Origin of the sequence: Streptomyces melanogenes, from assembly GCF_014649795.1 — a bacterium.
GTDB lineage: Bacteria > Actinomycetota > Actinomycetes > Streptomycetales > Streptomycetaceae > Streptomyces > Streptomyces noboritoensis.
Genome location: NZ_BMTS01000017.1, coordinates 77,755 through 173,567, shown reverse-complemented (window position 1 = coordinate 173,567; position 95,813 = coordinate 77,755). Strand labels below are relative to the sequence as shown.

The following is a 95,813-nucleotide window of genomic DNA, read 5'->3' as shown; positions in this document are numbered from 1 at the left end:
AAACGTCCATTGATGTACCGTATGGCGCTGAACAGTTCACTGCACTGCTGAACTACATGCTGAACTCTTTGCTGCGCTGCTGAACTCTTTCGTGCTGTTCAACAGTAGGGGGTGAATCTGGTCAACTCGAAGCCGTCGATCACGATCCGTTCGGCAGCCTGTAGCTCTTGCGTCCCCTGGACTCGGACCACCTCCATCGCGGGGGCGGGGACAGGGCTGGGCGGGCGCACCATGATCGGCATCTGCCAGCTGCGCGGCATGCCCAGGTGACTGAGGTCGGTGGAGCTGAACGGGTCCTCGGCATCGACCGGTCCGGCCGATCGGGCGGCCAGTTCGGTCAGTTCGGCGAGCTCGTGCGCGTCGAGGCCGGGTTCCTGCAGCAGGAATCGCGTTCCGGCGCGCTGGTCGCCGAGCACGGCCAGGAAGCCGCGCCGGCGGATCACCTCGTGGCCGCGGGACTTTCCGGTCGCGGCCCAGAACGCGGCGGAGTTGCGGGCCTGGCGTATGGCCGCATCGTCGAAGGCCGCGGGGTGATCGGGGCGGTCCTGCCCGCTCCGGTCCTCGACCTGAGCGTCGGGGGTGGTCTGCGGCGTGTCGGCCATGGGTGGCTCCTGTTCAGTCACTGTGCGGTGATCCAGGCGAAGGCGCAGGCGGGGACCGAGTGGAAGTCGGCTCAGGTCTTCGTCTTGCCTCCAACCTAACGACGCAATGTCTCGGAAAGCTGGGCCGATCTCAACCGAGATTTCTGGGCCATTCGCCTGCCGCGACCTCGCCCGCGCCCGTATGACTCTGTCGTACTCGCGCGATCCGTTCTGCGTCGGCACCACCACCGACGGCTCGGGAAAGTGCGGACTGCCCAGCCCCAGATCCGCCCGGGGTATTCGCTTTCGCCGCCGTGCCGTGTGGCCGCACTGCGACGACCACCGGTACCGCCGTATGCCCCGCTTCGCGGGCCGTGCGACGGGCGCCGCCGGGGGAGAGGGCGTGGCCGACGGCACGGCCCTCCGCCACGGCCAGCCATCCTGCGTCTCTGTGCTGGTCGGCGATCGCCAGGGCGACGGCCACGTCCTGCTCGTGGAAGGGGTCGGTCGACGGCTCCACGGCGGTGCCGCGCCAGTCGACGGTGCGGCGCTCGGGTCCGCGGCGCGTGCGCCAGTAGGCGTACTGCGCGACGATGCACGGGCCGAGCCCGGTCAGGAGCGGTACGCCGCCGTGGACCCAGCCCGCGACGGGTCCCGTGAGCACCACGGACACCACGCACAGTCCGATGATCGCGCCGCACCAGCCGGCCGCCCGCCCGAAGGCCTTGGCGGCGACGAGCGGCCACAGCGCCAGCATCAGACAGTCGCCGAGCCCGGCCCCGATGGGTGAGGTGCCGTCGTTGACGGCGAGCATCGGTCCGAGCGGCATGCCCGCGAAGTGGTGCACGAGCTGGGCGGTGACCGAGGTCAGCCCCGTGGCCAGCAGGTCGTACGGCGCCAGGAGCCCGGCCAGCGCCGCGACCTGACCGGCGGTCATACCGGTCTGGGCCCACAGGTTGCTGACCCCGACCACCGCGAGAGCCAGCAGCAGATCACCCGCGGCGATCCGCGCGGGCACCCATCCCGCCAGATGCGCGGTGAGTATGAAGGCACCGAGGGTCAGAGTCACGGCCGCGCCGCGCCGGCCGCCCACGACCGGGGCGAGGGCCATGGAACAGGCACCGAGGAAGACCGCGCCGAACGCACAGGCCGTCAGAGCTCGCGGCAGATGCAGGTAGATCGGAGGCATCGACACCAGCGTGACGGTCATCACCGCGATGTCCGAGCGGACGAAGCGGCCCACCGGCGGGCGCGGCATACGGACGCGTCGCAGATACAGCGCGGCGAGTGCGATGAGCGCCGCCAGCGCGGCCAACAGGGTGAGAGCCTGGGCGAGTTGACTCATCGGGCACTCCGTACCGGCTGGTGACGCGGGGAGGGCAGCTCGAAGCTGTGCTCGGTCAGATCGGCTCTTACGCGGCAGGGTTCGGGGAGTTCGTCGGGATCCTCCAGCAGGACGACGCCGCTGAGGGGGAGATCGGCGCACCGTTTCTCCACATGGGCCAGCAGCGCCGCCGACGGGCGGTCCGCGACCACGTACAGCCGGGGGCCGTCCGGACCTGGCGACACCGCGTACCGCGTCGGCAGCGGAAGTCGCCGCTCGCCCTGGAGGCGGTCGAGGACGGCACGCTGGGTCAGTTCCGCCGGACCGTTGGTGTTGCGGCCGAGGATCCTCGAGGTGGCGGGCATGCCGCGCAGGGAGCAGGTCGGGGGTTCGGTGCCGGGCAGGCGGCGGACGAGGTCGCCGGTGTCGTAGCGCAGCAGGAGCGTGGTGTCGCGGTACTGCGTGTACGGCGTCACGACCAGGGTGCCGGTCTCGCCGGGCCCGGCCGGGGTGTGGGTCAGGGGGTCGAGCACCTCGATGTGGGCCTGTTCGGCCGAGAGGTGGAGGTGGCCTTCCTCGCAGGCCAGCCCCGCGGTCGGCATGGTCTCGGTCATCGAGTACGTGTCGGTGACCTGCGCCCCGAACACCTCCTCGGCGCGGCTGCGCAACGGGTCACTGAGCACCTCGCCGCCGACGAGGATCTGCCACAGCCCGAAGTCGGCGGGGTCCCAGCCGTCGCGTTCCGCGGTCTGGACGAGGCCGCCGAGGGCGGATGCGGTCACGATGAGATGGGTGACCTGGGGCTCCTTGCCCGGCAGCCGCATGGGGGTGGCGAGCCGGTCGATGATGATCCGGGGATCCACGGTCCCCATGGCGATGAATCCGGCGCCGACCATCGCCAGCGCGCGCTGGACGGTGAGCTTGGCCAGGGTCGCCCGGGAGCTGATCGTGCTCAGCACGATGTGTCTGCTGCGCAGGGCGGAACCCATCAGGAACGACATGGCCGACAGCGCGGCGGCGAGTTCGAGCTCGTACTGCGAGAACCACACGCTCGTCGGTATGCCGGTCGTCCCGGTGGTCTGGGCCAGCAGGACCGGCTCGGAGCGCACGGAGACGAAGGCCGACGACGCGGCGCGCAGCGCCGACTTCGGCGTCGGCGGCAGCAGCGCGAGCGTGTCGAGCGAGATGTCCTGGGGGTTGAGGCCCAGTTCGGCGAAGAGGTGGCGGTAGTAGGGAACGTGAGCGGCCGCGTGCCGTACCGTCAGCTTCAGCCTGCGGTCGGCCATCGTCCGCTGGATCTGCGGATCCGGCTCCGTGCCGCCCGGCAACATCACGGCGGCTTCCTCGCCGGGCTCGCCGAACTCCTCGATCGTCGCCCGCAGATCGGCCACGGTGCCCTGCAGGCCGCTCACGGCCAGCCGTCCGCCGCGCAGCATCTGCGCGCCGTACTGAATCTGCCGGATCATGGTCCCGAACACGCGCCTGAGCCTCCCTCCTCGTGGCGCGGGTGGCCGATGAGACACCGGCCACCCGCTCGGTTCAGTCAGTGACGATCAACGCGCAGACCGTCAGCCGCTCGTGAAGACCGCGGCGGTCATCGTGCTGAGCGCGTAGCGGGTGTAGCGGGCGAAGAGCGCAACCATGATTCCTCCGTGAGTTCGTTCGGTTGAGTTGAACTTTCCGTTCCGCCGGGGCCGGTGCGTTCTCCTGCCGCAGGAAGATCGCGGCGCGCCCGGCCACGGCAGTCTGTGGGAGCAGCGTGGCTAGCAGTGCATGTCGCCGGGGCCCGCGGCGACGACGCCGGCGCCGCTGAAGCTCCTCGGGTCGCTGTAGATCGACAGCGGTGTGGTGGTCCACCGGGCCGTGCCGTCGTTCTTCATTGATCCCCCTGGTCGGTGGCCACCGGATCGTGACGAGTGGGTCGCACGCGCGCCGTTTGCCCGATGCAATCCGGACAACGGCAGGCCATGCGCTGGACGGCACCTTGGAACGGGTGTTCCCTAGTGGCGATCCATGGCCCGACACTGCCGGGCGACGGAGTTGGCCGCGCGGCCCCGAGACGATCTGCGCAGGTCAGCCAGGGGGAAGGGGGCGGACAAGCGGGGTTGTCCGCGGACAACTGGGGGACCGACATGCGCAGAACAGGGCGACCGCAAGGGGCACCGAAGGGGGCGACGCGAGCGGCGGATGCCTTGGCTGGATTCCTGGGGGATCTCACCGCCGAGCTGACGGTCCGTGAGCTCGCGCAGCGGTACGGCGGCGGCAAGACGATGTGGAGCGACTACCGCAGCGGCGCCCGGATCATTCCCCTCGGCAGGCTCAACTCCGTCGTACGGGACCGGGTACGCGACGGCCGCGGCCGTCAGACGCTGCTCCAGCGGGCACAGCGGCTGCACGAGGCGGCGCTCGTCGCCGAGGCGGAGGCGGGTCCCGGCCTGAAACTCGACGAGGCGCTACGGCGTGCCGAGGCCGACCTCGCCGAGGCCGAAGGGCTCGTACGGAGCCTTGTCTCCCTCGTGGGCAGACTGCTCGGGGACAAGGACGACCTGCGGGCCGCGTCGCCGGAGCCGGAGCACCGGCCCGGCGCAGCCGAACCGGCCGACACGTCCGCACCACCACCCGCGCCGGATGCGGAGGCGGACTCCGATGCGACGGCGGACGGCCTCGTGGACCGGGCGCTGCGGCAGTTGGAGGCCGTACGTTCCCTCCACCGCGGTGCCCGGCAGATCCTGGGGCAGGCACGGGCGGAGACCCGGGCCGCCCTGCCCGCCGGGTCCACGGCTCCGGTGACAGCGGGCACCGATCTGGTGCTGGCGCTGGCGCGAACGGCCGACGCGCTGGCCGACACCGGGCACGAGGTGGAGTGTCTCTGGCGGGAGCACCGGGCGGTGGAGGGCCGCCCGGTGCAGGGGGTCGTCCTGGAGCGGATCGACCGTCCCTCCGCGGCGCCGGTCATCGCGCAGACGACCTTGCCGCCGCTGCCGTACGACATCTCGCCCTCGGCTCCGGTACCGGCAGGTGCGACCGGGCAGCTCGTCGTCGCCGCTCCGCGCGGCGGCCGGGTCCGCTCGTCGCTGGCCGTGACCGCAGTCGTCGCCGTGTTCACGGTCCTGGCGGTCGCGGTGTCCGCGGCGACGGCCGTGGTCGTCGTGGAACGGGAGCGGCCCGCCGCGTCCGCGCCCGCCTCCCGAGAGGTCCAGCCGTACCTGCTGCAGTACCAGTCGCCTTCCGGCGACACCGGCCGATCCGCGACTCCGGTCACGACCCCGCCCGGCACCCCTACGTCCGTGGCTCCGCCCCCGCCGACCGGGACACGGCCCACGACCCCGACGGCGCCCGCACCGGCCGGCGGGTTCGTGGCGCCGCCCTCCCCGCCTGCTGCGTCCGCGCCTGCCCCCACCGGCGCCAAGCCGGCACCCACGAACACGCCGGAGGCGCCGGACGCCCCCAACGGCCTGTTCCGACTGGCGAACGCCGGAAGCCACCTGTGCCTGGCCGTTCCGGCCGGAAACCCGAACCCCGCGGACGGCATGATCCAGTCCGGCTGCGGTGAGACCCCCCAGCAGCAGTGGCACCTCACCCGGGAGACGGCCGGCCCACCCGCCGTCTACTCCATCCGCAACCGGTTCAGCGGCCTTTGCCTGTCCGTCCAGGGAGCCAGGGTCGAGAACGACGTCTCCGTCACCCACTATCTGTGCGGCGACCGACAGGGCCTGTTCCCCGACCAGTTCTGGACACTCCGCTACCGCGGCGCCTTCCGGGCCTGGCAACTGGTCAACGTCAACAGCGGCAAGTGCGCGGGTTCCCGGGCGGGTTCGCGGGTCAACGAGCCGGTGCTCCAGGAGGACTGCCGCGATGACCCGTGGCTCATGTGGCAGACGTGAAGGCGGGGACCTCGTGGCGGTGGTGGACGGGAGCTGCCCGCTGTGACGCGGTAACCGTCTCCGCGACCAGCTGCCAACACCGCATCGGCGTGCCGGACCAGGCTCGCGTCACCGTGGTCCGTGAAGTTGGAATCGCGGCGCTTGGTTTCGTAGGACAGGCAGCAGACGGGAGTGGTGGTGGGGACGATCCTCAAGGGCATGAGCCGAGTCCGATGGGATGAGCTGACGCACGCGTACGGATCGGCGGCGGAGGTTCCGGGACGGCTGTCACGTGTGGCGTGGGGTGACGCTCGGACGAGTGCTTCGGCGTTGAGTGATCTTGGTTTGTGGCTCGGTGAGCTGGCTGTCTTCGACGCGACCGCGGTGGCGGTGCCGTTTCTGTGGGATCTCGCGGTGACCGAATCCGTCACCAGTCGGGTCGGCGTGATCGAGTTGCTGCAGACGATCCTCGAACACGGCAATCCTCCGAAGATCGAAGTGCGGCACGCGGCTCACCGTGCCGTGCTTGACGGAAGGAGCATGGCGGAGGTGCTGGCCCGTGACGAGGATGCCGCTGTTCAGGCAGCGGCTCGCGACCTGGTTACTGTCATGGACAGCCACGCCTGCGAGTCCTGCCGTCCGTCCTGACGGCAGGCCCGTCCCGCCTGTGCCCGGGCGACCACACCTGCTCCCGCGCCGAACCGTCCGACGCCCAGCTGCCGTTCGTGATGCCCTCAAACGCGGGCGAGGGCATCTGGCAGCAAAGGACGCAATCCGCCCCGGCGCCATCAGTCCCGGAACCGTGCCTCCACACTCTCGACAAGCCCGTCGATCACGCCATCCGGCGACGGGCTGTAATGCGGCACGGCCCAGCGCGTGATCCTGGCGTCGATCAGCGAGGGTCGGCCGGAGGCCAGGGCCGTGCGGAAGGCCTCCTCGAACTCCTCCAGGGTCTCCACCTGGTACCCGTCCGCGCCGCACGCGCGGGCGTACGCGGCGAAGTCCGGGTTCTGGAACTCGACCAGACCGGATTCGGCGTACGTGACCAGCTGGAAGAGTTTGATCAGCTTGAACTCCCCGTCGTTGAAGATGACCCAGATGACGGGGATGTCGTGCTCGACGGCGGTCATGAGCTCGAACCCGGACAGCGAGTAGCAGCCGTCGCCGCAGCCGACGACGACGGTCCTGTCCGGGTGGGCGACCTTGAGGCCGATGGCTCCGTTGACGTGCCCGGCCATCGGCCCGAAGGAGCCCGCCTTGCGGAAGTTCTGCCCCTGTTCGAGTTCCACGTAGTACCCGAGCCACGCGAGATGCGCGCCCGCGTCCGCGAGCAGCACACCGCCGGGCGGCAGCATGCGTCCGATCGACTGGGCGAGTTCTCCGGGGTGGATCTTCCCCGGCAGGTGGTGGATCGTGCGGGCCTCGTAGTCCTGGCCGTCGACCTCGACCGCCGGTATGTCGCCGACCAGCCGCTCCAGTTCGTCGGCGAGGGTGGCCATGGCGGGGCGCGCGTCGGACAGCAGGGTGTGGTCGGCGCGGTAGGCCTTGTGGAACTCGCCCTCGGAGATGTTCACATGGATAAGCAGCTTGTTCTCAAATAGGTCCGCGCGGTAGTTGAACGTGGCGTGCTGGTTGAGGGAATTGCCCACGCACAGGACGACGTCGGCCTCGCGGAAGGCCTTCCACGCGCTGGAATGGCCGCTGTCGGCGAAGACGCCGACAGCGAGCGGGTGGCCCTCGGACACGATGCCCTTGCCGTCCAGGGTGGTGAGCAGCGGGATCTGGAACCGTTCGATCAGCCGCTGGACCTCCGGGCCCGCCCCGCTGCGCACCGCGCCGAAGCCGACGAGCGCCACGATGCGCTTGCGCTGTGCCAGGGCGTCCGCCAGTACCGCCGCGATCTGCGCCACCCGGGCCGGGTCCGGCAGGACCGGGCGTACGTCGAGCTCGATCGGGCGGAAGTTCGTCACCTCCACACCGCGGTGGGTCAGGTTCTCGGGTACGTGGATGTGCACGGGCCCGGGCCTTCCCTCGAAGGCGGTGTTGACCGCCTCCTCCAGGACGTCGCAGGTGTCGGCGATGTCGGTGAGCAGGAAGGACTTCTTGGTCGTGGCCGCGAACATGGCCTGGGAATCGGGTGTGCGGTTCAGCCCCGACGTCTCGTTGAGCGAGCCCCATCCGCGCCACTCCATGTTCGCGTACCCCGAAACAGCGAGGACCGGATAGGAGTCGGACATGGCCACGGCCAGGCCCGAGAACAGGTTGAACGCGCCCGGCCCGGCGGTCGCGAAGCAGAAGCCCAGCCGGTTGGTGTACATGGCGTATCCGCAGGCCATGAAGGACGCGGCCTGCTCGTGACGGGTGATGATCGGCCTGATGTGCTGGGAATGCTTCAGTGCCAGCATCAGACCCGCCGCGTTCTCCCCGGCACCGCCGAAGGCCGCCTGTACGCCGATGCCTTCCAGCCCCTTGACGATGGCCTCGTAGACTCTCACCGGATCTCCCTCATCGCCTCATCCGTCCCAGTGCGCGGCGTGCCGACGGTGGGCGTCGGTCAGGCCGTGCTGGAAGAAGCGCTCGTAGTACTCGGACTCGACGTGGTGGGCCTGCAGCCAGATGCCGGGCACGTGGATGGCGTCGGTGTGTGCCGGGAACCGCCCGTGGGTCTCGTGGATGTACACGCAGATGTCCCGCGCGCACTCGATGACCTGGCGGTCGTACGCACTGGCCTCGGTGAGGTACCGCTGCGCGTAGCCGTCCTTGTAGATGCGGGTGAACAGGTCCTTGTCGGTGTAGATGCCCCGCTCGCCGAACTTGGAGCGGACGACGGAGTCCACGGCTTCCTGCATCGACGGGTAGTTGGGCGGGCAGGCGCCCTTGATGAGGTGTTCGCCGCCGGCCCGCAGCCCCACCGGGTGCGAGCGCAGGTTGGCGTACTTCGGCAGCGGCACCTGCCAGCGCAGGATGTCGGCGGGACGGAACCTGGGCGTGGCGAAGTCGAAGCCCAGCATGCGGCCGTAGGCGCGCGAGAACTTCGGGTCGCCCAGCATGATCTGGGGGCTGATCGATGCGTGGATCCAGGCGCCGAGCCCCATGGCGTCCGCGGTGAGCATCATGTTCTGCAGCAGCAGGTCGGCTTCGATCTGGGTCCGCATCGGCCCCAGGGAGCCGAGCGGCAGCTTGACGTCGGGGTTGAGGAAGCCGCTGCGCACCCACTTCTTCACCCCGGCCGGGCGGTAGAAGTTGCGGTCGTCGACGACGGTGGGCCGGGCTCCCTCGGGCTGGGTGAGCAGGTACATCAGCGCGTTGATGTACTGGTGGGAGAGGTCGACCACCGGCAGGAAGAGCGTGGTGCCCGGGAGGTTGGACAGGAACCGGTTGGAGTCGAGGTAGGCCGGGAAGTCGCGCATCCCCTCGGCGACGTCCAGGCGGTGGTCCAGTACCCGCACCTTCGACTGGCGTGCGCGGTCGATCAGTGTGTCGGGGTCGAAGGTGTGGTCCGAGGTTGGCGGCAGTTTCCGCAGGTAGTAGGTGCCCGTGTCGTTGATCATGAAGAAGTGGGTGGCCTGCGCGTTGTCGGGGCTGCCCGCGGTGCGGCCCGTCATGTTCAGGTTCGGCTTGGCCATGATCGGCTGGTGGTCGCGGGGGTCCTCGAAGGGCCGGTCGGGCATGGTCAGTCCCGAGGAGCCGGTAAGGGCGATGAGCACCGCCTCCTCCAGTTCGCCCAGCGGCTGCGGCTGGTGCGGGGAGTCGTAGCTCATCGACCTGGCCGGCACGGACGCGCCCTTGCTGACCCGGTGGGTGCGCCGCTGGAAGAGCGTCTGCCACAGGGGACGGGACAGCAGGTCCTCCAGGCCGGGGTGGCCCGCGTTCTCCGATGCGGTCATGGTCCTCTCCCGCTCAGCCGCGGCCGTAGCCGTTGCGGACCGGCTGGACCGGGCGCCAGGGTGCGAAGGCGCTGGCCCCGCGCGGCAGGATGCCCGCCAGCTCGGGGCAGTGCCGCAGGATGACGCTGGTCATGCCGTTGCGTTCGATCCAGTCCATGCCGAGAGGTGTGTAGACCTCCGGCCGGAAGTCGACCGTGAGGAAGCGGTCGCTCTGCAACCGTCGGCTGGCCATCAGGATGAACACGCGGAAGGCGGTGTCGCTGAAGCCGAAGCCCGTGGGCGGATTCTCGGCGAAGAGCCCGACCACGGTGTCGATGTCGTCGACCGAGTGGTAGACGTCACGCAGCCGTGCCACCGTCTCCGGATCGGAGGAGAGGTCCTCGAACCGCCGGATCCGCGGCTTGTGCAGGCCGGCGCGGAAATCGTTGTAGCGCGGGACGCCACGGCGTCGGGTACGCACCAGGTCGACAACCGAGAGGTCGATCACCTCCCCGTCCCGCTGGAAGGCCTGCAGTGCGCGCGGGAAGTTGTGCAGGGTGATCGCCCCGGGGTGGGCGATGCCAAGCGAATACAGGGTGTTCACCAGGCCGGTCTTGCGGATGAGCGGCTCGGCTGCGGCGCCCTGGAGGGCGGTGAAGTCCAGGGTGTCGATCCGGCGGCCGAATCGGTGGTCGACGAGCTCGTAGTCGTCGGGGATCAGCGGGTGCATCCGGTAGACGGTGACGAACTCCTCCGTGAGGGAGTACGGGGCACCGTGGTGGTCGGGCAGGGTCTTGGGGATGCCCTGCCGCCCGTTCGCCTCCAGCAGCCAGACGCCCAGCTGGTCGAGCCAGTTCTTCGGCGGTCCCTGCCAGTTGGTCTTCATGCCGATGTCGAGCGTCTTGGTGGCGAGGATCGCGGGGGTCCACTCGACTGTGTGGATCTTCGCGATGAGCGCGGAGACGATCAGCCGGGCCGTGTGGTAGATCCGGTCCTCGTCCATCTGCGGGTATTCGCGTCGCAGGGCTTCGCACAAGGTGTTGTGCTCACGGGCGAACAGGGTGTGCATGGAGCTGAGGCCGAGCCACCAGTTGTCGGTGAATCCGGTGAGCGGCACACCGTTCGCGCCGTGGGGCAGGTGTCCCTCCTCCAGCCGGAGCCCGGCGCCGCCGTCGGGCTCACGCAGCGACTTCGCCACGTCCTGGTCGCTGCCGTAGACCTCCGAACCGTCCCACCAGTGCGACACGTCGCTGGCGAACACGATCGGCGGCTGCCCGTCGCCGGGCGGACGCACCGCCTCGTCCGCGCCGAAGCGCATCACCTTCTCGCGCGGCCCGCCCGGGGTGTTCTGCCAGGTGTCGCCGGGTGGCAGCGGCACCTCGACGCTCCCGGTGGCGACCGGCAGCCGCTTGTGCTTGACCCAGTCGTGCACCTGGAACTGGATCCACGCGGCGGCGAGGATGTTCAGCGAGGTCGCGGGGATGAACACCTCGCGGCGGAGCAGTTCCCGGCTCACGGTGACGGGATTGGGCGTGTCGAACCCGTCCGGGCGGTAGACGGGCGGCATGGTGCGGCCGAAGGTCGCCCCGACAGCGCCCATGCGTGGCACCGACAGATCGTTGTACGAGCCGTCGTAACTGCGTCTGACCAGCAGCTCCTCCTCGGGCGGTGCCTCCACCGGACCGGCCTCGGGCGGGGCCTCATGGGCTTCGGTGTCGATGAGGTTGTGCCGGCGCAGCGTCTGCCGGAAGGCCATGAGGTTGAGCAGGCCGAGCGGGGTGGGCAGCCGGTGCCACGGGACGAAGCGGTTGACGGTACGGAAGCCGGCCCGCAGCGGTACCCCGAGCACGGTGTTGCGCCGTGGCTCGACGGTCAGGAAGCGCCGGCCCAGGCGGTAGGCGCTGCTGGCCTCGTAGGCGGCCTTGCGAGCACGGTTGAGGTTGCCCAGCGGCCGGAAACCCTCCACGGTGTGCCACGGGTTGAACGCCAGCAGGTCGACCCGCGACGCGCAGGCGCGGGCTTCGGCGGTGTGGATGTCCTGGCACGGGATGGTCAAGGTGGCCACCGGCAGGACGGGCGCGACCTCCTCCGTCCACTCCACCGCACCGTCCTCGACGGGGGTGTGCCGGGCGTCCACGTAGCGCTGCACGCACAGCTCGAAGACGACGTCCCCCTGACGCAGCCGCTGGGAGAGCTCGCGCCCCAGGTAGTCGGGATCGGTGCGCGACGCCGCCGGGGCCGCGGGGGCGACCGCGGCGGGCCGCAGCTGATACCGCACCGGTCCGCGCTCGCCCCACAGGATCGCGCCCCGGCTCCAGTACGTCTCCAGCGCCAGGCTGCGTACCGTGCGACTGGTTCCCGCGACGACGTTGCGCCGCATCCGGGCGGCCGTCGACCAGCCGACCGCCAAAGGCAGCTTGACGAGCAGGGCGTACCCCTTGCGCAGCCGCGAGTCGGCACCTGCCATGGCCTTGGCGAAGGCGACGAATTCCACCGCGTTACGGGCGTGGGAGACCGGGAAGCTCGTCATCAGCAGATCGTGCGTCTCCCCGGGGCCCACCTCGATGCGCAGCGCCGCCCCGCGCAGATCGGGCGCGAAGTCGGGCTGCCGGGCTCCGCTCGCGTTGGACAGCCGGACCGTGACCGGGTACTCGGCTCCGGGCTTGACGAAACCCGCCCGCAGGTCCTCGGGAAGGTCGTCGCGGAACCTCAGCCGGGCGTTCTCCACGCCGAGGACCGCCTTGGCGTGGAAGGCCCGGTCGACAGAGGCGGCGCCGCTGCGCTTCTTCACCTTGAGCTGCACCCGCAGAAGCTCCCGCGCCAGCCGCTCGAAGACCAGCCGCTCGGCTTCCGGGCTGCCGCCGGCGTAGCGCTCGTACTGTGCGACCTCGTCCATGCGAGCCTCTTCCGGGGGGACTTCCGTGCACTCCTCCCGACGCTGCCCCAGCTCAGGGCCGCTGTCGTGCGGGGCGGGGCAGACGGGCGAACACGGGCCCCGACTGTGGACCGCACGGGATCTCTTGGAACCTGCTGCGCCAGGTGCAGCGCGGACGTCAACCCCAGGCGGTTGTGGCGTCAGTCAGTGGTGGGACGACGAAGGCCGGGGCGGGCAGGCCGGTAGGAGGGTGGGGCGCGCGGGCGCCCCAGGCTGCGGGTAATCGCGTCTGCGCGTGCGCTGTCCGAGAGGAGCGACATGAGTGTGGATCGGCGGCAGCTACTGCGAGGAACAGTCGCTGCGGGAGCTTCGGCCCTGTCTGCCGGGGCGCTGTCCGGCCCGGCACGAGGAGCGATTCTTACTCCGGAGGAGTTACGCGCACCTCGCGCGGGCTTCAATGCGGCCTTGTTTGACATGGCCAACAAAGTCGTCGCGAACTATCACACTGCGGACATCCAGGACAACGTGTTCACGAAGCCGTGGGCCGCCTTCGAAACGGGGGGGGCGGGACCCCTGGAGGACGCACATTCCTGAGCTCGAAGGAGACCGCCTTCCTGGCATGCGGCGGGGACGAGACCAACGGGCATGTGACGACCCACCGGCAAAGCGACGCTGCGGCGCTCGGCTGGGTGAACGGGCTGACGTTCTTTCCCCATTCGCTCGAGTACCTCCCAGCCCAGGAAGCGGTCATCGTGGTGGGGCCGAGGGGCCTGGACTCGCTGTACCCCAAGCCTCCCCAGGCTACGAGGTCGGGCGGTCAGTACGAGCTGTTCACGGCCCCCAACGGCTACAACTGGCAGAAGGGAACCGCCTGGGAGTGGACCACCCGCATTCTCGGCAAGGCGGAGGGCGGCAACGGAGACTCCAAGTCCAGCAGTGCCCAGTCCAGGGCGGGAGTCAACATCAAGGACCTCAAAGTCCGTGCCCGCGCGCTGTTTCTGCAGCGGGACTTTAGTCGGCAAGCGCCTGAGAGGGCATCACTGATCGACGGCTGCGGTCCGGATCCGTCTGGCGGGCCGCACGCGCCCGCGCCGACGCGGGGCAGCGGCTCAGCCTCGCCGACCGATCCGTCGGCACGGATGCGGTCATCACATATGAAACATCACGCCACCCTCTGCCCACCCGGTACGTTGAGGGGTGGAACCGGCCCGAGGAGACCACCATGACGACCTCTGCCAGGAACGGACCAGGCGTCCCTCCCATGCCCGCGGAGCGGAGCCCGAAGGCTCTGCGCGCGGCCATTGCCGAGCACACGCCCGCGCTCCTCGCTGACTTCGACGCGCAGTGGAAGCGGGACATCGCCGATGCCTATGACATCGCGCCGGTCCCCGCGTTCCTGGCCCGCTGGTGGGGTGAGTACGCCATCGCGCGCGACACACTGCTCGAAGACCAGGTGAACCGCCTGGAGGTCGAGGCCGCCGAGACGCCCGACCTCCCCCGGGCAAAGGCCCTTCTTGAAGAAGCCGTCCACCTGCGCCGCGCAGCCCGGGAGGCAGAGCCCGGCCGGTGACCGACCCGTTCATGGGGCCGCCCTGGCAAGCGGACTGGGTGCAAGCAGCCCGCACTTACCGCGACGCGCTCCCCGAACACGTACGAAAAGAGATCACCAACGGCATGGCCGAACTGGTCACTGCCAGGAACCCCTATCTCCCACAGGACGAGCTCCCGCCTGGCTCTTACCTTGAACCCGCCCGCTCCAGCCGACCCAAAGGCCCCCACATCCTCGGCTTCGACCACGGCCGGGGATGGCTGCTCTGCACCTTCGTACGCCGCGTCGACGACCCACAGATCATCGTGGAGGAGATCTTCTGGCAGTGAGCCCGCAGGATCGCGCTGTCTACCTCTAGGCTGGCGTGGTGACTGATGAGCAGGAGCGGGTGCAGCCGTCGGGAGTGTGGGCCACCTCGGTGGGGGTGGCCAGGGTGCGGGCGTTGGAGAGCGAGCGGGAGAACGCGCTGTTCCGCGACCCGCTGGCACAGGCCTTCGCCACCGCCGGCGGCCAGGGGACCTCCTCGACGCCACTGCCCGACGAGGCCGCGCACCTGCGCCGACTGGCCGTGTCGTACTCCATCGTCATCAGGACGAAATTCCTCGACGACCTGTTGCAGCAGGCCTGTGCGTCCGGGGTCCGGCAGGTCGTGCTGCTCGGCGCCGGCATGGACAGCCGGGCCTTCCGGATGGACTGGCCCGAGGGCACCCGGCTGTTCGAGGTAGACACCGCCGCGCCACTGGACTTCAAGGCTTCGGTGCTGCGCCAGGAGCGGGCCGTCGCACGCTGCGAGCGGATCCCCGTCGCGGTGGATCTGCGCGAGGACTGGCGGGCCGCGTTGGTCGCCGCAGGGCACGACCCGACCGTTCCGACCGTGTGGATCGCCGAAGGACTGCTGATCTACCTCCCCGAGGAAGCGGTGGAACTGCTGCTGGCCCGGATCAGCGCGCACTCGGCGCCGGGCAGCCGGATGGGGCTGACGTTGAGCCCGCGCGGCGTGATCGAGCGCTTCCGCGCGGACGCCGCGCCCGGATCGGCGGCGTCCATGTGGCTCTCGGAGATGCCCGACGACCCGATCGGCTGGCTGGCCGGGCACGGCTGGGAGGCCACCAGTCACACCCTCCGCGAGCGCGCCGCCGCCTACGGCCGCCCGATCACCACCCCGCCGCAGCACGACGAGCAGTCCGGCGGACTGATCTCGGCGGTCCGCCGGTAGAACGCCTCCGTGTTCCCTGAACGATCGACTCCAAGGCGGCCTGATGACTGGAGTCAGGTTCATGCGCGGCCAGCCGGCCATACGCGCGCTGACCGCCTAGAACCTACCGAGGGCATGGACAAGGCGTACACCTCTGTAGGAACCCTGACCCACCCCACCGATACCGCAGCCAACGTTCTTGCTACATGCGCGAGTTGGGACTGTCGTCGAGCGCCCGCGCCGCCATCACGGTCCGCGAGTCCGAGCGTACGCTGGACGGACGGAGCACGACACCACACGCACCAGGCGGGGAACGTGAGCGCTCTAGGGGAGAACGTCAGGAAGCATCGGCGGCTGGCTGGGCTGACTCAGGAGCAGTTGGCTTACGCCTCTGGGCTCGCCCCCTCCACCGTGGCCAAGCTGGAACAGGGCGGAAATGTCAGGATCGAAACTCTTCACGTCCTGGCTCGCGCACTGCATGTGAAGACCTCTCAGCTTATGGCCTCAGATACTCCAGAACCCGTGCGGGGGGAAGATCAGACACGTGTAGGTCTGGCCGATTTGCGGAGTGCGCTTACCCCGCCCCTGGAAATCACGGAAAGTGCCAGCGAGAGGCAGACCGAAGAACCGAACCTTCCCGCCTTGTTGGAAGTGATTCGCGCTGGTTCCTCGGCGTACGATTCAGACAACTTCGGTTCTGTTGGTGGCAAGATGCCTCAGATGATCCGGGATGCGAATTCGGCGGTCTCGTACTTCGACAACGGTGAGGAGTACACACGGGCGCTGTCTGCTCGCTCGGAAGCCTATTTGTTGGGTGGCCGATACCTGACGCAGGTTCGGCAATTGAGGCAAGGGCGTTTCGATGACGCGGAGCGAGCGGCCATTGAGACAGCCGACCACCTAGAGCCGCGAATCTCCAAAGCGCCCCCGGAGAGGCTCGCAGTCTGGGGCTGGCTCGCCTTGCAAGCTGCTGCCGCTGCTGTTCGCAATAACCGTCCTGACGACGGTGCAGATGCCCGTAGGATTGCCGAGTCTGCCGCTGCCGCCCTGGGAAGGTGCGCCGACACAGGCCACCGGTTCGGCCGGTTCGATAGCGCCGTTGCCGGGATGAAGGCTCTGGAGGATGAATTGATCGCGGAGAACGGGGACCCCTACCGCGTGATTGACGAATCCACGGGAAAGGCTCGGTTCTCAGACCACACCATGAAGGCCGCCCGTATCACTGAGACAGAAAAGGAATGGAACCGACACCGGCTGACTGTGGCAACGGCGTTCGTCAAGGTTGGCGACCATGACAAAGCTATGGACCGGCTGACGGCGATTGACTACGTCAACCCTCAGTGGCTCCGGCATCAACGCATGGCGCAAGACGTGATGGCTGCGATCGTCCAGCGACGTAAGCGGAGGCTCACCTCTGACATGCGCTCGATGGCTACCCGGCTGGGCGTGCTGGGCTAGCTACTGTGCAACGCGGTAGTTAGAGGCGATCACGTATCCAACTACCTTGCTACGTCCGTGGATTGAATCTCTGAGGTCTCGTACGGCCCCTCTACAGATGAAGCGGAATGAGGGGTCCGAGAGGGTACGCAGGACCGAAGGCGAGAGGCAGCGACGGTGCGACCTTGCTGACACGGCGTCGGGCAACTGGGCTCCCGCAGTGGGAACGTACGCCGTAGACACGACGAACGGCCGGATCGGTGAGGTACGCAAGCTGTTCGACGGGTCCGCGTACCTCGTTCCGCCGGGTGGTGGCGCCGAGTGGGCCGTGGCCCCCTCCGCCCTGCGGTCGCCGACCGATGCGGAGACGTGGCGGGTGCAGGTCTGGACCCGCCCTGTGGGATCGCGCTGATGTGGGCTGTCGTACCCGGCCCGCCGTGGATTCCTGACCCCGGCGTGCTGGTCAAAGACACGGCAGGCGGGCGGCTCGGGAAGGCCATCGCGTGGGACGGCGACACGCGCACGGTCACCCTGGCACCGCCGGAAGGCGGGGAACCCTGGGAGACCGCCGCGTTCTGTCCGGCGAACGAGAGAGCGGGTCGGCCGTGAGCGTTCGCAGCACGTTGCGCGCAGTGGTCTACAAGGTGCTGCGCCACCCTGACAGCGAGGTGACCGTGACGGCCCGCTGCATGAGCGGCGGCGGGTGTCGCTGGGAACTGGCCCCGACGCCGGACCTTGCGGCGGGGGCGGCGGCGCTGATGTCCCACACCGCCCAGACCGGTCACGCGATCTTCACGCGCTGCGTGGAAGACCTGGCGTGCGTGGTCCTCGGCAACCCGCAGGAGCAGGCTCGCCGTGTGGCGGTCAGCGCGCGGGAGCGCGCGGCCGAGGGACCTGTCGAACACGCGCGGGCGGAGACGTAAGCCCCTGAAGACTCCCGTCCCCCGGAGAGGCCCGCTGCGGCTCAGCGCTCACCCCTGCTACGGATGGCATGGCGCGCGCGTGGTAATGGTCCCGTCCCGTCCGGGGGTTCGGGGCAAGCCCCCGTCCGGTCGCACGACCCGTGAAGCGGAGACGGCCGGACGGGCGGATTTCCGTTCCGGTCAAGTCGGGGCGGGTAGGACGACCGCGTGGGGAAGGGCCCCGCGTTGTCATGGTGGAGGAGAGCGCGCAGTGAGTCTCATCCTGATCAATGGTGGCGACAAGCTTCCGGGCGAGCCCTACCCCGGGCCGCATCAGCCGCCCACCCCGGACGGGGGCCCCGGAGTCCCCAACCCGCCCAAGCCCCAAGGTAGTTGAGCGGTGGCGAACAACGCGCACAAGGACCGCCCCAGCCGTACAGAACTGGGGCAAGCTCTCGCGTCCGCCGGCGTCCTGGTCTCTGGCTGGGAGCCTGCATGCGCTGCCGTGCCGCGCTCCGCGTTCCTGCCCGACCTCATGTGGCCGTTCGACATGAGCACTGCTCGAAGCATCGCTGTGAGTAAGGCGGCTGATCCGCAAACGTGGCAGCGCTACGCCGACTCCGACGCGCCCATCGTTACGCAGTGGGACGACGGAAAGCATTCCGGCACGGAACCGGGACAGGTCTCGACTAGTTCCGCCTCTATGCCGAGTGTCGTGTTCTCCATGCTCCGCGACCTGGACGTACGCACGGGAAACCGCGTCTTGGAGATCGGCACCGGTACCGGCTGGAATGCCGCCCTGCTCGCCCACCGGCTCGGCGCGAGGAACGTCGTCACGGTGGAGGTTGACGAAGCCGTGGCGGCAGCCGCGCGGGAGGCGCTTGCCTGGTTCGGCACCCCCGTACGCGTGGTGCACGGGGACGGCTTCAAGGGGTACCCGGAGGCAGCACCGTACGACCGGATCATTGCCACTTGCGGGCTCCGCTCCATCCCCTTCACGTGGGTGCAGCAGAGCAGACCGGGCGGGGTCATCGTGGCCCCCTGGGGAACGCACTACACCAACGGGGATGCCGTCGCCCGGCTGATCGTCTCCGATGACGGGCAGAGCGCGTCAGGAGAGTTCACCGGACCTGTCGAGTTCATGAAGCTGCGGGCACAGCGACGTCCCCCAGTGGTCCACGCCGAGTACGTCACGGGCAGTGTGGCCGATGGTGACGAGTCATCCACGACGATCACGGAAGCCGAGATCGTCGGCGGCAGATTCAACCCGAAGGAATTCGCCCTGGGTCTGCGCGTGCGGGACTGCGTGGTCACGGTTGCCGACAAGCGCGACGGCGCACGACCCGTGTGGTTCTACGGGCTCACCGACCACTCATGGGCGTGTGTCCAGTTCCGAGACGCGGACATCGCGCGTGTCTGGCAGTCGGGGCCCCGTCGCCTCTGGAACGAGGTACAGGCCGCGTACCGCTGGTGGGAGGAACAAGGCCGACCCGGGTTCGAACGCTTCGGGCTCACCGTGGACGGCGACGGCGAGCGGGCGTGGCTCGACTCCCCGGACAGCCCGGTCTCGATCAGACTCAGAGTGGCGTAACCGAGCGTCACGCGACGACACGAAGTGGACCAGAGTCCGCGTTGCGAGAGCACTACGGCACCTGCCACGGGAGCGCGACCGTGCCACAGCCTGCCGCCAGCCGCGCGGCAGGCGCCGTGGCACCTGCCGGTCTGGTTCCTGGCCGTACGTGCGACGTGCGGGACCAGGCGCACGGGTCTCGTGATCCCTCACGTCAGATACCTGGACGATCACGGCTGTTGGAAGGCACGCCTGCGCGTCGACAGCAGGGCCGTTCGAACTCGCCCGTACGCGCACCCCTAGGCTGGTTCCCGCCGGATGGCGGATCTTGGGTAGTGCGACGAAGGAGCGTGACAGGTGACGGGGGCGAACGGCGCGGAGCTGGTCGGAGTGGTTCTGGGCGGGCGATACCGGGTGACCGCGATGATCGGGCGCGGTGGCATGGGTGTGGTCGCCCGGGCGGTGGACCAGCTGCTGAACCGCGAGGTCGCCGTCAAGGTCGTGCGGGCCTACACCGACGCCTCCCCGGCCGAACTGGCCGATCTGCGGGTCCGGATGCAGCGGGAGGCGCAGGCCGCCGCCCGTATCCGGCACAGCGGTGTGGTCACCGTGCACGACGTGGTCGAGGAGCAGGGGCTGCCCGTCATCGTCATGGAGCTGGTCGACGGGCCCTCCCTCGACGACGTGCTGGCGGAGCGCGGCCACCTGGACCCGCGCGAAGCCGCCGCGATCGGCGCCAAGCTGATGGACGCGCTCGACGCGGCACACCGGGCCGGGGTCCTGCACCGGGACGTCAAGCCCGGCAACGTACTGCTGGAGCGCAGCGGCCGGGTCGTGCTCACCGACTTCGGTATCGCCAGCATGGACACGTCCGGCGAGGAGGCCCTGGCCAAGCTGACCCAGAGCGGTCAGATCGTCGGCTCCCTCGACTACCTGCCGCCGGAGCGCACGCAGGGCCGGGAACCGGGTGCCGCGTCGGACATCTGGGCGCTCGGCATGACGCTGTACGCGGCGGTGGAGGGCTCTTCGCCCTTCCGTCGTACGTCGGTGTGGTCCACGCTGGCGGCGATCGTCGGCGAGCCGCTGCCGGAGCCCCGGCGCGCCGGACCGCTCACCCCGGTCCTGCGGGCGCTGATGGCCAAGGACCCGCTGCAGCGGCCCGACGCCGGGCAGGCGCGCGAGATGCTGGAGGCGGTCGCCGGGGGAGGGACGGCGGCCCCCGCGCCGGCACCGGCCTTCCAGCCCGTCACTCCGCCGGGCTTCGGCCCCGCCGCTGGGCCGTTCTCCCAGCCCGCCCCCGAGCCCGTGGTCGCCTATACGCCGACCGACGCCTACGGTGCCCCTCCGCAGCCGGGTGCCGCACATCCGGGCATGGCGCCTGGCATGCCCGCCGCTCACGGCAACCGCCCCGAGACCGATACCACGGTCGTCCGTGCGCGGCGCCGCCGCACCCGTACCGTCGTCGCGGCGGCGGCCGCCACCGTCCTCGCCTGCGGCGGAGCCGCCTATGCCCTGGTGGACATGCAGGGAGACGGGGACGGCGGCGGGTCGAACACCGCGCGTTCCACGGCGAGCACCCCCGCGGGCGGTACGACCGACGGCCCGCCCTCCTCGGGAGACCTGACCTCCATAGGCCCCGGCGAGACGTCGTCCAGGACCCCCTCGAAGAAGGACGGGGACCGTGGGGGAAGCCCCACGCCGAAGCCCGGCAACAGCGGCAAGCCTGCTGCGGACCCGTCCGACTCGGCGAAGGTCAAGCCCAGTTCCACGGTGAAGGAACCCGTCCCGGTATCGACATCGTGCACCGGCTGGGCCCACTCGAACCGCAGCGACGGCTACGGTTACGTGTCCGAAAACACCCACCTCTACACCGGGCCGTACGCGGTGTGCTCCTACGTGACCGTGGTCAAGTCCGGAGTGAAGGTCTACTACCACTGCTACGTCACCAATGCGCAGGGCAACAAGTGGATCTACGCCCGTATCCAGGGCACGAACACCGAAGGCTGGCTGTTCAGCGAGAAGTCCACCCTGAAGAGCGGCACGCTCGCCCGCTGCTGAGTGAGCGTGGTTCTTCGGCACAGCGGCCACTGGCAACCGCGTGTGCTCAGCGGTTGCTGGTGGGCGTCCGACGACTGCCGGGCAGCCGCCGGTGCTCGCGCTCGCGCCGCGGGGCCCGCGAGCGCCGGGCACCACGGCCGGAACCCGTAGGCCGCGCACTCGTTGGGCAGAGGGCCGCACCTGGAGGAGGATCCGCGCGATGACCGTGGAATCGACTGCCTTCCCCGACCTGCCTGCCCGTTCAGCGGAGGCCGCTCGCCCCTTCGACGCTCTCGGCAGGACGTATGAGGACATCTACGGGCGGATCCCCGAGCGGCTGGCCGCGATCGACTGGCTGCTGGCCCGGCTCCCGGAGCGGGCACGGGTGATGGACGTCGGCTCCGGTACCGGCAGGCCGACGGCCCACCTGCTTGCTGCGGCCGGGCACGTCGTGACCGGCTATGACGTCTCGAAGACGATGGTCGAACTGGCCCGCGCACAGGTCCCGCGTGCCCGGTTCGAGCTGGCCGATGTGCGGACCCTGCCGGAGACCCCTGGGCAATGGGACGCCATCACCACGTTCTTCACCCTGCTCCAGATGCCCCGCGCCGAACTGGACGCCACTCTCGCAAGGATCGCCGGCTGGCTGGCCCCGGGCGGGCTCTTCGCCTTCGCCACCGTGCCCCTCGATGCGGAAGACGCACAGATCCAGTGGACGGGCCAGACCCTGCGCTGCACCAGCTACCCGGCTCGGACCTACGGACGGCTGCTGCGCGCGGCCGGCCTGGACATCGTCCACGAACACCTCAGCGTCTTCCACCCCGACTTCCCCGGCGCGCACCCCGAAGAACACCTCTTCATCCACGCCCGCAAGCCCTGAGGCCCAGTCGGCATGTGCTCGACGTCACCAGTAGGAATTCAGTTCCGTCATGTGGGTCGGGATGCTTACCATCCCGACCATGCCAAGACCTTTCGGATTCACCTATGACCAGCGTCCTGACGGCAGCGTGACCATCACCCACCAGGGACGATCGGCTGGCACATTGCGCGGTGCACGTGCCGAGAAGTTCCTCGCGGAGGTGGATTCCGGTGATGCCCAGTTGGTGATGGCTCGCTGGACGGGTGCGTACAAGCACGGCAATGAGCGCATGGCGCGCAACCACCCGCGCAACCGTGGCTTCTGAGGGGGCCACCGAGGTGGCGGGCCCCGCCGCGTCTCAGCAGAGTGTCAGCAGCCCGGGAGCCTCCCCTTCGAAGATGCCGACCAGCCAGTCGAACACCGTCGGGCCGCGGCCGTCCTTCGCGGCGGCGAGCTCCGCGGCGACGGACTCGCGGTTGGTGAAGTGGCAGCGTGTCAGGCGTATCTCCAACTGGCGGACCGTCTCCGGGTGGCCGAGGGCTTCGCGGGCGTACGCGTGGTCGTGCCACTCGAAGCGGAAGTCGCCGTCGTCGGGTGTGCCGAAGCCGCCGCGGAGGCAGTCGGCCAGGGCATCGAGGTTCTTGCCGAAGTAGCCGCCGGGCCCGTTGACGCTCTCGCCGATCACGCGCCAGAAGTCCTCCAGCGTATGGATGTGCCTGCCGTCGAGTACGTAGATCGTGGTCACGGGGTGAGCGTAGAGCGGATGGTGCGCCTCCACACCGCAATATCGCCGGAGCGGGCCGCTTTGACGTCGTCGTTCCCCTCCTTGACGCCTTGATCACTCCCGCAGACAATCTCCCCCGGCAAATCCGGAACCTCGTGGGGGAAACATGCGCAGACTTCGTACCATCCTGCTCACGCTCGTCGGCGCGGTGGGTCTCACCGTGGGGGCGGCGCCCGTGGGAGCCGTGGCGGACCCGGGCACTCCGGTGGGGGTCGCGAGCACCGCGACGTACAAGGTCTGGCACTGGAACGTGGCGGGTGACGAGTCGAACTTCGGGTCCACCACCAACGGTCTGGTCGACGCGCTCCTCGGCTCGGTCAAGTACCGCGACCCCGACTTCATCTCCCTCAACGAGGTCTGCCCCGCTCAGTACCACGCCATCCTCAAGGGCCTGCAGGACGCGGGCTGGCCGCAGAGCTCGACCAACTTCGCGCGGTTCGAGCCGATGCCCGACGTGGACAACACCGGGTGCCACACCGACACCGGTGGCGCGGTGGAGCCGTACGGGGTCGCCGTGTTCAGCAAGTTCGCCCCGAGCGGTACTGACCGGATCACCCTGCCCGCCGACGGTGACAAGGCGCGCAAGCTGCTGTGCGTGCCGGTGGCCTCGCAGCCCGGCGGACTGCGGTTCTGCAGCACGCACATCACCTTCAAGGCCGAGGCCAAGGCGGCGCAACTCGACGCGGTGCGCGCGAAGATGAACGAGTTCATGGCGGCCGGCGGCTCCGTGATCACGGCCGGTGACTTCAACACCCAGCCCCACGACCCGCTGCTCAACAACTGGTACGCGCCGAGCGTCGCCACCCCCAGCAACGGCGGCAACACCGGCGCGTTCCGTGAGCTCGACGACCTCGACACCGTCTGCCCCGGCTGGGGCGAGCAGAGCACCGAGGGCGCGCTCCTGGGCAAGTGCGGCCAGAAGGCCAAGGTGGACCACGTCTTCACCCCTGAGAACCGGCTGGTCTCCTACGACGAGGACACCCACCCCATCGCCACCGACCGCTGCACCAACCGCAACGGCGTGTACATCCCCTGCTCCAACCACCGGATCGTGGAAGCGACAGTGACGATGTCGACGGGGCAGTGAGGGCAGTGAGGCGGCCGCTCGACTGATCGGGCGGCCGCCACCGGTCAGGCGGGGACGCCGGCCCGGTGCAGGACGTCGGCCATCTCGTCCTCGGGGAGCGCGGGGTTGGCACCCGCGCCGGAGGCCAGTTCGGGGATGTGAAGCGCCTCGTGGAGCCGTTGGAGCGGGAGACGCGGGTCGGCGACCGCCGCCTGACGGGTCCAGACCTCGGAGTCATGGCTGAGCCGCTCGATGAGCGCGGGCGTGGCGGCTGTGCTCGTCCCCGGTTGCTTTGCGGTCATGATCTCCCATCGGGGCCCGTCAGGAACCGCCGGACCGCAGCGAGCGCACCTGGATGCCCGTGGTGCGGCGGGAGGGTGCCGCACCACGGGCCGAGTGTGTCCGTTTACGGGATGGTCCAGTGGTGGTCGTCGTTGTCGCTGCAGTAGTACAGGGTGAGGCGGGCGTTGTCGCCGCCGGTGCGTACGCCGTCGACGTCGAGGCACAGGCCGCTGGCGAGGTTGACGAGCCAGAAGCCGTCAGAGCGGTCCACGCGACCGTAGAGCTGGTTGTCGCCCGTCGTCTGGTTGCAGTAGAACTCGCTGACCTTGGTGCCCGCGTTCACGCTGCCGTAGTTCGGCACGTCGAGGCACAGGTTGTCCTTGGCGTTGCGGAGGTTGTAGAGCGGGTAGCCGTTGGAGCTGTTCCCGACGTAGTCCCAGTAGAACAGCTGGTTGTCGCCGGACGTTCCGTTGCACGTGTACTCGTTGACGGGTCCGTTGACCGTCCCGGCACCGTAGTTGGGAAGGTCGATGCATTTGCCGGTGACGACGTTCTTGACGAGGTAGGGCCCGTAAGTCGTGGTGGCAGGCGCGAGGTGCTGCGGAGCGTGGGGGAGGCCGGTGGTCTTGGCGGGGGACGCGATCCGTACCGGGGTGGAGCTGGGAGCCGCCGGGCCGGCGGGGGCCGCGTGTGCGGGGGCGGCGGTGAACGCGAGCGCGAGCAGGGTGACGCCGGCGCTGAGCGTGCCGACGAGCCGTCTGACGGGTTTCATGGTTCATCCCTTTCTGTGTTCCCTGGTGGCTTTCCGCGGCCTGACACTGCCGGGAAGGGGAGTTGGCCGCGTGGCCCCGACGCGATCCGAGCACGTCAGCTCGGGTCGACGGGCCGGACAAGCGGGGTTGTCCGCGGACAACGGGGAGACCGGCCGCGCGCAGAGGTGACCCGGGACGAGGTTGCTCCGCACCGTGCATCAGATTTCAGCATGGGGGCACCCGGGGGCCAGGACGGGCATCGCGCCCATGCTGTCGGGAGGAGTTCGTGACGTCGTCTCATGCACAGGGCAGGGGCCGAGGAGCGGCGGGCTCCGCGGGCCGGTCTGCGGAAAGGGAGACGCTGACCGCCGCGGGGCGGGCGGGCTTCGTCGCGCGGGGTGTCGTGTACGTCCTGATCGGCGCCCTGGCGATGCAGATCGCCCTCGGCAGCGGCGGACAGTCGGCGGACCGTGAGGGCGCGCTGCACCAGGTCGCGGCGCAGCCGTTCGGCAAGGTGATGCTGTGGGCGCTGGGCGCCGGCTTCGGCTGCATGGCACTGTGGCGCGGTTCCCGCGCGATCCTCGGCAAGGGGCCCGGGCAGAAGGCCGCTTCGCGACTCCTCGACGGTGGCCGGGCGATCTTCTACGTCTCGGTCTGCTGGGGAACCGCCGTGTTCGCCGCCGGTGGCGGCCAGGGTTCCAGCGGCAACGCGAAGTCGCAGGACTGGACGGCTACCGTGCTGAAACTGTCCTACGGCCAAGCCCTGGTGGGGGCCGGGGGCTGCCTACTGATCGGCATCGGTGCCGTGCTCGCGATACGGGCGGCGATGCGCAAGTTCCTGCGACGGCTGGATCTCGGCGCGATGAGCCACCGTACCCGGCAGGTCGTCACCGGCCTGGGGGTGGGCGGGGGCGTGGCGCGCGGTTTGGTGTTCGCCGCGGCCGGCATCTTCATTCTGCTCGCGGCCGTCCGCTTCGACGCGAACGAGGCCAAGGGGGTGGATGCCACGCTCCGCAGCTTCGCGCACACCCCGGCCGGCCCGTGGCTGCTGGTCGCCGTCGCGATCGGGTTGATCCTCTTCGGCGTCTTCTCCTTCGCCTCGGCGCGCTGGCGCCGCCTGTGAAGAGCGAGCGCCACGGTCACCAGGTTCACACCGAACTTGGCAGGACCTGGTCGATGGCACTCCGGGCGCGGCTCAGCGGGTGCTCACTCTGATCCGGAATGCGGGTGGCGGGCTGCCCACGATGTCTGGACGTCGACGGCCTCGCCGAGCTCGGTGCGCAACTGGTCCAGAAAGGTCCAGAGGTCGGGTGCGGCGATGGAGAAACCTGCCTCTGCCACGTCGGAGAGGCCGTCCGGGTAGGTGGCGTCGGTATACAGGGCGCCCGCGGTCATGTGGTAGACGCTTCCCGTGGTCGCGCTCACGGCGTAGTGACCGCCACCGCCGTCCGTCGCGAACCCGGTGACCGTGTCCTCGACAGCGCCCTTCAGCCGGGTGGGATGGTCCCTGTCGTGCAGCAGCGTGGGGACGTCCTCGATCCAGATGCCGTTCTCGAGGTCCGGCAACTCGACGGCGCTCATGCGCGCGTAGTACGCGAGGAGCGTGCGGTGTGCCCCGGCCTCGGCCAGCAGCACGGAGGCTTCGGCGGCCTCCTGTGCGGTGGCGGTGCGTACGAGGTGCTCGTCGGGTTCGAAGCCGTGCACCGCCTGGAAGCCGTCCTGGAAGAGTCGGACGAGGCGTCTCATGTCGGCGCCCCATTGCTCCAGGTCGGGGGCGGGTTTCTCCGGCTGGTGCATGCTCAGGCCTTCGGCCCGGGAGCAGGGAGTGCGGCGATGTCCTTCGCGCAGCTGGAGTGGTAGCCGACGAACGTGATCAGGTCGATCCGGTCGCTCTCGGAGAGCTTGCCCTTGACGGTCCACTCACCCTTGGCGAGGACGGTCCGGGTGAGGGCACCGTCCTGCTGCCGGGACGCGAGCTTCCAGCCGCGCTTCTCCAGTGCACGTACGGCAGCGGCGAACGGCTCGTCGCCCCTGCCCTCGCCCAGGGCCCGGCCCGTGCTGCCCGACCAGAGCGCGCTGCAGTCGTTCAGCTTGCGCTCGGTGGGCGAGGTGGCGTTCGGGTCGGGGTCGGGGGAGAGCCCGCTGAGCTGGGCCTCCGCCGCGGCGGCGTCCAGATCCGCGTCGACCTCGTCCCGCTCCCGGCGCAGTCCGCCCGAGGGGGACCGGTCCTTGGGGGCGGCTGTCTGGGCGGAGGAGGCCGACTTCGCCGGGGAAGGGGATGCGTCGTTGGTGCTGCAGCCGGTCACGGATGCCGTGGCCACCATGCCCAGCGCGACCATGGCCAGCGCTGTCCTGCTCGTGCTCAAGTTGTTTCCCGCCCCGTTAATACCGTCCGTCCGCAGTACCGAATGGTGCCAGTTTAACGGAAGACGTCTGAAATCCTCCGAAAGGAGACGTACGAAGCGCCATTATGCATGAGGGCCCCCAGCGGGGTGACACGAGCACATGCATACTTACGTTCGGCCTTTTGGCCTTTCGAACGCTTTTTCAAAGGAAACCCCGTGCACGTTCGCCCCCGCTGGACCGCTCTCCTGGCCCTGGCCACCTCCTCGCTGCTGCTGACCGCCTGCGGCGGTGGCTCCGACTCCGCCTCCGGTTCGGACAAGCCCTCGGGTTCCGGCACCAAGAAGGACAAGAGCGCGCCCCCCGTTCCCGCCTACATCACAGCCGACCAGGCCCAGCAGGCGCTCGTCGCTCTCGGGGACCTGCCGTCCGGCTGGAAGCTGGAGCCGAACACGGGCCTCGACAAGTCGGAGGGCGGGGAGGACCAGATCAACACCCCTTCCAAGCCCGAGTGCGCGCCGATCACGATGATCCTCAACACGGGACGGCTGGTGGAGGACCACAAGGCCAACGCCGAGGTGGTCTTCACGAAGAAGGGCGACCAGACGACGGTCGCCCAGGACGTCAGCGGCTACCCGCGTGCGGAGGCCCAGAAGGCCATGGCCGGGCTGCGGACGGCGGTCGACAAGTGCGCCGTCTTCAGCGCGAAGGAAAGCGGCAAGAAGGCCACGGTGAAGGTGAAGAAGGCCGCCCAGCAGCCGACGTACGGCGACGAGTCGATCGCCTACGCCGTCACCGTCGTCTCGGGCGACCTGCAGATGGACTTCGACCTCGGTACGGTACGCAGCCACGGCGCGATCACGACGGTCCTGAACAACTACAGCGACCACGGGGACCGGGGCAAGGAAGCCTTCGGCAAGGCCCTGGCCAAGGCGGCGACGAAGCTGACGGCGGCTGCGGCGAAGACGGCCTGACCCACATGCACTCGGCCGCGAGTACGTGCGGGTCGCCGCCCGCATAGCCGGTGCCGCCGTCCCTGCGGGCGGCGGCACCGAGGCCATACCCCCGCACCGGAGAGGCCGGCTTCGCCGCGCTGGGGCGGTCGGGCGGGTTGAGGTGTCCACGGACATGTGCCCCTGGGCAGGCCATAGGCTTCACCCATGCTGAGCAGCACAAACGAGTCGTACGAGGCCGTCGGGCGACTGGCCGCCGGGGTTGCCGTGGAGCAGGCGCTCGATGTGGCGGACCCGGAGGCTTGGATCGGTGTGGACGTCGGGGTGCGTGAACTGGCCTGGCGGCGGCCGGAGCTGTTCCACTCGAACGCCTCGCCGTCCGGGCGGCGGCTGAGTTGGGACGCGGATGCGTCGTGCCCCACCGTCACCTGGTCCGGCACACCCGGTGACGCGGAACTGGCCCTCGCCCTGTGCCACCGAGACGGCCGCATACGCGAGGCCGCCCTGGGCCACGCCGAGGAGCGGCCCGCGCTGTCTGCGCTGGTTGTCATCCGCTGCGCGGACTGGGCGGGGCCGGTACGCGAACGGGCCCGGGCACTCCTGGCCACCGTGCCCACGCACCGGCTTGCCGCACACGCCGCGCTGATCCTGCGGATCGGCCGCCGCCCGCGAGGCGCTTTCGCCCAGGAACTGCTGACCGAGGCGCTGCGTACAGGCCCGGCCACACACACCACGGGGCTGCTCGACAGCAGCGACAAGGCAACGAGGCGTCTGGCATACCGCGTCGTCGTCAAGCGAGGGCTGCTCCCTGTGACGCGACTCGCTCAGACCGCCGCCCGCCACCACGATGTCGTGGTGCAGGGCTTGTGCGCCGAAGCGGCGGTGGCGACCCTCGGCGAGGGCACCTCCGACAACTTCACCGAAATCGTGGTGCCACTGCTCGCCTCCCGCCAACCCCGGGTCAGGTCCGCGGGGGTGACCGCGCTGCGCCGGACCGGGCGGCACCCCGAGGCCGAGCCGTACCTCACCGACCGGTCCGCCCTGGTGCGGGCGTGCGCCCGGTGGGTACTGCGGCAAGGCGGCACCGACCCGGCACCGCTGTACCGCGCGCTGTGTGAGGACCCCGCGGAGCGGCCCGCCGCCGCGGCGGGCCTCGGCGAATGCGGGACGCGCGAGGACGCGGGCCTGCTACGGCCGCTCCTCGCGCACCCGGTCCCCGGGGTGCGCGCCTGCGCGGTGGCAGGGCTGCGGGCGCTGGAAGCGGTGCGTGCCGACGACGTACGACCGCTCCTGGAAGACTCGTCAGCGGCGGTCGTCCGACAGGCGACCGCGGCCCTGCTGCCGTGGGCCGACCACCTTCCGCCGCAGCATCTGCGCGAGCTCCTGGCCGAGGACCGCCCGCGCCACCAGCAGGTCGCAGCTGCCCGGCTGCTTTGGGCCGGCGGGGTGCGTGTCTAGAGGCTGTCCGAGTCTCGTAGCGGACCGCGAGTTCGGCGGGGTGGTTCACCTGCTGAAGCGGGAGGTGCCGAGGGTGACTTGGTGGCCGGTCAGGCTGATCTCGACACCGTCCTTGGGGGCGCGCGCCTCGGTGAAGTCGACTGTCGTGCAGTGATGTCCGGGCGACCCATACGCCCATAGAGTTGAACGGGTTCAAATCGCGGGCGTGAAGCCAGAGCTGCCCCTTTGCCGGACCGCGCTCCACGACACCGCAAACCAGGGCGCGTGCCTAGCCAGCCACGCGGAGGTTTCCGGTCGATCGGAGATCCGAAGCTCTGATCTGGCTCAACTCCGTAGATCCAGGCCGCGTTGACGCAGCATCATGCGATCACGGCGCCACCCTGCTGTCGCGTCAAGGGACGTCCGTACGACGGCACTGACGCAAGCAGACGACCGCCGGGGGCACTCAGCCGTCCCGGTCCCTACAAGGAGAAGTCATGCTGTTTGAGAAGAAGACGTCCCCCATCGTGGTGCGCGACGGGCACGACATCCTTGCGGCTGTGCGGACTGCTCTTGCCCAGGCAGTGCCCGGGGAGCAGGCCGGGCTGGAACGGGCTGCCGAAATCATCGAGGCGCATTGCCGGTCCACCGACGATGACCTTCTGGGTCGATGGGTGCGAGGCATCCTGGCCGAAGCCGGAGTCGATTCCCGAAGCGACCATGTCCAACGCGTGATCACTCTGCGCAAGGCCGTACCCGAGCTCACCCTGACCGCGGCCCACCGCCTGGTCGTGAACGCGGTCGGCGAATAGCGCATCCGGCGGTACTCTCACCAACCTTTCGGCCGTACGTGCGACACTCCTCCCCTGATCAGAGGGAGAGGTACGGCAGGTGGAGAAGTCCGAGGCGAAGCGGGTGCTGGAGCAGGCCCGTCAGGCGTGGGAGGCGGAGGAGTGGCTGCGCTCGGCCGAGCGCTGCGTGGTGTAGCGGACGCGTGGGGTGCTGACTTCGGGTGAGGCCCTGGCAGGGCGTTCATGATGGGCATCTCGGATGCTCGCGCGAATGTCCCGCGTAAATGCGTAGGCAACGAGCGGTGAGACTGACACCCCAAGCCCTGCACCTCAAGAACAGGCGTATGTCCACGCTCACTTCGGTATTCGCTGGCAACGCCCGCACCAGCCCCGCGTCGGGTGCTGTGGTCGGCAAAAGGCCTGGTGGCGCGATTATGCTGGGTCTCGGTCGCAGTGCCTCTAAGGTCGGTTGCTTCGACATGAACGCCGCTCAGCGGCCCAACAGATGGAGTTGAATGTGGAACCGTCGCCGCCTACCCGTGCAGCCGACCGAACGGGTAGCACGGTGGGCCTCTTCTGGGTCAGCGGGGAAAGGGTGTACCTGGGCACGCCTCCCGCGGAGGGGGTACCGGGTGTGCTGCTCTCCCCAGTGGGCGTACGGATAACCGGCCCCGCTCCGCAGGCGTGGCGCTGGTCGGCTGTGATGGATCTCCAAGTGACGGAAGTCCCGGTCCGCACCACGCTCGTACGGTGGGCGGCCCGCGGCCTGTCCGTGGCCGCCGCGGCCCTCGACGCGTGGGTTCCCGGCAGCCCGGCCGAGATGACAGCCGCCATCACCACGACGCAGGGGGACCGTATCGAGTGCCCGGTGTTCTCCGGCGCCGCGGTTGCGTATACCCAGCGAGAAGTTGATCTGTCTTTGGGGCTGCTTGCCCGTTTCACGCGCGGCGAGTCCTCGCCTGCCACCCTGATGACCTGGTGGAACGACGCCCAGCCTGGTGAAGTCCTACGATCCCGTGAGCGCGAGGCCGTGTTGGAAGGCTGGCTGGGTATGGCGTGACGCCTGCGAAACGGGGTGAGGGCCATCCGATGCGCTCGTGCCTGCGCGAGGACGTCCTCGCGCATGTATCCCGCCATGACGAAGGAGACCGAGAACCGTGAGCGAGCAGACCGCGCAGACCTGCCCCATCCTTACCCGGTCCGGTGACCCCTGCACGAGCGGGATCGTCTGGGAGGTCACGCCCGAGGGCGGAAAGCCCTACGTCTGCTGCGGGCAGCACATCACCGCGCCCCTCATGCGCGAACCCGATCTGGTGCCGTTCAGCGCCCGCCCGATCTGAGCGGAATTGTCCTGCAAGAGCGCAGAGCCCCTGGGGGCCGTACCGGAGGGCTGCGGCTCTGCGGGTGCCGGGCATGGTGGGCGCGCACGGCCGGAACCGGGCAGCACAGGTGGACCGGTCGTGTGGGGAGCGGTAGTTGCTTCGGCAGACGCAGGAGACGGGCTAGAACCAGGCCCGTAAGGCAGGGACCACAGCAGCAGCAACCACCACCAGCGTTGACTGGCTCAGCCCTTGGACTGCCAGGTCGGCCTTGCGGCCGGGTTGTACCTGATCGCCGGAGCCGGTCGCCGCTACCTGGTCTTGCTCCTCTGCTCCCAGCGTCGGCTGCCCCTGAGGCTGGGCGCCTTCCTCCACTGGGCCTATGAAGGAGGTGCTCGTCGCATGTCCTCAGCTGTCGTTGGTGTCCGCGGTGCGCATGCTGGCCACCGCGTCACTGACGCTGTTGCGGTACAGCCCCAGTTTGGGGTGCTGAACGACGACCGCTCCGTAAGCCAGCGGGAAGTTGTGGGTGTCGGCGTTCGGGAAGCTCTTGTCCGCGAGGACGTTGATCTCGTCGAAGCCCCCGTTGCTGCCTTTGGCGCCCTGGGGATCTGTGTCCAGTACCGCATAGACGGTGCGCCCGGCGTGGACCGGAACCGCGGGGGCGCCTCCCAGCCCGCCGGGAACGAGCGGGTGGATGTTGTGGGAGCGGTCCGCGGAGTTCTTCGAGCCCAGGTCGACCCTGGGGTAGTAGGAGGAGAGACCGCAGGCGGCCTCGCCGTGGTTGGTCACCGAGATGACGTACTGATTCGGGCTTGAGCCGAGGCTCTTCGCGCTGACCGCGAGCTGCTCGGCTGTGCACGGGTGCTTGTAGGCGTAGGAGTCGCTGGTGGCCTCCTTGCCGCCGGGCTTCGTCGCGGCGGTGCCGGTGTGGGACCCGGAGGATGATCCGCCGCCTTTGGGGCTGCCGGAGCCGGGGTTGGTCGTGGCCGGGCTCATGCCGACGCTGGAAGGGGCGGCGGCATCGTTGTCCGAACCGCCGCCGCAGGCCGTCAGGGTCAGCGCCGCGCCGGCGGCGACGAGAACGAGCGGGATCGTACGAAGGTGAACAGTCATGCCGGGTTCTCCGTTCCAGTCCGTGTCACTCCACCCGACGCAGGCGCATCCTTGCCGGATTCCGTGTGGTGGGCAGATATCGTTGTCTGTCTCTGTACAGGGGGTGTGGGGGCGTCGGGTTGCCGCACGCGGCGTAACAACTGCGGCGACATGCCTGTGACTTGAACTGGATACTCCGGCCTTCGGGGGCGTCGGCCGGGCGTGAGCGGGAACCACTCACCTCGTCCGTCCGTCATCTCCACGGGGGGTTGCTACAGCCCCAGCACTCCCTTTCGCGCTTCACCACCGAGGTCCGAGGAGATCCATGGTCGACACCGTCAACTCACTGGCCACCCGTCTTCACGAAGTGCTGGTGGAACTCCTGACCAAGGGGCTCGCCGTGGCGGGTACCAGGGGCCTGCACGACGTCGTCGCGCGTGCCACGGCGCTGGGCCCCGACGGTGCGTGGCTCGCCGCTGCGGGCCGCGCGAGCCTCGGTGAGCTGGCGTGCGTACAGGGGCAGGCGGAGCAGGCCATCCTGCACTTCGAGGCCGCGGTGTCAGACGGCTTCAACGACTGTGTGGCGCTCCACATCGACGCCGTACGCCCGCTGCATCAAGATCCCCGCTTCCAGGCCCTGTACCGGCGCATACGCATCACCCAGGCCGACCTCGACGAGTTCTTCTGGCTGCACCAGGAGATGCAGATCATGTCGAGGGACGCCCAGCAGGCGGCCGTCGACAACATCGGCCGCCTCGACACCGGGGTGTCGCCGCTCCCGCAGGCTCCCATGCCGACCCGCGAACCGAACACCCCAGGCGTCCTGATCGCCCGCATCGATCTCGCCGCGGCGCAGACCGCACTCCAACAGGCCGTGATCAAGGCGGAGTTCCAACGTAGCTCCGGCAACACCAGCCTCAGCCTCATCGACGACACATGGGACTACCCCCGTGCCAGGCACGACGCCTGGCACGCAGACGAGCTGGACTCCCGCCGCCTGCAGGCCGCCGCGGCCCGGGCTTTCGTCGAGCGCCCCGGCGTCAACACCATGATCATCCCCTGCCCGCCGCTGGGCTCGATCACCTACCCGGGCTGAGCAGGGCTTCATGAGCACGGTGGCCGGTGAGGCTCCTTTGCCGGCTTCCGTCCGCCTTTTCGCGCACCCGCCCCTTGCGGGCGCGCACCACCAGCGACCCGCATCTGCAATTACCACGACGGATACACCGCAGTCGCCGCCCGCGTGCCCCCGCCAGTAGTCGGTAGGCGGGGGCTTGGTGGCAGATGTTCAGGCCTGGGTCAGCCAGTCTTCTCCAAGACCGTCGAGAACGAACCCGTTCTCGAAGCGCACCCGGTATCTGAGCTGAGAGCTGGCTCCGGCGCCGTACGCCGCAGGCCCGAAGATCTGCTGACGGAGCTGCTCGAGCAGGAGGGTCGCGTCGCCCGGGAGGTGGCCCGCGCGGATTTGCTGATCCAAGAGCGCGAGCTGCTCCTGGGCGTAGCCGCCGGCCTCCTTTGCCGCGCCCGCGACGATGCCCACCAGGCCTTCGGCCAGGAACAGCGGACCGGGGTAGCCGACCCTGGGCGCTGTGTCGTTTGCGGTGACCTGCACATCCCTGGTCAGCTTCACCTTCGCGCCGGTCTCGTACGGCATGGGCGTACCCCCTCGCTCGATCTTGGCCGTGATCATGGCAAGCGTAGTCGGGATGCCAGGGGAGGAAAGGGAGTCTGGCAAGATCAGGAGCCTCTACGGCCTGCCGGGCAGGGCACACGCATAGTCAGCCTGGTCGGCCCTGCCGCAGCTTCACGCCTCCCGGCGGTGGGGTGCGGCGCGCTGTGTCGCTGGGCGTATCGGTCGGGCGCAGGGGTGTTCGTAGGATGGACATCATGGACGAAGACGCGCTGGTCCTGGCCCTGTTTCACACCCTGGACCAGCTGACGGGACCGGATCACCTGGAGTTTCCCGGTGGGTTCGACTATCCGCTGGCGAAGGCACAGGCGACCCGGCTCAAGGACCGGCTGACTGAAGACTTCGGGCAGGCGTGCCCACTCGATGACCAGATTCAGGACGCCAGCTACTACTTCACTATCGCCATACCGGCCGAGGCGGCCGAGACCGGCGTGCCCGTGACTGTGCGACTGAGCAACTTCGGCAACCTTGCGGTGGTCACGACCCCGGGGCCCGACAGCCATGAGGACCTGGATCACGCCGTTCGGGAGGGCGCGCTGAGCGCGGCGGATCGCAGCCGGATCGAGGCTGCCCTCTGCGGTCTTGGCTACATGGTCGTCCCCCCGCGACTACTCCATCAGCCCTACGACGGCGTTACATGGCTCGCTGACCAAAGCGTTTCTTATGCCAGCTACGGCCTACACCGGGGCCGCGCGACATGGTGGACTCGCTACTTCGAGTACCTGTGACCGCTGTGTCCGCCGCTCCCGGACGCCAACGCTGCCCTCGCTGACGGCCCACCTCGTACTGACCTCGGAAGCCAGCCCAGGCCCAGGCCTGGTAGGAGGACACCCGCCATATTGCGTCCGTGCCTGGGCGGGGAGGACGGGCACTATCAGCACTGCATCGTGTGTGACCCCACCGACGCTACGCCGACCGCCTGCAAGTTCGTGGAGCTGCTGCAGGCCCGCGGCTCATACGGGGGGCCGCGCAGGGTGATGTCCACCGGTGTTCCCGTGGGGTGCCGGGTCAGCTCTTTCCCTCGTCGGTCTTCATGTCCTTGAGGGCCTGGGTCAGGTCACCGGTGTCGGCGGTGGGCGGGGCCGTGATCTGCCGTGCGCCGCTGAACTTGTGGAAGTCCATGGTGACTTCGGCCTCGCCGAATGTCTCGTGCAGGCGGGCGGGCAGACCGGTGGCCGGGTCGACCCAGACATCGAGGGTGAGACTGGTGACCGTGCCGGCGAACTCGCGCCAGTGGTTGTTCTCGCCCTCGCCCGAGAGGGTCCTGCCGAGCGCCCCGAGGTGGTCCTTGTCGAGCGTCGCCCGGTAGTGCACGGTGCTGTGTCCGTCGAGGGTCTCTTTGCCGACCTCGTGGCCGTTGGAGGCGTACTGCAAGCGCTTGATGTCCGCTGTCGGGTCACCGTTGCCCTGGCTGAAAGGCCTTGTTGCCCTGGGCGCCGGAGATGGCGGAGCCGTCCACCTTCATCCAGTGCTTGCCCTTGAGCGGCCCCTCGGGCTGTGGCTTCACGCGGTAGTAGTAGGCGCCGCCCACGAACCGCATAGTGGTCCTCGCGCCCGGGCTCAGCGCACCGAGATCCTTGGCATCCATGCTTACGTCGAAGGCCGTACCGCGCGTCCCCCACGCGTAGGTGCCGGTGCTGCTCTTCGCCACGGCGTCGCCCTTGAGCTTCACAGCCAGAGTGATCTCGGCGGACTTCGCCTGCTGGGTCTTGGCGGACGTGGTCCTCAAGGCGGCCAGCACCGCCTTGTTCGCTGACCCGGCCGCATCTGCAGCCGTATGCGCGCTGTCCGTTGCCTGCTGGGCCGTGCAGCCTGCCAGCCCCGCCACCACGAGCGTCGCGGCCGTGCCCACCATGATGTGGCTCTTGTGCATCAAGTCCCACCCCTGGAAACCCGCGTGACCCGTCGTGGCCACGTCAGAGGCGGACTGTAGTCCACGCCACGGACAGGCGGTGGAGCGCTGACGCACATTGAGCCAGCGCCAACTTGAAGTAGTTGTTCAAGGGCTGGTGTGACCGGTTCTCAGGCCGGAGCCGCCCTTACCGCAGCTGTCCAGCGCAATCGGCGAAGATGGACCCATGACAGGGGACGCGAGCGAGATCGTTCTGAGCAAGCAGGACCTTCGTGAGGTCACCGCGTTCGCCGCGGCGTGTGGGGAGGCGGTGCTGGAGATCTTCGAGGCCGATCGGCCGGACGACTCGCGTCCCCGGGACGCGATCAGGGCCGCGTGGGAGTTCGCTCGGGGCGGCGAGCGGGGGAAGGCTCTGCGCGACACGGCGTCGGCTGCCCTCAAGGCGGCCAAGAGCGCGGATACTGCCGCTGCCCGCGAGGCAGCGTGGGCGGCGATGTCTGCGGCAGGCGCCGCCTACCTGCATCCGCTGGCCAAGGCCACCCAGGTCAAGCACATTCTCGGAGCTGGCGCTTACGCGGCCAGAGCGGTCGAACTCGTCGCCGGGGACGATGGGAGCGTGGGTGCCGAACATCTTGAGCAGACCGTGCATCGCGCGACACCAGTCGTCGTTGACGTACTCAAACGTTTCCCGGCGGCGCCGGGCGGCGGCGGACGGGTTGGTGAGTTGATCCGCCTGCTGGACGCTGATCTTCGTTCGCTCACCTTCGCTGAGTGACTCCCAGCGTCCACAAGGCACTTGGAGGTTCGTCAGGACGGGCACGGCGTTCCGGTGTCGGTGCGCCGCAGTCGGACTACGGGAATGTCGCGCTCGATCCGCTGGTCGTACTCCTCGTAGGGCGCGTAGAGCGCCACCAGTTGCGGCCACACCCGGGCCTTCTCTTCGGGGGAGAGCGTCTCGGCGCGGGCCGGGAACCGCTGGGTTCCCACCTGGACTCGTACATTCGGCTCGGCCTCGATGTTGAGGTACCAGTGGGGATGTGCCGGCGATCCGCCCTTGGAGCCCACGATCAGATAGTCGTCGCCGTCGCGACCGTAGATCAGCACCGTGCGGCGTACGGTGCCGGAGCGGCGGCCGACGTAGTCCAGGAGCAGACACGGCGCGCCCTCGAAGGTGGTGCCCTCGGTGCCGCCGGACTCCGCGTACAGCCGGGCCTGTTCGGCACCCCAGTTGTGGGGGCTGATCTCCGCGTCGCCGGGTATCAGGGCCACGGTTTCTCCTTCTCGCCGGGGGTGGATCGGCTCCCCAGCCTGCCGTACGACGACGCGGGCGTCACCCCTGTCAAGGAGCCCGTACCGGCACGACTGCGAACAGCCCGAGCACTACCAGGTGTTCAACCATGGTCGCGCCCGGGCTGGGGGGTACTGGAGAACGCGCCTTCACGCAGCGGAAGCCGCACGCATTCCAGCTAAATGAGGCTCAGTGCTCGCAGAGGGAGAATTCTCGTTCGTAGAGCTGCTCGTTGTGTTCGTCGACGAAGAACTTGCGTTCCTGCATGAGTTGTTCGCGGTAGTTCTTCGCCTCTTCGAGCGTCATGGTCGAGGTGTCGGACCACGGTTGTTGCGGTGGCACATCAGCTGTCGAGACGATCCTTGCCGACGGGTCGACCAGGAAGAACGCCAGAATCTTGCGATGTCCCGGACGGGTGGTGTCCGCGAGGCGGAACGAGCCGACGCGGTGTTGCAAGACGTTCGGGAACGCCAGGCAGCGGCCCGCTGGGGTCGATGTCGATCCCAGTATCTGGTTCAGTGCGTCCTCGTTCTCCAGGCCGTAGACCTCGCGCACACCGTTGTCGTCGCTCTGTTCGTAGTCCGGGTCGTCGAGTGCCGCCCGGAAACTGAGCCGGCTTTCGGTGATGTTCTCGCTGTCCCAGTAATAGATGCCGGTCGAGACGATCCGCTCGTTCATCATCCCCTCGACGTGCCAGGAACCGCCGGGGTACTCGGGTTTGTCCGGGGTGAGATGGATGGTGGCGAGCTTGACGATGACCTGGAGACGGCGACCGCGCAGGTCGACTCGGGCGGATGCGTCGGGCACCTCGGGCGGGGTGAAGGCCGGGGCGTCCGGGATGACCGGGCGGCGGTTCTCCCACCAGTCGTCCTGGGCCCGTTCCCACACATGAAGGGCCTCTGTGTAGGCCTCGTCATCACTGTAGGAGGATTTGTTCGGATGCTCCGGCTCCGAGTCGTACCACCCGAAAGGATCGGCCTCGATCCGCGGGGGCCGCGGATGGCGCAGATCGGTGAGCACGTTCTCCCACAGCGGGCGCATGCGCGCGAACAAGTCCGGTAGGACAGAGGCCAGTTCACGGTGAGTGTCGGGATGCACGTTGTTCACGTACGAACGGAAGGCGACATCGCCGTCGTCACTAACGTCGACGTCCGTGGGCAGCCATTGGAACTTCTCCGAGAATTCGTACCGCGAATAGTGGTTCGTCGGGTTCTCCCAAGCCTGCTCGGGCGCGCCACTCGCCTCTCTCACCAGGCAGAAGAGCGAGGGGTGAACCAGATCCAGCACCTGGTTGTCAGATCCGGGATGCCAGTCCTTTTCGGCGTCGGGAACCTGTTCCAGAACCTGAACCGCGTCGCGCAGCCGGGTTCGGAGCTCCTCGTCGACCAGTGTGTCCGAATGCCACACCCCGTCGACGGCGGACACCTCGATGCCTGTCCGCCCGTCCCGGAGTGCGGCGTAATGCACGAGTTCGGCAAGCACGTAACGAATCTGTGCTTCGGTGAGGCCCTGGGCAACGGCTTCTTGCGTCCACCTGGCAACGATGTCGGCATCGTTCATCTTGTCGAACCAATCCGGCTTTGCCCGGATGTGTGAGCTGCACTGCATCATCTGAAGTTCCCGCAGCGTTCGAGGTGTCGCGAACGGTAGGGAACGGGATGCGTGAAACGGCAGCGGGAAAGTAGACAGGCCAGACAATTCTCCAGGTCCTCCCAGTCGGTGTGCGGTGGCGGGAAGGATACTTCAGCGGACTGACATCGCAGCCGTGGTCCCTGTCGTCGACGTCCGGGAGCCGAGGCTTCGACGTACGCGTCGTCGGGGGTCCGTGGACCTCAACTCGCCCTCCGCCGCTTGCGATTGGGGCGATGTGGGCGGACGAGGGTGTCGAGCGTGCCCACGGCCGCCCGGATATGGGCCGGGCCGCGACGCAATCGCTCTCCCGCGCACCACCAGGACAACTGGCCGTCCGCATCCCGCGGATGCATGCCCAGGCCGTGCTCGGCGCACAGGGGCCACGCCTGCCACAGACACTCGGTGACGGTCTCCTGCGCGGCATCGGCGACGGTCGCCAGCGCGGAGGCAGGGTCGTCCGCCGGGTCCTGGTACAGGTGATTGCCGTGCCACTCGCCGTTGGCCGGAGCGACGTAGATGCTTTCCGGCTCGTCCGCAGCGTAGGCCGGAAGAGCCAGGAGTTGCAGGGGTTCCTGCTCGGGAAGGGTGGCCGCCAGGTCCCGGTTGAGGAGGGCGAGGGGCAGGTCCCACATGGGGTACTCGCCTGGCGAGACGCGGCGGGGCTTGGGGCCTTCGAAAGATGCGCGCATGGGCACCATTCTCCGCCACGCGGCAACAGCCCCCATCGCGCACAGCACCACGCCGTAAGACCTCGACGGAGCACTTCGGGCGGGCAGTCGGCGATGGAGCAGAGACTCCTACGGTGCGTGCCGTAGGAGTCCCCGTCCTTCGCAACCCCGTTGCTGATCGCGGGCAGTCAGCGGCTGACTTCCTTCGGGACGGCGGCTGTTGCCGGGGCGTGGGGTGACCGGGCCGGATGTGGCTCGGTCACCCCACGCCCTGTGCGGGAGAGGTCACCTGCCCGGTTTCGGCAGTGAGCAGGTGGCCTGGGCTGTCTTGGTCGGGTCGCTTTCCGAGCGGGCGGTGAGGACGACGGCGCCGGTGCGTTCGGCGCCCGGCTTCGCGGTGACGGCGACGTCGACGGGGACGGAGGTGCCGGCGGCCGCGGTGGCGAGGCTGTTGGGGAGCCAGGCCGACCAGCCACGTGCGGAGGTCGTGGCGGTCAGGCGGTAGATGTCGGAGGACAGGTGCGGCTGGTTGTGCGGGTCGGACTGCCCGGTGTTGGCGAGGTTGAACGTGCACACGGCCTGGCCCGTGGCGGGCGCGCTCGTGACGGAGCCCTTGCCGAGGGCGACCGCGCGGGTCTGCGGGCCGACTCCGTCCAGGGACTTGATGCCGATGTCGTACGAGAGCACGCCGGTGGCGTCGCGCCGCACGTTGAGGACATAGAAGTGCAGCCGATTGGCCGTGTCGACGTACTCGTACGAGCTGCCGGAGTTGGCCCCCGCGTGGAAGAGTGCGTCGCTGAGCTGCCGGTAGTCGCCCATCGTGATCTTCTGCAGGGTGCCGTCGGGGCGGGTGAAGTCCACCAGGTTGATGTCTTCGGGGTGGGCGTCGATCACCCAGGCGAACGGCGCGCGGTCGGCGTTCTTGGTCTTGGTCAGGAGGACGCCGCTGTCCGGTGTGAAGGAGTCCATGCCCATGCGGTCGACGACCTCGACGGTGTAGTTGTCGTAGCCGCCGCCGTCGCACAGCGGGTCGGTGGCCCGGTCGCAGGTCGGTGACAGGTCGCGGGCCATGGTGATGTTGACGCCGGTGAGCCCTTTCTCTCCCGGCGGGGCGGAGCGGGCGGTGACGCGGGCGACGACGGGGCCGGAGTCCTTGAGGGCGTCGCGGTCCAGGCGCAGGACGTTCTTCTCGTCGACCATGCCGAGTTTGAGCTTGTCACGCAGAACGTGCTGGGCGCCCATGGAGCCGCCCGCGGTGGCGGGTATCTGCCAGCGGGTGTGCGGCCCGCCGGGGCCGTTGAACGTGCCGCGCGAGAGCATGCCCCAGATGCCGGTGTAGGCGCGGCTGAGGGGTGTCCCGTAGGGGTTGTTGTAGTTGTCGCCGATGCCCAGGATGTGGCTGAGTTCATGGGCGAAGGTGGCCATGCCGGAGCTCTCGGCCTGGGTAGAGGAGCCGTTCGCGGCGTTGGGCCAGATACGGGCGGCCGCCTGCCAGGACGTCCAGGGCACATAGCGGGTCTGTGCCGAGTTCAGTCCGGAAGCGATGGGGGACGGTGGTCCCCAGGCGGCCGGCACGGACTGGGCGGAGGCGAACTTCATCTGCCCGAACTCCTGCCAGGCGGAGGACTCGTCCACTCCGGCGGTGAGGTAGAAGACGAAGTCGAACTCGGCGGCCTTGCCGGCGCCCACGTCGGCGACCCAGGCCCGTTTGCCGTCGGCGCGGATGTCCTTGCCGCAGGTGTCGCCCACGGGGCAGGCGCCGGGGTTCATGCCGGGCTCGATGCCGTACTGGTAGGACTTGCCCGGCATGCGGTAGGCGCCGAAGGCGGTCAGTCCGACGCCGAAGCGGCCGCCGGAATCCTCCATCCAGTACTCGTTGATGGTGTGGCCGTGGTTGAGCGTGCCGGGCTTGTTGAGGAAGTCCTCGTAGAACTTGGGGACCTGGGCGCGGGGTATGCCGGACGCGCTGGGCAGCGGATTGCCGAACTTGGCGGCGCCGGCGGGCTTGGTGACCGAGAAGTCCTCGTCGGAGTAGTCCAGCAGCACGAGGGCGCCTTTGAATTTGCGCTTGGTGGGCTGGCGGTTGGGGTTCGCCCAGTCTGTGCCCGGGACGGAGCGGTATTCGGCCCAGGTCATGTCGTCGGGGTTGCGCCAGTGCTGAGGGTCGACTGGCCGGACCAGGGGCGGGCCCCAGGGTGCGGCATCCGGCGTCGCGCGGGCGGGCCCGGCCGCGACGGCTGCGACGACGCCGAGGAGCAGGGTGACGACACTGAGCCGGCGCAGTCGACGTGGTCGGCGCGGGCGTCTGCGGTGCACGAACATGGCTCACCTCTTGCCTGGAGTCATCAAGGTCACGGGGTGTGGTGAATGATGGGCAGGAATGGCGCGGTCATGACAAATCGTGCGAACTGTGGTGCGGGTGTGTCCCGGTGCCACGGTAGAGCCGTGGACAGGCGTGACGCCAGAGTGCCTGCGCGAACCGGCCGGTCGGCGGCCGAAGCGGCGCCCTCGCGGCCGGGACATCATCTGTCGTCTGGCGGAGTGTGGAACTTTCGGCACTGACCGGGCAGGTCGGCTGATGCGCGGGGTGGCGGCCAGGGCTGGCCAGGCTGCTCTGTGAGCGTGCTGGCCAGAGGCTTGTAAAGGCAACATCCCGGCCTCAGTGGTGCCGGACCGCCACAACTGGACTGGCGGCGGCCACGGGCCCGTTCCGGTAGAGGAGTGGAACCCCCGGGGTGGTGGTGACTCCGCCGCTCCCGCCGCGTTGATCAGGCCCCAGCCGAAGGAGATCAACATGATTGAGCCGGACGTCAATGCGCGTGCGAGGAAGATCCTGTCGGAGATGGACACGCAGGTGTCCCACCTCCACGCCATGATCAAGGCGGCGCCGGAGGCCGGTGCGCCGGGGTGGGTCAAGCACAAGGCCCAGGATGTCTGCGAGGAAGCCGTCGCGTGGGTGAAGGAAGCGCGAGCCGTCGACCTTCCGGCCGTTACGGCCCCCGGGGGATGTCTGACGTTCCCGGCGATGCCGGACTTCGGGGCGCTCTACACGCAGGCAGGGTTCTGCTACCCCGCTTCGGATTACGACAGGGACGAGACCCTTGAGCAGGCCCGGCGGCTCAAGGACGCAGCGGCCTCCCTGCAGGCGCTGTTCCCCGACGGAAGCCGACCCTGACGGGCTCATCGCGCTCGACAGTCAGGTCCCCGGCAGTACTGTCCAGCCACTGCCGTTCGCCGGACCAGTCGTGGCACCAACCCTCCAAGATCTCGCGGGACGTCACACCCTCACTGCCTGCGGGAGGAGCAAACGGCCATTTCCGCGAGCGTGAAGCGTGACGTGATGAGCTACAAGCGGTCACTCGTATCCCTTCTCACGAGACCTTCTCCCGTTCTCACCTTGGCGTTCGTGGTTGCCAGATGCCTGCGACCAGCCAATACATCGGTCAGGTTCTTGGCGGGCTGATTTGACGGGCAACCCTCTGCACAGGTCTCGACCTGCCTCGACCGGTGCTGATAGACCCCTGCCTGCATGTGGTCAACCCCGGGCGACCACCCATTCGGAAGAAGGGGAACATCATGCTCATGCGCGCAAAGGCCGCTGTCGGCCTCGCGGCCGCCGGTTTGGTCCTCGGTCTGACCGGCACCCTCGCCGGCGCGGCTACAGCCACCGCCGCGCCCGCCCAGCAGGTGCCCACTCAGATCGTCACCATCCAGGCCGTGAACAACCTCGGCCTCAGCACCAGCGAAGCCAAGAGCGTGCAGTGCTATGTCCGCGACGCCGGATTCAACCCCGGTGCGATTGACGGCCAGCTCGGCTCCAACAGCTGGAAGGCCTGGCAGCGTTTCCTCAACGATGGCGGATACAACGCCGGAACCGTCGACGGCGAGGTCGGCCCCAACACCATCCGCGGCCTCCAGCGCTTCCTCACCGCTCTTGGCTACGACACCGGCGGCATCGACGGCAGTGCCGGGCCCAAGACCAGGGCTGCCTGGAAGGCGTTCTCCCACCTCGGTGGAGGCTGGTGCTGACGTAGCCCAGGAATTGGCGCCTCCGCGGGACGGGACCGCTCCGGCCGGTATTGCGGGGCGGGCCCAACTGCCGGGTGCGGGAGCGGGATCCCCGTCATTGGCTCGCTGCCACCGCGGCAGCCGGACCGCCGATTTGCGTCCAGGTGCCGGGGGAGCGGGTGGAGCCTTGGAAGACGGCGCTGCGGTCGGGCGACAAACGGAAAATGTGGTCGGCGGTGATGGTGAAGTCGGCGCCCGCTTCACTGGCGGGCGCCCAGGACTCCGGACTGTCGGCATAGCGCAGAAGCTTGCCGTGATCGGGAGTCGTGGCGAATACGTGTCCCGGGCTCGCGTGGAGAGAGGTGGCGGGTCCGCCGACGCGGAACCATGACGAACTCGCGCCCCCGTTCCACTGGAAGATTTCACTCCGGTCGGGTGTCAGCCCGTACAGATGACGGCCGGTCACCGCGAAGTCGGCACCGGCGTTGCCGACGTAGGGCCAGAAGTTGGCGCCGCTGTCGTAGCGGTAGATGCGGCCATCGCCTGGGTGGGTGGCGAAGAGGCCCGCGCCACCGCCGTACAAGTGGCTGGCCGGACCTCCGATGACGGTCCAGGTTGCTCCGGAGCCGTCCCAGCGATGGACCGCGCTGTGGTCTGCGGCTATGCGATAGAGCTGGTTGCCGCTCATGGCGAACTCTGCGGCGGGCTCGCTGACCGGGGCCCATCTGCCTGGCGTGCCCAGATAGCCGAGCAGTTGTTTGCTGTCCGAGTCCACGGCGAACAGGCCCGCCTGTCCGGCGAGGATGCGGTCGGCTGCTCCTCCGATCCGGCTCCAGGCGGTGCCGTGTCCCTGCCATTGCCGGATGCTGCGGTGGTCGGGAGCGATCGCGTAGAGAGTGCCCGGGGGAGCGGACGGAACGGTCTGGCCGGTGGTCGAGGTCGGGGACTCCGGCGGGGGAGTTGCGAAAACATTGCCGGACTCGCGTCGATCCGCCTCGCGCGTGGATTGTCGCTCAGCGGACGGGGAAGCAGGCGGCGGCGAAGCGGAGGGCGCTGAGGTGTCTGCCGTCGGTGACGGGAGTGGTGGCGGGGCCTGGACCGAGGGCGCGGATACCTGTGGCGGTGGTGCCATGGAGTCGGTCGTGCCGGGCGCATTGGACCAGTTGCTGGTGGCCGGTGTGCTGAGTCGGACCCCGAGAAGTACGCCGACGGCTACCAGCAGCAGCGCGACGGCCAGGACGGAGCCGGCCCTCAAGCGCCAGGGACGCGTGGCTGAAGTGGCTGTGCCGCCTGGAGGCAGTGCGAGGCGTCGTGCGCGGCCTTGCGGGTGGGGGACGGGTCTGGGAGGTTCCGGCCGTAAAGCAACACTGGCCGAGCGGGAGGTGTCCACTACGCTCAGGACCTCGCCACGCACGAGAGAGGTGCCGTCGGCGGCTGCCTCCAGGCGAGCGATGTGGACCGTTGGGTGCATCGAGGCCCCCGCGATCGAAGGCGTCACCTCACGGCCCGGCTCAGGCAGACCTGCTCTCGCCCGAACCAGTGCGGTCGTAGTTCTCCTCCGCAGCACCGGGAGGCGGTCCGTGCCATGGCGAGTCTGTTGACCGGGATCTGTGGTCGCAGGGGTGAGTGGACCTGTCCCCGCTGGTGCCGGACGTTGTTCGGTCAGCCGTGCCGGGCTGTCCTGATGCCAAGGCAGCCACGGTCTGGTGGCGGTTGTGTCGTCGGTGGCCCGTTGCTCGTACGTGACGGCGGTTCGCGTGGCTGCCGTGTGTAGCTGCCTTGCCTGGGCCAGCAGTTGAGAGCGGACACGGGCGTCTTCCGACACGTCCTGGACGAGCTGTTCCAGCCAGTGCCACGGAATGATCTTCTCCGCCGAGCGGTACTCGCTCCATGTGGTTTTGCCGAGCCGGTATCGCTGAGCCAGTGCCCTGACCGAACGCCCGACCGTGATGTCACGCACGAACTGAGCCAAGGCATTGGCCTCTGCTGTCCCGCCCTTGAGTTGCCCCTGCGGTCGTCCCGCCCTGCGCATGCCCGCCCTCTGATCTGCGCGGCAGGCCGGTTCAGGAGCCTGCCGCGCGGTTCGCATTCCTGGCCCGCCCCGGTGGCGGGCGAACTGACGAACGAATCAGACCAGGACCCAGCACGCGCTGTCCCAGCTCTTGTGGCAAAACGGCGGAGAACGGCCTCAACGCGACCGGCACAGTACTCAACTGGTCCGCGAGCCTGGAGTCGGCCCGGCCGACCAGCAACAGAGCCTCCGGCCGTCGTTCCACACGGCGTGGGTGTAGGTGGAGCCGCAGAGGAAGAGGCCGGTTCTGGCTCCGGGGAAGATGTGGGTGCACCCGGTGGTGCCGTCGTAAGTGCCCGGGATGCGCCCCGTTTCGATGGTCACGACGCGTTCGGTGGCTGCCTGGGCGACTGTTCGGTCGATCCATGCGGCCACGTCGTCGACGCGGGTGTCGACCGCGCCCGTGCGGGTCTCGGCTGCGCTGGAGCCCAGGCAGCCGCCCCACCAGGAACGCGAGTGGACGGCCGCCAGCTCGACACCGCCGTCCTTCACCCGAAGCGCGGGCCCGCCCGCGTCCCCCTGGCAGATGACCGCTCCGCCGGAGGAATTCAGAGCGAGGGCAGCGACGTTGACCGAAGCCACCGTGAAGGTGCCGGAGTGCAGCTTGTCGGGCACCCGTTCCGTCTTCGTCCGCCCGAAGCCCAGTGCGGTCAGCTGCTAGCCGGATGTGGGGGCGCTGGTGGCGCGTTTGACGGGGTCCACGCCGACGACCGGCCAGGTCAGGTCACCCTCCGGTTCCAGTGCCTGCTGGAGGAGTTCACCTTCAGCGGCGACGATGGCGACGGGGAAGCGGACTTCGAGTACCGGCCAGGACCGGCACGGTCACTTGCGTCACCAGCCATGGTGGGTCAGTACAGGATCCAGCCCTGGTACGGGTTGGTGGCGTTGCAGCCTTCCTCGTGGAAGAGGTAGGGGTGTCCGTTGCCTTCGTCCAGGCAGGAACGCACGCCGAAGTTGAAGAACTGGGTACCGACCGAGGTGCTCGTCATGGCCCAGATCTCGTAGGGGTCCTTGGAGTCGCAGGACTTCATCTGGACCGAGCTGGAGCTCATCGCGCGCATGCACCGTCCGGTGGCGTCGTTCCTGATCTGGACGTTGGGGTAGCCCGTGTCGGGGGCGACGGACACGATGCGCCAGGTGTTGATGGACGGCGAGGTCGGCTTCTGGGTCAGCGTCGATTGGAGTACATAGCTGTCGTAGTTGTTGTAGAGGCCGTAGCCGTCCTTGCCGCTCTGGATGAACTTGAAGTCCCAGTTCACCGAAGCGTTGGCGGTGCCGGTGCCGCCGAGTACCAGCGCGCCGGTGGCAACTGCGGCGGCCAGCGAGGCCTTGAATCGCATTCTCATGGTGATCCTTGTCTGTGTTGGGGGCAGTTCTGGGCCGCCGCGGCGGTGAGGAAGTCGCGAGCGATCCGCTTGCTTGCTCGTGGTATCGGTGGCAGGCGGTTGCGCCGTGCACCTCGAGTGCCTGACCGCGCCGCTTCCCCCGGGCTCATCCTGTAGAAGTCGAGCCGGATGTGCGCCCAATGTATGGACGGTCGTAGGCGATCCCAGCGAGAAACGTCCTAGGCAGGTTCAAGACACTTCTCCTTCTGGACCCTGGGGGAACATCCCGCCGTTCGGTGAGCACCTCTACGGTGAGCGTATGGACGTGGGTCCGTCGGTCGTCCTAGATTCGTCCTAACGCAAGGTCAGCCAGGGGGTCGGCGTCAATCTTCACGTGCCGGGGGATGCATGAGATTCGGCGTGCTGGGGCCGTTACACGCCCAGATCAGCGGACAGGCGGTCCGGTTCAACGGGCCGAGGCAGGCCAAGATGCTGGCGGCACTTCTGCTCGAGGCCAACAACATCGTCCCCAGGGAACGGCTGGTCGCCGTGATGTGGGACAAGAACGCGCCCGCCACCGCGGTCCGTCAGATCCAGGACGCTGTCTCCGGGCTGCGCCGCAACCTCGCAGCATGCGGAGCGCCCGACTCCCTGATCAGCACCCGGCGCGGCGGCTATGAGATCCACCTGGCCCGGCACCAGCTCGACCTGCTGGAGTTCGACCACGAGCGGTCCCTCGCCGAAGGGCACACGGTTCCGTTCGAGACGGCGGCCGCGCTGCGGCGGGCGCTGGCCTGCTGGCGCGGGAAGGCCCTGGCCGACATCTCCAGCGGGGTCCTGGAGATCGACGCGGCACGGCTGAACGAGAAACGCGCGGCCACGCACAAACAGTGCCTGGCCGTCGAACTTGACCTGGGGCGTCATCGCGAGGTCATCGAGGAGCTGACCGCTCTGCTCCGTGAGGACCCCTTCGACGAGCATGTCGCCGAACACCTGATAGTCGCCCTCTACCGATGTCGGCGACAAGGCGAGGCACTGCAGGTGTACGAGCGGCTGCGTCGGACACTGGCCGAGGAACTCGGGGTCGATCCCACCCCGCCGCTCCAGGCACTGCACCAGCGTATCCTCACGGCAGATCCCACCCTGGCGGCTCCGGTCCAGGAAAGCCGTTCCTTAGACGTACTACCGGCGAGCCCCGGCGCGGCGGCCGCCCGGCCGGACATGGCGATGCCGGTGCGCCAACTTCCTCTCGACGTCGCCGACTTCGTGGGCCGGGCCGAGGCGCTGGCCGAGATCGCCGGACTGCTCGACGGGTCGGCGGTGAACCGGGCCCCGGTGGCCGTCATCGTGGGCGGCCCCGGTGTCGGCAAGTCCAGCCTGGTGACGCACGCTGCGCGGCTGGCGAGCGCCGCCTTCCCCGACGGCCAGCTCTACCTCAACCTCGCGGCGACGTCGGACGAGCCGCGGGACCCGGGGCTGATGCTGGCCGAGGCGCTGCGCGCGCTCTCGATCGCCGGCAGCGCGATCCCCAACGGCCTGTCCGAGCGGGCCGCGCTCTACCGGTCGTTGCTGGCCGACCGTCGCATGCTGGTGGTGCTGGACGACGCCGGTCACGCCGATCAGGTGCTGCCTTTGCTGCCCGCGGCGGACGGTTGTGCCGTGTTGATCACGAGCCGCACCCTGCTGACGCAGCTTCCCGGCGCTCGGCACATCGACCTGGACGTGCTGAGCCCGGCGGAGGCGCGGGAGTTGTTCACCGGAATCGTCGGGCGGCAGCGGGTCGAGCGGGAGCCGGGGGAGGCCGACGCGATCCTGGACTGCTGCGGCAACCTGCCGCTGGCCATCCGGATCGCCAGCGGCAAGCTCACGGGCCGCCCGGCCTGGTCGCTGCGGGTGCTGCGGGAACGTATCGAGGATGAGTCACGGCGGCTGGCCGAGCTGAGGATCGGGGACCTCAGCGTACGAGCCAGCGTCGAGCTGAGTCTGCGGCTGCTGTCGGCCGACGCGGTGCGCGCGCTGAGCCTGCTGGGTCTGCTCGGCGCCTACACCCTGCCCGGCTGGGTGGTCGGTCCGCTTCTGGACCGCGCGGACGGCGAGGAGGTGCTGGACACCCTCGTCGACGCCAGCCTGGTCCGGCTGACCGCCACCGACGCCCTCGGCGAGCCGCGCTACCGGCTGCACGACCTGATCCGGACCTGTGCCGTGGAGATCGCCGCCCCGCTGCCGACGGCGGACAAGCGGGCCGCGATCATCCGGGTGCTGTCCGTCTGGCTTGATCTGATCGGGCGCGGTACCGATCGGCTGCCGGGCGGGCTGCTGGCCACCCCTCCTGGTCTGGCGCCGCGCCGTTCGCTGCCCGACGGGGTCGTGGACCGGCTTTTAGCGGACCCGGCCGGCTGGTTCGACACCGAACGCGACAACCTGCTCGGCGTGGTGAAACTGGCCGTGGACTGGGGCCTGGACGAGTTGGCCTGGGAGCTGGCGGCCGGCGCGGCGACCTACTACGACCACCGGTGTCTGTACCAGGACTGGCAGCACGGGCACCGGCTCGCGCTGGACGCGGCGCAGGCCGCCGGCAACGCGCGCGGCGCATCGGTGCTGCTACGCGGGCTTGGCCAACTACACATCTATCAGGATGAGTTCGACCGGGCCACCCACGCCCTGGAGTCCTCCCTCGGACTGTGCCAGGACGGTGGGGACAAACGCGGCGAGGCGCTTTCGATGGCCATGCTGAGTACGGTCAGCCGGGTACAGGGCCGGGACGACGAAGCCCTCGAACGGGTCGAGCGCGCGCTGGCCATCGCGGCCGGTGAGGGCGACCGGCACATCGAAGCGCAACTGTCCTGCTCCATGGCCGTGATGAAGCTCATGCAGGGCGAACTCGACGAGGCGGGGTTCTGGTTCGACGGGGCCCTGAGCCAGGCCAGGGCGCTGGGCGATGGGCATCGGGTGGCCGTCGTGCTGCGGCGGTTCAGCCGCCTGCACGATCGGCGCGGCAATCCCGACGAGGCGCTGCGCTGCCTGCGGCAGGCGTTGGCCACGTTCGAGGAACTGGCCGACGAGCGGTGCGCCGCGTACGCGCTCCTGGAAGTCGGCCGCGTGTACGCCGGTCAGCACGACCGGGACCGGGCGAGTCCGGCGCTGGAGCGCGCGGCGGGTCTGTTCCACCGCCACGGCGACCGCCAGGACGAGGCCACCTGCTGGCAACTGATCGGCGACCTGGCCGCAGCCGCCGGCGACCACCACCTGGCAGACCAGCACCGAGGCCGGGCGCTGCGGCTGTGGCAGCTGATCGGCGACATGAACCAGACGCAAGCGCCGGCGCGACCATCGTCACCGTGAGGCGCCGTGACGGTGGTCTCCGCTCGACGTGGCTCCGGGGGGAGGGGCACCGCCCACGGCGGTGCCCCAACAGCGGTCAGGCGGCGTCCCGAGGCCCGGCCGGTTCGAGGCGCCCCTTCGGCCGGGAACAGGCGAAGGCGTGAGGCAGGGTCAGAAGAAGGTGCTGAAGCGGGTGGAGTCGCTGCGCAGGGGCAGGGGGTACGCCGCTTCGAAGGGGCTGGTCGTGCTGTCGCGGCCGGAGTAGAGCGCGGAGCCGGAGGCGCCGATGGCGTAGAGGTCGGCCACGCCCTTGCCGTTCCTGCCCGCCGGGATGATGTGGGTGTACTTCTGCCAGCCGCCGCCGACCTTGCGGCGGGCGGTGAAGGTGCCGTCGCCCTTGCCCAGGTAGAGCCAGAGGACGCCGTCCTTGTCGCGGGCGAGGAGGTCGCCGCCGGAGGCGCCCGCGATGTTGCCCGGGGCGGTGAGGAGGTTGTAGGTGTCCCAGCCGCCGCCGATCTTCTGACGGGTCTTGAAGGGGGCGGCGGCGTCGCCGGTGGAGGCGTAGAACCACAGCACGCCATCCTTGTCGGTGGCGAGGAGATCGCCCCGGCCGTCGCCGTTCAGGTCGGACCCGCCGGTGATCTGGTTGTAGACGTTCCAGCCGCCGCCTATCTTCGTGCGGGGCAGGAGCTTTTGGTGGTCGCTCCGGTGGAGCCACAGCACGCCGTCGCGGTCCCGGCCGACGACATCGTCCGAGGCTGAACCCGCCACGTTTCCGGGGGAGGCCATCAGCGTGTACGTGTTCCAGCCGGTGCCCAGCACGTCCGGCTTCGGGTCGTGGACGACCGGCGGGCAGCCCTCCTCATGGCAGTCGGAGCTGTTGCCCATGGCGCGCAGCTGGCTGAGGTCGTACGCGGAGAGGTTGCCCGAGCTGTCGCGGACGAGGGCGTCCGCGTGCGCGTTGTCGTTGAAGTCGCGCGGCGCGGTGCCGCGGTCCACCGTGGTGGTGCCGGTCTTCACGGCGGCGGGGCCGACCCCGGTCGCCGGGTGGGCGGTCATCTTCCAGGTGTATGCGCCGTTGTAGGCGCCGGTCATCTGGTCGAGGTAGCCGTTCCAGCCGATGAAGGTGTCGTAGTAACTCCACAGCGACACCTTGCGGCCGGTGGCCACGTGGGTCAGCTCCAGCGCGACGCCCAGGTCCGGCTGGTTGGTCTCCCAGGTCACGCGCTTGTCGGTGCCGTCGAAGCGGAAGACGCTCGGAACGTTCGCCCCCTCCAAGACCATTTCCAGGGGATTGTGCGCGTCCCCGATCATGGTGGCCACCGGGGTGCCGCCCGCGTCGGGCGAGATACGGAAGAGGCCTTGGCCCTGCGCGAAGGTGCCGCCGGACACCAGGAGTGTGCCGTCGCCGACCGCGGCCACGCGGCTCGCGAGGTCGAGGAGCGGGACCTTGCGGCCGTCCTTCAGCGACTTGAGGACGATCGGCTTGTTGGGGTAGGTGACCCCGTCGACGATGACCTTGTCGTCGCTCGTGATCGCCAGCCAGTCGCCGCCCAGGACGATCTGCGCTCTGTAGGGCAGGGTCTGGGCCTGCTTGGTCTTCCGGTCCACGATCTTGGTCTGGCCGGTTGCCGACTCCCAGAGCACGTGGTCGGGCGTGACCTGCGCGAAGCTGCTGTAGCGGGTGAGGTCGTACGTCTCGACGGCGGCGGCCGTGGCCACGTCGACCAGGGCGAGACGGAAGCCGTCCGACGCCGAGGTCTGCACGGCGACCGTACCGGGCGTGGAGCCGTAGAACTCCCAGGGCACTCCGGCCGGCATCCCCGTCACCTTGCGGTCGACGACCTCGCCACCGGGTGCCCGGCTCACGAGGTGGAGCTCCTTGGTGGCCGGGTCGGCCATCACGAGCGTCGAGCCGTTGACCTCGCGCAGCTGGTAGGGGCTGTCGATGACGACCGGGTCGCCGCCCTTGGCCATGTCGTGGACGGTGTGGCGGGTTCCCTCGCTCGCCACGACGACGTCGGCTCCGGCGGCGCCCCGGTAGGTGACGGCAGGGTTCTTCGGGAACGTGGTGGTGGAGCCGTCCGCGTACCGCGTCCAGACGACGTCGTCCGTCCGGACGGCGAGGAACCCGCTGGGCCCAGCGGTCGCGAGGACGCTGTTGAGGAACGGGAAGACCCCGTCCCTGGCGCCCTGTTGCGCGACTGCGGCCGCACCGGTGGGGGTTGCCGTTGCGGCGCCGGCCGGGCCGGCGAGCGTGCCGACGGTGGTGGCGGCCAGGACGACGGCGACGGCGGCGGTCAGCCGGAACCGGGGCGTGCGGGCGCGGGTGCGTGACATGGAAGGAGTCTCCTCGGAGAAGGAAGTGCGGGTGGTGGCGGAGCACGTGACACCCACCAAGACCCTTGAGGAGAACGGACGGTTGTACGCCCTATGCAATGAAATATTCCGGAACGAGGTCTTTGTGCCCCGCGACTGAGGGCCCCTGGAGCGAAGCCGGTCAGTACGTACCTCGATACGTACCTCGATGCGCGTTCACCTCATCGACGCCTGATGTGAGCTCAGAGGTTGCCCGGGACTCGACTTTCGTGGTTTTCGTAGGTCAACCAGGGGTGTTGGCGTGGCTGCGGCCCAGGCACGCCACTGCACAGCGTTGAGCCCCTGACCTTCTTCGGCCGGGGGCTCAGGTGAACGCTTGGAGTGGAACTCAGGTGTGGGGCCCGGCCTGTCCGTCGGCTACAGGGCGGAAGACCAAGCCGTTCTGGGGCGCGAACTCGGAGCTGCCGTTGGGCGGGACGACCAGGGTCGCCGCGCCGGAGCAGGACCCATCCGGATAGAAGAAGGCGTTTGCGTCGGTCCTGTTGACTGCCCCCGCCGCTCCCTGGATGGCGAAGCAGATGAAGTTGGCCCGGTTGGTGACGTTAATGGTGGCGCCGTTGGGATACCTGAGGGTCAAAGTGCCGTTTGCCGCTTCGGCGTTGGCGGAGAGTCCGAAGATGAGGGCTGTTGTCGCAGTTGCTGTCACCCCGAGTTGCGCCAGGCGTTTGAGCGGGAACATGGGGTCTCCTTCCGCTGCGGTCGCGCCGCAGTGTCGTTGGGGTGAGTCACTTCTCCGAGTCCGAGAACTGCGCCTTCACGAACGAGAGTCCACGCCTCCGGTTGCATTTCGGAAGCGGATTGACGGAATTTCACACGAAGGGACTATTTTGATGTTTGAAGAGTGGCACTCACATGAGTAGCCGATACGCGCCAGTCCCATTCCGTCGCACGGGCGGCAGTTCGCTCCGCCCCGGGTCGTTCAGCGCGCGTCGCTGACGGACCTCGACCAGATCGGGGCGTGGCCGGTGGTGTGGTCGTGTCGCGCGAGGTGGAGGTGGCGGCCGAGCACCTCGAGACGGCACTCGGTGAACGCGGCGCGCTCCAGGTCGGCCAGGCGGGAAGTCCGCCCGGGCAATGGGGAATCATTTCTGCTTGCGCCGAACGGATGAAGCGGCGGATGGATGGGAGTGAGGGATGCCGAGTTCGGGTGGACTGGGGAGTCACCCGGCCTGCCGGGTAAGGGAAGGATCCGATCCCTACCTCCGACCCGTCAATTCGAAAGGCGGAGCCCATGAGTGTGGACAGGGACGAGAATGCTGAAGTTATCCAGCCCATCGTGAACGAACCAACTGGAGATGTCGCCGCCCTCCCAAAGCAGGGAGCTGCTGCCTACTTTCTCCGCGGCCAGGGAATTTTCAACCGCGATCTGGGCCAGCCGAACGTTGACGCCAACAGTCGGGTGTTCGTTTCTGCGACGGAACTCAACCCCGATGACAACAAGCCCTTCCTGGGGGGAGGACGCATTACCGTCCACAACGTGGTGCCCCATGACGACGGCAGTGTGACGATTCGAGTGGAAGTAGACGCACCACAGGAACTGCCCATCAGGGCGTCACTCCTCTACTTCAACGGCTTCTGATCTGAAGCGACCCAGCCGCCCGAACTCCGTGTCCGACCGACCGCGCCTACGGGTGCGTGTCCGTGATGGCGATGACCTCGTCGAGGCGGTCCAGGGCGGCCTGCAAGTCGTCGACCTTGGCCTGGATACGGTCGCGCTCGGCGCGCAGCATGGCTCGTTGCTCGGCGTCGGTGTGCCCGGAGTCCCAACACGGCAGGAGTTCCGTAATCCTTCGGCTGGTCAGGCCGGCGGCGAACATCTGCTGGAAGAAGCGGACCAGGGGGATGGCGTCCTGCCGGTAGAGGCGCTGACCGGATGGGCTGCGCTCCGCGATGAGCAGCCCCTGCTGCTCGTAGTAGCGCACGGCGCGTACGGAGACGCCGGCACCCCGTGCCACCTCGCCGATGCGGACCAGCCGCTCGGCCGCGGCCTCCGTGACGGTCATGGTGATTCCTTTCACCCCGGTCCCGACGACCGGCACTTGCCTCTGACGTCAACGTCAGGTTTTAGCGTACCGGGCATGGACCTCAACAACTCAGTCGCCCTTGTCACCGGAGCCAACCGCGGCCTGGGCCGCGCCTTCGCCCAGCGCCTGCTCGAACGAGGTGCCCGCAAGGTCTACGCGACGGCCCGCCGGCCGGACACCGTGGACCTGCCCGGGGCCGAGGTGCTGCCCCTGGACATCGCCGATCCCGCATCCGTCCGGGCCGCCGCTCAGGCCGCCCCGGACGTCTCGCTGCTCGTCAACAACGCGGGGATCCAGACGGGGACCGACCTGGTGGCCGGTTCGCTGGACGCGGTGCGGCACGAGCTGGAGACCAACGTGTTCGGCCATCTGCGTATGATCCGGGAGTTCGCGCCGGCGCTCGCTGCGAACGGCGGGGGCGGGATCGTCAATGTCCTCTCCGCCATGTCGTGGTTCGGGGGCAAGGGCGCCAATGCCTACCACCTGAGCAAGGCCGCAGCCTGGGCCATGACCAACGGCGTCCGCCTGGAGCTCGCCGGGCAGGGCACGCTCGTGACAGCGGTACACCTCGGCTTGGCCGACACCGACATGGCTGCGGGCTGGCCCGTGGCCAAGCTCGCGCCATCGGACCTGGCCGACGCGGCGCTCGACGGTGTCGAAGCGAGCCTGGGCGAGGTCCTCGCCGACCAGTGGAGCCGGGACGTCAAGTCCCGGCTGCCGCTGACGCCGGAAGAGTTCAACGCCGCGATGGACCGTGCCCTGGCGGCGCTCACGGAGGCCTGAGGACCCTCGGGCCGCGCTGACTTCACCCGGTTGCTTCCGAGGTCGGTCAGCCGGTACTCCGTCCGCAGCCAGGAGACCTCCCCGCGGGGCAGAGTGCGATCGGCGTGGCGGCGGGCTCTGACAGGGTGAAAGCATGTCCATCATGACAGGTCAGCGCCGTTTTTCGTAGGACGGAACGCACAGTTCGCGAGGCTTGTCCGGTCCGTTCCCCGCCGCTCAGAATCTCCTTCGTGCGTCATCCGGAGACAGGGGGAATGGTGACGATCGATCACGACGCGGTGCTTCGGGCCCGCGTGCTGCTGCTGGGGTCCGGTCGGCCGAGCCGGGCCGAACTGGTCGGCGCGTACCGGGTTCTGGCCGAGGTGAGTCCCAAGGCGTACGTGCCGAAGCTGGTCGACGCCCTGCTCGCGCTGTGTTACGACAGTCGGGATCCGAAGGTGGACGTCGCGCTGGCTGCTGAGGCCACCCGGGCCGCTCGCCGGATCGAGGCCGGGGAGCCGAACCGGGCGGAGCAGTTGCGCCGAGCCCTGGACGCCTACCAGGCCTCCTTGTTCGCTCTCGGGCGCAGGGCGGAGGGACGCGCAGTCTGTGAGGAGCTGGCCGAGGCCGGCCGGAGCGATCCCCTGGCGAGCGTGCTGGCCGAGGAGGGTCGCTTCAGGGAGGCCGCCGAGCTCGACGAAGAGGCTGCCCGCAACGGGATCCCCGAGCACTCCTTCTGGACCAGGGTGCGGTGGGCGGCGAACCTGGAGGGCGCCGGGCTGCACGACGCCGCATCGGCCGTCTTCCACGAGCTCCTGGAGGAGACCCGTTGCAAGGCCGCCGAACAGCGCACTGCTCTGGCGATACTCACCTGGGAGTTGGTGCACTTCTCCCGGATGCGGGAGACCGCCGGGGACGCGGCGGGTGCCGCGGCCGCCCGGCGAGAGGCCCTGAGTGTCCTCAAGGAGCTCGCGGCCACGGGCGAGCCGGAGAACTGGAGTTGCATCCTCGGGTGGTGGAGGACCCTCTTCGTCCTGTCGGGGCGGGCAGCCGAACCCGCCGCGAGCGCCGAGTCCCCGATGCCGCCGTTCGGCACGGACCTCGGATGGTCGCGCGACGTGCGGGACGGCTTTCTCGGCATGCTGCCCGGCCTCGAAGAGGAGGCGGCGAGACTGCGCGAGGCCGACCGGCTGCCCGAGCTGGTCGACGTCCAACGCAGGATCAACATCCGCGCTGCCGTCCGCGAAGGCCGCCACCCCTACCTGTTCGAGGAGCGGTTCACGCCCTACTTCGACGAGGGGGTGACGCTCGCCCGCCGCCTGCCCGGCCACCCCGCACGCCTCGCCCGCGCCCTCACCGACCGGTCCATGTTCCTCGTCGCGGCACGATCCTTCGAACCCGCGCACGCCGACTTCGCCGAAGCCGTCGCCCTTCTCCACGATCGCTGACCACACCGCCCGGTCGCCGCGTCCCCGTGCCGGGCACGAGGACGTGGGTCAGACCGTCACGGTTCCACCGGTACCGGTCCGCGGGCTACAGCAGCCGCTCCCAGCGGGGCCTCAGTCGCCATGGGCGACCGGCTCGGGGGCGGCGTCGAGTGCATCGAGCACGGCATCGCCGTTCGCCCTTGCCCACTCGGTCAGCATGTGGATCGGGTCGATCAGTGTCATTCCGAGCGGGGTGAGCTCGTACTCGACGCGGGGCGGTGCCTCGGCGTAGGCGTAGCGGTGGATGAGTCCGTGGGCCGCGAGCCGCCGGAGTGTCTGGGTGAGCATCTTGCGGGAGATGCCGCCGATCAGCTCTACCAACTCGCCATGGCGCACCGGGCCCTTGCTGAGGCCGTAGAGGACGACCACGGTCCACTTGTCGGCGATGAGCTCGACCGCCAGACGCGCCGGACAGTCGGCGAGAAAGGGATCACCGGGAACGAAACCGCTCATGGCGCCAAAGGTACCTGCGCCTGAGGCACCTCCTGGTTCCTATCGGGTTCATAGCCTGGTTCTCCTGGGTTTTCCCCTTCCCAAGCCAGGAGAGTCATGCGAGTCATCACTCAGCAGGCGCTCGGTGGTCCCGAGGTGCTCACCATCGTGGACGCGCCCGAGCCCCGCCCCCTTCCGACCGAGGTTCTCGTGCGGGTCAAGGCAATCGGGCTGAACCCGCTGGAGGCGCGCCTGCGCGCCGGCGAGTTCCCGCTGATCGGCCGGCCGCCGTTCGTCCTCGGCTGGGACATCAGCGGCGTGGTCGAACAGGCGCCGCAGACCTGGCGGTTCAGGCCCGGTGACGAGGTGTTTGGGATGCCGCTGTTCCCGCGGGCGGCGAATGCGTACGCCGAGGTCGTATCGGCTCCGGCGCTGCACCTGGCACGCAAACCGGCGTCGCTCTCACACGTCGAGGCGTCGGCGCTGCCGATCGTGGGGCTGACGGCGTGGCAGGGCCTCGTCGACCTCGGCGACGTGACCGAGGGCGACCGCGTCCTGGTCCACGGTGGTGGTGGCGGGGTCGGCCACGTCGCGATCCAGATCGCGAAGGCGCTCGGCGCGTACGTGATCACGACCGCCGGCGGGAGCAAGCGCGAGTTCGCCGAGGGGTGCGGCGCCGATGAGGTGATCGACTACACGGCGGTCGACTTCACCGAGGCGGTCCGTGACATCGACGTCGTCCTCGACACGATCGGCGGCGATACCGTCGAGCGCTCCCTCGAAGTGCTCCGCCCGGGTGGTCACCTGGTGACGGCGGTTGCCGAGGACGATGCGGAGCTCGCCGCCAAGTACCAGGCGGCCGGCATGCGTTTCAGCGGTATCGCGGTCGATCCCGATCCGGTCGCCCTGCGAGGTCTCGTCGAACTCGTCGAGCAGGGCAGGCTCCGGGTCCATGTGCAGGAGACGTTCCCGTTCGAGCGCGTGGCCGACGCGCACCGGATGCTCGACGGCGGTCATCTCCAAGGCAAGCTCGTCCTCACGCTCTGATCCCTTGTGATCCGTGCGTGCCGCAGCGTTCTATCAGTCCGATCCGTCCCCCGGATCCTCGCAGCACCTTCGATCGGAGGTGCTGCGAGGATCCGGGGGAACCCGTCGGCGCGTTTCCCCCGCCTGCTCCGCGACGGGACGGCCGCTGATCCGCCCCGCCTCTGACCAGCTCAACTACCGACTCGCGGCCTGATCCACGGACGTCCCGCGCCGGCGGTCTCCCTGCTCGACAGGGTGGCCTTCCGGTATGACGTGGGTGTGGAGCGTCGCGTCCGGGGCCAGTTGGGCGAGGACGGGACGGTTGGCGGAGTCGGTTGCCAGGGAGGCCGCGCCGACCACGGCTCCGGGGACGGTGCTCCACTGTGGGGCGCGTCCGGTGCCCAGAGTGGCCAGGCTCGTACCGCCGTCGTTGTTGCGGGCGGCCAGCAGCACTCCGCCGGGTATGGAGTGCAGGGCGAGCGCGCCGTAGCCGCGGCTGTCCAGGTCGACGCGTTCGGCGCGCCATACTCCGCCACCGGCGGGGAGGGTGCGCAGCACTAGTCGGGCGGTCCCGGCCGCGCGGAAGGCCAGGAGGAGCGAGCCGTCGGGCCGGGCCAGCGCGGTGGGCGGATCGGCCGGGGCGGGCAGCCCGGTGGGTGCGAGAACGAACGGTCCTCCCGGGTTCCGCTGCACCCAGTGGCGAACGGTGTGGTGTCCGGCGCCGAAGACATGGACGAGCCCCTTGGCGTCGGTGACGGCGCTGAGCCCCTCCTGGACCTCGGCGCCGCCCAGGTCCGCCCAGTTGGACCAGGCGCCGTCGGCTCGCTGGCTGCGGACGGAGACACCCTTGGCCCAGTTGCGTACGAACAGCCAGGTGGTGCCGTCGGCACCGCGCGTCACGACGGGCCCGCCGACCCGGCGGCCGTGCTCGGGGTCGCGGTCGGGGACGCCCAGCGAGACCCAGGCGCGAAACGGCCCACCCGGGCGCGTCTGTTCCGTCGTCACGATCTCGCGCCGGTTGTCCTTCGCCCCTGCGCCCAGGGAAACGACGCGCTCGGCGAACAGCTGCCAGCGGCCGTCCCGTGTCCGCGAGGACGTCAGACCCGGCAGCAGTCCCTGGCCGGCCAGCAGCTTCGGCGCGGTCCACCGTTCGCCGCCGGGCTCGGTCTCCTGCCACATGGCCGCCTGCCCGCCGAGGACGGCGAACGCGGTCATCCGCCCGTCGGCGCCCGGCTGCAGCCGCGGGGCGGCGGTGGGGTAGCGCAGCGAGGTGCGCTGGAGCCAGCCGGTGCCGTACGAGCGGTCCCGGCCGACGTCGTAGTCGCCGCAGCCGCCGAACTCGTTGTCGCAGCCCTTCGGGGAGCCTCCGTAGGCGTTGAGGACGTTGGCCTTGCCGCGGATGATCTGCGCGGGCAGGCCCTGCGGCCAGCGCTCGTTGTAGTAGCCGCGGAAGGCGGTGACGGCGTGGGGGGCCCGGTAGCGGTCGAGGGCGGCGTAGGTGAACAGCGCGGCGGCGGTGTGGTCGGGGTGGTCCGAGTAGCCGCGCTGGTCGTGGTGGGCGCGGTGCTTCGCGTCGCGGACCTGCATGTCCGGGTCGGGGTCCATGGTGCGTACGAGTGTGGGCCGGTAGCTGTCCATGAGGTGGACCAGCGCGTCTATCAGCCCGGCGCGGGTGACCTCGTGCGACGCCCGGACGGGGGAGCCGGTGCCCACCAGGGTCCGCGTGACCGCGCGGGGAGCCTCCCAGAGCCGCCGCAGGTCGAGGCCGGGGGTTCTGCCGTGGGAGGGGGAGTGCTGGGACACACCGAGGAAGACCAGCCGGATGCCGGGGTGCTGGCTCAGGGCGTCCACTTCTATGGCGGTGCCGCCGGGCAGGGTGGTGACCTGCCTGGTCCAGGGGGCCTTGGTGTCGCCGGTCGCCATGAACGCGTACGCCTGGCGTAGGCCCTGGCGGCGGGCACCGGCGTAGTTGGCGACGTTGGGCTTGGGGGGTTTGTGGCCGGGGATCTTGTTGAAGCCCTGGGCCTCACCGCTGGTCACATAGACGCTGACGAGCTGGTCGTTGGCGTCTATGGACTGCTGGAGCTCGGGGTTCATGAAGTACAGGTCGTCGTCCGGGTGGGCGACGATCTGCATGACCCGGACACCGCTCGAACCGTCCCGCGCGGCCTGCACCGTGCCGCGCTTGTGGACCGGCGCGGAAGCAGCCGTCGACGAGGCGGGAGTGCAGCCCGATATCGCCGCGGAGAGGGCTATGAAACCGGCGAGGAGGACGCGGCGAGGCTGTGGCGGCACGGGAGGTCTTTCGCGGCAGAGATGGACGGGCAGGGCGGGTGCGGCACGGCGTTGTCCCGTCCCGGGCCAGCGGGTGTGGGTCGAGCTGATGGGCGGAGCAGGGGCGTGAGCGGCAGAGCTGACGCTACGAAGAGCGCACGTAGATACCCCATCGGCGATGTAACAGTTGTCCGGACTTTGCCATGCGATCTTGTTAAGTCGCCCTGTCCGGCGACGGTGGCCACGGGCCGTGGTGGGCGTGTTGGCGGAGGTCGTGAGGAACCGCAGGCAGATCCGGGCCTGGAGGAGAGTGCGTGAGCGAAGGCCTCACGTGCGGAACAAGTGACTCCGGAAGATCGCGCCCAAACCCTCTTGCGTAATGGTCAAGAAGTGTTGACCATTGGGGGCATGCCTACCGATGATCTTCCGGAGACGTTCCACGTCACCACTGACGAGCAGCTACGCGCCGTCTCCAACCTCACGCGCCACCGGATCATGGCCGTGCTCCGCTTCGAGCCCGCGACGATCACCCAGATCGCTGAGCGAGTGGGCCTGGCGAAGGGGAGCTCCAGCTACCACGTACGGCTGCTGGAGCGGGCCGGCCTGGTCAAAGTGGTACGGACGCGCAAGGTCCGGGGGGTCACCGAGCGGTACTACGCGATGGCCGCGCGGTCGATCGAGCTGCCGGATCCGGGCGAAGGAGGCCCCGATGTGCTGATGCGGCACGCGGTCGCGGACCTGGAAGCGGCACCGGCGGATGCCGAGCGGCACGTACGGATGGCGCATCTGCGGCTCACCGACGAGCAGTTCGCGGAGCTGGGCGCGCGGCTGCAGGCCCTGGCGGACGAGTACCGGGAGCTGTCCGATCCCTCGCTGCCGGACACCTCGCTCGTCTTCGCACTCTTCCACCCGGCACAGGGCCAGCAGGCCGAAGGGGACGCCAAGTGACCACTGAAGTACAGAAGCTGCCGACCGGTTTCGGACGGCTGTGGACCGCGCAGACGATCTCCTCGCTCGGTGACGGGGTGTCGCATGCCGCGCTGCCGCTGATCGCGTTGACATTGACGCGGGATCCGATGGCGCTCGCCGTCGTCACGGCCGCCGGAACGCTGCCGTGGCTGCTCTTCGGGGTGCTCGGCGGTGCGCTGGTGGACCGCTGGGACCGTCGGCGCACGATGTGGGTCACGGACGCGGCACGGGCGGTGCTGCTCGCGATACCGGCGGCAGCGGCCGCGCTCGACGTGCTGAGCATTCCCCTGCTCGCGGCCGTCGCCTTCCTCCTCGGCCTCGGCGGACTCTTCTTCGACACGGCCGCCACGGCCTATCTGCCGGACCTGCTCGGCCGCGACCCCGCGCTCCTGGAACGCGCCAACTCCCGCCTGCGCGGCGCCCAGACCACCGCGTCCGGCTTCGCAGGGCCGCCCGCGGGCAGTGCCCTGCTCGCGCTCGGTCGGGCGGTTCCCCTGCTCACCGACGCGGTGTCGTTCGCCCTCTCCGCACTGCTCGTACGGTCGCTGCCTGCCGCACCCCGGCCCGTACCGCAGGCCCGTGAGTCGCTGCTGCGGCAGGCGCGGGCCGGCGCCTCGTACGTATTCCGGGACCGGTTGCTGCTCGGGCTCGCGCTGCGTCCGGCGGTCGGGAACATCGCCTTCATCGCCATCGAGACCGTACTCGCCCTCTTCGCGCACGACCGTCTCGGCGTCGACACCTTCGGCTTCGGCCTGCTCCTCACGGCGGAGGCCACCGGCGGTCTGCTCGGCGCGGGCATCGCCTCCTTCCTCGGCCGACGGCTCGGCACCGGCACCGCGCTGACCTGCACGGCCGCAGTCGAGGGACTCGCCATCCTGGGCCTTGCCGCCGCCCCGAACCCGTACGTCGCCGGCCTCGCACTCGCTGTGTGCGGAGCGGGTATGGGCGCCACGATGGTGCTCGCCCCCTCCCTCCGGCAGGCGATCGTCCCCGCCCACCTGATGGGCCGGGTCGCCTCCACCTCCCGCATGCTCTCCATGTGCGCCGCCCCGTTCGGCGCCTTCCTCGGCGGCTGGCTGGCCACCACCTACGACGTACGCACCCCGCTCTACACCGCCGCCGGCCTCCTCCTCACCATGACCGCCGTCACGTCGACCATGACCACCAACCGCCGGGTGGAGGCGGCGCTGCGTGCCGCTGCCCCGGCCGATGACCCAGAGCACCCGGAAACCCGGGAATCCGTTCAGGCGGGTGCCGTTTAGTGCTGGCCTCTCGCGCCCGCCTCACTGAGTCGGCCGCCGCCGTAGCCACCGTCTGGGCGCCCCGAAAGATGCGGGCCGTCGGGCCGCGGCCGAGCATGGCCGTGAGCGCTGCCCGATCTGCTCGCAGCACCTTGCCCGGCACCCCCCGAGGACGGATGGAAAACGATGCAGCCCCAGAGGTACGAGCTGGTCTTCGAGGACGGTCCTGAGTCAGGGCAGGACATCGTGGTGGTGTCCGTGACTGATCGGAAGGGTCCGGGCGGCCACCCCGTGTACGCCGACGACACCGGCATCGTCAGGGCCGAGATCAGCGACAGCGGCGAGGTCCGCGTCCTGCCCAGCGGCGGCGGCCAGGAACCGGCCCGGCCGGTGCGCGCGCGGGCGCTGCCGTCCTGAAGATACGCCGCCGCTCATAGGCGCATCGCACTCATGGTGTCCTCGGCTGGGGGACCGGCTCCCAGCCTTCCGGTGGTGCCTGGGGGTCTGCCCAGTGCAGGCAGCCGTCGAGGATTCCGGGCATTCCCCAGATCTCGTCCGGTTTTCCGTACAGGAGGTCGGCGACATCGGTCAGGTAGGCGGCGAGCGACGGGTGGCCGCCCGGCTCGGGGAACGCGGCCTCGGCGTAGGAGCCGATCTGCCCGTACCCCTCGCTGCTCGGGGTGCAGTCGACGAAGCTCCCGTAGAAGCCGTCCGGGTCCGACACCATGAACGGCAGGTAGCGCCGCCGCGGATCGTCGTACTCGTCGTCGACGGGGAGATGGTCGTACCACGTGCCCAGGTACGACAGCGGCGCGATCCCGTCGCCGTCAGGCAGCAGGTATCCGCTCGGGTCCGGCAGCGGCCTGTCCCCGGTCGACCAGTCGAAATCCACGGCGGGCCCGGTGCCGTTGCGGACCTGGTAGAACGCCCGCACGTCGGCGGGCAGCACCAGGTCCAGCTCCAGCTCGACGGCCCGGATCTCGTCCTCGCCGGCGGGCGCGGGAAGACCCCGGTAGCTGCGTGGCGCGTGTTCCTTCAGCCACGCCTCGATCCGGCCCCACGCGGCCAGGGTCCGTTCCACCCGTATCTGGTCATCGCTCACGCCCGGCACCCTAACCGGCGTGGTGAGTGAACCGGTCTACAGAGGGCGGACGGTGAGGATCTGTTCGGCGTGGCCGACGGGGCCGTCGATGTCGTGCAGGACGCTGCTGGTGAGTCCCTGTCCGGTCGGGCCGAAGGTGACGGTGGTGTCCAGACCGGTCCACGGTCCTCGTGGCTGCCGGTGCAGATGGATCGTCAGGTCGAGGTTGGGGAACATCCACGCGGTGGGGTCCTGCTGCACGGCGATGCCGTTGGCGGTGTCGACGAGCGCGATGTACGAGGCGAGGGCGGTGCTCGGCTCGTCCGCGACCAGGTCGACGGGCGAGGAGAGCCAGGCCGCCGTACGGCCCTTGCGGGACGGAGGCATCCGGCGGACGTCGACGGAAGAGACGTAGCCGCCGTTCCACTCCTCGTGCATCGCCCAGGGCGTGAGCTCTTCAGGGGCGGGGAGCCGCTCGTGGGGGCTGTCGGCCACGGACGACGTGTCCAGGGACGCCAGGAGCCAGGCGCGGGCACGGACGACCGGGCGGCCGCCGATGGCCACGGTCGCCTCCAGGAGTTCGATGGTCCGGCCGGGACGAACGGTCTCCACGGTTATCTCGCACTCGTCGAGGGCGAGGCGGCCGAGGATGTCGTAACTGATCCTCGCGAGCGTCAGATTCCCGGGGCGCTCGGCGAGGTGCCCGTCGATCGCGTGGACGACAAGCCCCGCGAGCGGGCTGAAGTGCTGTTCGTCGGCCTGCCATGCACCACCCGCGTGAGCTGTGGGTTTGTAGGTGTGCTCACCCGTCCGTACGTAGTAGCTCTCACGCGCGACGATGCCGGTGGTCACGGGATCCGCCTCCTGGGATTGGGCATACATAAGAATGGTGTATCTATCACGCACATGCGGGTGCCGTCCCAGCGGACCGTAACTTACTAGACCGTAGGTTGCCCGAGAGCGGATCGGCCGGTGGGGCCGTGGGTGGGGTCTGGATCGAACGGCCGACCTCAGTCAGGACCTGTCCAGTCGAAGGTGATGTGCTTGCTGGACTGGCCCTTGCGGCTCCACTGGAAGCCGAAGGCATCGGCGTGGTCCGTCGTGGAGCGGCCCCAGGTCGCGACCTGTCCCGGCCCGGTCTCCGAGCCCGGGAGGTTGGTCGACTGGACCCGTGCACCCTCCGGTGTGGTCGGTCCGCTGAGTGCCACGGCGCTCGCCTCGACCCGGTCGGGGATCGTGGCTCGCCAGCCACCGAGGTCTTCGTCGATCTCGATCTCGATGGGGGCGAAGTCCATGCCCCGCATCTCGGCGTCCATCATGCTCACCATCTCGGCGGGCCAGCTGCCTGCCTGGCCGCCGAAAATCATCTGCAGGGCGCCGCGCTGCGCGTCGTCGGCGCGCTCGTCGAGGAAGACCGCCGCGTACGTGTCGGAGTGCTCGGCCCATATGTTGCCGACGAAGGAGCCGAGCATCAGCACGTTGAGGCCGTCCAGCCGTACGTCACCGTAGTTACCCTCGCGTATGTGCCAGGCCAGGACACCGTCGCATTCGCCGTACGTGGGCAGCTGGGCGAACGAGCAGGGGCAGGGGATGTTGCACCTGCACGTATCGAACCAGTCACCGGCCGTGTGCCATCTCGGGATCGTCACTGTCGTCTCGGACATCTCGTCGCCTCCTCGTGGCTCGCGCGGGCGCGAGCCACCCTCTGGCGCAGGAGCTCGGTGCCACGCGGCACCTTCAATTCTCCTCCTGCGGGTCGGCGGGCAAAAGCGGCGTTGCCCGCCTGGTGTGCAGCGACCGCTCACCCTGTCCGGCCGGTCATCTCGTCCATGGGGGAGCCGGACATGTCCAGGCCGGGCAGCAGCCAGTCCTGGAAGGGGGCGAGTACGGCCAGGACGAGGAACGCGAGGCCGACGGCCCAGGTGAGCCAGGGTCCTTGCCGCCACAGTTTCTCCAGGAAGATCACGGCTGACAGTCCTGCCATCGCGGCGATGTTCATGACGCCGAGCGGGATCAGGACGATCATCAGGCCCCAGCAGCATCCGACGCAGTAGAGCCCGTGGTGCGCCCCTACCCGCAGGTCCTTCGCCCAGGGCCGGTAACGCGAGTACTGGAGCAGCTGGAACATCGGGTTGCGGCAGTGCCGCAGACAGACCCGTTTCAGCGGCCCGAACTGCTGAGCCGCCGCGAGGAGGAAGACGGCGGCGCCGATCCAGCGGCCCGTCCCGGGATCGCGGTCCACCAGGTGCCCGGTGGCTGCCAGAGCGGCGTACGCGAGCAGCCCGAAGGCGGTCCAGGCGAGGAGATAGCCGCTGACGAACGCGGCGATCCGCAGGGCGCGTGCAGGGCCGGTCGAGCGGCGGTTGATCCCGCGTACCCAGGTGATGGCGACGGGTGCGACGGACGGCAGCATCATTGCCGCCATCATGACCGCCCACAGCAGCAGGAACAGGGGCAGCGCCAAGCCCATCGTGCCGGGTTCCATCCCCATGTGCCGGGACTGGTCGACGGTGAGCACCCATGCCAGGGCGGCCAGCAGAACCATCAGGAACCACGCGACCGCCAGATCACGCGTGGGCAGTACGACTGGGGGCCGCCGTGTTGGTGCTGGCGGGGCCAGGTGGAGGTGCGGCATGGGACGCCTCCCAAGGACGCGAGCTGCCTGCCGCTTCACATCCGTCCCGCACCGATGACGGTGGTACACCCGCGGACAGCCGAGACGGGTATGACGACATCTCCAGCAGATCACAGAACCGGAAGGGCCAAAAGCCGGGGGGTCGGCCTGGCTCTAGTGAGGATCGTGTGGACCGTGCTCGTGGCCGTCGAGGGGAGCCCCGCCCATCATCTTCAGCATCTCCCTCCCGCCGGTCCGGAAGAACCGCACCAGCAGCACGGTTGCCAGGATCACGAAGGCGATGTTGAGCCAGGTCGTGTAGTTCCAGGTGACGCCCTCCATGGGGATCATCGCGTCGGCCTGGTCGGGGATCAGGCCGAGCCCGCCGAAGACGAACTCCACGACGTACCCGGCGATGACCATGGCCAGGTAGAAGGTGCCGAGGAGGAAGAGCGCCATCCTCGCGCCGTAGTACTTCCGGTAGATGTTGAGGATCGGCAGGATCAACAGGTCGGCGAAGATGAACGCGACCACCCCGCCGAAGCTGATGCCGCCCTTCCACAGGACAACGGCCAGCGGCACGTTGCCGATCGAGCAGACGAAGGAGGCGATGGCCACGAGAGGGCCGATCAGCGGGCCCCAGAGCTTGGACGCCAGCGGGTGGCCGTCGAAGAAGAACGTACGCCAGAAGGAGTCCGGCACCCACGCCGCGATCGCCCCCGCGATCAGCAGCCCGACGACCAGGTCGCGCAGGATCGCCGCCCACTCCATGACGAAGACGTGCGCGGTGGCGGTGAAGCCCTCCCGTGAGAACAGCCGTTGCGGGAACGAGCCTTCTTTCTGTACGGACATGTCCATCGCGGCATGTCCTTCCATCGAGCCCGCGAGTCCCCGCTCGGCCTGCTCGCGGGCCGAGTGCAGCAGCTGGTCGCGCAGGAGCAGGCGGAAGAGCACCGCGAGGACCACGATCATGACGGGGCCGCCGACGAACTCCGCGGCAGTGAACTGCCAGCCCATCAACAGGGCCAGGATCACGCCGAGTTCGACGACCAGGTTGGTCGAGGCGATCTCGAAAGCCATCGCCGCCGTGAAGTCGGCGCCCTTGCGGAAGAGCGAGCGGGCGAGGGCGACAGCGGCGTACGAACAGGACGACGAAGCCGCGCCGAGACCGGCGGCGAGCGCGAGGGTGCGCGGGCGGTCGTCGCCGAGCAGGCGGACGACGGTGGACCTGCGCACCACCGCCTGGACGACGGCGGACAGGGCGAAACCGAGGATCAGGGCCCAGGCGATCTCCCAGGTCATGGAACCGGTGATCGAGAGTGCGTGCAGCACGGCGTGCATCATGCGTGAAGCCTTGCGGCAACAGTCCGTCCTGGGGGCACCGACACTCTCGTGCCGGTGGGGATGCGGGGTGCCGTTGTTGGGGCGGCGCCCTGTTCGGGGTCAGCGCCGATCCTTGGCCCGAGGTGGAGCGGGCGGGTGCCGCTGCGGCATCCTGGCGCGATGGACGACGAGGAGCCGTTGGCACAGTGGGCCCGCAGGCGTGCCGAGCGGCGCGACCGGGCCAAGGGGCGGCTGCGGGCCGTCCCGCTCACCCCGGGCCCCCACCGCGGCGCCCATGTCGACCCGGGTGCGCCCCGCGCCATCCAGGAGTTCGACGGCGCGGAGTGGGTGACGGTCGGTGTGGCGGAGAACCTGGCGGCCGCCAGAGCGCTGCTGTACCCGCCGCAGTCGGTGAAGGAGCGCCCCACGTCGTGGGACCTGCCGACGCGGGGGCGGGGGCGGCATCGCCGTACGACCGCGCCGGAGGAGCCCGAGCGCTGAGGACCCGGCGGTCCCGGGGCAGAGAAGCCCCTCCCCGTCGTCACCGGTGGTGACTTCGGCGTGCGGTGTCGGCCGTCCGCTTGTCGCTGGTCAGTCCGATTCCGATTCCGAGCCCTGCCCCCGCAGGAGCGCGTTGTTGCGCGCATAGGAGTCATACGTATGAGCGACGGACCTGTCGATCCAGGCGAACACCTGCTGCGCCCGGTCCTTGGGGGACACCGTGGTGCTGTCCTTGTATCCCGGGACCGTCCGGTTGGCGTCCTCCCTGGAGTAGAACCTTCCCGGTCGCACGAGGTCCTTTCCGTCGCCGCCCTTGGGCGAGCCGTAGGGGTAGAGGGTGGCGAAGCAGGTGGCACACGGCCTCTTCGTGCCGCCCAGATACGGCGGCGTCTTGCCGTTGTTGCTCGCGAGTATGCGGAGCTCCGCGTGCTGCCCCGGCGTGCCTGCGGCGGCGACCACCATGCCTTGCGCGAGAGCGGTCCGCAGGGCAGCGGGCACCGGCGCCGCGCCGCTGTGCATGTCGGACGCCTGGTCGAAGTGCCGGTTGACCCGGTCGACCCTGGCCCTTTCGTCCATCGCGGCGCCCGCCCGCGCCTGGGGGCGCGCGGCGTTGCCGAGCATGTGCCCCAGGGCGTCCGTGGCGCCGCCGTTCGCGGCCAGCTCGGCCAGGTGGTCATTGGCGCTCTTGTCGTTGGCCGCGACGATGAGCCGTCCCGAAGCGTCGATCGCCGTCTGCACTTCGACCGGCGGGAGCTCCACGGTCGTCAGGTACTCCTTGATGACGGTCGAGATCCACCGCAGCCGTCGGACCTGCGGCTGCTCCTCGAAACTGTGCGCCTTCGCCTTGCCCCTTTCTTTGGTCGCGGCCTCGAAGTCACCCTCGGGCGTGGACTTCTCGATCTTCCACTTGCCGCCCGACGCGGAGAAATGGCCGCGCAGCAGCCGCAAGAACTCTCGATGCCGTCCCCCCGTGCCCAGCTTCTTGAGGCGGTCCAGCTCTGCCGTGTCCACCGCCTCCTGGCGGTCGAACGCATCCGTCATGGCTTCGTCCAGGTCCTCGTCGGACCCGAAGTGGTCTACGTCCATTGCGTCGTCCGGGCGCGCGGCACGCTGCACGAGCTCGGTTCGCACCGGCTCGGCGCCGGAGTCCGTTGCCACCGAGCGCTGCGCGGTGACCGGGGCTGCCGTGGCCACATCCGCCGCGAAGTCGTTGCCCTCTATGTCCGCTGTCCGCTCGGAGGGCTGGTTGGGGTTGGTGACCTTGACCCCGGCGCCGTTGTCGGTGCCCGTCTCGGGTTCGCCGTTGAGGTTCTTGTTGAGGTGGCTGAACTCGTGCCCGATGAGCGCCATGTCCCGGGCCCCGGGCGGAGGGAGGAAGACGTGGTTGTCGATGGTGAGGGCCCGGGCGCCCATGGCCTCGATGGCGCGCTGGGCCACCGGACCGTCATGCAGGCGGCCGCGGGAGAAGTCGGTCCCGAAGAAGGACTCGGCCTTGCCGCGCAGCGGATCGGGGATCTGGCTGCTCTCCGACCTGATCGCCTCGTCGATCAGAGCGCTCTGCGTCTTCGCCGCACTGTCCTCGACGCCGTCGTGACCGCAGCCGGCACCGTGGGTGTGCCGCTCCTCCTTCAACAGGCGCGCGACGACACGGTTGCCCACCCGGCCACCCAGTGCCGTGACCTCGGAGGCGCTCCTCGGGGCGCGTGCCGTACTCCCGGGCACGGACACCGCCCGGCGCGGAGGCCGTGCCTTGTTCCCGGCTTTCTCGCCGGGGTCTTCTACGTGCGCGCGCATGGCATGTCCCGATCCTGATCGCCTGAATCGCAGCCGATCAGCGGTACCGGCAGCACCGCGGTGAGGGGATCAGCGTTCGGCCGCGGCACCCTGTCACCACCGTTGTAGTCGTCGGCTTTGTACGTGGACAGTGCCGCTGGGGCAGCCTTTCGGGCAGCCCAGCACGTCACCACGGCCCAGGAGCGGCCAAGGTCACCAGGACTTGCTCCACCCGGCCGTGCTGGAATACGAGTCCAGCAGGTCCACCACGAAGACCAGGGTCGAGCCCGCCGGGATCAACGGTGAGGGCGACTGGTTGCCGTAGCCGAGCCGCGGGGGAACGATGATCTCGCGCCGGCCGCCGACCCTCATCCCCTTCACCCCCCGGTCCCAGCCCTTGATGACCCTCCCACTGCCCAGGGCGAACTTGAACGGCTCGCCCCGGTCCCAGGAGGCATCGAACTCCTTCCCGGATTCGAAGGTCACCCCGACATAGTGGACCCTGACCACCATGCCCGGTTTCACCTCAGGCCCGTCCCCGACGACCAGGTCCCGGATGGTCAGCTCGGTAGGAGCGTCCCCCTCCGGGACGTTGACCTCGGGCTTCGTCAGTTCACTCATCGCAGCTTCTTCACTCTTCTTCGAAAGCCCGCACACGGACCAGCCGGACGCATGGACACCCCATGCGGCAGATGGTCACGCTATCGAGAATGCCGAACAACCGCCCGGGCGGGACGAGGCACAGACGGCTGCCGTTGACTGGCAGGCTGGCCTGATGACGTGCGTCCGTTGATGACATCAGCCGCCGCTCGTCGCACACTGCCGGTGAAGGGAGGACTGCCTTGCTGCGACGCGGGGTGAGACACATGCTGTGGGCGGGGTGCACGGCGCTCGGTGTGGTCGTCGGCGTGCTGCCCTTGGCGGCGGACACGGCACGGGCCGGTCCGGTGCCGACCGACTCCGTGGGGAGGACGGATCCAGCGCACACCGACGTCCTGTTCGTCGGAGCCCACCCCGATGACGAGTCGTCATCCTTGGCCACCTTCGGCCAGTGGCAGGAGCGGCGAGGCCTGAGCACCGGCGTCGTCACCATCACCCGGGGCGAGGGCGGCGGGAACGCGGTCGGTACCGAAGAAGGGGCGGCTCTCGGCCTGATCCGCGAGGGCGAGGAGCGCAAGGCCGTACGGCGGGCCGGCATCCGGAACGTCTTCTATCTCGACAAGCCGGATTTCTGGTACACACTCTCCGCTCCGCTGACCGCCACGGTGTGGAACCCTTCGCCCCAGCCGCCGACGGACACGCTCTCGCGGCTCGTCCGGCTGATCCGGGCGACCACCCCGCGCGAAGTGGTGGTCATGGATCCGCGCCCGTTCCACCAGCACGGCGGACACCAGGAGGCGGCACGGCTGGCCGTCGAGGCGTTCCGGCTCGCAGGCGACCCGACCGCGTTCCCCGGGCAGATCACACGGGAGAAGTACCCGGCCTGGAAACCGTCCCGACTCCTCGCCACGAACGGCGGTTTCCCGGGGCCCGTGGGGGAGAAGTGCGGCAAGTACCAGGCCAGGGACGCGCACACCGGGCTCCCCGTCATCGGTGTGTGGACCGGCACGACAGCGCGCGGACACTCGGGCAGGACCTGGGCGCAGATCGAGCGGGACGCCACCCGCGAGTACGCCACCCAGGGCTTCGCCTCCCTGCCGCCGACGGTCGAAACCCCACGGGCGAAGCTGCCCTGCGAGTGGTTCACCGTCCTGGCCGACAGCCGCACACCACAGGCCCCCGCCACCCGCGAACAGCCGGGCCTGCGCCCGCTGTACGCCGACTTCCGCGCCTGGGCCCGGCGGATGCGGATGCCCTGGCTCGCCAACGACGCCCAGCCCGCGTATCCGGCCAACCCTTCCGCCAGTGTGCCCGCCGTGGCCGAGGCTCCCGTCGTGGACGGTGTCGCCGGACCGGGGGAGTACCCCGGCCCGGCGCTGCGGCTCACCCACTGGGAGGGCGCGCGATGTGCCGACGAGAATGACTGCGCGGCGGACGTCCGCTTCTCGCGCCAGGCCGATGACCTGTATGTGTTCGTCCGCGTCGCCGACGACGTCAAGGGGTACGCCCTGGACGCCGCGGCCGACTGCAAACGCCACTGGCGCACCGACGCCGTCGAGATCGCCCTCGACCCGCAGGGCCGCTCCGACGACACCTCGACCACGTTCAAGACCGGCCTCCTGCCCTTCACCAAGGACGGCCGGGGACCCTGCGCGGAACGCGACGCCGACAACTGGCAGGGACCCGCGAGCCGCACCGCCCCGGGCCTGGCCGTCGCCTCCGCCGTGACCGACCCGTACAAGGGGTACGCGGTCGAGGTGAGGATTCCGCTCGACGGCCTGCCCGCGCCCGCCGATCCTGAGCGTCTGGCGGTCAATGTCCTCCTCTACGACTCCGACACGGCGGACCGGACCGGTCAGACGCGTCTGGCCTGGTCCCCGTTCGGCAGTGCCCAGGCCGATCCGTACGTCTGGGGCACCTTGCGCCTGCCCGGATACGCCCCGCCACCCGACCAGATCGTGCAGCCCGCGCGGATCCCCCAAGAAGCCGCCCGGAGCAGAGACTCCACGGCATCCGTCGAGCAGGCCCGGCGCACCGGTGTCCCTCTCGCGGGTGGTCCGCGACGACCAGGGCATGGGTGCTGACCTCCGGCCTCAGGCCGGGGATGACCGCATCACCTCGTGCTCGGTGGGGAAGTCGGCGCTGAGGGTCGCCTCCCGCCAGCTGTCGAAGGTGGTCCTGAGGGAGTCGAGCTTGGCGGTGGCGATGTCGTAGGCCGCCTTGCCCAGCAGCAGGCGCAGCGGGGGTTCTTCGGCCGTGACCGCGTCGATGACGGCCTGGGCGGCACGTGCCGGATCCCCGGGCTGGTGGCCGTAGGAGGCCAGGGTGCTCGCGCGTCGTGCGCCCGCGGTGGTGGCGTAGTCGGCAATGGCGGTGGCGGACTGGCGCATGGAGGGCCCGGACCAGTTGGTACGGAACGCGGCGGGTTCGACGATCGTGACCTTGAGGCCGAGTGGAGCGACCTCGGCAGCGAGGGATTCGGAGAGACCTTCCACGGCGAACTTGCTGGCGTGGTAGTAGCCGGTGGCCCCGAAACCGACCAGGCCGCCGAGGGAGGACACGTTCACGATGTGGCCGGCGCGACGGGCCCGCATGCCGGGCAGGACGGCCCTGGTGGTGTCCACCAAGCCGAAGACGTTGGTGTCGAACAAGGCACGGACCTCGTCGTCCTCGCCCTCCTCGACGGCGGCGAGGTATCCGTAGCCCGCGTTGTTGACCAGTACGTCGATCTGCCCGAAGACAGCCTGTGCCCGGGCGACCGCGTCGGCGGCCCTGCCGGGATCCCGGGCCGTGACCACCGCCCGCCATCCGCGTTCCAGCACGGCGCGGGCCAGCGCCCGGCCCAGGCCGGAGGAGCAGCCGGTGATGAACCAGACGGGGAGTCAGGGGAGGTCATGCGGGAGGTGTCCTTCGTCTTGAGGGTCTGCGCATTCGGTGAGGGTGAAGCCGGCCAGCAGGGCCAGCGACTGGTCGGCGGCGCTGCCGGGTTCGGCGCGGTAGACCACCAAGTGCTGGCCGGGCGCGCTGTTGACGGCGAAGGTCTCGAAGTCCAGCGTCAGGTCGCCGACCAGCGGGTGGTGAAATCGTTTGGCCGAGGCCGTCTTGGCCCGTACCTCGTGGCGCGCCCACGTGCGTGCGAAGTCGTGGTTGCGTACGGAGAGTTCACCCACCAGCTCCTGCAGCCGCTGATCGACCGGGGCGGGATTGGCGGCCCGCAGCGCGGCCACGCACCCCTGCGCCACGACGGCCCAGTCGCGGTAGAAATCCCGTGCGGCGGGATTGAGGAACATCGCGGTGATCAGGCTCGTCTCGCTGCCGAGCCAGGAGAACAGCGCCTCGCCCAGGGGGTTGACGGCCAGCAGGCCGAGATGGCGGCCGTAGACCAGGGCCGGTGTGTCCGCCCAGGTGTCCAGCAAGGTCACCAGTTGCGGGGCGGCGTACTCCCGCGCGGCCCGGGGAAGCCCACCCGGTGGCGGATCGACTATGGCGCGCAGGTAGGCGGCCTCCTCGTCTTGCAGCAGGAGTGCGGCCGCCAATGCCCCGAGGACTTGGGGTGAGGGGTTGCGTTCGCGTCCCTGTTCCAACCGCACGTAGTAGTCGGTGCTCACCCCTGCGAGGACGGCGACCTCCTCGCGGCGCAGACCAGGGGTGCGGCGTGTCCCCGCGGGCATCCCGTGGTCCTCGGGGCGCACCAGCGCGCGCCGGGCCCGCAGGAACTCGCTCAGCCGGTTCTTGTCCATGCCTGCCAACGTACGGGCCGGCACCGCCGACCGGGTGGCCCTGCCACACCCACCCGGAGGAGGGGAACGCCGGATTCCCGGGCCCGGATCGCGAGGCGGCGGCACGGCCCCGGCTCGCAGAGGGCGTGCGTCAGCCGTGCGCGAGGCAGTGCTGGAGCTCGTCGAGCTCGTAGAAGTAGCTGCCCTTGGCGACGGGCTTGCAGGACGGCTTGAAGGCGGTCTCCTTCTCGTCGTAGAGCATGCGCACCAGATAGGCGGTCGGCCGCCCCTCGGGGGGCGTGTTCGCGAACAGGTCCCACTGGATGTTCGCGGCCATCGGCGAGACCTCCGCGCCACGCCACGGGTTGTTCCCGTACGTGTACGGCTGCCCGGCCTCGGCGGGCTCGGTGCTGCCGGGCAGCCCCATCAGGGCGGCGAGCGGCTCGATCTCCTCGGCGTGGGTGAAGCGCAGCACCGCGCCGGTACCGCTGGTGCCTGCGGCCTTGGCCCTGGCCTGGGCCAGCAGGTCGTCGAGGAGGACACCGGCCATCTCGTAGGTGATGGTGCGTCCGCTGAACGCGGGCCCCTTCTGGTAGAACTCCTCGGCGTCGTCGAGGTAGGCGAACCACTGGGCGTCGCGGCGGGCCAGGAAGGGGGTGAGGTCGACGTCCGGTGCCTCCACGGCCAGGTCGGGCGCCGCGCTGTAGAGCTGGTAGAGCGAGCGGGCGAAGGAGACCTGGTCCTTCCCGGACAGCGTCGCGGCGTAGTTGTCCTTCAACAGGCGCGCGACGACGCGGTGTGCCGCTTCGGTGGTGCGAGGGTCGGCGTCGATCCCCGCGAGGACCGCGGTCAGGGCCGGATCGCCCTTCACATACGCCTGGTAGTCGGCGTTCTGCGGCTGCTTGTGGAAGTACAGCAGGTTCTTGTCGGTGACCGGCGCCTGGATCAGTCCGGTCAGCGCCGGTTCACCGGAGGCCAGACCGCCGGTGAACGCATCGGCGCTCGCCACCGCACGCGGAACACCCGACGTCTCCACCACGATCGGCTCGTGTCGGTCGGCGATGCTCGCGAACAAGCTCGGCAGCCGCTGCTCCATGCGCAGGGCGGTCTGCCGGTGCTCCTCGGCGCCGCGGGCGGACAGGTTGCCGTAGCCCACTGCGGAGGCGGCGGCCAGCAGCGACCGCACCTGCTGGTCCAGCTTCGCGCCGAGATGGGTGAGTGCGCCCTGGTTCTTCGCCTTGCCCAGGACGGCGAGCATGGCGTCGCCGTCGCCGCTGTCCGTCATGGCGCGGGAGCCGTGCCGGGCGACGTTCTCGGTGAAGACCGGCACGAAGCCCTTCGGCGCCCTCTGGTAGCGACCCGGCTTCCCCTGCGGGGTGTACGGAGCCTTGGTTCCGTAGAGGTCACGCCCGGAGTGGGAGGGAGCGGGCTTCTCCTTCGCGGAGGCGGTGCCCGTGGTGAGGAGCAGGCTCGCGGCGAGGGAGACGGCCACGGCGGCGGACAGGGAGGTGGTGCGCTTCACAGCGGCCCTTCGGGTCAGGTTGGCTACCCGGCGGTAGCTTCGGTCTGTGGAAGGTGCCATGGCCACGAGAAGCCTTGTCGACGCTGTGTGATGGCCAGGGTTAAGGGCTGCTGAATGCCCGCCGTCGGAGCGGCCCGCGTCCCGCGTGTCAGCGGTGCGTCATTCGTCGATGCGCGTGCTGGTGAAGGGGCGTAGGATCCAGCGGCGCGAGGGGTGCGTGTCGCAGGTGAATTGCACGAGCGGGACGTTGTTGTCGGTGGAGACGCCCCCGGCGACGGTCATGCACTTGCGGGTCTGCGCGTTCACGAGCTGGTACGAGCTGCCGTCCCCATTGGTGACGAACCAGCGGCGGGAGGGATGCGTGTCACAGTTGAACTGGACGAGCTCGACGTTGTTTTCGGTGGAGACGCCACCCGCGACCGTCGCGCACTTGCGGGTCTGTCCATTGATGAACTGTCTGCCGTTGCCGTTGTTGTTGCTGATGAACCAGTGGCGCGAAGGGTGGCTGTCACAGTCGAACTGGACGAGTCTGACGTTGTTTTCGGTCGAGACGCCGCCCGCAACTGTCGCGCACTTGCCGGTCTCCGCGTTGACGAGCTGGAAGTTTCCCGTTATCCCTGCCGGGGCATCGGGAGAGGCCGGGCGCGCGATCGCGGCATCGGGCCAGAGCAGGATGCCCCCGGCGACAAGAGCTGTCGAGGCCGTCAAAAGACGGCGCGTCCGATTGTTTCTGCGCATGGCAGTGCTCCTCACGTGATTCTGCGAGGGAGGTGAGAAAGACTTGGCTCGTCGAGCAGGCCCGCTCCAGGGCTCTGCGACTGTGGCTGACGGACTCCAGCCTGACAGGGGGGCCATCGATAGCGCTGAGGCAATCTCTTCCAGGGAAGCACGGCCGGCACAGATCGGCATCTGGTACCGGATGGCGGTCGCGCCGATACGGGACGGTGCTTGGGTTTCCAGTCGGTGGCGGGAATCTGGGCGAGCCCGATTTCCCCGACATACGGCACGCTCCATAGTCACAGCGCGTGGTGGGGCTGTTGTTTCGTGCGTGCGCCTTCCAGGCACAAGATCCACGCGCTACGTTCCCGGCTCCCCCATGGAAGGAGCCCCCTCGTGGCACCGATAAGACGCGCCGTCAGCACGTCTGTGCTCGCCCTGGCCCTGGTGATGCCCCTGGCGTCCGGTATGGCGCAGGCAGCCGCGGCCGCGACCCCCGCCCGCCCTGCCGACAGCACGGTCACGAGCTCCCGGGTCTTGGCGGTACCGGGTACGGTCAACGCCCGGGATGTCGGCGGCTACCGCACGTACGACGGCAAGACCACCCGCTGGGGTGTGCTGTACCGCTCGGAGACCCTGTCGAAGCTGCCGCCCGAGGGTGTGAGCGCGCTCGCCAGCCTAGGACTGGGCAGCGTGATCGACCTGCGCACCGCTCCCGAGACGCAAGCTGACGGAGCCGACCGGCTTCCGGCCGGCGTGACCTCCATCGCCCAACCGGTCGACGACACGTCGTTGTTCGCGTTCATCGGCATGGTGGTGCGCAGCAAGGACCCCGTGTACCAGCAGCAGCAACTCGGCGGGGGAAAGGCCGAAGCGAGGATGGAAGCGCTCTACCGTGCTTTCGTCACCAACCCGGCGAACCGGGCCGCGCTCGGAGCAGCGATCCGTACCGTGGCGAACGCGAACAAGCCCACGATGTTCCACTGCTCGTCCGGCAAGGACCGCACGGGAATCCTCGCGGACACGATCCTGCGCGCGGTCGGCGTGCCGGCCTCCACGTCCGAGGGCGACTACCTCCTGAGCAACCAACTCCGTGCGGCATCGGACACTGCGCTGAAGAACCAGCTCAAAGCCGCGGGGTACATGCAGGACCCGGATCTGCTCGACCCCCTGCTCCAGGTACACAGCAACTACCTGGCGGCGTTCCGGGCGCAGGCGGTGGCCGACTACGGAAGCTTCGGCAGCTTCCTCACCGAAGGGCTCGGGCTCGATGCGCCCACCTTGTTCAAACTGCGGTTCCACATCGTCGGCTGACCCCCGAAAGGCTACGGCTGTGCCCGCGCCGAATGGCCGTGCGGAGGGTAGGGCTCGGTGGCAGGGGCCGTGGGCAGGCGCCACTTGCCCAGGACGCGGATCACGGTGCTGGGAGCGAGCAGGGTGGTGGGCGTCGCGTTCAGTGACAGTACGTCGAAGAGCGCGTGCGAGAGCACGGGGTCCCTGTTGGCTCCCGCGAGGAGGTGGGGCAGGTACCGCTGGAGGACTGTGGCGAAGCGCCCTGGCTGTGGTCCCTCGGTGTCCGGCGAGCGCAGGTCTCCGCCGAGGGCGATGCCCCACGCCGTCGAAGCGCTGGCGGCGGTGCGGCGCTGTATGCGCCGTGCTGCCCGGCGGATGCCGTGGTGGTCGCGCCCTTCGGTCTCCCGGGCCGAGAGTGCGTGGCGAGCGCCGCGACGGTCATGCCGTGCCCGTACACGGGATTGAAGCGGCACGCGGCGTCGCCCAACACGACGAAGCCGTCCGGCCAGCGGCGCAGCCGCTCGTAGTGGCGCCACTCGTTCGCCGTGTCGCGGAAACCCTTGGCGGAGGAGAGCGGTACCGCCGCGCGCAGGGCCTCGTAGAGGAGGGGGCTGCGCAGGGTGCGGGCGTACTCCACGAACTCCTCGTCACCAGTGGGCGGTGCGTGCGTGCCGATCCCGATGAGCGTCACGAGCCACCGTCCGCCGTCGATGGGCAGGAGCGCGGCGGCGCGCGGGAGGTCGGGGCGGCCCTGGATGTAGATCGCGGTGTGGTCCTGCCCTCCGTCGGCCGGAGCCCGGTAGTAGCGGCTGGAGTAGGCCAGGTGTGCGTCGCGGCGGGTGACGGCCGGTGCTGGGTAGCCGAGTTCGGCGAGCCAGGTGGGGGCGCGGGAGGTGCGGCCGCTTGCGTCGAGGACGAAGTCCGCGGTGAGCTGTTCGGCGCGGTCGTCGTTCGGTGTGCCGCGTGGCCGGACACTGATGCCGCGCACACCCGCGTCGCCCGGTGCGGCGAGCAGTCCGATCGCCTCGGTGCCCATGCGTGGCTCGATCCGCTTCTCGCGCAGCACCCGCTGCCGTACGGTCCATTCGATCAGCTCACGGCTGCCCGCCAGCAGGGTCGTGCCGGGCATCGGCCCGAACCAGTCCACCAGGCTCAGCCAGCGCAGATCGGCCGGGGCCCGCAGCAGCCGGGCTCCACCTACCAGTAAGTCGTCGGTGATACCGGGTAGTTGGGACTCGATGAGGTCCAGGCCGCGCGACCACAACAGGTGTACATGTCGGGACTGGGGGACGCCGGGGCGGAATGCCGGGCCGGACTGCGGCAGCCGGTCCCGTTCGACCAGAGTCACCCGGGCGAAACGCCGGGCAAGTACCTGGGCGGACAGCAGACCGGCCAGGCCGGCACCCACCACCACCGCATGGCCGTCCGCGCTGCTGCGAGTCATCGCGCATCTCGTCCGTTCTGGCTCCCCTGACGCGAAATCCAGCGTCGCATGCGAGGGAAGGCGTACGGGAGGGGAGGAAACCAGCCTTCGCCGATCGGCCTGACTCCGCCTGCCCAACCGCCCTCTCCGCGCGGCATCCTGTGGCCCGGCACACAGCTGATCTCCAAGCGAAAGGAAGCAGGATCATGAAGAAGTCCTCGCGGCTGATGACGGTGCTGGGCATCGGCGGCTTACTGGCCGGCAGTCTTCTGACGGCCTCGGCCTCGGCGGGCACCGGCAGCACGTCCGTGGTGGCCCAGCCGCATCTGACGACCTCGCAGGACGTGGTCAGACAGACGTCGTCCTCGGTGCTGCTCAGTGCCTCGGGCGGGGTGTCCACCACGGTGGTCTCGGAGACGGTGTCCGCCGGCTCCTGGATCCTGTCCGCCAACGCGACGCTGGTCAGCTGGGAAGCCAGCGACTACACCCGCTGCTCGCTGTACGCGGGTGAGACCGTCGTCGGCGGAGCGACCACCATGATCGGCAACAACACCACGGGCGCGGGCTCCGGGGTCTACGCGGCCACGGTCAGTGTCCAGGGCGCCTTCTCCGGCACCGCCCCCACGACCGTCAGCCTGCGCTGCGCACACGACACCACCCGCAACCGAGCCCCTTACGTGGACCCCCAGGCGACCTTGTGGATCCACCGGAGCGACAGCCTTGGCGTAGCAGCCAAGCGGTAGGGACCCGGGACGGGCTCCTTGGAGCGGCCAGGTCATACCTCAACCCCTTTGTCCGGAGCTTCGCCGTCGGGCCATTCCGGGCTGTCTCACTGCGTTGCTTGTGGTCGGACGGCTGGCGCGGCTCGGCAAGTGGGACATCGGTTTGCCCGGGGTCGGCTAACCTCCCGTAGGCGGTCAGTCGACCGTTTCGGAAATACGGGGGCGAAGGACCTGTGGTGCGGATATCGGTACGGGGTGCGGTCGCGGCCGCGTTGGCGGCAGTGGTGCTGACGGGGTGCGGTGGAGGGAAGGAGTCCTCGGACAAGTCGTCGGCGCCGCCCAGGCAGGCGTCCTCGACAGCGTCCGAGAAGGCATCGGGCGCTCCGGTGGCGGCGGGCGGCAGCGCGGTCGGGGCCGCCGGATCGGCGTGCCCGCTGCCCGTGGCCTTCACCACCGCCGACAAGTGGAAGGCGAAGGCGGTCAAGCTCGACGGCACGGCACTGGACGCCCTCGCCAAGCAGGGCCCGTTCACCATGGCCTGCGAGATCGACGCCAAGCCCGCCGGGAACATCGGCTACCTGCGCGCCTGGACCAGCACCGTCAAGGGCGGCACCCCCCGCGCGGCCCTGGAGGCGTTCGTCACCGCCGACAAGAACGCGAGGAAGGCGGCGTACACGGAGGTCAAAGCGGGCTCGCTGCCCGCCACCGAGGTCGCCTACGAGACGTACAGCAAGCTCCTCGACGAGTCGAAGCAGGAGCACGCCCTGGCCGTCATCACCCCCAGCGGTGCGGTGGTCCTGCACCTGGGCGGCTTGGACAGCGACGAGCACAAGGAAATGCTTCCGGCCTACGAACTGGCCAAGAAGAGCCTGCGGGTCACCCAGTAGGACTTGCTCAGCTCCGGCCGGTCCTGCTGACTTCGATGAACGCGACGGTGACGGCGCCGGCCATTAGCGTGTCCTCGTGGCTCCCCGTATTCCGCGCAGTGACCTCGCCGACACCGTTCTCGCGAGGCTGACCACGGTGTATCCGACCGGTGCTGATGAGCACCGGGCCGGTGAGATGTTCGCCTATATGAAGGGTGTCGCGCCCTACCTGGGGATCCGGACACCTCAGCGGCGGGCGTTGTCCCGGGTGGTGCTCGACGGGCTGGAACAGCCCGGCGAGCGGGATGTCGTTGCGGTGGTGCTGCGGTGTTGGCGGCTGGAGGAGCGCGAGTACCACTACTTCGCCGTCGACTATGCGCGGCGGTATGTGGCGCAGTGTTCGGCCGCGTTCGTTCCGGTGGCGCGGTATCTGGTGGAGAGCGTGTCGTGGTGGGACACCGTCGATCATCTCGCCGCGCACGTGGTGGGACCGCTGGTCGCTGCCGAGAGGAGTCTGGCCGCGGTCATGGACGAGTGGATCGAGGACGAGGACCTGTGGGTCGCCCGTACCGCGCTGCTGCACCAGCTGCGGTACAAGGAGAACACCGATACAGACCGGCTCTTCTCCTACTGTCTGCGCCAGAGCGGGCACCCGGACTTCTTCATCCGTAAGGCGATCGGCTGGGCCTTGCGGGAGTACGGCAAGACCGATCCCGGAGCGGTGCGTGCCTTCGTCGAAGGCGAGCGGGGGAGGCTGTCCCCGCTGTCCGTCCGGGAGGCGCTCAAGCACGTGTGAGGCGGCCCGTCCGGGATCAGGCCGTGTTGGTCCGGGCGAACAGGTCCACGGGGTCGGGCGATGCCCAACCCCGCGGCCGTGGTGTCGTACGGGCAGGTCAGGGTGTCGTGCAGGTCACCCGGGCAAACAGGTCCAGTGGGATGGAGCCGTGGTTGGTGGCTCGCATGGTCCACCCCGTGGTCGTCGGGTAGGACTCGTTGAAATCGACCGCCGGGTTTCCCAGTCCGCCGCCTCCGGTCGGCACTTCGCCGGGACGGCAGTCGATGTGGGCGGTTCCGGTGGCGCCTTGCGCCAGCCTGGTCGCTCCGCTGGCGTAGGCGGTGTGGGGCGTGTTGGCGCACCGTACCCAGGTCTGCAAAATGGTGGCGCCGAGGCCGTGGTTGGTGACCCGCCCGACCCATTGTTGGCCGATGTCGGACGACTGGCTGATGTAGGACTGCCCGTGGTCGGACCCTGTGTTCCTGGAGCCGGCGTCCGGTCCGCCGCCGGTGACCACCTGGCCCGGGTCGCAGGTCGCGCGGACGATCGCCGTCTCCCCGGGTGGCACGTTCACCATGTCGCCGTGCCGGGTCGTGTGCGGCTGGGAGGTGCAGATCGCCACGGGGGTGTATGTCTGTGGGACGTTGGTTTCGTTGTAGACGTCGGCGACCCAGCTGATCCCGCTGGGCCATGTGGCGGTCACGAACACCCCGTTGCCGCTGGTCTGCACGCCCCCTCCGGAGGGAACCTGACCTCCCTGGCAGGGGACGTCGTGCTCGCCGTGTGTGGGGGGGGGCCACGGTCACGCGGGCGCCCGTGACGATGCTGTGGGGAGCCCGCGCCTGCGTGGCGGCCGGTTCGGCCACGGCTGCGGAGGTGAGGGCGCAGCAGAGGGCGGTGGCGGTCGCGAGCGCGACGGTACGGAGGGATTTCATGGTGACTGCAGGCGATCAGCTAGCGGCAAATACCCAAGGTGATCTGCCCGTTGCGCGCCGCGTGAACACGGAATGTAACCAAAAGGGCGGACAGAGTCGCCCATCCGGGTGGTGTCTGGACTGGCCTCGACGGACACCTAGCGAGGAGAGGGGGCGAACGCCTGCACTTTGTCGACGTGGTCGGCCACGCTCGGCTTCCAGGGCACGGCTGGTCTGTGCCGTGTCAGCCGGTGAGCAGGAGGGGCACGATGATCGCGGCCACGATCAGGACGGCGACGGCGACCACGGCCGCCGCTTGGAGGTCGGTGAGGTCGTCCGCCCACTGGGTCAGTGACCTAGCCCGAGCGCGCGGCGGGAGATTCTGCCCTGGCGGAGACTCGGGCGTAGGGACGGGCTCGGCCTTGCGGTGCCTCGTGTCGAGGGCTACGGATGCTCGCTCGATGGCGCCCAGCCAGTCGGTGCGTTCTCCCGGCGGGAGTTGTCCCGCAGCGGCGTCGGCGGGGCCGCGCAAGGTGTCGGTGTGCGCGGCGACGACGCGGGCGGCGCCGCGCAGCAGCTGTGGCTGAGTGGGCAGGGCGCGCACCAGCATGACCATGCACTGGCGGCGCTGATGCTCACCGAGACGGGGACTGCTCAGTACTCGGTCGAGGAATCCGTGGTCCTCGTCCTCGTCATCTTCCTCCCCCTCATCGGCGTTGGGGGCCTCGTGTTGAGCGATGAGGGCGGCGAGGAGCGCGTCGGGGCCGATGCCTCCCAGGTACGTTCGGTCGGGAGCGGGGTAGAGGGCGCGGGCCATACGGCGCAGCTTAAGGATGGTGTCCGGGGCGAGGACAGGGGGAGCGGCGAAGCCGCGGTAGTAGAAGTCCCAGGCGGTCTCGAAGACGGAAGTCGCCTCGCCTTTGGTCCTGGCGCGTCCCATGCCCTGCACGGTGATCAGGGCGCGCAGCAGGTCGAAGTCGAGGTCCAGCTGCTCCTTGCGCGCGGCGCGTTGGACGTGCTTCATCTCGTGCTCGATGAGTACGGTCTGGGCAGCGATGTCATCGGTGAACCGGTCGGGGGTGTCGAGCAGCACCCGGGCGAGGGCGTCCATGTGTACGGCGAGGACCACCGCGTCGGCCTCCGCTGCGGTGTCGGGCGGAGGCGGGGCATCGGCACGGAGTTGATCCGGGACGTCGTCGGTATCGCGGACGGCGAGGGCGGTGGAGCTTTCTCCGATAGCGGTGTCGGGTGTGGACGGGACGGCGGCGATGTGGAGTTGCTCGCGGACGTCGTCGGCACTCCAGTCGTCGGGCACGCCGGCTCGGTGCAGTGTGGCCAGTCGGCGGCTGAAGTCGCGTGCGGCGTGGTCGCGGACCTGGCGGCGATCGGTGTTCCGGTAGAGAGCCTGGGGTGCGAGGGCCAGGGCGAGGCCGGTGGTCAGTGCGGCGTGGCGGATCCGCAGCTGTCTCCACCACACGTCGATGGAGCGGGCCAGCAGGAGCACGCGGATGCGGCGGCCGGGAGCCTGGTGGGTGGCCAGTGCGGCCAGCAACTGTTCGACTTGGGGCAGGCGGGATTCGGCGTAGTCGACGACGACCAGTACGGGGCGGACCAGATGGCGGAGCATGGCGTACGGCGGGGGCTGCAGCACTGGCTCCTCGGACAGGAACCCGGCGGTCCAGGGGACGTCCCGGCCATCGTGCCGTTCGGCTTCGGGTCGGCGTTCGGACAGCCGACGGGCGAGTTCCGTGGCCATACGGGTCTTGCCGATGCCGCCGGGCCCGTGGACGACCGCGATGTCCATCGTCCTCGCGCTGGTGGACCATTCCCACAGGGTGCTCAGTTCGGTGTCGAGGCCGGTGAACTCCACTGTTTCGGAGCGGGGCGAGAGCAGATAGGAGGCGGCCGACGCGGGTTGGGGCGGGTTGTCGAAGAGCCCGTCGATGTCCGCGGGCTCCAGTCTCGGGCGCATTCCGGTGGCCTGCTCGATGATGTCGCAGAGCCCCGGGTCGTCGAGCAACTGCCGCACCGGCAGAGCCTCCAGACGACCGTGATTCCATCCCCGGGGTGCGGTGGTGACCAGGCCCAGCAGCAGGTCCTCGCAGAACACACCGGCGCCGGAGATCCCCCGCCATGGAGAGGAGCCCGCTTCGCCCTCGGGCGGCTGCCCGTCGATCTGCAGGCTGTACGGGTGGGACGCGTTGTCGACCACATTGATCCGGCCGGTCACGGTGGCAGGCGCCCGGTACTGCCACGCCTCGCCCGCTGCGTCCAGACCGCTGCGCAGGGCCGCACGGGGCAAGCCCACCGCCGAACACTCCGGTACCGGCGAGGGCTTCGTACACGTCAGCTCGCCCCAGCGTACGGGGGCGAATACCTCCCCCAAATCCTCCGGTCGGCAGCGCAGCAGCACCGCGTCTCCACGATGCCACGCCACTTCAGCAGGGACCCTGGGGCCGGGACCGCCGCTGAGCAGGCGCACCTCGCGGTGCGCTGCTTCCCGCCCGGCGGCGGGTCCCGTCAGGTGATGGGCGGTCAGAATCAGGCCGGGCGCGATCACGCATCCGGCACCGACGCCGTTGAGGTACTCGACCGAGACCGTCCGGTTCCACGACATGGCGAGCCCGCCTAGGAGAACGGCCGTCCGCGACGATCAGGGTCCTCGCCGACTTGGCCGTGATCGCTGACCATCACCGGTCCGTCGGTGTGCAAGGTGACGGTCATACGGTGCGTCTGCCCGGCGGAGCGTTCGCGGCGGGCTTCGGCGCCGACCACGTATGCCTTGATGCCCCCCGAAGCCGCAGCCGTCTTACGGATCTCGATGACGAAGTCCAGGACGACTTCCTTGACGGTGAAGCGGATATCGGGAGCGGGCCGTTCCTGCTGCGCGGCCAGGAGGCCGGCGCGCACCGCTTCGATCGCCTCTGACAGCTCCGTGCCCTCGAATGCCATGGCTTCCCCCCCCGCTCACGGTTGACACGCGGAATCAGTCTGCCGAGCCACGCCACCGTGGGGAAGAGGAGCGCAGCGCCGAGTCGTCATCGCTGCCTGCGCCCCGTCCCTCCCGCTGTCACTGGTGTTGCTGTTGTTGGCGGTGAGGCAGACAGGGCTCTTTGAGAGGGTGCTCTCACGGGCGTTGCTTGGGCGCGCTGGCTTGCGAGGTGTAGGCGGGTGCAGCACGGTCATCCGATCCCGCTGACTGTCGAGGCCAGCGACAGGAACAACGCGCCCAGCGTCCCTGCACAGCCGTAGAGCCACACTTTGCGCCGACGGTCGCATCGGCGGACATAATGCGTGACGGCCGCGGCGAAGGCCAGACCGCCGGCGATGAACCACGGTCCCCACAGGAAGAGGTACCAGCGGGTCAGCCCGGCCAGATCGGGCGCGACCGCGCGTGCCCTGGCCTCGACCAGCACTCCGTGGACAACGAACAGACATCCGTGCCAGATGAGCAGCACCGTCGCGCCACCGCCGCAGAACACCGTGAGTGGTCCCGTCCACGTGCCGCGACGGCGGGTCAGGCCGATACCGACCAACCCCCCGAAGAGTTTGAGGAAACCCGTCACCCACAAAACAGCCAGGAACCACGTCACCCGGTCCTCGGCAAGCTTCACCAGCGAAGGAGCCACCGTCGACCGTGCACCGAAGGTGCCACCCAGGGCCCAGACGAAACTGGGTACCGCGAAGAGGAACCCCCACGCCGCAACGGCGAACCCGGCCCACCTGCCCCCACGAAGGCGGAGTGCCCGGCGCGAGGTCGGACGCACTGCGGCGTCCAGGGAATGCTTGATCGTCACGACTCCACCGTTGCCGAACCTCGGCGACAGGGCGTCGTCCGCGCGAACGATCAAGCTCCCCCGAGCGGGGGAGCTATGCCCGCAGCTGACGGTCTGTCAAGAATCGGGTGCCCGAGCCGCCCGTCGTCTCCGCAGCGCGGACGTTCTCCAGCAGCCACTGCTGCGGGCCGGGGCGGCTCCGGCGCACGGCCATGCACGAGTGCGCGGTGCGGCCGCGCCATGCTTCGGTGCGGGGGAACCCGGCTGGATGCGCGGCATGTCTGTTCCGGCACTGAGCTGCTTCACCGGAGGCAGCCACCAGGGATAGGGGGATTTGATGCGTCCGATGGATATCACCGCGCGCGCCGCGCTGGTGGGGACGGTCATGATGACGGCCGCCGTGGCGGTGCTGGCGACCGCGCCCTCGGCGGCCGCCGAGGACTTCGGGCCCGACACCTGCCGCCAGGGCTACGTGTGGCGCGAGGCTCGGCCCAGCGACCACGTGTGCGTCACACCGGCGACGCGTGACCGGGCTCGGTACGACAACGGCCGGGCCGCGAGCCGCCGCGACCCGGGGCACGGGGGATACGGCCCCTATGCCTGCAAGGAGGGTTACGTGTGGCGCGAGGCGTTCAGCGGTGACGTGGTCTGCGTGGAGCCGGCGACCCGCTCGCAGGCCCGGCAGGACAATCAGCTGGCCGACTCCCGCAAGGTGTCCGCACGACTCTGGAAGACCCGCTGGTTCGCGGCCCCGCGGTGCGACGGCGACACCTGCACCGCGCCCGACGGCATCGCCCGTATCCAGCTCAACGGCGACCACTACAACTACGGTCAGGTGAGGGTCTTCGTCCGGCGCAACTCCGACAACCGCCTCCTGTGGTCCGCCACCGCCACCGCCCGCGCACAGCAGGGCTACGCCGGTGGTGCTTTCGGCATCCGCACCAACCTCAACGACTGCTCCCGCCGGGACCGCCGCCCCAACGGCTACGCCCAGGCCTACGACGTCGTCTCGGGCCGCTGGTCGGCACGTACTCCTGTCACGATCGGCTGCGCCGTGCTCTGAGCGCCCGAAGCCCGGGGGTGTCCGGGCCCCGACCAGGGGTGTCCTGACGTGGTTCCGGGGTGTTTGAGGGCGGCTTGCGGTGGCTCCACTTTCGATCCTTGTCACCGGTGGGCGGCGGCGTTGGCCGAAGTCGCCTGCGCCTGTGCCCGATTGGGGTGGAGCCACTGCAAGTCGCCGCAAGCCGGAGTCACGGACGCCGGCCTAGCCATCGAATTCCGTCCCTGCGGATCAACCGGGTTGGAAGAACGCGAGCAACTTCTGGCTGGCGTCCGGCGACATCAGTAATTCCTGCATGTCCGCGCACATCCGGGCGGCAGCGCTGGCGCGTTCGAACATCTCGGCTTCGTATTCCCTGACGGCGGCGGGATGGTCGTGAGGGTGCGCGGCCAGCGCGAGGCCGAGCAGAGCGCCGTCGAGCAGTGCCATGTTGGCGCCTTCCCCCACCGGCGGCATCAAGTGCGCGGCATCGCCGAGCAGCGTGACGCCCGGCGTCGACGGCCAGGTCAGGCCAACGGGGAGCGCGCTGATCGACCGTGGCAGGACCGTGTCGTCGCAGGCCGTGATCAGCGCGGTGAACCGTGCGTCCCAGCCGCTGAGTTCCTCGATCAGCCGCGCCCGGGCCGCGGCCGGATCGTCGAACGGGATCCCGCTGGTGGCGAACCAGTCCTCGGCGGTGTTGTAGAAGCTGAGGCCGATACGGACGCGGCCGTCGCCGTTGCGCTGTGCCGCCAGGGATTTCCCGTCGCCGAGCACCCAGTAGTTGCCGCGCCCGACCATCGCCGCGAGGTCGGGGTGGGTGCGGTCGATGTCGGGAATGCCAAGCTCGACGACGTTCTGCCCGATGTGCGCCGGCCGGGCGTCGGTGAGCAGGGAACGGACCCGTGAGTTCGCGCCGTCGGCGCCGACGAGCAGGTCGTACGTCGCGCTGCTGCCGTCGGCGAAGTACAGCACGCCGTTGTCGGCGGACTCGAACGCGTGCCCCCAGCGCACCGCGTGTTCAGGAAGGGAGTCCAGCAGCAGGTTGCGCAGATCGGCACGGTCCACCTCGGGACGCTCAAGCGGGGCGTCCTCGGGGGTGTCCTCCTGCAACAGCAGGGTGCCGTCCGGCTCCAGAAGCCGCATGTCCTGCCCCTCGACACGGGCGATCGCGTGGAACTGGTCCATGAGACCGGCCTCGCGCAGCGCCCGCTGCCCGGAGTGGATGTCGAGCATGCCGCCCTGACCGCGTGCGTCACGCGACGACTCGCGTTCGTACACCACCGCGTCGATGGCGTTCACGTGCAGCACCCGGGCAAGGGTCAGGCCGCCCAGGCCTGCTCCGACAATGGCGATGGTCATAGATGCCCCCTCGATGCACTGTATCCGTCAATACACTGTATCGCTCCCAACGCTGTATTGTCGTCGGCATGTTGGTGTGGGAGCGGCCGGAGCCGCCGGAACGACCGATGCCGGCCCCGCTGAGCCGGGAGCGGATCGTCCAAGCGGCGATCCAACTCGCCGATGCGGACGGCCTGGACGGGGTGTCGCTACGTAAGGTCGCCGCGGCGCTGAACGTCGGACCGATGCGGCTGTACGGCTACATCGACACCAAGGAGGAGCTGCTCGACCTGATGGTCGACGCGGTTCACGCGGAGATCAGGCCGACCGGAGACAGTTGGCGAGAGGTGCTGTGGTCCCTTGCCGACGCCATGAGGCAAGCCGCCCACCGGCACGAATGGCTCGCCGACCTGCTCGGCGGGCGCCCCCAGCTCGGGCCGAACACGCTGGCCAGCGGAGAGTCCGTGCTGGCCGCGATGAGTGGCGTCGACCTGGACACGGTCGTGCCGGCGGTCGCCGCGGTCAATGCGTACGTGATCGGCGCGGTACGCCGGGAGATCACCGAGCGGCGCGCCGAGCGGACCTCGGGGATGGACAAGCAGCAGTGGCAGGCCACCTTCGGGCCTTATCTGCAGCGGACCTTCGCCACCGGCCGATTCCCCGCGCTGGCCTCGCTCGTCCACGACGGCCCCCACCTGGACGCCGACCAAACCTTCTGGACCGGCCTCGACTTCCTCCTCGACGGCATCGAGGCCCGCGTCTCAAGCTGACGGGTGGCCGGGGGAGAGACGAGTGCGGCCCGTGGTTGCGGTGCCGCTTGTTGGCAGACCGTCCACCGTACGCACAGGTGGACGTCGCCCCGGCGGTCATTTCACATCCCTACGGCTGGGTTGGCCAGAGGAGCGCCTGAGCGACGATGACTCTCTCACCGTTGAAGGAGATGGCAGGACCTTCATGTAGTTCGTAGCCAAGGCTGATCGCTTCGCTCACACGTTGGCAGAACGTGGCGTCGTCCGGCCCGGTCAAGACCCGGTAGATCGGTAGTCCGTCTGGTGGCGTCCTCATGAGGTGAAGGATGCCAGATGCACCCGTTCACCGGGCCGGCCCCTCTCCGCCCGCAGCGAGCAGCCGTTCACCCTCATTCCGGCCCCGGCGTCGGCCCAATCGCCGGGCCGGACGGCCCACCGGCGGCCTCCCCCGATCGGGGGAGCGAATTCTCCCGCCTTCCCGCGATGTGCCGTTGGGCCCCGGAAACCAGAATCGGGGCCACACCAGTTGACGGGACGAAGGACGAGCATCATCGTGCGAAGCAGAAACACCCGCAAGGCTTCCCTACTCGCCGTCGGCCTCGCGGCGGCCACTCTTACGGGGCTGACGCCCGCAACGGCGTTCACCGCGTCCACGGCATCCGTCGCCTCCACTGCCAAGGACCCCCTGCGGCAGTACACGCAGCAGAAGCTCCAGTGGAAACGCTGCGACGCCAAGGGCCCCGCCACCTTCCAGTGCACGACGCTCAAGGTGCCGCTGGACTACAGCGACCCCGGCGGCAAGACGATCGGCCTCGCGATATCCCGGCTGAAGGCGGGCAGTACGAAGGAACGTCGGGGCGTTCTGCTGCTCAACCCGGGCGGTCCCGGCGCACCGGGACTGCGTCTGCCCACCGACCCGGCCATGAACTTCCCCGCGGAAGTGCAGCGGCGCTACGACCTCGTCGGCTTCGACCTGCGGGGCGCCGGGCAGAGCACCCCCGTCAGCTGTGGGCTGACCGCCGAGGAGCAGGCTGACCGGCCGTACAAGGCGGCGACTTTCGCGAAGGACGTGGACCGGGCCCGTACCGTCGCCGAGAAGTGCCGGGCCAGGGCCGGTGACAAGCTGCCGCATCTCACCACCCGCAACGCCGCTCGCGATATGGACGTCATCCGCGCCGTGCTGGGTGAGAAGAGGATCTCCTACCTGGGGTACTCGTACGGCACCTATCTCGGCGCTGTCTTCATGCAGTTGTTCCCCCAGCGGGCCGACCGGTTCGTGCTGGACAGCGCGACCGACCCTACGCGGATCTACCGGGGCATGTTCCAGGACATGGCGAAGGCCGCCGAACAGGCCTTCACGCGCTGGACCGCATGGACCGCCCGTCGGCACACGGCGTACGGACTGGGCGACACCCCGGCCAAGGTCCGTAAGACCTATTGGGATCTGATCGCGCGGGCGAACCGCGAGCCCATCCCTTTCGAGGGGCAGGCCCTCACCGGCGACGACATCCGCGCTGACAACAGCACGTTCTTCCACGTACGGAAAGCCGCCGAACGGATCGCCGGGCTGAAGGACGCGGCCGAGGGCCGGAACCCGGCTCCGATCGGCACGGCCGGTCAGGCCCAGGAGCCCGATGACAACTTCGCCTCCATCGCCTGGTCCTTCATGTGCGCCGACACCCGTACCTGGTCGCACCATCCCAAGCGCTACCGCCGCGAGGCGATCCGCGACAAGGCCCGGTATCCGCTGTACGGCGACTTCTCGGCCGCCATCACGCCCTGTGCCTTCTGGCAGCAGGGCAGCGAGCCGCAGACCAGGATCGACAACACGGTCGGTGCGCTGATCACGCAGAACGAGTGGGACTCCCAGACGCCCCTCTTCTCCGGCCGGGCCATGCACCGGGCCCTGCGCGGCTCCCAGATGCTCACTGTCGCCGGTGGCGAGGGACACGGCGTCCTCTACGCGCCCGACGGCAATCCGTGCGCGGACGAGGCCGCAACGGTCTACCTGAGCACGGGCAGGCTCCCCGCCAAGGATCTGACCTGCCAGGCCACGACCGGCCAGAAGTAGCAACCCCGCACGCTCCCGGAGTTCACCCCAACCCACCCAAGACCACGAGTAAGTGCGCGCTGACCGGCTCTTTTGTGAGGGGGTAGATCAGGTCGTACGGTCTGAGGCCATGACCGAGTCAGCTCACGATCCCCGTGTCCTGCGGGACCCCTACGCGACGTACGCGGCCATGCGGTCCGCATGCCCGGTCCAGTCCGTGCCCGCCGGTTCCGGAGGGCGTGCCAACTACCTCGTCACGGGCTACGCGGAGGCCCGGGAGGCCCTCAGCGACTCCCGTCTGTCGAAGGACACGAGCGTCTTCTTCGCGGGCAAGGAGTCGCGGCGCCGACTGCATCCGGCGGTGGCTCACACCATGTTGGCCAGTGACCCGCCCCGGCATACCCGGCTACGGAAGCTGGTGACCAAGGAGTTGACGACCGGGGCCGTCAACCAACTGCGGCCCTTCATCGCCCGGGCCGCCGACAAGCTGCTGGACCAGTGGCCCGTCGGCGGACCGCTCGACTTCGTGGCTCACCTGGCGGTTCCCCTGCCGGTCATCGTGATCTGCCAACTGCTCGGAGTGCCACTCGCCGACCGGTCTGCGGTACAGGACTGGTCCGCAGAACTGTTCGCGGCGGGAGAGTCTGACGTCATCGACGCGGCCTCACACGCGTTGGCCGGATACATGACGGACCTCATCGCCGCCAAGCGTCTCGACCCCGGCAACTCGCTCCTGGACCGGCTCATCTCGGCTCGGGACGGAGAGGACCGCCTGGGCGAGGAGGAACTGGTTTCCCTGGCCGTGCTGCTGCTCGTGGCCGGACACGAGACCACCACCAACGCTCTCGGCAACGCCCTCTTCGCGCTGTTCCAGCATCCGGCCGTGCTGGATCGCCTTCGGGAGAATTCGGACGCGGTGCCTGCCGCGCTGGACGAACTGCTCCGCTTCGACTCGGCGGTGAGCATGGCCACCTTCCGGTTCACCACGCAGGCCGTCACGCTCGGTGGCACCGAGATCCCGGCCGGTGTCCCGGTCCTGGTCGCGTTGGGGGCAGCCAACCGCGACCCGGCCCGGTTCCCGGAGCCGGACCACCTCGACCTGGACCGGGACGCGGCCGCTCATCTCGCGTTCGGTCACGGTATCCACCGGTGTGTTGGCGCCCCCTTGGCCGTGGCCGAGCTGGAGATCGCCCTGCGAGCGGTGCTGACCAGATTCCCCGGAATCCGCCTCGCCGTACCGCCCGACCGACTGGAGTGGCGGCGCACCCGTCTCGTCCGTGGGCTGGTCTCGCTTCCCGTGCTGCTCTAGGGCGAGGCGGCGCACCGGGGTGTCGGGAGGCCACAGCCGTGGCGGCGTGCGGGCGTCCCCGGCTCAGGGTGCGGTGGCTTCCCAGGCCGCCTCGATCATCTGGAAGATCTCGTCCACCGTGGCCCGGGGATCGTCCGCCCGGCAGGCCATTGCGTACGCATCGATGGTGAACCGCGCGGTCGCCCCGCAGGCCGTCGCACTCCGGGACAGGTGGGGATCGGCGGCCAGCGCCGCTGCCAGCGCCTGCGCGTGACGCAGGCTCATCGACTCCTCGTATTCCCGCAGGGCAGGTGATCCCTCGATCATGCGCCGGACGGGGGCACTGCCCTCCGCCGTGCAGTGCTCCACCAGGGCTTGGACCTCGCGGTGCAGCGCCGGGATGAGCGGCTCGTGCGGAGGGCGGTCGGTGACCGCGCGCGTGAGCCGCTGCTCGAAGTCCTGGTCGCGCTCGAACACCAGGGCCTCTTTCGAGGCGAAGTGGGCGAAGACGGTGGTGACGGCCACGTCGGCCTCGGCCGCCACGTCACGGATGCCCACGGCGTCGTACCCGCGCTCCAGGAAGAGACGCAGTGCGGTGTCAGCGATCTTCTGACGGGTCGCGGCCTTCTTGCGTTCGCGGCGTCCGGACGGCTCGGTCATGGCCTGACACTACCAGGTAGGAATCCCTAACCGTTGTGAAACCCTAACGGTTACGGTTAATTTCGACCGCATGAAGAAAATCAGCTTCGCCGAGTTCGGCGGTCCCGAGGTCCTGCAACTGGTGGAAGCCGAGGAGCCCCACGCGGGCCCCGGCCGGATACGCATCGCGGTACGGGCCGCGGGCGTCAACCCCGTCGACTGGAGGATCCGGGAGGGCCAGGTCCTGGGCGCCCACCCGGTCGAACTGCCCGCCGGGGTTGGACTGGACGCCGCCGGGGTGGTGGACGAGGTCGGCGAGGGCGTCGACGGGGTCGAGGTCGGCGACCGCGTGTTTGGCGAAGGCGCCGACACGTACGCCGAATTCGCCGTGCTGTCGGCCTGGGCCCGGATGCCCGAGGGACTGGCCTTCGAGGAGGCCGCCGGGTACCCGTCGGTGGTGGAGACCGCGCTGCGCATCATCCGCGAGGTCGGCGTGCGGCTCGGGCAGACGCTGCTGGTCAGCGGCGCGTCCGGCGGCGTCGGGTCGGCGGTGCTGCAGATCGCCCGCGAGCGCGGCATCACGGTGATCGGCACGGCCGGGGCCGCGAACCAGGACTACCTGCGCGGCCTGGGCGCCCTCGCCACGACGTACAACGAGGGCTGGGTCGAACGGGTGCGGCACCTGGGCCGGGTCGACGCGGCCCTCGACCTGGCCGGCTCGGGCGTGATCCGCGAACTCGTCGAGCTGACCGGGGACCCGCGCAAGGTCGTCTCCATCGCCGACCTCGGTGCGCCGCAGCTGGGCGTCCGGTTCTCCGGCGTGGCCGGGAGCGTGCCGGACGCGCTCGCCGAGGCCGTCGACCTCATCTCCCGGGGCAGGCTCCACATTCCGGTCGAGAAGTCGTACCCGCTCACCGAGGCAGCGGCGGCGCACGCCGACAGCCGCGCCGGCCACACCCGGGGGCGCCGGGTCCTGGTCGTCTGAATGGGCCCGCCCGGCGTCCCGCGCCGAAAGGCCGGTCACCTGCGCGTTGATCGTCTATTGATTGGCGGCTGGCCTACTGAGGGCCAGTGTTCGGTTCGCGTCCTAGGAGAGCCATGGTGGTCAGGCAGGTAGTTCGAGTGGCGGTCGGTGTCGCGGCGGTCTTGGCGCTCGGCGTCGCGGGCGCGTCGGTTCACACGGATTCAGCCCCGCGCGATGCGGCGGGATCTGCAGGCCCGGTGACTCCTGCGGGCTGCTCTGGCGTCCCGGCGGGCTGCACATGACAGGGCGGGGTTCCCGCTTCGGCAACCGGTATGTGAGGGATGGATGACGGACATCGTGACGCGTCGGCTGCGGCTACGGCGGTTCAGCCGTGACGATGCGTCGGCTCTCTCCCGATATCGCTCCGATCCCTGTGTCGCCCGCTACCAGTCCTGGCGTTCGCCGATCGATCAGGCGGAGGCGGAGGCGATCGTCGCGGGCTATCTCACGGAGAGTCCCGACGGGCCTGGTGTGTTCCAGTACGCGATCGAGCGGCACCGGCAGCCCGGCTTGATCGGTGATCTCGCTGTCGCGCGAGAGAGCGACTGCGGTCAGGCGGTGGTGGGCATCACGCTGGCGCCGGACATGCGGCGCCGGGGCTACGCGACCGAAGCGATGACCGCTGTGATCGACTGCCTCTTCGGCACGGTGAAGTGGATCACGGCCAGCTGCGATGTCCGCAACACCGCCTCCGCGAAGCTCCTTCGACGCGTGGGCTTCGAACAGTGGGGTCGGGAG

Annotated in this window: 90 protein-coding genes (1 of these 90 running past the window's edge); 43 read left to right on the top strand and 47 right to left on the bottom strand. The window is 69.4% G+C overall.

Features of this window, described 5'->3' with window-relative positions:
• Positions 1-98 precede the first annotated feature (98 nt).
• From IE252_RS31355 to IE252_RS31345, 3 genes are all read right to left on the bottom strand, one after another.
• The gene (locus IE252_RS31355) at positions 99-602 is read right to left on the bottom strand and encodes a hypothetical protein (RefSeq protein WP_229848898.1); all 504 of its coding nucleotides are present in this window, start codon (positions 600-602) and stop codon (positions 99-101) included.
• Positions 603-732: 130 nt separating this feature from the next.
• Positions 733-1,926, bottom strand: coding sequence for a hypothetical protein (locus tag IE252_RS31350; RefSeq protein ID WP_190092803.1), 1,194 nt, complete (start codon positions 1,924-1,926; stop codon positions 733-735).
• Positions 1,923-3,371, bottom strand: a complete 1,449-nt coding sequence (locus tag IE252_RS31345; RefSeq protein WP_229848897.1) for a phenylacetate--CoA ligase family protein — start codon at positions 3,369-3,371, stop codon at positions 1,923-1,925. Before IE252_RS31345 ends, IE252_RS31350 begins: the two co-directional genes overlap by 4 nt.
• Before the next feature lie 726 nt (positions 3,372-4,097).
• Here IE252_RS31345 and IE252_RS44010 point away from each other — a divergent pair.
• Both IE252_RS44010 and IE252_RS31335 read left to right on the top strand, forming a co-directional pair.
• The gene (locus IE252_RS44010) at positions 4,098-5,789 is read left to right on the top strand and encodes an RICIN domain-containing protein (protein ID WP_190092801.1); all 1,692 of its coding nucleotides are present in this window, start codon (positions 4,098-4,100) and stop codon (positions 5,787-5,789) included.
• A 177-nt stretch (positions 5,790-5,966) separates the two neighbouring features.
• Complete coding sequence (locus tag IE252_RS31335; RefSeq protein WP_229848896.1) at positions 5,967-6,416, top strand: hypothetical protein; 450 nt, start codon at positions 5,967-5,969, stop codon at positions 6,414-6,416.
• A gap of 140 nt (positions 6,417-6,556) precedes the next feature.
• Here the strand turns inward: IE252_RS31335 and IE252_RS31330 are convergent, their stop codons facing one another.
• From IE252_RS31330 to IE252_RS31320, 3 genes are read right to left on the bottom strand one after another with little or no spacing between them, the layout of a single operon-like run.
• Entirely contained in the window at positions 6,557-8,263 is a 1,707-nt protein-coding gene (locus IE252_RS31330) for a thiamine pyrophosphate-binding protein (RefSeq protein ID WP_190092800.1), read from the bottom strand.
• Between the two features lie 18 nt (positions 8,264-8,281).
• Positions 8,282-9,655 carry a hypothetical protein gene (locus IE252_RS31325; protein ID WP_190092799.1) on the bottom strand — a complete coding sequence of 458 codons (1,374 nt, stop codon included), beginning with the start codon at positions 9,653-9,655 and terminating at the stop codon, positions 8,282-8,284.
• 13 nt (positions 9,656-9,668) lie between these two features.
• Entirely contained in the window at positions 9,669-12,530 is a 2,862-nt protein-coding gene (locus tag IE252_RS31320) for a peroxidase family protein (RefSeq protein ID WP_190092798.1), read from the bottom strand.
• Between the two features lie 1,201 nt (positions 12,531-13,731).
• Between IE252_RS31320 and IE252_RS31315 the strand changes: the two genes are divergently transcribed.
• The 9 genes from IE252_RS31315 to IE252_RS31275 all read left to right on the top strand — a co-directional run bounded on the left by IE252_RS31315 (position 13,732) and on the right by IE252_RS31275 (position 22,383).
• Positions 13,732-14,079, top strand: coding sequence for a hypothetical protein (locus IE252_RS31315; RefSeq protein WP_190092797.1), 348 nt, complete (start codon positions 13,732-13,734; stop codon positions 14,077-14,079).
• A complete protein-coding gene (locus IE252_RS31310; RefSeq protein WP_190092796.1) occupies positions 14,076-14,387 on the top strand; it encodes a hypothetical protein in 312 nt (103 codons plus the stop codon). The genes IE252_RS31315 and IE252_RS31310 overlap by 4 nt, the downstream gene beginning before the upstream one ends.
• 38 nt (positions 14,388-14,425) lie before the next feature.
• Positions 14,426-15,274: a class I SAM-dependent methyltransferase gene (locus tag IE252_RS31305; RefSeq protein ID WP_190092795.1), complete on the top strand. Its 849-nt coding sequence runs from the start codon at positions 14,426-14,428 to the stop codon at positions 15,272-15,274.
• A gap of 114 nt (positions 15,275-15,388) precedes the next feature.
• Positions 15,389-16,711 (top strand): helix-turn-helix domain-containing protein, encoded by a 1,323-nt coding sequence (locus tag IE252_RS31300; RefSeq protein WP_190092794.1) that lies wholly within the window; start codon positions 15,389-15,391, stop codon positions 16,709-16,711.
• Positions 16,712-17,295: 584 nt separating this feature from the next.
• A complete protein-coding gene (locus IE252_RS31295; RefSeq protein ID WP_190092793.1) occupies positions 17,296-17,613 on the top strand; it encodes a hypothetical protein in 318 nt (105 codons plus the stop codon).
• Between the two features lie 379 nt (positions 17,614-17,992).
• Positions 17,993-19,183: a methyltransferase domain-containing protein gene (locus IE252_RS31290; RefSeq protein ID WP_190092792.1), complete on the top strand. Its 1,191-nt coding sequence runs from the start codon at positions 17,993-17,995 to the stop codon at positions 19,181-19,183.
• A gap of 336 nt (positions 19,184-19,519) precedes the next feature.
• Positions 19,520-21,220 carry a serine/threonine-protein kinase gene (locus IE252_RS31285; protein ID WP_229848894.1) on the top strand — a complete coding sequence of 567 codons (1,701 nt, stop codon included), beginning with the start codon at positions 19,520-19,522 and terminating at the stop codon, positions 21,218-21,220.
• Positions 21,221-21,419: 199 nt separating this feature from the next.
• Complete coding sequence (locus tag IE252_RS31280; protein WP_190092791.1) at positions 21,420-22,079, top strand: class I SAM-dependent DNA methyltransferase; 660 nt, start codon at positions 21,420-21,422, stop codon at positions 22,077-22,079.
• A gap of 79 nt (positions 22,080-22,158) precedes the next feature.
• Complete coding sequence (locus tag IE252_RS31275) at positions 22,159-22,383, top strand: hypothetical protein (RefSeq protein WP_190092790.1); 225 nt, start codon at positions 22,159-22,161, stop codon at positions 22,381-22,383.
• Positions 22,384-22,416: 33 nt separating this feature from the next.
• Here the strand turns inward: IE252_RS31275 and IE252_RS31270 are convergent, their stop codons facing one another.
• Positions 22,417-22,803 (bottom strand): barstar family protein, encoded by a 387-nt coding sequence (locus tag IE252_RS31270; RefSeq protein ID WP_190092789.1) that lies wholly within the window; start codon positions 22,801-22,803, stop codon positions 22,417-22,419.
• A gap of 145 nt (positions 22,804-22,948) precedes the next feature.
• Between IE252_RS31270 and IE252_RS31265 the strand changes: the two genes are divergently transcribed.
• On the top strand, positions 22,949-23,929 hold the full coding sequence (locus IE252_RS31265; protein ID WP_190092788.1) for an endonuclease/exonuclease/phosphatase family protein: 981 nt from the start codon (positions 22,949-22,951) through the stop codon (positions 23,927-23,929).
• A gap of 44 nt (positions 23,930-23,973) precedes the next feature.
• Here IE252_RS31265 and IE252_RS31260 read toward each other — a convergent pair whose 3' ends face one another.
• Both IE252_RS31260 and IE252_RS31255 read right to left on the bottom strand, forming a co-directional pair.
• Positions 23,974-24,210, bottom strand: a complete 237-nt coding sequence (locus IE252_RS31260) for a hypothetical protein (RefSeq protein ID WP_229848893.1) — start codon at positions 24,208-24,210, stop codon at positions 23,974-23,976.
• A gap of 104 nt (positions 24,211-24,314) precedes the next feature.
• Positions 24,315-24,962, bottom strand: a complete 648-nt coding sequence (locus tag IE252_RS31255) for an RICIN domain-containing protein (protein ID WP_190092787.1) — start codon at positions 24,960-24,962, stop codon at positions 24,315-24,317.
• Positions 24,963-25,228: 266 nt separating this feature from the next.
• Here IE252_RS31255 and IE252_RS31250 point away from each other — a divergent pair, with 266 nt between their 5' ends.
• The gene (locus tag IE252_RS31250) at positions 25,229-26,065 is read left to right on the top strand and encodes a DUF1206 domain-containing protein (RefSeq protein WP_190092786.1); all 837 of its coding nucleotides are present in this window, start codon (positions 25,229-25,231) and stop codon (positions 26,063-26,065) included.
• 83 nt (positions 26,066-26,148) lie between these two features.
• Here IE252_RS31250 and IE252_RS31245 read toward each other — a convergent pair whose 3' ends face one another.
• On the bottom strand, positions 26,149-26,739 hold the full coding sequence (locus IE252_RS31245; RefSeq protein WP_190092785.1) for a hypothetical protein: 591 nt from the start codon (positions 26,737-26,739) through the stop codon (positions 26,149-26,151).
• 2 nt (positions 26,740-26,741) lie between these two features.
• Positions 26,742-27,308 (bottom strand): hypothetical protein, encoded by a 567-nt coding sequence (locus IE252_RS31240; protein ID WP_190092784.1) that lies wholly within the window; start codon positions 27,306-27,308, stop codon positions 26,742-26,744.
• A gap of 195 nt (positions 27,309-27,503) precedes the next feature.
• Between IE252_RS31240 and IE252_RS31235 the strand changes: the two genes are divergently transcribed.
• From IE252_RS31235 to IE252_RS31215, 5 genes are all read left to right on the top strand, one after another.
• Complete coding sequence (locus tag IE252_RS31235) at positions 27,504-28,259, top strand: hypothetical protein (protein ID WP_190092783.1); 756 nt, start codon at positions 27,504-27,506, stop codon at positions 28,257-28,259.
• Between the two features lie 186 nt (positions 28,260-28,445).
• A complete protein-coding gene (locus tag IE252_RS31230; protein WP_190092782.1) occupies positions 28,446-29,696 on the top strand; it encodes a HEAT repeat domain-containing protein in 1,251 nt (416 codons plus the stop codon).
• Between the two features lie 476 nt (positions 29,697-30,172).
• Complete coding sequence (locus tag IE252_RS31225; protein ID WP_190092781.1) at positions 30,173-30,487, top strand: hypothetical protein; 315 nt, start codon at positions 30,173-30,175, stop codon at positions 30,485-30,487.
• 694 nt (positions 30,488-31,181) lie between these two features.
• Complete coding sequence (locus IE252_RS43450; protein ID WP_229848891.1) at positions 31,182-31,526, top strand: hypothetical protein; 345 nt, start codon at positions 31,182-31,184, stop codon at positions 31,524-31,526.
• A 97-nt stretch (positions 31,527-31,623) separates the two neighbouring features.
• Entirely contained in the window at positions 31,624-31,806 is a 183-nt protein-coding gene (locus IE252_RS31215) for a hypothetical protein (RefSeq protein ID WP_190092779.1), read from the top strand.
• 387 nt (positions 31,807-32,193) lie between these two features.
• Here IE252_RS31215 and IE252_RS31210 read toward each other — a convergent pair whose 3' ends face one another.
• Positions 32,194-32,901 (bottom strand): DUF4232 domain-containing protein, encoded by a 708-nt coding sequence (locus IE252_RS31210; RefSeq protein WP_190092778.1) that lies wholly within the window; start codon positions 32,899-32,901, stop codon positions 32,194-32,196.
• Positions 32,902-33,205: 304 nt separating this feature from the next.
• Here IE252_RS31210 and IE252_RS31205 point away from each other — a divergent pair, with 304 nt between their 5' ends.
• The gene (locus tag IE252_RS31205) at positions 33,206-33,976 is read left to right on the top strand and encodes a hypothetical protein (protein WP_190092777.1); all 771 of its coding nucleotides are present in this window, start codon (positions 33,206-33,208) and stop codon (positions 33,974-33,976) included.
• Between the two features lie 189 nt (positions 33,977-34,165).
• On the opposite strand, the gene IE252_RS31200 is transcribed toward IE252_RS31205, so the two are convergent.
• On the bottom strand, positions 34,166-34,567 hold the full coding sequence (locus IE252_RS31200) for a hypothetical protein (RefSeq protein ID WP_190092776.1): 402 nt from the start codon (positions 34,565-34,567) through the stop codon (positions 34,166-34,168).
• Positions 34,568-34,764: 197 nt separating this feature from the next.
• Here IE252_RS31200 and IE252_RS31195 point away from each other — a divergent pair, with 197 nt between their 5' ends.
• On the top strand, positions 34,765-35,295 hold the full coding sequence (locus tag IE252_RS31195) for a hypothetical protein (RefSeq protein WP_190092775.1): 531 nt from the start codon (positions 34,765-34,767) through the stop codon (positions 35,293-35,295).
• A 280-nt stretch (positions 35,296-35,575) separates the two neighbouring features.
• On the opposite strand, the gene IE252_RS31190 is transcribed toward IE252_RS31195, so the two are convergent.
• Positions 35,576-35,941 (bottom strand): SCO4651 family lipoprotein, encoded by a 366-nt coding sequence (locus IE252_RS31190; protein WP_190092774.1) that lies wholly within the window; start codon positions 35,939-35,941, stop codon positions 35,576-35,578.
• A gap of 22 nt (positions 35,942-35,963) precedes the next feature.
• The gene (locus IE252_RS31185; RefSeq protein WP_190092773.1) at positions 35,964-36,440 is read right to left on the bottom strand and encodes an SCO4651 family lipoprotein; all 477 of its coding nucleotides are present in this window, start codon (positions 36,438-36,440) and stop codon (positions 35,964-35,966) included.
• A gap of 205 nt (positions 36,441-36,645) precedes the next feature.
• Between IE252_RS31185 and IE252_RS31180 the strand changes: the two genes are divergently transcribed.
• Positions 36,646-37,194, top strand: a complete 549-nt coding sequence (locus tag IE252_RS31180) for a putative immunity protein (protein ID WP_190092772.1) — start codon at positions 36,646-36,648, stop codon at positions 37,192-37,194.
• A gap of 32 nt (positions 37,195-37,226) precedes the next feature.
• Here the strand turns inward: IE252_RS31180 and IE252_RS31175 are convergent, their stop codons facing one another.
• From IE252_RS31175 to IE252_RS31160, 4 genes are all read right to left on the bottom strand, one after another.
• The gene (locus tag IE252_RS31175) at positions 37,227-37,688 is read right to left on the bottom strand and encodes a nitroreductase family deazaflavin-dependent oxidoreductase (protein WP_373298646.1); all 462 of its coding nucleotides are present in this window, start codon (positions 37,686-37,688) and stop codon (positions 37,227-37,229) included.
• A gap of 208 nt (positions 37,689-37,896) precedes the next feature.
• Positions 37,897-39,405: a DUF4246 domain-containing protein gene (locus tag IE252_RS31170; RefSeq protein WP_190092771.1), complete on the bottom strand. Its 1,509-nt coding sequence runs from the start codon at positions 39,403-39,405 to the stop codon at positions 37,897-37,899.
• A gap of 134 nt (positions 39,406-39,539) precedes the next feature.
• Positions 39,540-40,028, bottom strand: coding sequence for a hypothetical protein (locus tag IE252_RS31165; protein WP_190092770.1), 489 nt, complete (start codon positions 40,026-40,028; stop codon positions 39,540-39,542).
• A 264-nt stretch (positions 40,029-40,292) separates the two neighbouring features.
• Positions 40,293-42,323, bottom strand: a complete 2,031-nt coding sequence (locus IE252_RS31160) for a M6 family metalloprotease domain-containing protein (RefSeq protein WP_373298645.1) — start codon at positions 42,321-42,323, stop codon at positions 40,293-40,295.
• A 478-nt stretch (positions 42,324-42,801) separates the two neighbouring features.
• Here IE252_RS31160 and IE252_RS31155 point away from each other — a divergent pair, with 478 nt between their 5' ends.
• The gene (locus tag IE252_RS31155; protein ID WP_190092768.1) at positions 42,802-43,182 is read left to right on the top strand and encodes a hypothetical protein; all 381 of its coding nucleotides are present in this window, start codon (positions 42,802-42,804) and stop codon (positions 43,180-43,182) included.
• Between the two features lie 401 nt (positions 43,183-43,583).
• Entirely contained in the window at positions 43,584-44,036 is a 453-nt protein-coding gene (locus IE252_RS31150) for a peptidoglycan-binding domain-containing protein (RefSeq protein WP_308434577.1), read from the top strand.
• Between the two features lie 94 nt (positions 44,037-44,130).
• On the opposite strand, the gene IE252_RS31145 is transcribed toward IE252_RS31150, so the two are convergent.
• The 3 genes from IE252_RS31145 to IE252_RS31135 all read right to left on the bottom strand — a co-directional run bounded on the left by IE252_RS31145 (position 44,131) and on the right by IE252_RS31135 (position 47,432).
• Complete coding sequence (locus IE252_RS31145; protein ID WP_190092767.1) at positions 44,131-44,790, bottom strand: hypothetical protein; 660 nt, start codon at positions 44,788-44,790, stop codon at positions 44,131-44,133.
• Between the two features lie 1,434 nt (positions 44,791-46,224).
• Entirely contained in the window at positions 46,225-46,731 is a 507-nt protein-coding gene (locus tag IE252_RS31140) for a trypsin-like serine protease (protein ID WP_268248436.1), read from the bottom strand.
• Between the two features lie 203 nt (positions 46,732-46,934).
• Positions 46,935-47,432, bottom strand: coding sequence for a ricin-type beta-trefoil lectin domain protein (locus IE252_RS31135; RefSeq protein ID WP_190092765.1), 498 nt, complete (start codon positions 47,430-47,432; stop codon positions 46,935-46,937).
• 387 nt (positions 47,433-47,819) lie between these two features.
• Between IE252_RS31135 and IE252_RS31130 the strand changes: the two genes are divergently transcribed.
• Positions 47,820-50,753, top strand: coding sequence for an AfsR/SARP family transcriptional regulator (locus IE252_RS31130; RefSeq protein ID WP_190092764.1), 2,934 nt, complete (start codon positions 47,820-47,822; stop codon positions 50,751-50,753).
• A 150-nt stretch (positions 50,754-50,903) separates the two neighbouring features.
• Here the strand turns inward: IE252_RS31130 and IE252_RS31125 are convergent, their stop codons facing one another.
• The 3 genes from IE252_RS31125 to IE252_RS31115 form a co-directional block, all read right to left on the bottom strand.
• Complete coding sequence (locus IE252_RS31125) at positions 50,904-53,072, bottom strand: hypothetical protein (RefSeq protein WP_190092763.1); 2,169 nt, start codon at positions 53,070-53,072, stop codon at positions 50,904-50,906.
• 367 nt (positions 53,073-53,439) lie between these two features.
• A complete protein-coding gene (locus IE252_RS31120) occupies positions 53,440-53,790 on the bottom strand; it encodes a hypothetical protein (protein ID WP_190092762.1) in 351 nt (116 codons plus the stop codon).
• A gap of 240 nt (positions 53,791-54,030) precedes the next feature.
• Positions 54,031-54,186, bottom strand: coding sequence for a hypothetical protein (locus tag IE252_RS31115; RefSeq protein WP_190092761.1), 156 nt, complete (start codon positions 54,184-54,186; stop codon positions 54,031-54,033).
• 156 nt (positions 54,187-54,342) lie between these two features.
• Here IE252_RS31115 and IE252_RS31110 point away from each other — a divergent pair, with 156 nt between their 5' ends.
• A complete protein-coding gene (locus IE252_RS31110; protein WP_190092760.1) occupies positions 54,343-54,690 on the top strand; it encodes a hypothetical protein in 348 nt (115 codons plus the stop codon).
• Between the two features lie 46 nt (positions 54,691-54,736).
• On the opposite strand, the gene IE252_RS31105 is transcribed toward IE252_RS31110, so the two are convergent.
• Positions 54,737-55,114, bottom strand: a complete 378-nt coding sequence (locus IE252_RS31105) for a MerR family DNA-binding transcriptional regulator (RefSeq protein ID WP_190092759.1) — start codon at positions 55,112-55,114, stop codon at positions 54,737-54,739.
• 75 nt (positions 55,115-55,189) lie between these two features.
• On the opposite strand from IE252_RS31105, the gene IE252_RS31100 reads away from it, so the two are divergent.
• Both IE252_RS31100 and IE252_RS31095 read left to right on the top strand, forming a co-directional pair.
• Positions 55,190-55,918 (top strand): SDR family oxidoreductase, encoded by a 729-nt coding sequence (locus IE252_RS31100; protein WP_190092758.1) that lies wholly within the window; start codon positions 55,190-55,192, stop codon positions 55,916-55,918.
• A 254-nt stretch (positions 55,919-56,172) separates the two neighbouring features.
• Complete coding sequence (locus IE252_RS31095; RefSeq protein ID WP_190092757.1) at positions 56,173-57,345, top strand: hypothetical protein; 1,173 nt, start codon at positions 56,173-56,175, stop codon at positions 57,343-57,345.
• A 111-nt stretch (positions 57,346-57,456) separates the two neighbouring features.
• Here the strand turns inward: IE252_RS31095 and IE252_RS31090 are convergent, their stop codons facing one another.
• Positions 57,457-57,837 carry a winged helix-turn-helix transcriptional regulator gene (locus IE252_RS31090; protein ID WP_190092756.1) on the bottom strand — a complete coding sequence of 127 codons (381 nt, stop codon included), beginning with the start codon at positions 57,835-57,837 and terminating at the stop codon, positions 57,457-57,459.
• Between the two features lie 96 nt (positions 57,838-57,933).
• Between IE252_RS31090 and IE252_RS31085 the strand changes: the two genes are divergently transcribed.
• The gene (locus IE252_RS31085) at positions 57,934-58,863 is read left to right on the top strand and encodes an NADP-dependent oxidoreductase (protein ID WP_190092755.1); all 930 of its coding nucleotides are present in this window, start codon (positions 57,934-57,936) and stop codon (positions 58,861-58,863) included.
• Between the two features lie 174 nt (positions 58,864-59,037).
• Here the strand turns inward: IE252_RS31085 and IE252_RS31080 are convergent, their stop codons facing one another.
• A complete protein-coding gene (locus IE252_RS31080) occupies positions 59,038-61,137 on the bottom strand; it encodes a PIG-L family deacetylase (RefSeq protein ID WP_190092754.1) in 2,100 nt (699 codons plus the stop codon).
• Between the two features lie 387 nt (positions 61,138-61,524).
• On the opposite strand from IE252_RS31080, the gene IE252_RS31075 reads away from it, so the two are divergent.
• From IE252_RS31075 to IE252_RS31065, 3 genes are all read left to right on the top strand, one after another.
• Entirely contained in the window at positions 61,525-62,064 is a 540-nt protein-coding gene (locus IE252_RS31075; protein ID WP_190092753.1) for an ArsR/SmtB family transcription factor, read from the top strand.
• A complete protein-coding gene (locus tag IE252_RS31070; RefSeq protein ID WP_190092752.1) occupies positions 62,061-63,347 on the top strand; it encodes an MFS transporter in 1,287 nt (428 codons plus the stop codon). The genes IE252_RS31075 and IE252_RS31070 overlap by 4 nt, the downstream gene beginning before the upstream one ends.
• A 165-nt stretch (positions 63,348-63,512) precedes the next feature.
• Complete coding sequence (locus tag IE252_RS31065; protein ID WP_190092751.1) at positions 63,513-63,743, top strand: DUF6296 family protein; 231 nt, start codon at positions 63,513-63,515, stop codon at positions 63,741-63,743.
• A 31-nt stretch (positions 63,744-63,774) separates the two neighbouring features.
• On the opposite strand, the gene IE252_RS31060 is transcribed toward IE252_RS31065, so the two are convergent.
• The 5 genes from IE252_RS31060 to IE252_RS31040 form a co-directional block, all read right to left on the bottom strand.
• The gene (locus IE252_RS31060; protein WP_190092750.1) at positions 63,775-64,428 is read right to left on the bottom strand and encodes an SMI1/KNR4 family protein; all 654 of its coding nucleotides are present in this window, start codon (positions 64,426-64,428) and stop codon (positions 63,775-63,777) included.
• 36 nt (positions 64,429-64,464) lie between these two features.
• The gene (locus IE252_RS31055; RefSeq protein WP_190092749.1) at positions 64,465-65,289 is read right to left on the bottom strand and encodes a thioesterase family protein; all 825 of its coding nucleotides are present in this window, start codon (positions 65,287-65,289) and stop codon (positions 64,465-64,467) included.
• Between the two features lie 128 nt (positions 65,290-65,417).
• Positions 65,418-66,071 (bottom strand): DUF1326 domain-containing protein, encoded by a 654-nt coding sequence (locus tag IE252_RS31050; protein ID WP_190092748.1) that lies wholly within the window; start codon positions 66,069-66,071, stop codon positions 65,418-65,420.
• A gap of 137 nt (positions 66,072-66,208) precedes the next feature.
• On the bottom strand, positions 66,209-67,042 hold the full coding sequence (locus tag IE252_RS31045; RefSeq protein ID WP_190092747.1) for a DUF2182 domain-containing protein: 834 nt from the start codon (positions 67,040-67,042) through the stop codon (positions 66,209-66,211).
• Positions 67,043-67,195: 153 nt separating this feature from the next.
• A complete protein-coding gene (locus tag IE252_RS31040) occupies positions 67,196-68,362 on the bottom strand; it encodes a permease (RefSeq protein WP_190092814.1) in 1,167 nt (388 codons plus the stop codon).
• Between the two features lie 162 nt (positions 68,363-68,524).
• Here IE252_RS31040 and IE252_RS31035 point away from each other — a divergent pair, with 162 nt between their 5' ends.
• Positions 68,525-68,845, top strand: a complete 321-nt coding sequence (locus IE252_RS31035; RefSeq protein ID WP_190092746.1) for a DUF6087 family protein — start codon at positions 68,525-68,527, stop codon at positions 68,843-68,845.
• A 90-nt stretch (positions 68,846-68,935) separates the two neighbouring features.
• On the opposite strand, the gene IE252_RS31030 is transcribed toward IE252_RS31035, so the two are convergent.
• Together IE252_RS31030 and IE252_RS31025 are read right to left on the bottom strand one after the other, a co-directional pair.
• Positions 68,936-70,639: an eCIS core domain-containing protein gene (locus IE252_RS31030; RefSeq protein ID WP_190092745.1), complete on the bottom strand. Its 1,704-nt coding sequence runs from the start codon at positions 70,637-70,639 to the stop codon at positions 68,936-68,938.
• Positions 70,640-70,831: 192 nt separating this feature from the next.
• On the bottom strand, positions 70,832-71,239 hold the full coding sequence (locus IE252_RS31025; protein WP_190092744.1) for an FKBP-type peptidyl-prolyl cis-trans isomerase: 408 nt from the start codon (positions 71,237-71,239) through the stop codon (positions 70,832-70,834).
• A 245-nt stretch (positions 71,240-71,484) separates the two neighbouring features.
• On the opposite strand from IE252_RS31025, the gene IE252_RS31020 reads away from it, so the two are divergent.
• Complete coding sequence (locus IE252_RS31020; RefSeq protein ID WP_190092743.1) at positions 71,485-73,302, top strand: sugar-binding protein; 1,818 nt, start codon at positions 71,485-71,487, stop codon at positions 73,300-73,302.
• 9 nt (positions 73,303-73,311) lie between these two features.
• Here IE252_RS31020 and IE252_RS31015 read toward each other — a convergent pair whose 3' ends face one another.
• The 4 genes from IE252_RS31015 to IE252_RS31000 all read right to left on the bottom strand — a co-directional run bounded on the left by IE252_RS31015 (position 73,312) and on the right by IE252_RS31000 (position 77,197).
• Positions 73,312-74,085 (bottom strand): oxidoreductase, encoded by a 774-nt coding sequence (locus tag IE252_RS31015; protein WP_190092813.1) that lies wholly within the window; start codon positions 74,083-74,085, stop codon positions 73,312-73,314.
• A 15-nt stretch (positions 74,086-74,100) separates the two neighbouring features.
• Positions 74,101-74,958: a helix-turn-helix domain-containing protein gene (locus IE252_RS31010; protein ID WP_190092742.1), complete on the bottom strand. Its 858-nt coding sequence runs from the start codon at positions 74,956-74,958 to the stop codon at positions 74,101-74,103.
• A gap of 130 nt (positions 74,959-75,088) precedes the next feature.
• Complete coding sequence (locus tag IE252_RS31005) at positions 75,089-76,459, bottom strand: histidine-type phosphatase (RefSeq protein ID WP_194545911.1); 1,371 nt, start codon at positions 76,457-76,459, stop codon at positions 75,089-75,091.
• Positions 76,460-76,618: 159 nt separating this feature from the next.
• Entirely contained in the window at positions 76,619-77,197 is a 579-nt protein-coding gene (locus IE252_RS31000; RefSeq protein WP_190092740.1) for an RICIN domain-containing protein, read from the bottom strand.
• Positions 77,198-77,605: 408 nt separating this feature from the next.
• Between IE252_RS31000 and IE252_RS30995 the strand changes: the two genes are divergently transcribed.
• A complete protein-coding gene (locus IE252_RS30995; RefSeq protein ID WP_190092739.1) occupies positions 77,606-78,490 on the top strand; it encodes a tyrosine-protein phosphatase in 885 nt (294 codons plus the stop codon).
• A 139-nt stretch (positions 78,491-78,629) separates the two neighbouring features.
• On the opposite strand, the gene IE252_RS30990 is transcribed toward IE252_RS30995, so the two are convergent.
• Positions 78,630-79,913: an NAD(P)/FAD-dependent oxidoreductase gene (locus tag IE252_RS30990; protein ID WP_229848889.1), complete on the bottom strand. Its 1,284-nt coding sequence runs from the start codon at positions 79,911-79,913 to the stop codon at positions 78,630-78,632.
• Between the two features lie 185 nt (positions 79,914-80,098).
• Between IE252_RS30990 and IE252_RS30985 the strand changes: the two genes are divergently transcribed.
• The 3 genes from IE252_RS30985 to IE252_RS30975 all read left to right on the top strand — a co-directional run bounded on the left by IE252_RS30985 (position 80,099) and on the right by IE252_RS30975 (position 82,276).
• A complete protein-coding gene (locus IE252_RS30985) occupies positions 80,099-80,635 on the top strand; it encodes a hypothetical protein (protein ID WP_190092738.1) in 537 nt (178 codons plus the stop codon).
• Positions 80,636-80,850: 215 nt separating this feature from the next.
• Complete coding sequence (locus tag IE252_RS30980) at positions 80,851-81,501, top strand: lipoprotein (protein WP_229848888.1); 651 nt, start codon at positions 80,851-80,853, stop codon at positions 81,499-81,501.
• A 76-nt stretch (positions 81,502-81,577) separates the two neighbouring features.
• Positions 81,578-82,276: a DNA alkylation repair protein gene (locus IE252_RS30975; RefSeq protein WP_190092736.1), complete on the top strand. Its 699-nt coding sequence runs from the start codon at positions 81,578-81,580 to the stop codon at positions 82,274-82,276.
• A 97-nt stretch (positions 82,277-82,373) separates the two neighbouring features.
• On the opposite strand, the gene IE252_RS30970 is transcribed toward IE252_RS30975, so the two are convergent.
• The 4 genes from IE252_RS30970 to IE252_RS30955 form a co-directional block, all read right to left on the bottom strand.
• The gene (locus tag IE252_RS30970) at positions 82,374-82,985 is read right to left on the bottom strand and encodes a hypothetical protein (RefSeq protein ID WP_190092735.1); all 612 of its coding nucleotides are present in this window, start codon (positions 82,983-82,985) and stop codon (positions 82,374-82,376) included.
• Positions 82,986-83,413: 428 nt separating this feature from the next.
• A complete protein-coding gene (locus IE252_RS30965; protein WP_190092734.1) occupies positions 83,414-85,786 on the bottom strand; it encodes a S1 family serine peptidase in 2,373 nt (790 codons plus the stop codon).
• A gap of 11 nt (positions 85,787-85,797) precedes the next feature.
• On the bottom strand, positions 85,798-86,121 hold the full coding sequence (locus IE252_RS30960) for a trypco2 family protein (RefSeq protein WP_190092733.1): 324 nt from the start codon (positions 86,119-86,121) through the stop codon (positions 85,798-85,800).
• Positions 86,122-86,351: 230 nt separating this feature from the next.
• Positions 86,352-86,966 carry a DUF3995 domain-containing protein gene (locus tag IE252_RS30955; RefSeq protein ID WP_229848887.1) on the bottom strand — a complete coding sequence of 205 codons (615 nt, stop codon included), beginning with the start codon at positions 86,964-86,966 and terminating at the stop codon, positions 86,352-86,354.
• 325 nt (positions 86,967-87,291) lie between these two features.
• On the opposite strand from IE252_RS30955, the gene IE252_RS30950 reads away from it, so the two are divergent.
• Complete coding sequence (locus IE252_RS30950; protein ID WP_190092731.1) at positions 87,292-88,008, top strand: hypothetical protein; 717 nt, start codon at positions 87,292-87,294, stop codon at positions 88,006-88,008.
• 228 nt (positions 88,009-88,236) lie between these two features.
• Here the strand turns inward: IE252_RS30950 and IE252_RS30945 are convergent, their stop codons facing one another.
• Entirely contained in the window at positions 88,237-89,346 is a 1,110-nt protein-coding gene (locus tag IE252_RS30945) for an FAD-dependent oxidoreductase (RefSeq protein WP_190092730.1), read from the bottom strand.
• A gap of 68 nt (positions 89,347-89,414) precedes the next feature.
• On the opposite strand from IE252_RS30945, the gene IE252_RS30940 reads away from it, so the two are divergent.
• Positions 89,415-90,095: a TetR/AcrR family transcriptional regulator gene (locus IE252_RS30940; protein ID WP_190092729.1), complete on the top strand. Its 681-nt coding sequence runs from the start codon at positions 89,415-89,417 to the stop codon at positions 90,093-90,095.
• 109 nt (positions 90,096-90,204) lie between these two features.
• On the opposite strand, the gene IE252_RS30935 is transcribed toward IE252_RS30940, so the two are convergent.
• Positions 90,205-90,390 carry a DUF1737 domain-containing protein gene (locus tag IE252_RS30935; RefSeq protein ID WP_190092728.1) on the bottom strand — a complete coding sequence of 62 codons (186 nt, stop codon included), beginning with the start codon at positions 90,388-90,390 and terminating at the stop codon, positions 90,205-90,207.
• A gap of 237 nt (positions 90,391-90,627) precedes the next feature.
• On the opposite strand from IE252_RS30935, the gene IE252_RS30930 reads away from it, so the two are divergent.
• Both IE252_RS30930 and IE252_RS30925 read left to right on the top strand, forming a co-directional pair.
• Complete coding sequence (locus tag IE252_RS30930; RefSeq protein ID WP_190092727.1) at positions 90,628-92,145, top strand: alpha/beta hydrolase; 1,518 nt, start codon at positions 90,628-90,630, stop codon at positions 92,143-92,145.
• Positions 92,146-92,254: 109 nt separating this feature from the next.
• Complete coding sequence (locus IE252_RS30925; RefSeq protein WP_190092726.1) at positions 92,255-93,433, top strand: cytochrome P450 family protein; 1,179 nt, start codon at positions 92,255-92,257, stop codon at positions 93,431-93,433.
• Positions 93,434-93,496: 63 nt separating this feature from the next.
• On the opposite strand, the gene IE252_RS30920 is transcribed toward IE252_RS30925, so the two are convergent.
• Positions 93,497-94,072, bottom strand: a complete 576-nt coding sequence (locus IE252_RS30920; RefSeq protein ID WP_190092725.1) for a TetR/AcrR family transcriptional regulator — start codon at positions 94,070-94,072, stop codon at positions 93,497-93,499.
• Positions 94,073-94,142: 70 nt separating this feature from the next.
• Here IE252_RS30920 and IE252_RS30915 point away from each other — a divergent pair, with 70 nt between their 5' ends.
• On the top strand, positions 94,143-95,036 hold the full coding sequence (locus IE252_RS30915; protein ID WP_190092724.1) for an NADP-dependent oxidoreductase: 894 nt from the start codon (positions 94,143-94,145) through the stop codon (positions 95,034-95,036).
• A 324-nt stretch (positions 95,037-95,360) separates the two neighbouring features.
• Positions 95,361-95,813: the 5' portion of a GNAT family N-acetyltransferase gene (locus IE252_RS30910; RefSeq protein ID WP_190092723.1), read on the top strand. Its footprint extends 84 nt past the window's final position; only the first 453 of its 537 coding nucleotides appear in the window; the start codon lies at positions 95,361-95,363; its stop codon lies beyond the right edge, outside the window.

Coding starts and splice junctions, on each gene's coding strand:
- IE252_RS31260 (WP_229848893.1), bottom strand. CDS start 24,210: ATGACCGCAAAGCAACCGGGGACGAGCACAGCCGCCACGCCCGCGCTC.
- IE252_RS31325 (WP_190092799.1), bottom strand. CDS start 9,655: ATGACCGCATCGGAGAACGCGGGCCACCCCGGCCTGGAGGACCTGCTG.
- IE252_RS31315 (WP_190092797.1), top strand. CDS start 13,732: ATGACGACCTCTGCCAGGAACGGACCAGGCGTCCCTCCCATGCCCGCG.
- IE252_RS31045 (WP_190092747.1), bottom strand. CDS start 67,042: ATGCCGCACCTCCACCTGGCCCCGCCAGCACCAACACGGCGGCCCCCA.
- IE252_RS31075 (WP_190092753.1), top strand. CDS start 61,525: ATGCCTACCGATGATCTTCCGGAGACGTTCCACGTCACCACTGACGAG.
- IE252_RS31210 (WP_190092778.1), bottom strand. CDS start 32,901: ATGACTGTTCACCTTCGTACGATCCCGCTCGTTCTCGTCGCCGCCGGC.
- IE252_RS31025 (WP_190092744.1), bottom strand. CDS start 71,239: ATGAGTGAACTGACGAAGCCCGAGGTCAACGTCCCGGAGGGGGACGCT.
- IE252_RS31090 (WP_190092756.1), bottom strand. CDS start 57,837: ATGAGCGGTTTCGTTCCCGGTGATCCCTTTCTCGCCGACTGTCCGGCG.
- IE252_RS31150 (WP_308434577.1), top strand. CDS start 43,584: ATGCTCATGCGCGCAAAGGCCGCTGTCGGCCTCGCGGCCGCCGGTTTG.
- IE252_RS31195 (WP_190092775.1), top strand. CDS start 34,765: ATGGACGAAGACGCGCTGGTCCTGGCCCTGTTTCACACCCTGGACCAG.
- IE252_RS31245 (WP_190092785.1), bottom strand. CDS start 26,739: ATGCACCAGCCGGAGAAACCCGCCCCCGACCTGGAGCAATGGGGCGCC.
- IE252_RS31265 (WP_190092788.1), top strand. CDS start 22,949: ATGCGCAGACTTCGTACCATCCTGCTCACGCTCGTCGGCGCGGTGGGT.
- IE252_RS31130 (WP_190092764.1), top strand. CDS start 47,820: ATGAGATTCGGCGTGCTGGGGCCGTTACACGCCCAGATCAGCGGACAG.
- IE252_RS31110 (WP_190092760.1), top strand. CDS start 54,343: ATGAGTGTGGACAGGGACGAGAATGCTGAAGTTATCCAGCCCATCGTG.
- IE252_RS31040 (WP_190092814.1), bottom strand. CDS start 68,362: ATGCACGCCGTGCTGCACGCACTCTCGATCACCGGTTCCATGACCTGG.
- IE252_RS30960 (WP_190092733.1), bottom strand. CDS start 86,121: ATGGCATTCGAGGGCACGGAGCTGTCAGAGGCGATCGAAGCGGTGCGC.
- IE252_RS30915 (WP_190092724.1), top strand. CDS start 94,143: ATGAAGAAAATCAGCTTCGCCGAGTTCGGCGGTCCCGAGGTCCTGCAA.
- IE252_RS30925 (WP_190092726.1), top strand. CDS start 92,255: ATGACCGAGTCAGCTCACGATCCCCGTGTCCTGCGGGACCCCTACGCG.
- IE252_RS30985 (WP_190092738.1), top strand. CDS start 80,099: ATGAAGAAGTCCTCGCGGCTGATGACGGTGCTGGGCATCGGCGGCTTA.
- IE252_RS31065 (WP_190092751.1), top strand. CDS start 63,513: ATGCAGCCCCAGAGGTACGAGCTGGTCTTCGAGGACGGTCCTGAGTCA.
- IE252_RS31120 (WP_190092762.1), bottom strand. CDS start 53,790: ATGTTCCCGCTCAAACGCCTGGCGCAACTCGGGGTGACAGCAACTGCG.
- IE252_RS31225 (WP_190092781.1), top strand. CDS start 30,173: ATGCTGTTTGAGAAGAAGACGTCCCCCATCGTGGTGCGCGACGGGCAC.
- IE252_RS31135 (WP_190092765.1), bottom strand. CDS start 47,432: ATGAGAATGCGATTCAAGGCCTCGCTGGCCGCCGCAGTTGCCACCGGC.
- IE252_RS31155 (WP_190092768.1), top strand. CDS start 42,802: ATGATTGAGCCGGACGTCAATGCGCGTGCGAGGAAGATCCTGTCGGAG.
- IE252_RS31055 (WP_190092749.1), bottom strand. CDS start 65,289: ATGTATGCCCAATCCCAGGAGGCGGATCCCGTGACCACCGGCATCGTC.
- IE252_RS31125 (WP_190092763.1), bottom strand. CDS start 53,072: ATGTCACGCACCCGCGCCCGCACGCCCCGGTTCCGGCTGACCGCCGCC.
- IE252_RS31095 (WP_190092757.1), top strand. CDS start 56,173: ATGGTGACGATCGATCACGACGCGGTGCTTCGGGCCCGCGTGCTGCTG.
- IE252_RS31085 (WP_190092755.1), top strand. CDS start 57,934: ATGCGAGTCATCACTCAGCAGGCGCTCGGTGGTCCCGAGGTGCTCACC.
- IE252_RS31030 (WP_190092745.1), bottom strand. CDS start 70,639: ATGCGCGCGCACGTAGAAGACCCCGGCGAGAAAGCCGGGAACAAGGCA.
- IE252_RS31255 (WP_190092787.1), bottom strand. CDS start 24,962: ATGAAACCCGTCAGACGGCTCGTCGGCACGCTCAGCGCCGGCGTCACC.
- IE252_RS31010 (WP_190092742.1), bottom strand. CDS start 74,958: ATGGACAAGAACCGGCTGAGCGAGTTCCTGCGGGCCCGGCGCGCGCTG.
- IE252_RS31350 (WP_190092803.1), bottom strand. CDS start 1,926: ATGAGTCAACTCGCCCAGGCTCTCACCCTGTTGGCCGCGCTGGCGGCG.
- IE252_RS30920 (WP_190092725.1), bottom strand. CDS start 94,072: ATGACCGAGCCGTCCGGACGCCGCGAACGCAAGAAGGCCGCGACCCGT.
- IE252_RS31280 (WP_190092791.1), top strand. CDS start 21,420: ATGACCGTGGAATCGACTGCCTTCCCCGACCTGCCTGCCCGTTCAGCG.
- IE252_RS30990 (WP_229848889.1), bottom strand. CDS start 79,913: ATGACTCGCAGCAGCGCGGACGGCCATGCGGTGGTGGTGGGTGCCGGC.
- IE252_RS31205 (WP_190092777.1), top strand. CDS start 33,206: ATGGTCGACACCGTCAACTCACTGGCCACCCGTCTTCACGAAGTGCTG.
- IE252_RS31345 (WP_229848897.1), bottom strand. CDS start 3,371: ATGATCCGGCAGATTCAGTACGGCGCGCAGATGCTGCGCGGCGGACGG.
- IE252_RS30935 (WP_190092728.1), bottom strand. CDS start 90,390: ATGAGGACGCCACCAGACGGACTACCGATCTACCGGGTCTTGACCGGG.
- IE252_RS31165 (WP_190092770.1), bottom strand. CDS start 40,028: ATGCGCGCATCTTTCGAAGGCCCCAAGCCCCGCCGCGTCTCGCCAGGC.
- IE252_RS31105 (WP_190092759.1), bottom strand. CDS start 55,114: ATGACCGTCACGGAGGCCGCGGCCGAGCGGCTGGTCCGCATCGGCGAG.
- IE252_RS30965 (WP_190092734.1), bottom strand. CDS start 85,786: ATGTCGTGGAACCGGACGGTCTCGGTCGAGTACCTCAACGGCGTCGGT.
- IE252_RS31275 (WP_190092790.1), top strand. CDS start 22,159: ATGCCAAGACCTTTCGGATTCACCTATGACCAGCGTCCTGACGGCAGC.
- IE252_RS31180 (WP_190092772.1), top strand. CDS start 36,646: ATGACAGGGGACGCGAGCGAGATCGTTCTGAGCAAGCAGGACCTTCGT.
- IE252_RS31100 (WP_190092758.1), top strand. CDS start 55,190: ATGGACCTCAACAACTCAGTCGCCCTTGTCACCGGAGCCAACCGCGGC.
- IE252_RS31355 (WP_229848898.1), bottom strand. CDS start 602: ATGGCCGACACGCCGCAGACCACCCCCGACGCTCAGGTCGAGGACCGG.
- IE252_RS31320 (WP_190092798.1), bottom strand. CDS start 12,530: ATGGACGAGGTCGCACAGTACGAGCGCTACGCCGGCGGCAGCCCGGAA.
- IE252_RS30945 (WP_190092730.1), bottom strand. CDS start 89,346: ATGACCATCGCCATTGTCGGAGCAGGCCTGGGCGGCCTGACCCTTGCC.
- IE252_RS31000 (WP_190092740.1), bottom strand. CDS start 77,197: ATGCGCAGAAACAATCGGACGCGCCGTCTTTTGACGGCCTCGACAGCT.
- IE252_RS31020 (WP_190092743.1), top strand. CDS start 71,485: ATGCTGTGGGCGGGGTGCACGGCGCTCGGTGTGGTCGTCGGCGTGCTG.
- IE252_RS30950 (WP_190092731.1), top strand. CDS start 87,292: ATGGATATCACCGCGCGCGCCGCGCTGGTGGGGACGGTCATGATGACG.
- IE252_RS31200 (WP_190092776.1), bottom strand. CDS start 34,567: ATGATCACGGCCAAGATCGAGCGAGGGGGTACGCCCATGCCGTACGAG.
- IE252_RS31050 (WP_190092748.1), bottom strand. CDS start 66,071: ATGTCCGAGACGACAGTGACGATCCCGAGATGGCACACGGCCGGTGAC.
- IE252_RS30940 (WP_190092729.1), top strand. CDS start 89,415: ATGTTGGTGTGGGAGCGGCCGGAGCCGCCGGAACGACCGATGCCGGCC.
- IE252_RS31035 (WP_190092746.1), top strand. CDS start 68,525: ATGGACGACGAGGAGCCGTTGGCACAGTGGGCCCGCAGGCGTGCCGAG.
- IE252_RS31230 (WP_190092782.1), top strand. CDS start 28,446: ATGCTGAGCAGCACAAACGAGTCGTACGAGGCCGTCGGGCGACTGGCC.
- IE252_RS31300 (WP_190092794.1), top strand. CDS start 15,389: ATGGACAAGGCGTACACCTCTGTAGGAACCCTGACCCACCCCACCGAT.
- IE252_RS31185 (WP_190092773.1), bottom strand. CDS start 36,440: ATGCACAAGAGCCACATCATGGTGGGCACGGCCGCGACGCTCGTGGTG.